The organism is Paenibacillus ferrarius (assembly GCF_002027705.1).
GTDB classification, from domain to species: Bacteria; Bacillota; Bacilli; order Paenibacillales; family NBRC-103111; genus Paenibacillus_E; species Paenibacillus_E ferrarius.
In genome coordinates this window covers 402,912-492,456 of sequence record NZ_MBTG01000012.1, presented here as the reverse complement: position 1 = coordinate 492,456, position 89,545 = coordinate 402,912, and the positions used below count along the sequence as shown (strand labels likewise).

Below are 89,545 nucleotides of genomic sequence, written 5' to 3'. Positions count from 1 at the left end.
TGGCCGCCGTCTAGTGACCTGAAGCGTGAACCTAAGAATCACCGGAAGTCCGGCGGAAAAAAGGGAGGACCTGTCGGCCATAAAGGGCATACCCTTTCTTGCATAGACGATCCCACTACAACCATTATTCATCCGGTTTTAGTCTGTGAGAACTGTGCGGTCTCACTTGAGGACGTCGCATGTCTAGGGTATGAGCGTCGACAGGTTTTTGACATCCCTGTTCCTGTCATGGAGGTGACGGAGCACCGAGCCGAGAAGAAAAAGTGCCCATGTTGCCACACCTTGCAGAAAGGCATCTTCCCTAAAGGCGTCCATGCACGTGCCCAATACGGTGAGCGGTTCACTGCTGTAGCCGCTTATTTGCATACGCACCAAATGCTCCCGCTTGCTCGCACAACCGATCTTCTTCATGTGTTGACGGGGTGTCGGCCAAGTCAGGCAACACTTCTTTCAAGTATCCGTAAAATGGCTGAAAGCTTACTTCCCTACGAAGAGGTCATTCGTCATAATCTCCTTGCCAGTCCCGTAATCCATGCCGATGAAACGGGCGTGCATGTAGACAAAGAGGGACACTGGGTTCATGTGAACAGTACGAAGAACTGGACCTTGCTTGGTGTCCATTCTAGCCGCGGAACCGCGGGGATGAAGTCGCTAAACGTACTGCCTTCCTATACGGGTACAGTGATCCACGACTTTTATGGGCCGTATTTTAAACAGGATAAAGACTTTACCTTCAAACATGCCTTATGCAATGCCCATTTATCTCGGGAGTGCAAAGGGATTGAGGAATATGACGGGCATCGATGGGCCAGCGCTATGCTCACACTGCTGCATACAAGCTGGTCCATCACCCGCAAGACCAGAAAATTAGGTAGGCCACTTACCGAAACAGCCATCGGCAACTACGAACGACGGTATGAGATGATTCTAGAGATGGGAAAGGTCGAGCTCGAAAAGGAGCCCCTGCTCCAATCAGGGCGCAGGGGAAAACCGCGTAAGAGTAAGGCCGCAAATCTTTGGGCACGATTCCGTGACCACAAGGAAAGTATCTTGGGGTATCTTCGAGATGCCAATATTCCCTTTGATAATAACCAAGCCGAACGTGATCTTCGCATGATTGCCGTTAAGCGGAAAATATCCGGCTGTTTTCGTTCGGAAACGACCCCGGGCTTCTTTGCGACCATCCGAAGCTTTATCTCCACGTTGATTAAACAAAATCATCCTATTCTTACATCACTGAAATTGGCTTACGCTGGTGATTTCAGCTTTTTTACTCGGAGTCCTGAGTAGTAACCATTTTCGCAGGTTTTCCTGAATAGGTGAGTCATTACCTTGCCGATAGGGTCGCTTGCTCTGGCTTTGAAAGCAGCAACTCTGTTAAGCATCACTTCTTGCTTTGCGGTTTGTGCAATCTAATATACTCGTCAACCTCAGCCCATATTATATAACCTATTCCTACAAAAAGGGAAAATTTGCTCAGTGTTACTGGATAGTCACCCACAGAATAAAGCATGTCTTGAAATAATTGTGGGCTCCATGAGCTAACATTTGAGCCAAATATCGCTGCACTTAGATATTGTATGGCTAATAAAAAAGCTGCAAGAAAGCAAAATACAACACCAGTTCCCCTTCTAGACAAATAAACAACTCCTCAAGACGTGTGATATCCAAATATTACATTATTCTACTCCGTCTGGGAAGTGTTTCTCATGATGTTTGTCGCCCTTGTGCCTCAGATCATCGATCGTCTGCACGAGTGTTGAGACAATTTGTTCTTTCATCTGTCTTACTGTTTCGTAGAACGCAACTTCTTGCTCTCCGATAGGTCTAATACCAGCTATAGCTTGTGCGGCGACCAGTTTGCGGTGATTATCTTCGAAATCTTCCAATGACTTGATCACGTGTTTAGCATAGAGGGTAATATCTTTGTTCTTAGCGGGAATCTCGAGCTCCAATTTTTCGATTCGATTGATCATGGCGGTCATCCTCTCTCATTCTACGCTTACGAGGTTAGCTGTCGGATTCGGGCAGCGAGATTGCCCTACCCCATTGCAAACAAAGCTTTTTGCAAGTGGGATTCACCCCGTACGATCACCATTTTTTGGAATGGCTGCGTCTTTGGTTCCCCCGTTCCTTATCAGAATTCAGCGATTATGGAACAATATTTAGTTGATGCATTGAATATTACGCTCACTTGCAGAAAATGTAAAATGAGATATGAAATGAAAATGGCGGCAATACGTTGAGAAAATCAAATCGGAAACGTATTCATACCCTTATTCCTTTCGCTATCTTGAATTTCATCTGGAATTCTCTGCTTTTCTTAACTGCAGGGTTACGACAGTAAATAGCTTTAAATTGGACCCGATAAAGAAAACGCTACAAGTTGCGGGGTATGATTAATTCGTACATATGAGCGCGACCTACCTATTTACCTACCTGCCTATCAATCTACCGATGCTTGGATTAAAAGGAGATCATAGCTGGCAGCAACGCCTCCCTGCACGCTGAACTTAGCCTCGTATTCTTTATACATGCTGGCAAACAGGCGTCGAGAGCTGAGGCCCTCCATAGCAACAGCTTCTGAAGTGCTTGCTCCCATCCCTTTGACCGCAAGAAGAAAATCTCTTGTTGAAGTGTACTTTTCTATTTGAATCAAACGTTCATTTTGGATAGTTGAAAATCCTGATTCCGCGAGCAATCCATTCCACTCGGCTGTCGTTCGAAACGTTAGTCCATGTCGCTGAGGCTCCATTCCTTCGGCTCGATAAACTTCATCAAATGCCTTATGCAGCTCGCAGAATGTGTCAGGCCCAAATGTCGTGAATATGAGCAAGCCTCCAGCACGAAGCAACCGCCGAAGTTGACCTAGTGTTTGCCTAGGATTGCTCAGCCATTGAAAGCAGGCGTTGGAGACGATGAGATCAAACGAGGCTGTTGGAGCGTTAGGCGCCCACACCTCAATATCAGCATTAAGAAAGCGTAAAAGATCCATTGTGTTGGTGCCGGTATTTGTAGCTTTAGGTGATAGAACACGTTGTTCAGCCAATGTGATCATTGCGGGTGCGATATCAATTGCAGTAATACTCGCACTGGGCCATTCTTTTATTAGAATTTCAGTCAGAGTTCCCGTACCACAGCCAATTTCAAGGATGCTCTGTCTGTCCATGATATCTTTCTTCTTCATCCCAATGAATGAGTGTGCAAGCTGGTCTGACATCGTACGCTGAACATGAGCGTGAGCGTCATAGGAATGTGCACTTCGGTTAAATTGACGTCGAATCTCATATATTCTACTGCTCATGCCACCATCTCCTCAGTTCATCAGCTATACGCTCTTCCCTTCCCAAGAACGGCACATGCCCACAGGCATGTATTGGAAGCAGCTTTGCTTTAGGTAATTGCGCCAAAAGCTCCGACACTGCTCCGTAAGGACAAATCCGATCCTCCGTTCCGTGGACAAGAAGAACCGGACAATAGATATTCAGCAGTTGAGACAAGATTTCTTCACTTCGCAAAATCTGAAGACCCGCGATTAGCGCTGGGGTTGCCCAGCTGCCTATGGGGGGAAGGCTTTCTCCCAGATGGGCCTCCCATTCAGCCTCTGTGAACATAAGTTGTCGGAACTTTGTTTCAACGGCCAGTCGATCTTGTACGACCCCTGTCATCATTTTCCTAACGTAAACATCTTGCCAACCACGGTTACCCTCTTCTTTGGAGCGAGTAAAGCGAGCCGTAGCTGCGAACAACACAAGACCATCACCGAACCCTTTGGCCGCTAGCCTCAGTGCCAGCAAGGCGCCGAGCGACCAACCTCCGATTAATAGCGGACCGTGTAAAGCGCTAGTCCTAAGATAATTTTCCACAGCTATTTCAGTCTGGAGCAGCATTTTCTCTGGCGTTTCGGCCTCACTGTAATCTACAGAAAGATGATGATACTCGGGTAGTAACAAGCGAATCCGATCGAAAACCGTATCCGGCATGCTCCATCCGCTCAGCCACAAGATCGTGCTGCTTGACCCTCTTGAAATCATCGATGAATTCATGGACTAAGCACCCCTAATTGAAGCCCGACATTACGAATTAACAAGACAGCATCGGCCAGCTCCTTATCGGTATGTGCAGTTGACAAGGAGAAGCGAATCCGCGCTGTGGAATCAGGTACAGTAGGTGGACGAATGGCAACCGCTGCAATCCCTTCCACTTCAAGTGCTTCACTAAACTGAAGGGCTCTATCGTTATCTCCTACGATCAGTGGCACTATAGGGGAGTTGCCGGTACCGATATGAAACCCGTCGTCGCGAAGCGAAGACCGGAATAACTGGCTTGCTGCATGAAGCCTTTGTCGGCGCCAATGCTCCTCTTGCACCAAACTTAACGCCTTGCTTATACCAGCTATGAGCGATGGAGGCAAGGCTGTTGAATAAATGAGCGGTCTAGCCTTGTTCACCAGCCATCGAATGAGCGTGCGGCTTCCACAAATATAAGCGCCGTAGAGACCGAACGATTTGCTGAATGTTCCCATATGAATATCGACATCATTTAGCAGCCCTAGTTCATGGCACAGTCCCTCCCCTCGCCTCCCATAGATTCCCCCGCTATGTGCCTCATCCACCATCAGCATCGCTCCGTACTCACGCTTGAGCGCAATAAGTTCTCGCAATGGCGCTTGGTCGCCATCCATGGAGAAAACAGCATCTGTAACGATCAGCTTACGGCGTTTATCACGGTATTTATTTAATAGTGAGCGCAAATGTTCCATATCATTATGACGGTAGCGGGCATGCTCCGCACGGCTCAATACGATGCCGTCTACAATGCTCGCATGGTTCAACTGATCGCTGAAAACAGCATCTCCTCGGCTTACAAGAGCATTAATTACCCCTGAATTAGCCATATATCCATTAGCAAAAACGAGAGCAGCTTCACAGTTTTGCCAATCGGCCAGTGCTTCTTCAAGACGACCATAAGGCAGCAGGTTGCCTGTCACATGGCGCGAGGCACCTGAGCCAGCTCCTTCCGTAAGCAGTGCCTCGCGCATCGCTTCAAGTATGGCAGGATGTTGAGAAAGTCCAAGGTAGTCATTGGAGGACATGTTGAGAAGTCTTCGTTCTCCGCGCGCCGTATAGCCAGGAAATCCAGGGACTCGTCTGTCGGCACGCAAGGAACGCTCCAACGAAACATCAGCCAATCGTTCTAGTTCTTTTTCCATCCAATTCATAGTTTGCACCGCCTTATAGGGCATTTAATTCAATCTCAAAGCCCAAATCCTCAATCATTTGATAATCAGCGGATATCTCTTGGCCTGCTGTCGTTAAATAATCACCAACAAAGAGTGAATTAGCAGCGAACAGTGACAACGGCTGCAGTGTACGGAGATTGACTTCACGACCGCCTGCGACGCGAATTTCTTTTGACGGACAAATGAAACGAAATAATGCTAGTACTTTCAACGCTTTCATCGACGGCGTGCGGCCAGCATGTACTAGAGGTGTTCCCGGTATCGCATTCAGGAAATTAATCGGAATCGAATCGCTATCCAGTTCGCGGAGTGCATAGGCCATTTCAATAATTTCTTGATTGGTCTCGCCCATGCCAATAATGACACCAGAGCACGGGGACATGCCATGTGTCTTTACTTTCTCGACAGTTTCAACACGTTGATCATAGCTATGGGTCGACGTGATAGCTGGGTAGTTGGCTTTACTGGTGTTCAAATTGTGGTTGTATCGATGTACGCCAGCTTCAGCAAGGCGTTTGGCTTGATCGTCATTGAGAATGCCCAGACATGCGCAAATTTTTAGCGGCATTGTTTGACGAATTTCTTTAACCGCGTCCACCACTTGACTAAGTTCCTTGTCTGTCGGTCCTTTCCCAGCCGCTACAATGCAATAGGTGCCGGCTTTGCGTGCCAACGCTTCTCGAGCACCTGCAAGCAATGTGTCTTTATCAAGCAGGGTGTATTTTTGAACCGGAGCCGTCGAAACGATCGATTGCGAGCAGTAACCGCAGTCCTCGGGACATAGGCCGCTTTTGGCGTTGATGATCATATTCAGCTTCACTTTTTTACCGTAAAAATGGTTTCTCACCTTAAACGCAGCCTGCATGAGCAGCAGTACCTCATCATTATCGGCTTCGAGCACGGCGAGCCCTTCCTCTAAAGATAAACATTCTCCGTGCAATGCTTTCTCCGCAAGCGATTGCCAATCCATTTGCGCTGCAATGATTTTCATATCCATCATCCTCCCATAGGTTGAACTGCTAATGCCTCTCTGATAGGCGCGAATTGTATTGCTTTTCGTACGGTATGTATCAACGTTTCAGAAGTCGCTTCAGTGTGCAAACAAGGAAACCGACCAAGAACCTTTAGCCCGCTGTATTGTTCAATTAGTTGAGCATTCGTGGCAACACTTGGATCTTCCTGCAGCTCCGTTAATTCACCATCGTTCAGTATGACGCCAACAATTGGGATACCGCGATGCCGAAGGAATGAAACCGTCAGAAGTGTGTGGTTAATCGTCCCGAGACTAGATCGAGCTACAATTAGCGCAGGTATTCGAAGCGCCGATATGAAATCCACCATGAGGGTGTCATCAGTCAGTGGTACAGCGACGCCGCCTGCGCCTTCGATGAGCATTGCCTCGTAACGTTCAGCTAGCGGTTCACCAGAGGCGATTAGCTCCCCCAGCGTAAGCGTCACTCCAGCTTGCTTGGCGGCAAGCAGCGGCGTGAGTGGAGCTTCAAATGTAAAAGGCGAGATGGCCTCGGGCCGTTCGTTGATTCCTGTGCTTTTGAGCAGCCGCTCTGCATCCGTAAGTCCGCTTCCAAGAGGTGCACCGCTCTGAATCGGCTTCCAGACGCCGGCATTCAGCCCTTCAGCGCGGAGCATAGCGGTAATGGCTGCCGTTATAACCGTCTTCCCAACACCGGTGTCCGTCCCTGTCACAAACAATCCGCGGATTGGTTCAGCTTTTACTTTGTTCATGCAATAGAGCCACCTTCGGTGACGCTAATTATCGATTCTGCCAGAATATCTATCATCGCTTCCAGCTCAGCTTCACTGCTGACAAGCGGAGGGATGAAGACGATCACATTGCCGAGCGGTCTCGTCAGCATACTAAGTTCTCTGGCTCGCAAACTCGTACGAACACCGATTTGTTCCGCCCAATCGTACGGCTCACGGGAAGCCTTATCTCGTACGAGCTCGATTCCGATCATCAGTCCCTTTTGTCGGATTTCACCGACATGTGGACGATCTTTAAGCGCTGCGAGCTTATGCTCGACGAAAGCTGCCTTTGTTCTTACTCCTTCTACCATGTTGCGCTCTTCAAACAGTTTCAAGCTGGCCAAAGCAACGGCACAGCCAAGCGGGTTCCCTGTGTAGGAATGACCATGGAAAAATGTTTTCTGCTCGTGGTAATCGGCATAGAACGCTTCGTATACTACATCAGACGCAAGCGTAGCTGCCACTGGCAAATAGCCGCCCGTCAGCCCCTTCCCTATCACCATCAGATCTGGTGAAACATCTTCTAGATCACAAGCGAACATAGCCCCCGTCCGGCCAAACCCAGTTGCCACTTCGTCAGCAATGAGCAGCACGTCATACTTGCGGCACATGGCAGCCATCTGACGCAAACAGCCATGCGGCATGACAATGATGCCACTTGCCCCTTGGACAATCGGCTCCACAATGAGAGCCGCAATCTCATCCGCCCGCGTTTCGAGCAAATGATGCAGTGCAGCTAGCGTCGCTTCCAGTGCCTTCGTCTCACCGCCTTCATGGCGATAGGCATATGGATATGGAATGACGTGCGAAGGAAACAACATCGGGCGGAATACGTCATGATACAAAGGAATTGCACCAACACTTACCGCGCCAATTGTATCTCCGTGGTACGCTTGATTCATCGTGATAAATTTCGTTTTACTTCCTATCCCCTGATTATGCCAATATTGAAAGGCCATTTTGATCGCAATCTCGACACCGGTTGCCCCTGAATCTGAGTAAAACACTTTGTTTAATCCTGCCGGAGTGATGGCCACCAGCTTCTCTGCAAGCTCGATTGCAGGTATATTGGCCATTCCAAGAAGAGTCGAATGAGCTACGCGACCTAACTGTTCTGTAATCGCCTGATTAAGCTCCGGCACGTTGTGTCCATGTACGTTGAGCCAGACAGAGGAAAAACCATCGTAATAAGCGCGTCCTTGCACGTCATACAGTTTAATGCCTTCACCGCGTTCAATAATAAGTGGATCAGAGTTATTGTAGTCTTTCATTTGAGTAAAAGGATGCCATAAGTGATTCTTATTCATGACAGCAAGCCTTTGGTAATCCGTTATCACAAAATATCACCATCCATTAATTTTTATTGTCAACCAAATAAATTATACTAAGTTGACAATTGAATGTGGTCATTTTAGCAGAATGGTAGCTATCCTGTAAAGGGAATTCAAAAAATGAATTTTGACACCATGACATACTAAAATCTAACAACTCTATTGGGATGGGCAAAATAAAAAATCAAATAACCCTTCTATTCGTGTCACAGAAGGGTTATTTGATTTTTTACTTTAAATATGGTAAGAAAAGAGCTGCTATCCGGATTATTAATTCTCATGGTTTTGGAGAAATACTTTTACAATTTATTCTGCCATCCACGAAACTTAATATAATAATAGGTTGGTATTACTGCGCACAATATTATTAGGACTGACATAAGGAATTTCATAGTTCAACCCTCCAGTTGGTGATCATTCTGAACTAAGTACAACACTAAGTATATACTAAAACGAAAAATTTTTTCCAATTTTTGCTACTCAATTAGTCTTCATCATTGAAATAAATTTCCCTTAAACGTTAGTACCTCAGTTGAACTTAGCGTTTAAGTCAGCCGTAACAATGGGACAACATAAGTCCCTCTACGAGCAGGTCCAGCATTGGCTCAAAGTGATCTATCAGGGAGGAATCGGTCAGAGCAGCATATGCAGCTTCTGAAAGACTGACTACGAAGACATTGAGTAACTAGTGGAGCCTGGATATCTATCAGTCCCTTACATTCACGAGCATTTGAGTGGCAATCTCCGGCAATATTATTACCGGCTTCTCATTGCACTCTAAATTAGGCTATCGGTGTACCATTGGCAACCTTTACGTCCGGTTGCAAGAGAACAACATCGTCTTCGCCAGGAACCCCACCCAGCACTAATACTTCAGATTTAAATCCAGCAATACGTTTAGGTGGAAAATTGACAATGCCTACAACCTGTCTTCCCAGTAATTGTTCTGGATTGTATCTTTCAGTTATTTGTGCTGAGGAAGATTTAATTCCCAAACTGCCAAAATCAATCTCTAACTTAATAGCGGGCTGCCTCGCTTCTAGAAACGGCTGAGCTTGGACAATGGTACCAATTCGAATATCTAATGCAGCAAAATCTTCATAGTTTGCCATACTTCCTCCAAAATCTTCTCATATTGTAGTTTAATTATTACGCGAGTTTCCCGATGGTATAATCGTACCCTCTATTTCCCATCCATCATTAGATCTATCTGGTGTATAAAATCCCCTGCAAGTTCTAGTTGTCTAGTTGCAAATTTCAAATCCCCGTGGCCTGCAAGGGCAAAATCCAAATTACCTAATGTAGACATTATTATTCGTGCGGTAATAGCAAAACCAAAGGCTTGCAGATCGGTGCTATTATCGATATGTTCCACTATATATCTAAAAGTCGGCTCTTGGGTTCCACCAAATAAGGCAAGATTACCAACGAATGAAGCTAGGTCCCAGTAGGCGGGCATCAATGATACATCTTCAAAGTCCGTCCAGAGCCAGCCTTCAGAGCTTGGTAATATGTTTCTTGCATGAGCATCTCCATGACATGGCATCAGTCTACTTGGTTCAGAGCGCATCTGTTCATCTACCCTTACAAACACATCTAAAAGTGCTTGAACACGCTGATCGGAGTGACTCTTCAATCTTACAGCCGATTGACATGTTCGCTCCCAAACACCAAGCCTAGGGAGTTCCTCTGAGTATTCTTTCATTGCAATCGAAAGTCTGTTTACCATTTCTACAGCTTCACTGGGTGAAGGAGGTTGTAATGGTACGGGGGTAACATATTCCCAAAATGTCATCCATGTGCCACCAACATTTGTCGGACCTGCATCAATAAGGTCGGTAGGTAATAACACAGGGATGCCCTTGGATTGGAGGTGACGTGCTACACGTAACTCTCGATCAAGTATATTGTATACGTACTCTGTATCTTCTTCATTTGAAATGACAGTGGCTGCTCGGGCTACAATCGGATGGGGAGCCAAGTGAATGATCAGATTCCCGCCACTACTAAGCACAATAGGTGAAATGTCAGCTAAACCAGTCTCTTCTGCAATTAAACTTACTTGTGAATTAATGTTGCGGTTCTCGGCCACTACAACAGCTCCTTAATTAAGCCATATTCAGTAATTTAATTAGATCCTGTGGATTTTCGAACTTATATTTAGCATTGATTTTCTCATGATTTTTACAGCCCCATAAAGCTAAACCAAAATCAATTCCTGCATCTCTAGCACACTCATAATCGTAAATAGTATCTCCAATATAGATAGACTTTGTAGGCTCAGCTCCTGAAATCTCTAAAAACTTCATCAGTGGCTCTGGATTAGGTTTGTGTTTCTCAGTATCATCTGCACAGACAATATATTTCAAATAATTCATAAGACCAAATGGAACAAAATCATTCGTTAATTCTTCGGCTGTCTTCGATGTGACTATACCTTGAATGGTATTTCTCTGATCCAATGTATTCAATAATTCAATAATTCCACTGAATACTTCAATTGAACTACTAAAGTCTTTCATAAAGTAATTCCATCGGTCATTAGCCCTTCTAATATCATGAATACCCAACTTTGGTAATGAAATTGCTCCTGGGATTCCAAGTACAAAAGTCAGACTATCTAATTCAATATCTCTGTTATAGTCTGCTTTTAACATCTTTTGAAGTGAACCTAAAACAGCTTTTTCTGTATCAATTAGCGTCCCGTCAACATCAAAAATAATAGTATTGTACATGATAACCTCTCCCAATCCACATTTTATCCTCATACAAATTAAATTTACCATAATGCACCTATGTATAGGTGGGTAAAAATATGTATATCTAAACAATCCTGTCACTTAGGTGAGAAAAGGCTTCCGCTGACCTCCCCCCTTGAATTCACCATACTAGGGGAATGCCATACAATAACGGAGTATCCAAATCCTGAGGAGTGAATGAGATGTTCAAACTAACCTTAGAAACAGCCAAACAATTGCTGGCAGCAGCGGAACAGAAAGCTCGGCAAATGGGACTATCCAGCGATATCGCGATCGTTGATGAAGGCGCGAACCTAATCGCTTTCCATCGTATGGACAATGCCCGAATTGGTGGTATCGACATTTCCCAGAACAAAGCTTGGACTAGTGTAGCTATGCAAATGCCAACAGCAAACCTTGCGCAATCAGCGCTTCCTGGTGCTCCATCGTTCGGTATCAATACTACCAATCATGGTAGAGTTGTCATCTTAGGCGGAGGCATCCCATTCGTCAGTAAAGACAGAATCATCGGTGGTATCGGTGTAAGTGGAGGCACGAGCGCTCAAGACATCGAAGTGGCGAATGCCGCCGTTTATGCCTTCAATAGCCTACTTCGAGTTGACGAGGGTTTAATTACTAGTGCTCGTATTGGTTCTATTCAATCGAACAGATAAACTGACATTTGCAAGTGTGTGTAAATCTTTCCGTTACTTGAACAGGCTGCCGAGCTATTGCTGTCGGCAGCCTGTTCATTTTCACCCTCTCCCAAAACGATATACATTCGGATAGTGATTTTTTGCAGATTGGACTAGAAGAAGGCATTGAAATTGGACCTATACTTGCTATCCATAAATCCCTATAATTTACCGAATAAGCTTAATCGTCTTACTATGAAAGGATGACTATTATGAAAGATAACTTAACCGACTCCTCCACAATTGTAATTGCACCTCTAAGAGAAATAGACCGACAAAGCTGGAATGTCTTGGCTAGTAGCTATAAAGCCTTTTACGAAACAGAACTACCTGACTCCAAGTACGACGAGGTTTGGATTCGGTTGTTGAATGCAGATGGAGTTCATGGTTTAGGCGCTTATCTGCAAGGAAAACTAGTTGGAATTACTCATTATTTGTTTCATTCTACTTTTTGGGACAATGACTTGTCCTGCTATCTTCAAGACCTTTATGTTGAAGAAACTGCCCGCGGACATGGGGTAGCGCGTGCTCTGATTGAAGCGGTAGCTCGATCTGCACGTGAACGTAACGCCTCTAAGCTCTATTGGCAAACCCGGCATAACAACATAACCGCCCGTGCGCTGTATGATAAAATTGCTAGCCACAATGGGTTTATTCGCTATGATTATAAGCTTGATTAAAGCAAATCTTTCTTGTCTAGCAAACAACAGGCTGCCGATATTGCTGTTGGCAGCCTGTTGTTTTTATCTAGTTTTACTTATGCACTACGCTGACGGAATACAGTTCAACAATTGTATATGGCGTAGTGCTCACCGAACCGGATGTCGCAGTTTGATCGTAATCGCCACATTTGAAATAGAATGTTTTCCCTGAGAAACTAGGTTTTTTGGAAAATACTTGCGAGCCATTAATAGAAATTGTCGCTACGCCACCCGAAAGCGACATCTGATAAGTAAACTTTGAGCCCAGAGCAGCTTTGGTACTTAAATCGGTGTAAGTACCAGCTCCTTTCGCTTCTTCATATAATACTTTGAAATTGCCGCCTTTTGAGTTGGGGGTTGCTGTATATTCCAATTCGGCCAACGGGATGGAATCGGTACTGTTGAAAATTTGTCCAATCGTCGTTGCACCACTCGAACCGCCACCCTGTAAAGTCACAGCAGCTTGATTAGTCATTGTGTTAGTTCCGTTCCAATTCCACGCAGCATTGCTTCCGCTGGTCGTTTGTTCCCTCATCTCAGATCGGGGATGAGATGAACCCGATGTGGTAGATCCAGTCTTAGGGTCCATGAACGCTTGGCCTCCATCGGAAGCTGTGTAGAAATATTTACTGGTATATCCCGAAACCAATGTCGATGAACTAATGGTCGATCCGTCTGGTTGCTGCAATGACCAAATATGGTAATCAATGTTTGGTGCAGCACTTGCCGAGGCAGCCAACGTTAATGCAGTTGCAAGTGAAAGTACCGCAATTCCTTTGCTAAGCGACATTAACCTAGTTTTTTTCAAGGAAATAAACAAACTTTTCATCATTATACGCATCCTCTCAATATTTGTATGTAACCGAGTACAGCAGATGATTTGTAATCGGTTACAACAAATTTATCAAATGAAAGGTGTTTCATGTTTCACTACATTGTCCTTTTATTTTGTTTAATTGCTGTCTTTTTCTGTTGCTCCAAGGATTTAGAGTTCAACCGTGATATGTGTGGTTGTACTTTGTTATAAGCCTGCGATTATGCATCTTTTGGAGCGTGGTTTAGCCAATAATCGAGTCATTCCTGCAATTATGCATGTTTTCGCTGCCTATTTCTGATTTTAGGATGAATAAGCTGGAAAAGCCTGCATAATCGCAGGCTTTTCCACTTTTCGCACGATTTTCTTGAAAAAGCCTGCACTTTTGCAGGTTTCAGACCACCATGCACCAGCCACAATGCTATGATTACGGTACTTTGACCACAAAAGGGACTGTAAATACTTTACCATTTTGCTGAAACTGTCCCCAAATTTTATATACGCCACTATGAGGGAACGTCGTCATGAACTTGGCATCTGGTCCAGATGCTTTCTCATCTGTCGGATGAACGTGCAGATAATTTTCTGCATCTTGGGTTAAGATCACGACGTGCCCAACTGCTCCAAGGTAAGGCTGCAGGTCTGTTACTGGCTTCTTAGTTTGAGCGTCTTTGATATTGAAATTCAAGTTTAACTCCATGCCCGCCATTAGATGATCAATCGAAAGCGTTACTTCCTTACCATCCACAACTTTCGTTAATGAGGCATCTGGTTCAATGGGTTTTTGCACAGGCAAGTCTCCTTGAACTGTTATCCATTGACTCTTATTCATAGCCCCCATACCCGTTGGAGTAATATCGGCGAACATCTTGAAATCGCCCGCAGTCGGGAATTGTGTTGTAACGGTAAATTCTCCTTTTCCTTTATAATCCGGATGAATGTGATTAAAGAAAGATAAATCTTTGCTGACAATGATAAAGTGCATCTGTTGCTCATGTACGGTATCAAATTTATCAATTGATTTACCGTCTTTATCCTGAATTTTTATCGTAATCGTAGTATCTTGCTTTGGCATAGTTTTATCACCAGAAAGCTTGAACTGAGCTTGGACATTCCCTGCTTGCGTGGAACCCGCCTCTTGTGTCATGCCGCTATGGTCCATCGAACCGCCTGATTTGCCGCATGCCGTTAACAGCGCAGCCGTAAGTACAATCGAAATGGCAACTTTCTTCATAATTTCCTCCTCATGTCTCTCCTGTTTATATCTATTAGTATAAAAGGTACTTATGTAGATCTTGTGTAGAGCTGCACTAATTCTTAGGAATAAGTATCTTTACAGTCGTTCCTACACCAACACCACTTTCTATTCGAATGGTCCCTCCATGTGCTTCCACCAATTTCTTGGCAATCGTTAATCCAATCCCACTGCCTCCTGATTTGCGGCCGCGGGATTTCTCTACACGGTAAAAACGTTCAAATACAAAACGTAGATCATCTTCATTTATACCAATCCCAGTATCCGATACCATAATGAGCGCCATTTGTTGTTCTTGCTTCACTTCAACAGATACTTTCCCTCCTAGGGGCGTAAACTTTAGCGCATTCGTTAAAAGGTTCACCATAATTTGACCTAAGCGCTGCTTATCCAAGGTCGCTTTAACGTTGGCTGCACCTCCCCATAAAAGAGCAACACCCTTGTGATCATAAGAAGCCCGGATCGCTTCAATATTGCTATGCACAATGGCTGAAACATTTTCTTCATGCAGCTTCAGCTTGAAATGCGGGGAGTCCATTTCCGTTAATTGCTCTAAATCACCAACAAGGAACCGTAGACGTTCAATCTCCTCATAACAAGACTCTAAGCGCTGTGGAGTCGGCAGCCAAACGCCATCAATCAACGCTTCCATATGGCTTTTAAGTGTTGCAAGAGGCGTTCTTAATTCATGTGCCACATCAGCAGTCATCGTTTTACGCAACTGCTCCTGCTGCATCAACTGCTCAGCAAGATGATTAAGGGAGCCGCCTAGATCGGCAATCTCGTCATTGCCTTTGACTGTCGTTCTTGCTTCAAGTTCGCCATTCGCCATTCGCTCTGCGACCTTTTTCATTTGTATCAGCGGAGCTGTGATCCTCTTTGCGACAAAAAAACTTAACAAAACAGAGAGCAAAATACCCAAAATGGCAGACCAAAGCACAGACTGTACTAATGCCTGCTCGAAATGAGCATCAAAGGTTGGAGAGTTCATATCCATAGTTTGAGATTGATACAAAGAGAAGTGATAGTGTGTCTCTAAGATAAACGCTATCGTGGAGATGAGTAAAATGCCTGAGGCAACACTAACAAATGCGATAACAATTCGTGCGTATAAGCCTTTCATGATGACTCGCCCCCAGTAAAGCGATAACCCACGGAAAAGACCGTAACGATGTATTGCGGTTTTCTGGGATCGGCTTCTATCTTTTGACGGAGGTTTTTGACATGCTGATCTATCGAACGATTATCGCCTTCAAAATCAAAACCGAGCACTTTTTCAACTAAGTCCTCCCGTGTAAAGGTTCGGTTTGGGTGATGTGCCAGAATCAGCAGCAATTTATATTCATTTGGAGTCAGACTTATCCGTTTCCCAATTTTATAAACTTCATGCTTTTGGGGCCAAATAACAAGATCGTCATTATGAAACGCGATGATCTCTGCAAGAAGCGTATCCTCTTGTGTGCGACGTAAAATGGCTTTTACTCTCGCAGTTAATTCGCGTGGGCTAAATGGCTTCACGACATAATCATCAGCACCAAGTGTCAATCCTTGTACACGGTCATCTTCAGAAACTTTCGCTGTTAGCATGATGACTGGTACAGGAGAAAACTGCCGTATGGCTTTGCATACATCTTCGCCGGACATGTCCGGAAGCATCAGATCCAAAATAAGAAGATCCACATTCCCGCCGCGGACGAGTTCAAGTGCTTGTTGGCCTGTACCGGACTGAATAGTCGGATATCCTTCCATTTGCAAATAGGATGCAACAACTTCACGAATCTTTTCTTCATCATCAACAATTAAAATTGTTTTCATTAAATTGAACTTCCCCCCGTTATGCTCATTCTGCATGAAACGCTTCGTTGACCTATTTTCAAAATATACCATACCCCCTTACCCTATATCAAGCGCTTCTGAATTATACAACAACTACGGTTTTCATTGTTCCAATAGAAAAAGATCCAACAGCAATAAGCTGTGGATCTCTTTCTGTTATCTTATCTATTGCGACGTCTTAGATGGCAAAAGTCATAGTAATAATAACCAACAAAATAAAAAGAACCAAAACTGCTGCTGAACTACTGCCTACTCCTGCTCCATATCCCATAGTCAGTCACCCCTTTCATCATAATTTCAACATTTCTATTCGCAAAGGAATAAGGACGCCATCGGGTTGAAGAATGGGCTAAATCTTCTAAAATATTACGCTCTCGCTGAAAAAGATCGTGGTGTGTTATGAATTACCATACAAATGCGCTGGTAATAATGACCAAAAGAATGAAGAGGACCAAAACAATTGCCGTACTCGTACCCACACCACCATAACTACCTGCTGCAGCATAACCCATCTCAAATCTCTCCCTTCTTTTATCAGATAGTTCATTGTATTGCAATGGCATTTGAATGGTATAGACAAATGTCAGTTAGGGAAAGCCTGTTTTATGAGCTGTATCTTTTCTCACTGTTGTTGGAGCAAACGCCTAGGCCACCGTAATATTAAGCATGAAGTCCATAACAACACACATTTATTTATCTCGTTGCTCCCATATAATTGTATTTAGGAGAGAAATCTCCAAATCTTAAGAAAGGCGGTAACAATCTCTCAACTTGAATACATTTAAAACGAATAGGAGCGTGTTTTAATGATGATGAACAAAAAATGGTTAAAAGCCCCCTTACTTTCAGTTGCAACCCTAGCCTTTTTCTTAACGGGTGCGGCAGCAGCGTGGGCAGACACTTATGAGAACCCCAATGTTAATGGTTATAGTACGACTAACACGTACATTAGCAGTTATAATTTGAATTATGGCACCACGGCTAACAATAGCATCGTTGATTTTTGGAATTTCTCCAATGATGCCAACACGACGCATACAGTTACATTTTGGGTGGACACCCCTGGAGCTATCGGAACGTTCTACATTCAGGATATAACCAAAAATTCGTCGGTTTTAAGCCCGTTCTTTACGCAGGGCAACATTGCTCCTGGTGGGCAGTCTTACTCCATCACACTGATACCGAACCATCAGTATTCACTGCAGATTCCACCAAATGGGCCTAGCAGTTATAATTATCATTTTAAAATTAACTAGAGCTTTAACGAAAGCAAGAGCAGCCTCCAAGTCGGGATCCGACCTGGGAAGCTGCTCTTTTCTTGCGAGAAAAGCAAATACTTGCTCTCCCAAATTTTTAATTATGAAATAATCTGAGAAAACACGGCTAATAACCCTTTCCGAAGGGAAAGATTAACAAATAAAAACTTTAGCCACTATATTAAATTCATCAATTTTCAGGATGCAAGGAGCGAACTAATGCAAATTCTCGATACTTTACTCAGGGTAGTTATTGCTTTCTCGGCATTATTAATTTGGTCAAGAATTATTGGGAAGAAACTACTTTCTCTCATGACATTTTTTGACTTTGTTACAGGAGTAACTTTCGGAGCTTTAGGCGGAAATATCATATTCAACCATACGGTATCCTTGTGGACCGGAGTAGTCGCACTTTCATCTTTTTCAATATTGGCGTTAGCAGCTGATTACATCTCGTTAAAAAGCCTAAAAGGAAGAGCTTTGCTGGAAGGCGAGCCGACGTTAATTATCGATCATGGTGAACTTAAGGTTAAAACCTTAAAGAAAGCACGCTTAGCGGCAACCGATTTGGCCATGCTTCTTCGGAAACAGGGCATTTTCTCCTTGCAAGACGTGGAAATGGCCTATTTTGAGACGGATGGATCCATTTCAATCAGTAAAAAGCCTTCAGAGAAATCTCCTACTTGCCAGGATTTGAATATCAAGTCTCCATCCAAAAACATACCTGTTTTATGCATTGTAGACGGGAAAATGATGGATAAACAACTTTCTGAAATTGGTAAAAATAAGGAGTGGTTGGAGAATGTGTTGAAGGTGAAAAATATATGTTTGGAGCATGTTTTCTTGGCTCAAATTAATAAGGATGGACAAATTCATTTCGTAATGAAGTGAGCTTTCCTCCTATTTGCTTCTCCAATGGAATTTCATTTACTGTTTCCAAATCCCTTGGATCGTAGAAACCTCAGCTGTACCGCCTAAGTAAGGAAGTTGGTACAACTCTTCTAACGTTCGTAGGACATTCAAATGTGTAATATGCTGGTCATAGTTAGCCGGCTTGATCATTGGCCCAACAAAGATCGTCGGGATATGGTTGTCTTTGGAAGAATCATCCTCATCCCAGGTCAGAATAAGCAAGCTATTATGACTTTGAGCCCAGTCTACATAAGAACCTATATGGTTTTTCAGCCAATCATCGGCCGCTAAAATGGTGCCGTCATGCATGTCGTTATCCAAATTGGGGATGACAAAAGACACCGTTGGCAGTTTGCTGTAATCCTTTGGAAATTGGTCAAATGGTACATTACTCTCTTTGGCAACATTCGAGAAGCTTACCCAAGGACTGTGCTTTCGGCCATATTGATGATTTGAACAAGCCATGGAACCCGTACTAGGCAAATCCTCTGAGTAACCTGCGAACGAATAACCGGCCTTGACCAACTCGCTTGCCAAATTAGCTGTCTTAAAAACATGACCGCAGGAGTCATCTTTAACGCCTTGATTAGAACCTGAGAATAAGACGAAATAATTCGGTTGACTGGGATGCGCTACCGCATACGAATGTGTGAAGAAGGCCCCTTGCCCCGCTAAGGTATTGATATAGGGCGCTGCTTTATTACCGATTAATTTCTCATAAGAATGATTTTCTTCTACAACAATGACAACATGGTCGGGTATAACATTTTCCGTAACGGCTGGTTTAGTAGCCTTCGGTTTAGCCGAAACCATTGGACTTGCTGTCGGTGAAATTGATGGTTTGGAAATCTCAGGCTTCGTTGACGGATTCGTAGGTACAGGTGAAGAATTTGGTGATTGGGTAGAAGTTGGACTTTGTGTAGGTACTGAAGGTTGTATTTGACCTTGATCCACCTTAGAACAAGCCGTAATGATAAACAGTAAAATCGACACTACCATACATGTTTTTATCAGCAGAAACGATAATTTCATATTTGATTACCTTATCCTTTGCATAAAACTGTTGTTTTGGTCAAATCCTTTATTCTCACAATGACTTTACATGAGGAAGATGAGAAAACAATGAGAATGTTACTTTTAACAAGCTGGTTAGAACATAATGGCTACTGGGTTCTCTTCTTTGCCCTATTGCTTGAGATGCTTGCGTTACCGCTTCCTGGGGAAGTTATGATGAGTTATGCAGGACTTCTTATTTTTCAAGGAAAGCTAAATTGGTTCCTTTGTATATTATCAGCAGGTGCTGGTGTATCAACCGGTGTGACCCTTTCGTACTGGATTGGTTTTCGACTAGGTACACCATTCTTTGAAAAATATGGTACTCATGTTCATTTAGGTCCCGATAAACTGGATAAAATCTCATATTGGTTTCAAAAGTATGGAAATAAAGTTCTCATTATAGCCTATTTTATTCCTGGTGTCCGACATTTTACCGGGTACTTCTCTGGCGTAACACGTATTCGTTTTCGTAAATATGCATGGTTTGCTTATACAGGAGCTTTTATTTGGGTGAGTGTTTTTATTTCACTGGGGAAAGTATTAGGTCCGAAATGGGAGCAATATCATCATACGATTAATCGGTATCTAGTTTACGCTGGGATCATCGCGGCTTTCATTTTCATCATGGTATATTTATATTTAAAAAATAAACGTCGAATGAAGGAAGTGCTTACTTACAGTCTGGAAAAAGGGATCAGTAGCTTTCACTCCATGGGTAAAGTGAAGTTTATTGTGCTTGCTGCATTTGTGACTTTGGCTGCACTCATAACCTTGATGATCGGACTGATCGAAGATTTCTTAGCAAATGAATTTGCTTTATTTGATGAAGTCACAAGTTATATCATCCATGAGGTGTTTGATCCAAATTGGACCGTTTTGATGAACTGTTTCGCCCTATTGGGTTCCTATTACGTATTTGTCCCTTTAATCATAGTTACCACGCTTTGGATAGTTTTAAAAGGTAAAGATCGTATGCTTGAATTGATGTCATTCACCATTGTTATTGTGGGAGGAGAAGCTATGGATGAGGGATTGCGCTCATGGTTTCATCGCAGTGGACCTACATCTAACATCTATCCATTCCCCTACACGTTTCCAAGTGAGCAGACATTAATTTCAATAACAGTCTGTGGTTTTGCAGCCTATTTACTGGTAAGGCATCATGCAAACTTGAAAGTTCACATCACTGCAACATTGTTAGTCATCATGCTGTGTTTGCTAGTTGGGATCAGCCGTATTTTCTTTGATGTTCAATACCCTAGTGATGTAATCGCAGGATATACATTTGGAGGCGCCTGGTTTAGCTTAAATGTGATCTTGTTAGAGATCCTTCGAATGCTCCGTAAGAATAAAGCTGGAGCATCGTAGATGCTTCACAGCTTTATTGGCTTCCCTTAATCGACTCTGCAATAGTCGCCTTGGATTCGTTTTTGAATCCGATCGCTGGCCAGCATTTAGGCCACATAAACATCAACTAAAGAGTCTTTTTGTTCACTTAGCCAAAGACAATATTTCATCTGAAACGAGATCTGGGCGATACTGATGAATATAATGCTCGGTATCCTTGACCACATATTGCTTTGCTTGCAAGGACCAGGACGTAAATTCCGCTTCGTATTTGTTCCATTCGTCATTCTTAACCCCTAAATAATCGGATGTCAACACGGTAAGCGGGAATGGGAAAGGCTTTTTGTCATCTACAACGATCTTGGCATTCACCTTGAATTGACGCAGCTCGTCCTGTATATTTGCATTTTCAAGCTTAAGCAAGGAAGCTGTCAGGTCAATTTTCTTCAGGTCATCCGGCACGAACTTCAAGCCGTTGCGAATTGAGCGTGAGCTTTCAATAACACTGTCTGAGTGAAAAAGCATCCGAATCACGCCTGTTTTTATGAGCAGCTTTTTGCCAAAGCCGTCGAGGACTGGAGCCGTATCGTTGTAGTAATATTCCGGACTTCCGCCATCCACCATCACGATGCCCTTTACCTCGCCCGGGTATTTCTGTGCAAAACGGATCGTTTCGAGGGAGCCTAGCGAATGTCCCACAAACAGGTAAGGCGGCTTTTGGCCGGATACTTGCAGCAGCTCGTGTATTTCATTCGTTATTGTATCAATGTTGCGTTTCTTATCCGTCGTATCGCTGTACCCATAGCCGAAGCGGTCGTAAACGGCAAATTTAACATGTGGTGCAAGCTTCTCGTACAACGGGGAAAAATCAACGTAGGGATTGGCTGTGCCCCATCCGGAAGCGAATACGACCGTCACATCCCCTTGACCACCGGTATATAAATGCATATTTTTTCCATCCACTTTGTATAGCTTGCCGCTTGGCGTATATGATTTGAGATCCTTTCGGACGCTCACCTGTTCATATATCGCACCTGACCCCAGAAGCACAAGAATAACTGCCAACCCGATAACAACCGTCTTCCCTAGTCTATTAAGCCATTTTTTCATCTCTCACACTCTCCTTGTATGCTATTTATTATATATGCTCAATCTTATTGATGAGAAAACAGCACCTTAATTCCAGCTTAATTATTTAATTCCCCTTGATTGGCTGTCTTCATACGTGAAGCATCAACGTTAACTAAAAAAGCCCGCAATGTATGCGGACTTGATCAATTCCATATCAAACGAATAATGGTTCCTTCACCAAGTTTGGTCTCAACAGCAATTCGGCCTCCCATGGCTTCGATCAGCCCTTTGGATATAGCCATGCCCAAACCAGATCCATTGGACGTGGATGCTGTATCTGTGCCGCGGTAATAACGTTCAAACAGACGGCTTAATGTCGCTTCATCCATGCCATCGCCATCGTCGGCAAATTGAATCGTGATGCTGCTGTTATCTTCACTCGCGAAGAGAGAGACGGTCAAAACCGTATCCGACGGGTTATGGAGCAGCGAATTGGCTGTTAAATTGTTAACGACGCGTTCCAGCCAAGGGGTGTACAAGCGAGTCCTGACATCCGTTTGCGCAGCATGAAATACAATTCGCTGCTTCCCATAAGCAGGATCAGCTGCAGCTTGCACGAGCGTTTGCTCAAGCCAAACGTTCAATTCAACCTCCATCGTCTCCAAAGGAAGAATCCCCGCCTTCAACCGGTATGTCATGGCAAGATCGTTGATCAGCATATCCATATGGGCCGATTTGTCCAGCATGGTCGCTGAAAACTTGCGTACCTCCTCCTGCGACCAGTCATATGCAGGCTCCGCCAGCAAATGGGCATAGCCTGTTATCGAGGACAGCGGTGTTTTCAAATCATGAGTAATGCCCACAATCCATTCTTCCCGCCAGTTCTCTGACAGCTCCCGCATAGCTTGATCTCTCTGCAAGGTAGCGGACAACTTTTCGATCGAAACCATCACCTCGGCGAAAATCCGGTATCTTCGCCGCCATTTGCCTGCTGGCGTTCGGCTAGGGTGGAGTCCTCTGCGATCAACAGGCTCTTTGTACACGGCATTTCCGATTGAATCCAGCCATACCAGCATGTGGAGCATTGGCGACCCAAAGCGATGCGCCTGCCATAGTGAGAGCAGTATAAACAAGACCAACAAGACGGCAAACATGACACCTGAACCAATGAGGAGAACTTCTGCTTCCTCTGGGATTAACGGTTTTTTGCCCGTATTCGTAGCCCACCGGTCATTCGGTTCCCCAACTAGCCACGTGCGTCCCGTCTGCTCATCATACGAAGTTTTCATTCGGTAGCCATAGCGTTCGCTATACAATGTTCGAAGCGCAAGGTCTTGAACGGTATATTGCGATGGCACTGCATTAGGTTTGTTATAGGAGACGAGTTCCAGACCTGTTGAATCTATCAATTGAATAAAAGCATGAGCCGTTGATATCTCTCCCGCCAAGGCACCCGGAAGCACCAACTGTTTGTCTGCAACCGGTAAAGCTCCTTCTTTCACCTGCTTTAAGATAGGATCTAATCGATTAGGAGCCCCATATACCAGCGTATACAGCCTTCCGTTTTTCTGTTGAATCCATACCCCCAGTTCGTATGGGAACGGTTGTACGCCTGTCCAATAAGCGACCAACTCGCCTGGCCCGTATTGCCTAGGTATATCATTGGGTGAATTATAGGCGCTTACTACATGCCCATTCTCATCAAGGCTTTGCAGCCAGCCTTGATTTTTCTTTACTTGTTCCAGCAAGCTCGGCGTAAATTGGATACCATCCTTTCCAATCCAGGAGGATTCTACGAGCTGCTCCAACCCTACGCTGGCAAAATTACGCGTGATGCTGATTTCAACAAATCGCTGCAGCATCCAAAAAAGCGTAATCCCAGCTATGAGCAGAACGACTGTCCCTGCGATAGCGAGCTGAAGAACGAACTTTAGTGTTAACCGGCGTTTGATATTCATGGCGCTGAACGTTCCTGCAGTTCATTTCTAACAAGCTTGTAGCCAAGGCCTCTGACGTTAACGATAAATATCGGTTTGGACGGATCTGCTTCGATGCGCTCTCTTATGCGGTGAATATGTACCATCACTGTATTATCGTCACTGAAAGCTTCTTCGCCCCAAACCTTCTCATACAATTCGTTTTTGCTGAATATCCGATTCGGATTTTTGCATAAGAAGAGGAGCAATTGAAACACAAGCGCCGGACAGGAAACAGCTTGTCCCTCTACGATCAGCTCCCCTGCTAACTCGTCTAGCTTAAAACGTCCGTAATCAAAGGCATTCGTGGATCTTTGAAGAGCAGTTTCGGAATGCTTCCCCACTGCCGCTGCATTTGTCGAACCGTAATATCGCCGCAGCTGCGCACGTATGCGGGCAACAACTTCAAGTGGATTAAACGGTTTGGTTATATAATCGTCTCCGCCAATTGCAAAGCCGGTCAGCTTGTCAAAGTCTGACGACCGAGCAGTTAGAAACAAAATTGGCGCATCCGTCGTTTGCCGAATAAACGGACACACCTCAATACCGCTGCGCCCTGGCAGCATTACGTCTAATACAATTAAATCGTATTTTTGGGATTCGCATGCCGCAAGCGCCTCTTCACCCGTTTTGGCTGAATCTATATTTGTGTAGCCTTCCTTGCGAAGTACTGTCTCTAAAAGCTCTAAAATGGATTGCTCATCATCAACCAGTAAAATCATTGCATCATTCATTGAGGAATTCTCCTTACGCTAAACTGATATTTTATCATCATAACATGATTTTTGAGGGCTATGAATGCTGCTAACCTTAACGGAAGCTTAATTCGTTTCCTACTGCCATCCATTTCCTAAGTTCACAAAGCCTCCATCATTTGTTCAAGGATTTAACTTGGATATGGCTCCTTCGAGTCATGCCATTGCGTAGTTCTGAGCGATACAATAGAAACACTGTGAGGTGAAAGTTATGACTCCATTGACGAATAAAGTATTGATTGTTGATGACGAAGAGCGGACACGCAAATTAATTCGTATGTATTTGGAAAGTGTACACGCCATAATTGACGAGGCAGACAACGGAGAACAAGCACTGATGAAAGCCCTTGATTGCGATTATGATCTCATTATTATGGATTGGCTTATACCAGGTCTTAGCGGACTAGAAGTTTGTCACACGTTGCGCAGTTTTAAACAAACACCCATCATTATGGTTACGGCAAAAAGCGATGAGACAGATCGTATTCTTGGCTTTGAAGCAGGTGTGGACGATTATATATGCAAGCCCTTTAGTCCCAAAGAGTTGATACTTCGAATCAAAGCGATTTTGAAGAGGACGACGCCCGATATATTTTGGGATAAACAGCCTCATTTTAATGATCAGCTTATTATTGCCAATTTAATCATTGAACAGCATACGCGTCGAGTGCTCGTGAATGGTCAAGAACTCTCTCTGACTTCGAAAGAATATGAACTGTTACGTTATTTTTCTATAAATGTCGGCAAAATCTGTACGCGTGATAGGCTGTTTAAAGAGATATGGAAATACGAAGAAAGCGGCGATCATAGAACAGTAGATACCCATATCATGCGATTACGAGAAAAGTTGCACCTCTATTCACCTGCCGCTGCGTCTATGATCCGAACCATCTGGGGCATCGGGTATCGGATGGAAGAAGCAACCTAATTGTCTGCCATAGAACCAAAACGCCATGATCCAACATCGTTGGACATGGCGTTTTTGATAGGCTTGATGGCTGCTCATTTCACTGTAATTGTGCCGTAGTACATATACATCCCGCAGTGAAACTTATAGGTTCCTGGCTTCAAATCTTGCAAGGTTGTGAAGTTATCCCCTTTTTCCAAATAGAGATCTAACCCTAATTCGCGAGCAGCTACGCTTTTGATGCAGGTAAAGCCACTTGGCTTTTTGAAATTCAACTTTGTTGGAACGCCCGCCTTAACTTCAATATTTGCTGGATAAAAACCGTCGTCCTTGACTTGAATTGTCGCAATTTGATAACCATCACTTTCTGTCATTACGGGTTCATTGGCTGCTGACTCTGTGTTCTGGAAATAAAATAAAGCAAAGATGAAGAAGCTTGTCAGAAGGATGCCTGCAATAAGCCCAAAAGCCCTGAACTTTGTCATATTCTTCATAAGGACCACCTTTCCTTCGAATTATAATGGCTCATTACTGCTTCTCCTTCGCCCTCCTAACCAGAACAACAATCCAATGGCGCCAATAACAACGAGAAAAGGTGCGACGAAGATAAGAAAATTTTCTAGCATAGATGAACCCCCTTCTTTCCTTCATGGAAAAATTATCGTGATCTCATTTGTTCCGCTTGCCCTGTACGTAATTGGCATCGAACAAGAATAGGCGCATAAGAAGATACAAGGATGGAATAAGCAGCAGCAGGCCCAATACGAAGACAGAGATTAACGCAATCGCCATAGGTTCGCTGGTGAAATTATCATAGATTGTTAAGTAGGGATACAAAATGTAAGGCAAATGTCCTGCCCCATAACCGAAGAAGGCAAATCCAAACTGCAGCAAGACGAAGATGAATGACAAGCCCAGCCGTTTGCGCGCCCATACCAGATAAATCGCCACAAGGAAACAGATAAAAGATAGAACGAACATCCAAGCATAGTCCCCCATGCGCTGAAAATGTCCCGCATTATGTCCTCGGATTGCGAAGAAAACAAGCAAACTGCTCAGAATGGTCGGACCGCTCCAGGCGATCGCATATTTCCGTACGACCTCGAACGCTCCTCGATCATTCGCCCGATTGGCGTAGTAACACAAGAACATCGCTGAGATATAGAGCACGCTCACAAGTGCGAGCAGAACTACGGTCCAAGAGTAAGTACTTGTGAACAGCCTGCTGAACAGGAAGGTTACCTGATTATTATCGTCCACAGCAATGTAGCCGCCTTCGGAAATCGTTAAAACGGTTGAAAGCGAAGCTGGTATAAGAAGTCCGCTTGCCCCGTACAAGAACAAGTAAAAGCGGCTGTCCTTCTTGCTTCCGTAGTTGCTAAAGGCATAGTAAGATCCCCTAATAGCTAGCAGGATGATCGCTACGCTGCCAGGGAGTAATAGCGCCGTTCCGTAATAGTATGCCGTATCAGGGAAAAACCCAACAAACCCAACGAAGAAAAAGACAAGAAACACATTGGTTACTTCCCACACTGGGGAAAGATAACGCTCGATCACATTGTTGATCAGGTGCCGTTTACCGGTAATCGTGCTGTAGTAACTAAAGAAGCCCGCGCCAAAGTCAATAGAAGCTACAATTAAATAGCCGAACAGGAACACCCATAACACAGTAATTCCAATTACTTCATAGCTCATTGCTTGTCGCCCCCTTCTATCCCTCTTGCCGCGATTTCATCTTCAGCCCGATTATTGCGGAACATGCGTGTTAGCACCCGAATGGCCGTCAATCCAAGAACAATATAGAGAAGTGCGAAGACGATAAGCATCGTATCCACGTGATCCGAAACCGTTGCTCCTTCAGTGGTTCTCATGATGCCGTGAAGTATCCAAGGTTGGCGACCAACCTCTGCGAAGATCCAGCCGTGCTCAATCGTCAGCATCGCGAGCGGAGCGGCAAGAATGATGCCGCGCAGCAGCCATTTATTCGAATAGACAAGTGATCTTTTGCGCCATAATAACAATAAGAATGCCAATGCGACCACTACCATCATGGCAACGAAACTCATTTTCAAATCGAATAAATAATGAATCCAAAGCGGAGGCGTTTCGTCAGCCGGAATATCATTAAGTCCTATGACTTCGCCATTAGGCTGCCCATGAGCGAGAATACTGAGTGCGTACGGGATTTTAATTCCATATTTGATCTCGTTATCCTCAGTCAAGACACCTCCGAAGACCAGTGGAGCTTGTTTCGACGTTTCGAAATGCCATTCCATCGCGGCCAGCTTCTCAGGTTGATAGTTCGCCAAGTATTTACCCGACAAGTCTCCTATTATCGCGCTTGAAAGAAGGAATACGCAAGCTGATATCATGGTGAGCTTGAGGGCTTTTTTGTAATACACATGGTTGCGGCCCTTGAGCAAGGACCACGCTGAAATAGCGGCTAGAATGAAGGCACAGGTCAGGTAAGCAGTAATGAGTACATGTGAAACCTTGGTCGGCATCGCCGGACTCAGCATGGCGCCGAAGGGAGAAATATCGGTAATTTTGCCATCTATCACGGTCACACCTGCTGGTGCATTCATGAATGCATTGACAACAGTAATAAAGAACGCAGATGCGGATGATCCAATGACAACTGGAATGAGCATCCAGAAGTGTGTCATTTTATTCTTGAAGCGATCCCACGTATAGAGGTAAATACCGAGGAAAATCGCTTCAAAGAAGAAGGCGAAAGTTTCCAAGAAGAGCGGAATAGCGATCGACTGACCGGCTACTTTCATGAAGCTGGGCCATAGCAGGCTGAGCTGCAGCCCAATTGCGGTTCCCGTTACAACACCGACGGCTACGGTAATGACAAAGCCGCGGGCCCACCTTCTTGCCATAAGCAGATAATGCTCATCATTGCGTCTAATGCCGATCCACTCCGCAAGTGCAATCATAAGTGGAACGCCTACCCCGATGGTAGCGAAAATAATGTGGAATGCCAGAGTTAGCCCTGTTAGCATTCGGCTGTACATGACTGGATCGTAGCTAGCTAATAACATGATGATTCCCCCTCCAAAAGCTTGGCTGAATAACAATTATTATTTAAAAAGATACTTGGATAAAGACAGCAGCATAATGCCCGCTACGGTGATGCATAGAATAATCAGCCGCTTTTCCTGCTTAACAATTCGTTTATTTTCATCATTTGGATTCATAGCCATCCATCCCTTCATAGCGTAATTTCTAGTGGCAATTAACGATATATTGGCATTATAAACGAAACGCAAGAAGATATGTGATTTTTTTCACAATGAATGTGGCGAGGATTTGAATATCCTGTAGCAGAACTATGAACTTCGTCTGTTAACAGCAAGACTCGCCCGAATTAACTTACTCCGCGTTGACTATTTCTTCGTGATCCAACAGCTTATACAGAAACAACATTGATACCGCCATCACGATATCCATGAAAATAATAGTAAGTGTCGGATAATCGGAGATCACCATAACGCCTAACATGGCGCCCATCATTCCTCCCATTAAGCCAGCCAACATGCCGTCAAGTGAGGCTAACATATGTAAGGATTTTCCCGATAAGTAACCAACGAACATACCAAAAGTAACCCCAATCACGGTTGGAACAAACAATGTCGTCATGAGAATGCCCGCTATGGTCCCCACAACTAAGCTTGATACCATAGCAATTGTCATAGCTGCCATCATGCCGGTCATTTTAGATAAATACGCGCCTTTCGATCTTAAATGAAACATGAGAACAACAGCTACCAACACCACAAATATAAGAGAAACGATACTTGTATTTATCGTTAACTCCGAAGGACCCATCAGCCCTTCAGCTGATGAATCTCCCCCGTGTTCATGTGCAGAAACGGTTAAGCTTGGTATAACAGAAATGAGTAAAGTCCATAAAAATAATACTTTGCAGCGGATACGTTTCATCAAGATATCGCCTCAATCCCTTAATTTTCAATAAATTATGTATACTTGATTAACCTAGAATCTTCTTTAAAGCTGGTACTCTTCGAAGAACTAACCCATCCAAAATCAGAACAATAAGGAGAGAAATTCCTACTAAAGGAAAAACAATTCCTAATCCAATAGTCATCAACGCTACCCATTTCACCATTTTGAAGTCTCTTGGCAGTGCTGGTGCCCCTACTCTCCCCTCTGGTTTTCTTAACCACCACATGACAACTCCGCTTGCAGCGACGAGAATAATACCCAGGCAAACCAATAAGCAAATAATCTGATTCGTGACTCCAAAGTACTCACCTTGGTGCAGCGCAATTCCTATAGTTATGGCTTTGGCCATGAAACTGAAATCCTGAAATCGCTGATCTGCCAATACGTTGCCGCTATATTGATCAATATGAAGCGTCGTTTGCTGCTTCGGATCTGCAGTCGTCGAATAGAGTGTGTAAACCCCTTTCTCGCCTGCTGGAAGAGCAATTTGATAACCGGGGGCGAGCCCTTTGCTTTTACCAATATTTATCACTTGCTCGATCGAAATAGAACCATTTGCGCCTGGAGTTGAATTCGGAATAGGAAGCTGCTCCGCGGCCCATGGAACATTCTTGACCACATCCTTGGTCGGTACTGTAGACTCCGGTTTCCGCTGATCAAAAGAGAACATGCCTTCAGGGTATGTAGCTGCTTTATTCATATAGGTACCCATAAAACCAGACCATGGCAGTCCTGTTACAATCAGTGCCGCTATGAAAAGAGATAGCCAGAATGCCGTCACGGCATGCAAATCTCGCCAGAACGTCCGTTTTCCTTTATTCATGCGTGGAAGAATAATGCCATAGATCGATTGCTTGCCTCTAGGCCACCATAAGTAGAGGCCTGTGATGAGTAGAATCATCGCCCAACATGCAGATAATTCAATTATGCGATCACCGGTCTTGCCAATCATCAGCTTCCCATGGAACTCACGAATGAGCTGCATGAGCTTCGTATCCGGATTAATATCCCCCAACACTTGGCCATCGTAGGGATTGATATAGACCAGTAAAGACTTCCCCTCACTCATCACTTCGAATTCAGAAGAACGATTAGGTGCAAACGATGGTTTTACTTTATTCAATTTCGCTTCCGGATAGGCTGCATTCATTTTCTGAATTTGCTCTTGTACCGTTAATTGCTGCTGTCCTTGCTGCACATAATAATAATCTTTGTACATGAGGGACTCAATTTGTGGTTTGAATACATAGATTCCACCCGTCACAGCCAAAATGACTAAGAATGGCGCAAAAATCATCCCCGCATAAAAATGCCACCGCCAGACAGCCGCATATAAGTTCCGAACTTTAGTCTGTTGTGGCTCCCCATTCCCCAATTCAACGCCAATGCTCATTGTTCATTCCCGCTCCCTTTCATCTACAAAACAGATTAACTGTCTAAAGTATACTTGGATGCCGATTAATTGAAATGACTCATAAGAGCTATAAATGCAACTAATATTTGAATAAAATACGACGCAACCCTGTTATTTCGCTGAAAAACAAAAATCCGCCATTGCGGCGGATTTTTTATAGGCAATTTTGATTCAATTCTAAGCATGCGCTAACGCAGGTACACAGAATTTCAAATTTTTATTTAAAGCAAAGTTAGCCTTCATAAAGAGCTTATCCTCATTTCTGTCCATCAGCTTATGCTGCGCTTTCTCTGTGAATTGATCTGGTGTGAAATGAAAATGAATGTATTCTGTTTGCTCATTTGCAATATGATTAAGCAATCGGTTTAAATTAACATCACCTTGGCTAACTACATCATAGAGACGAAGTGTATGACCTTCTTGTTGATAGACGATAATGGCCTCATCCTCTTGCGAGTAATAGATGGACTCTGGAAATACTTTGATTGCATAAAACATAAAAAGCCCTTGGTTAAGGCTAACACCACATTGTTCTGAAATAGGTCTACGGGACAAAACCCTTCTTTGAATGAATGCCAAGTCTTCCTCGTTGGAACAATTCAGCTTGCGTAAACGGATATCAGCATTGGGAATGGGATGATAGTTAAGTATAAATTGTGATTCACCCAAGGATTCAAATCCAAACTTTGGATAGAAATCAATTGCAGTGCTATTAGCGAATAAGAAGAAGATATCACAATCTTGCTCGTACATATCGAGAACATGCCTCATCAATATACCAGAAAGGCCTTTCCCTCTGTAATCGGGATGAGTCATAACCGTTCCAATTTGAATCGCTTTTTTATTTACACCTTCTATCATTAAGTCCATTTTGCTAACAGAAACATTGGCAATAACTTCATGATCTTTGAGGAATGAATGGCAGATATAACGATCATCCCAGAATCCTTTTTGATACCAATCTTCAAAATGAATACCAAAAACTAAAGTTGCTAGTTGATTAAAACTATCTCTGTAAACTTTATTTTCTTTATAATCATAAGCAAAGTCTATTCCAACCTCTAGATTTTCATTAGAAAACACCAATAAACCCCCATCTTTGCAGATTTTTATTTCCACTCACTTTTTAAAAGAGAGAAACACCGGTTATCGACATAAACCCCCTGAGAGGAAGAATATCCTCTAAGTACACCGTCTTGATTAAAACCAGCTTTTTTCAATAAATTTATAGATGGGGTAGCATCTACATTCGTAAATGCCTCTATTCGATACAGTCCCATTGTTTCAAAGCCAAAGGAAATTAAGCTTTTTAATATTTCAGTCATATAACCTTTTCGCCAATATTTTTTGCCCAGATCATAGGCTATTTCTCCACGTGAACCTCGATGAATCTCCCAACCATTGTATCCACAAGTCCCAATTAAAGTATTATCCTCTTTATTAATAATTCCCCAGCGGATAGCTTTATTTTCAATAAACAAGTTGTTCATAAAATGAATTAAATCCTCTGCTTGTTCAATACTTTTAAAGGGGTCTTCGCCCATATCTTTTGTAACATCTGCATCAGAAAAAATCTCAAATACCGCAGGTGCATCTTCAATTGTCATCTGACGCAGCAGAAATCGTTCAGTCTTTACTACTGGAAATGTTCCAAAATTCATTTCAAATCAAAACCTCTCTGTGATTGAGTTATGAGAACCACTATCAGTTTAATGCTTTGGAAAAAATGGACAATGGAAACATTGATTATATACAACTATACTTAGTCGGTTCTGATATCTTCCTCTACATGCAAGGACATGTAAACGTCTATGAGATCCTCACTATCAACTTTGAAACCAAACCGTTCATAAAGACGTTTAGCAGAGCTTCCTTGTAAGACATTTAATGTTACACGTTTCCCTTTTACATCCTTTTGTTTAAGCAATTTTTTTAATACATGACTGCCGACCCCTTTACCTTGGTAATTGGGATGAACATAAAAATGTTCCAATAAATAACCGTCTAACGTTGGTTTAAGAGCTACGCAGCCAACAAAAGAAGAATCCGACTCAATAATCCAAGTGTGAACGGGGTCAAATGAATTACGGAAGCGTTGACGAACCTTCTCTTCATCGAACCGTCCTAGCCTAGTTAAATCATTACGTAGTACAATGGCTCGTAAATTAGCAATTGTCTCAATATCTGAATTTTGGGACTGGCGAAGGGAAATTTGTTTCATATAAGGTACAGCTCCTTTGTTCGTTGTATCAACAATTTAGACCATCTCGCTTTTGTCATGTCATTGACGAAAATCTCATAAGTTTATGCTCTCACTTCACTTTTTGCTAACTGCATGTTAACGTAGCAAGGCTATTAGGATTGTAATTTTTGAGTACCACTTTTTTGATAAATCATTATCATCCAGCTTATCAGTTTACGAAACACATAAGAAAGATACCATGACCCGATAAAAACTATAAGAAAGCCAATCAATGTGTATAAATTATATCCCCAGATTGAACCAGGCGCTTTATTGAGATATTTGTATGTACTTAGTAAAAATGGATGAGTCAAATAGATACCAAATGAGCAACTACTAATTGAATTAAGCCAACGAATTGGCGCATATGAATTAATTAACAATAAGTGCCCTAGCCAGAGAAAGGATACCCCAATTCCAACTGAATATACAAGAACTGAAATATCATACCAGGGTGAATTTTCAAAATGTAAATTAGAATAGTGACTTGCTACTAACAATCCGACATAGATTAGGCCCGAAATAAAAGTAAGCAAAATATGTAGGTGACAATGATGAAACATGGGGTAAATCTGAAACCCAATTTTTTTATATATATAAAGACCCTTGTATTAGGATCCCAAACGGGATAAAGCAATGCTTAAACCAGGTCCATCGTTTTGCCATTGTCATAGAAACGGGAACCAGTGTAATAAGGAATGGCTATCCTCCATATTCTTTTTCTCAAATACTTAATAGCCGATTTTAAATTCCAGTCTTCGTAATATTGATAAAATAATACAACTCCACTAATTAGGATAAATAAAGGGACAGCAAATTGACACGCCCTGTTGATTGCATAAAATATAATTTGTGATAAGCTTCCATCAGTCGGTTCTACGGTTGCATCTGAAGTGGAATGAATAAGGACAACCGCAAGAATAGCCAACGCTCTAACGATATCCATTTCATAAATCTTAGATCTCACGGATTGTATCAATTATAATACCCCACCTCAATGATGTTTTGAAACATAAAATACAATTAGTTAAAAGAAAAAATGGGTGTAAAATATTTAACGATATTTCATGATATCTTGTCCGGTAGGTGAGAAAAGGTTGCCGAGTATACAGGCAACCTTTAAAAGTGTTTATAGAGCAAACTCCGATAGCATTTTCTGATGTCACGACCCACAATCATTCGTCCATGATACCATAAAATGGAAAATAAGACCATTAATTAAATCACTAGTCTTATCCCTAATTATTCCGTTAACACAAAAGGCTGCACGAGGCAGCCTCCCATGTTCCCGTTTGGATTGTAATGTACGTGCCATACGTTGCATTTCAAAAACATTATTACCAACTTCTGCTTCTTCTGTCTTAGCCTGCAAGTAACGGCGCTCAGGGATCTCTCGATAGCTAAGGGTTTGAGGGCTGCTTCACTGCTTCTCAGAAAATAGGTTGATCACAAACCAGAGATTCAGCAGAATGCTGCCGTATCTCTAGGCCATGAATTTCATAAAAGCGACGACTTCCTCATAGATATCATAGTTGCTTTTCTTAGTCACGATAATCATTTTTTTGCTTTTAAAATCGATCGTTCGGGCATCTACCAATTCATGGCCCTTCCACTTCTTTCCTTTGGCGGCAAGCAGCCAGGCAGGTGCATGAAACACGACGATAAATCGGCCTGAAGTACCTGAGGAGAGCAAAGCATCGACTTGCTTAAATACCGGCTCCGCATAATCCAGAAATAATATTTTTAGCTCATCCTGCCCTTGGAACAACCACTTCACATGATTCACCGCCGTACCCATATCCCGACTTTCTTTCCTCCTTTTAACGATCAGAGCGAACAGACAAGCAAGGAACCCAGTCAAGTTACATAGGGACAGCAGACTCAGACTGCTCACTATGCTCCCTCCTTTTCTTCTTGCTCCATGCAAATTGGACAAGCTCAATAAAAAACGACATTGCCATAACAAACAGAAGCGAGTTGAGAATAACGTTCAGGTCACGGACCCCTGAGTGCAAAAACATACCTAGCGTCAACAGTCCGATGAGGATCAAATTCCGCTGAACCGGGTATCGATTCAGAAAGGCAATTTCTCCGTAGCAGGCGCAGGCCTCAATGCCAGTCATCCTGATTTTCCGCCACGTGAACAAGGCAAACAAGCCGAGCAACAAGGCAGCGGCCAGTTCCTTCCAAACGTCAAACAGGCCGGAAGTGAATGCAAGGAAAAGAATGAACTCCAACGCTGCGACCACAATGGCCGTTAGCGTAATCAGGGAGCGCGGCAGGATGCCGTAGGCATAAATTTCCATGCGAAAGTTCGGAAAACGGAGCAATTTCATATAAAAAGGCATGAAAAATAAGATCGCCATCACCATATCCAGCACATAGGCCAGCCAATGGAGCACGTAAGATCACCCATTTCATCGTAACAGTATGTTAACATATGTCGGTTCGAGAGGCTTGGCATTCTTCCAAACGGATGGTTAATGGATAGCTCGCCGCCTCTTCCCCGTTCAACATGCACCGGACATGAATGATTCCCGGCTCGGTTACTACCAGTGTCACGGTCAAATCTTGGTCCACCCCAGGAATTTGATCAGCAGCCCTGTAGTTCCGCAGAACCGTGGCAGGCGTAAGCCCGATGATCTCGCCGTTGGCATCGGCGATCGACAACGCGGTGTCGACGGAATCTTCGCGCGGCAAGTAAAACAGTTTCACCAACACATGCAATTCGATGGCGAAAGGCAGTACAGGCACAGTCAGAGAGTTCAGTACTGTTCCTAAAACATGACCTTTCAATTGTGTATTATTAGCGATCTGATCGCAGATCATCAATTGAGCTTTCAAGGATGTTCACTCCTCCAAGAACGGAATAAAGAGAAGGGGCGGTCCCCTTCTCTAGGTCTTGCTTAGTTGCAGCAGCCAGCCTGATACTGACAAACGCTAGTACTTCCATCTCTACAGCCTAATGTTTTGGTAACTGACATAATTTTAGGATAACTGCTACCGTTATGAGTGCAATAACCAACCAAACAGACCAATGGAGATTGATCCAGAACTACTCCATCAACAGGACAATTACAAGCCATCGTTTTCACCTCCTTTCGTTAGTCAACATCCTCATATCCAGCGATCAAAATCGTCTGCGTTATAGATGACGCCTTTAGCCACAACGGTTTTTGCGCGATCCGCAAGCATCATAAAGGGCATGAACGTGATAGCGAAATACGCTTCCATATCGCTTTGATCCATGGAGTAGACTGGGAACTCCCATTTGAAATATTCGGACATACTCCGATGATCCTCCTCGTCCCCCGTAGAGAAGAGGCGGAACGAGAAGTCCGGGTAGTTCTCCGCCATCGTTTGAATATGAGGCAACAAATCGATACAATGCACGCAATGCATCGAAGTGAACAAAAGCACATTGACTGCGTCTGCTTCTACGTATGCACGCCCTGAGCAGGCTTGCATATAATCCGGCAGCGCAGGGAGCGCTGCGCCCAAGGGCAAACCGCTATCTGCAGAGCGGGCTGGCTTTGTCGGCACCGACATCGGAACCTCTCCTTTCATTAAGACTTAAACATACCACTGCTTTTGCTGATTCCACATCTCCGTGTAAAGACCTTGCTGCTGAAGCAGTTCATCATGGTTGCCGGTTTCTGCGATTCGCCCGCGCTCCATGACAATAATACGGTCGGCATTACGGGCGACACCGACGCGATGGGAAATGAGCAGGACAGTTTTATCTTGACAGTAATCGAGAATCTCATTCATTAATCGGACTTCACTGAGCGGGTCTAGCGCAGAGGTCGGTTCGTCGAAGACGACCAACTCATCGTCATCGCGGACAAACACGCGGGACAACGCCAATCTTTGCCACTGTCCGCCCGACAGATTCACGGCGTCATCCTCCATAAATCCCAGACGGCTGTCCAATCCGTTCTTAAAGGATTTCTCCAAGCCCATTTTGACAAGCAATTGATTCAGCTTTTCTGTATTGTCGATCTCGTCGATATTACCTACGGCCACGTTATCTCTTACCTGAGTCATATATCTGGTGAAATCCTGAAATACCGCTGAACTCTTTTTCCACATCTCATCTCGGTCGATTCGCTTTATAGGGATGCCATCATACAAAATAGTCCCCTCACCGCTTGGATACAGCCCCAACAGCAGTTTTGTCAACGTCGATTTGCCCGATCCGTTCTCTCCTAGGATCGCCACAACTTCTCCCTTTTTGATTTGCGCCGTAATACCTGCAAGCGCAAGCTGATCCTGATTCGGATAGCGGAAAGTCAAGTCGCAGATCTGGATGTCGTTTTTGAAAATAAAAGGCTGATCCCCGACCTGCTTCTCCCTGCTGACAGCGGCTTGCGTCGTGGCTTCGATAAGCTTCAGTTTCTCGATATGCAGACAATTTTCGGTCAATCGCGAAAAGGAAGAAAACATGAAGCTGATGCTGCTTTCCGTCATGCTGAGCGCCATAAGAATCGCCACATAATCCCCGATACCAAGGGAGCCCTTATAAATCAAGTAGGCGGTTATAGCGGTAACGACACCGGTATTTATGATTGAGAGCATCTCGCCCCGGAAAGTTCTCTGATGATTGATTTTGTTAAGCTGGACTTGAAGCTCCGTGGACTCCTTTTTCTTACCAAGCCACCGATTCCTGAAATACGGATATAGCTGAAACAACATCATCTCCTTCTGCGTCTCGGAACCTGTCAGCAAATCGTAATAATAGTGGTGACTCCGGGCATTTCTCATCAATTGTTCATCAATTCGCACCCGTTCCCTGACAGCCCGCAGATCGTAAAGCCCTCTCCATGTGCCAACCAGCAGGGCAAGCAATGCGATCACCCAGTACGAATGAAGCAGGTAGAAGAGACTTAAACCCGAGAGAACGATCTGCTTGACCAAACCGGTGGCAATGAAATACGTATCGTAATACTTGTTGTTGCTATACGTCCAGTAAGAGAAATCGCCTTTGAATTTGGGATGCTCCTTATCGATTAATTCCGTATTGGCCACGAGATCAATCAATTGGTTCTCACACTGTACGGAGAACTCCAAGCTCATCTTGCTGCTCTTAAGCTGAGTGTACGAGTCGAGCCTTGTACGGATAAGTTGAAACGAAATGAGAAGACCAATACCGCCCAGCAGCATGGTGAGGTTCTTCACCGTTAATTGATCGACGATGAATTTGCTGAGATACACGTTCAGGTTCGTTTGAAAAGCAGCTAAGGTATAGACCAAGAGCGAAAGTATAACGATGTTTTTATTGAACCTATATACTTTGGAGAAGGCTTCCCACGTCGTTTTCGCGGTTCGGACAAACGACTTCATGTCTGCGTTTGACCGTTGCGATAGACACGGATTAAGGGGGAAGCTGTGCGTTCCAGCCCTGTTAGATCGTGAAACGTATCCGCCCCTACAGCCTGTCCGATTTTGTTGAACACTAAGACATATGGCACCACATTGACCTTGATTTGGTTATGCAGCTTCATCGTATCGCACCGATGAATTCGGATTTCCACAGGCAATCCCGCTTGCTGCTCGTCCACGGATTGCGGAGTTCCTTCATACAGAAGACAGTAGTCAAAGGCTGGATGCGCCTTCATAAATGAAATGGCCGGTTCTATGTTGCAGGCTGAGCACGCCTCGCTCATTATAAAGATGATCGTTCCATGATTCGTATGCTGCATCCATTCAAAGGAAACTGGATCGGTTTTTGGAAACAAAATCAACTGCTCGGGAAAATAAGCACCCACTTTGTAATGCTCGACCGTTTGTTTTAAAAACCGTCTATGATCTTTTGCTTCTTGTATCAATTGCACTTTTTTCCCTCCTGGTTCAATTGAATATGAGGATGGATGTTTTCATTGCCTTAGGGCTATCCTTTGCCTTGATTCAATTGTACATATTATTCATATTTACTTTAAATAGGTTATAATTACTTTATTTGGTAATTTAATGACATATTTATTGACAAATTAAGCATAAAATAGAAAAATCGACCAAACCGGCTTGCAGGCTTGGTCGATCTTTGGTCGTCGATACGATTCAATCATGAGATACGTTAATGGTTACCGTGCTCCCCGATATACTTACCGTTGCATAATCTTCCGCTTCTTTCGTCGGAGTCTGTGCTGCGCCATCTAAATTGACATTTTTGAATTCCGTGTAAATATGTCCCGTTACGTTCTCCGAGCCTGCGATCGTAGCGAGCATCTTCCACTTGCTCACGCTCGTCACATTCGTATTGGCAAATTCCATAATAGATGTCAGGTAGGTATCGGCAGTTTGCGAGCAAGCCGAATCTGGACAAACTGCATACCCGCTTATTGAAAGCCGGGTGTTGCCGTTCACGTTGCGGTAAGCGGTCAGGTTCACATCCGTGCCGCCCTTGAAGCCGTTCTTGTACTGCACCTTTTCATAGCCTGACAAGAAGGAACCGTTGTTATGGATGCCATTGTAAAAGCCCAGAACAGGCGTCCATTTGACATATCCGTAGGCATTGCTGTATTGCAATCCCATATCCGCCTCTACGGGGAAATTATTGTTAGTTCCGTCATATTTCCTTCCAGTGCCGCTGAATCCGGAATAAATGTAAGTAGCACCCGACGGTGCGCCCGAAAGTTGGCTTTGCACAGCGGTTCTCACCGTTGCATTGATGTAAGATCCATTCTTGTTCACAACGGCCTTCCCGCCGATGCCGTTCGGGAGATCCGTCACTAATGCGGCCTCCACCCCAACTGGGGTATTTTGCAAGGATTCCGCTTTTACCTCATACACGTACAGCTTCTCTCTGTCGAATATCGGACTCTTTTCATAAAAATAACCGGTATTACCATCGATGAAAACATAATTCACTGCTGTCTCCGTTCCCGGTCCCACGCTTCTTGCTCCCAAGGCTAACCCAGTTTCCTCTGCCGCAGCTTGGCGGGCTTTGCTCAAAACGGCCTCCACTTTGCCTGCGCTTTTCATGTTAGTGTAATCCGTTACTTCCGCTCCGCCTGTCTCGAACAACGCAGGTTTAGTTGCTGCCGGCGATTGCTCTGCCAATACCGTCGACATGGACGTCATTACCGCTACCACTACCGTAAGTAAGATGATCTTCTTTTTCATAAACACACACTCCTTCATTAATTAGGCTGCTGATTCATCTCCATTATACAAGGGGGTACTTGTCCGAATTAGACGACAACCATACCTTTTTATGGTAGTTTAATGACATTATGGTTTGAAGCTGCCGGGCGTTACCCCCCAGTATTTATGGAATACTTTGGTGAAATAGCTGACATCCCGATATCCGACGGCTAGAGCAGCGTTATATACTTTGGTCCCCTCTAGCAAAACGGATCGAGCCCGCTCCATTTTCTTCTCCAATACATAGGCGGAAAATGACTTTCCAGTTTCCTGTTTGAATAAGCGACTTAAATAAGAGGCATTCATATAAAGCCGTTCCGCCACCATATGGAGGGTAAGGTCGGTGTCCAGCTCCTGTTCCACCAACTTCAAAATCAGCTTGACGGTCTGGTGACTGACCGTCTGCCTCTTTGTACGGGCGTAAGCCAATATGTTATGAATCGTTTTTTGCAGCCAGGCATAGATTTGTTCAGCGGTGGCGAGCAGGTGAATGTTTTGAAAGAAGATGAAGTCTTCGCCCGCCACTTCTTTTACCAGCCAGCCTTGCTTCCGGATCAAACGAATCAGACAACTGCTAAAACAAAGGACATATTCATGCATATCATCGAGGGTAGCCAGCCTGGTCAGACCCTCTTCCCACATGGACGTCAGAGCCGCAAGCGCTTTGTCCTCATCTCCGGTCTGTAAAGCCATTTCCAAAGCCTTCTCATAGGTCGGCTCTGGACAAGGAATACTAGTAGCCAGCGGTGAGGATTCTTGGTAGGGAATGGCAATGCTGCCTCCCAACAGCTTGCGATTTGACAAAGCCGTCCGAGCTTCACGATATAAGACATGAAGCTCTCTCGCTTCCCCGGCTCCACCGCTGATCCCGGCACTCGCTGTATGCTTCATGTAATCTTGAACATGTACAAGCAATTTTGCTGCCATTGTATGAATGCGCAGCACAGCCTCCTTCTCCTCTTCCCTCTCCCCAAGCGCAAATATAACCACAGATAAGCCCTCCACATCACTGCATATCCGGTATGCTGAGTCAGGAAGCCAATCGTTTAGAACGCCAGCTAACGTGTGCTGGAGCAGTGAAGCATCCTTTACACTAAAACTTCCCTCCTGCGCAGGCTGCCTGTCCATATCAAAGACTGCTACGATATAGCTTTCATCCAGCTTGAGATCCAGTTGCAGCTCCCTGCTTAAGCGTACGATTTCATCGCGCTGATACCGGCCAGTCAACCAATTGCTGTAGAACTGGTTTTGCAGGTACGGCAAATGCTGTTCCCACTTGTACTTAAGCAAGACACGCTCGTGTCGCTCTTCCAATTCGGAGCGCAGCTCTTCAGCCGCTCCAAGCATCGCCTGCAATATTTCCATATCGCCTGCTGGTTTGAGTAAATATTTGTATACGCCTAAATCCAGCGACATTTGCGCGTAGGCAAAGTTGTCATGACCACTCAAGATAACCATTTTGATGAGGGAGTCGCTCTCCTGTACATGGCGGGCCAGCGTCAATCCGTCCATTTGCGGCATCTGAATATCCGCAAGCAGCAGGTCTGGCTTTTTTCGCTCAATTTGTGCCAGCGCCTCCATCCCGTTAAATGCCGTCCCTATAACTTCTATCCCATGACTCTCCCATGGAATGTGGCGGGCCAGATTGTTGCACAGCCGAACCTCATCCTCGACAATCAGTAAATTCAAGATGACATTTCCTCCGTTCTACGTGTCAGTTGTGCCATTGATTCCAAATGAAATTCCGCCGTACAGCGGTCAAGCGGAAGACTCAACGCAACGGTTGGCCTACTCCTTCCCTGCTGCCTGCCCAAAGCCCAGCCTCGCTGCCATATAGCATTTGGACTCGTGAGAATAAGGCAAGCCTCTCTTTATCGCTGCACCCTACTAGTGATGATGAGTTCGCCGCCTTCAGTCAAAGACATCGTTTCCCCTCTTGGAAATAATGTCGGGTTCATTAATAAAACTTGCCCATACAATCATACCATTTTTTTACATAGCAATTAATGGTTTTTATGTGATTCTTTTTACAGAAAATAAAAGACTAGCCCTGCGTATGGAAACACAGAGTGGTTTTGTTATGATATTCACTCAAAAGAGGCAGGTATGGTGAAATAGCAACAAATTCATAAAGCCCCCGTGTTGCAGAGGGAATCGGGAATGTAAACTGCATACGAGCATGCCGGTCGTTGCAAAGAACGGAATCCATTTCCGTTGCCGATAATCATCTTTTTCGATATGTTTTGGTGTGATATCCACCGCAACTACCTCATGTTGTTGCTCCGCAAAATGAAGGGAATAAGCACCAGTTCCACAACCTACTTCTAAAATTTTTGCATTTGTTGGTGAGTAATCTCGTTGAGGATATGTTTCGTTGTAAGAAACTCGACTTTTCTTGAATTCTTTGAGAATCTTGAACACACTATGCTATATTTTTTAACATTGTACTGAATAAGGGGTTTTTTTACATTAAAAATTTCTTCAAGTGTTCTAGTAACCTGCCCGTTAGTTCAATCATAGGTATCCTTTCCAGGTATTTCTATATCCACCTCATTCACTCCCATCTGTCGGGAATGAGATCAAGTTCTTGTCAAAATCGGGAATGGGATCAAGTTCTTGTCATTGGCTCGTGACAAGAACTTGATCCCATAAAATAAAAAAACCGCGATTTACGCGGTAATTAATGAGATAATGTTCTTGTCACCCGACATCTGCTCCGAGCTTCACTTCGATGTCAGATTGAAAGGAACCAAAGTTCTGATTCAATCGTTTCCCAAAACGAATCCTGCGACACATTAATGTATTTCAGTTAACTGCTCTAGTTGTTCCAGCTCTCCAATCTCCGGAGGGATGCGGTTCAGGCTGATCTCTTCTTTCAGCTTGGCTCATTGGCTTATGCTCAACGTGCTGCTGACTCAAAAACAAAGACAGGACCATTCCATTTTTCATTTTGTAGAATCTTTTCTTGATAGAAATCATCTGCTTTATATTGGGTAATAATCTGTTTCCAGAACTCATACGCGGGCTTGTTACCTGCAGTTTGCCTTATCTCCCATGTGCCACTGAACTGTTCGAACAATGAGTAAGCAACATATCTGCCTACCCCTTTGCGCCTGTATTTCCTCATAATAAAGAAATCACTTACTATATTTGTTTTTTCAGCACCACTCAATTTCATATATTCCTTGGGTACATCTAAGCTAATCAAAACAAAGCCCGAAATTTCCCCATCAACTCTCACTATAAATGGCCGTCGATATTCGTCAGTCCATTGATGATCGAAATATTTGTACAGGTACATCCCATGATGATTAAGTACATGTCCGTCGAACTCACTGCTGTCGTAACGATATAGCTGAATGAGATTGTATAGAACCGACTTCTCTTCATAAGGTACCAGTGACATTTCAATATTCACATCAGACCCTCCCCGCTTGGGTTATTCTACCATAAATATGAAAGTAAGGTATTCTTATAACTAAACTATCCCGTTTACGTATGGAGGCTGCCGTTTGTACCATCAGCCTCGTTCAATCTATATTGAGCTATAGTTTCCGATAGCTTAATCATACTAGAGTTTTTCGACGGTACCCCTCGTCTAGAATTTTTTTCAAACCCTCAGCTCTTTTATTAATAAATGTGTTCCAAAATAGCTTTCCTTTTTCAGCCAGCTCTTCGTGTGAATATATTCCTGCTTCGAACTGGCCCCAACAACCATCCTGAGTTAGTCGATCCCATCCTAAGAAATCCGCATATAGACGGTTTTCTGAAGGAATGTCCGAACCCATTGATCCTGTCTTAACCAGTTCAGGACAAAGCCACATAGCTGTACACACAGATAATAACCCGCCGTGTATTTCGTTTAAGCCATGTAACCCTGCCTTATTAACTGCTTCTTCCCATGCAATTTGATTATTATGATTTGCGGTGACTAAGATAATCTGAGGGTACTTGTAGTTTATATGTTTGACGAAAGCCATTTCCCAATATGAGCCACCATGTCCAGTGCAGACCACAAACTTCTTAAAACCTTGCCGGATCAAGTTAGTAATAATTTCTTCCAACAAGGATGTTAATATATTCGGGCTTACAGTAACTGTTCCTTTGAAATTGGCATGTTCTTCTGAGGTATTAAACGGGATTGTAGGTAAGACATAAGCATTTAATTCTTTTCCATATGTATCAGCGAATAGTTCTGCGATTAGCGTATCTAAATGCATAGGTAAGTACGGTCCAAACTGCTCCGTTGCTCCTACCGATAGAACAACTGTGTCAATCCCACTGTTTGAAATTTCTGTCGTGGTGTTCTTAAAACTTAGCATACTAACACTCCCTAAATACGAACAATTTTTCATCATGCAACAAATTATACCATTCTCACCAATTTAAATAGCTATAATTTAACTTTCCAAATTTAATTGCAGTGGTGCAGACTTGTCGTTTGGCCTCTCCTGCTCCCCTCCTATGGAGCTTCCTTTCTGCTTCACCAATATACCAACCTGAATACTGTAACTTATTTCTATAAAGAACAAAAAATAAACTTATTATTGCAATCCACGCTAACCAGCCATAGTTAATGTTGTTTAAGTTAAAACCCAAAAATGAATACGAGCAGCCCAATAAAGTTCCAAAGAAGCCAACAAAGATTAATAATAATAAAATGATACGTAGAATTTCCAATAATAAATAAAACAATGTAACATCTCCCTCGGTCATTCGTATTGAATCAAAGCATTGATGCGATTAATAAACAAAACAAAGACCGCCTTATTCAGGCAGTCCTTGTTTGTTGTTGTTCCGATGTTATAAACCCATTCTCCACTCATCCTCTAAAATACCCATCTCAATTAAATTCCAATAGGAATCTTTATATCGACGCGCATCCCTAACCAGACCTTCTTTAATGAACCCTGATTTTTCATAACACAGAAGTGCTGACTCGTTAAATTCAAAGACCCCTAGGCTTATCCGATGTAATTTAAGGTCTTCGAATCCTATCTTTAAAATCTGCTGGATCATTTGTTTACCATATCCCTTACCACGTACGCTCTGATTTCCGACTAAAACCTTGCCAACTCGTCCTGAGCGGTTTTGTCGATCGATTCCCCCGATTGAAATGTGACCAATTGTTTGATTGGTTTCCAAATCAACTGCTTTGTATATAAGTTTGTTTGATGTATTCATATCGTTAGAGTCTTTGAGATACTCCAATAATTGATCTTCTGATAGGGGAAATTTAAATTGTGTTCCAGCCCATTGAAGTAAAAATGCTTCATCTCCACTCCAAGATATTAGTTCTTGAAAATCGGATGGTTCAAAATATTGAAGAGTGATCATAAGTTTTTAATCTCCTAACTCTTGTGGTGTGTGAGATAACGTATTTTATAGAAATTACGCAATTCCTCCATTCTAGAAGTATTCGTGAAATTGATGCAACTTTCCTGCAAGGCTTAAACAACAATTACTTCTACCTGTTTGCTAGAAATATCTTCTATGAAAGAACGCGGGGTTAAACTGTCTGTTATCAATATATCGATCTCTTCTGTGCTGGCAAATGAAGAAATAAAAGTTTTCCCCATTTTTTTATGATCAAGCAGTGCGACGATACGCGCGGCTGAATCCGCCATAGCCCTTTTCAGATCCACTTCGTAAATATTATAGTCGGTTAATCCATCCTCAATGGTAAATCCCTTGGATGAAGTAAAAAAAATGTCTATGTTAATATGATTGAATAGATCTATGCCATAACTACCTTCCAAAGCAGACGAACCCATGCTAAGTAAGCCACTTAGAAGAATAACGGTAAGGTTCGGATTTTCTTTCATGTTCATTGCCGCTTGAATGCCATTGGTGACAACGGTTAATTTGTGCTTTACTTTTGCTAGAATGCGAGCTAGTTCCAAAGCTGTCGAACTGGCATCAAGTAAAATACACTGCCTATTCAAAATGAGTTGAGAAGCCTTTTGGGAAATCTTCATTTTCTCAATGTGATTAGATGACTCCTTTTCTAAGGAGAGTCTTTGGTAATCTGTTTCAGCTTTAAGAATTGCGCCACCATGCGTACGTATGAGAAGATCTTCTTTTTCCATCAGACTTAAATCCGTTCGTAAAGTAGCTTCAGAAACGTTTAACTTGTTGCATAATTCCTTAACTGTAACCCGTTGCTGTAGATATAATAAATTCATAATCATATTTCTACGTTCGCTTGCAAAATGCTTTCCCAAATTAATCACCTACATCTTAGGTATTGATTGCAATCTGTCAAAAAAATGACGCCCTCATAGAGAAGACGTCAATCTCTGAACTTCAACTTATTTCAGTTCTGTAATGAACCTATTCACTTCACCTGTTGGTGTATTCACGGTTTCATACACTTTGATGGAAATCTTGTTTTGAATTTGATCTTGCGTAAGATTGCTGAAGCTTAGGTTCTGGCTGCCGCTTACCAGGCGATTGGTCCCGGTAAAAGGGAAAGAACTCGAACCCAGAGAACGTCCTAATGAATCAACTAACTCGAACTTCATCTTGGAAAAGTTATTATCGAGCACAACTTCCGTATTGCGTTCAATGTCCATATCCAGATTTAATTTGTACGTGTATGAAAAGCCAGTTGTCCCCGTCGTAGTCAATTGCGATAATGTCCAGCTTTTCAGGTTTAGCTTGAATGGATAGAATGAGATGCTATTATGATCATTATCGTTTTGAATGCTTACTTTGTAGCTGGCAATGGTAGATTTGTAAGCAGAATTTGACAGCACCTCTTGCACAATCAATTGATAATTCTCACTTTGCTCTGTGGATGGCAAGGTGAAGCCATAGCTGACGATGATCCCTGTGCCTGGAGCTATATCTTGCGTGCTAACAGTTTGCCGGCTTCCTGCATACGTTTTGCCCTCGTTGCCGGCTAGTTCCGCTCCGAAAGTTGGCACTGGAATTGGCTTATCACTTTTGTTGATTAATTTAAACTTAGCTAATCCCGTTTTATTTCCGTTTTCTTCATTTTTCGTTACGTGCAGTTCTTCTAGGGACACATTCAGACTCGGATTAATGAAATCATTCATTTGCTTGAAGGCCATCGGCGTACCAAAAATATAGGAACTTCCGACTGCTCCTGTAGCAACGCCATCATTCGCAGGAAGTCTGAATCCAATACGTCCTGTGTAATATTGAATCGGTCCATTCTGTCCTTGCTTCAAGAAGCTTTCAGCCGATAGCACGTAGAAGGCATTCAGCTTGGTATCCGTATCGGTCGTGATGGCAAAATGAATCGACTTTTGCCCTCCCGCTTCAATGATAATCGGTGTTTCTTCCACTCGTTTTCCAATGAAGGATTTGCCTTCGGCTTTCCCGCTAAGGACAAAATTCGGGATGGTTTCTGCGTAACTTCCCTCGTTCTTCGCTTGAACCTCCACAATATAGGTCGGAGTTTGTCCTGTAAACTGCTTGGACATGCTCACGGCTGAATACTTCAGGGCAGATGTTTCGCCTTGGATGGAAAAGCGCGCTCCCCAATCACCCAACAAGACCGGATCCTGTATGACAGCATCATTGCCGTGCCACACGATTGAATCGATAGCCGCATTCGCTAGAATGGTCTCCCGTTTAGGATACACATCTTGATCGACATCAACCCAAAGCAGCTTGCTCAAACTGATATTCGTTTTCATTTCAATATCCGTCATATAGCTTAGCGTGACATTGCCCTGCGGAAGAATTGAGTTCGCATTGCTAGCACTCGGCTGCAGGGTATAGACCGTCCCATCTGCCGTTTGGATGCGAAGCTCATAATCCGGAATTCGGATGGTAGATCTGGACGCATTAGACAATTTGATCACAGCCCCAACTCTCCAACCATTTGCTGTTTTTTCCTGTACGATGCTTTTGATATGAGCTTGGGCATTAGCAGTCAAAGAATAAGCAGTCGAAACCTCATCTGGGATTTCTGCCTTGGCTGCAGTCGTATTGCCCACAGAACTAATTTCCGCTCTGCTACCCGGCACATACTGGCGCTTCGCTTCGTAGGAGGATGTTACGAGCATATCGCGGGTGGCAGGGGAATTCCCGCCGAACGTACCGGAAATCTGATTCCCGAGCAGACCCATTTGGACAGCCAGAGCGACGTACCCCTTAGCCCAACCGGAGACCGTACTGTCATTAACTCCCTCATTCGATCTTGCCTCAGCCTCTTTATTTAACCCGCGCATCAGGAAGGCAGCTAGTTGTTCTTTGGTTACCTCGCCTCCCGGATTGTACGTGTTATTGCCATAGCCATCTGTAAGATTCGCAGCTTTCAGCGCCTCGATATATGGAAGGGCATATCCATTGGCAGGATCAGCAGCGCTCACATCGCTGAAACTGGAGACGCTTAGTGAAGTATCCACTTTCAAACCGAAGATCAAAGCGGCTACCTTCGCGAATTGGGCGCGGTTCATTTTATCGTGAAGTCCAAACACACTGTCGCTCACGCCATCAAAAATGCCCGCGGAAATCATGGCATCAAATTTAGCTTTCGTTCCTGCGTCCAGTTGATTCAAATCACTGAAATCTACAGAGGATTTAGGAGAAGCGGCTCCTACCGCTACCGTTGAGAATAGGGTAGCGGCCATAGACGCGCTGATGATAACGGATAAACTCTTCTTCATAGTCTTGTGCCTCCCAAAATAATTCGAACTTAAAAACCGCATGCGCAGCCGTTACTCTTTGACTTCGGCCGGCGCCTTTTTCCTCTGAATAAATAATAGAACGAAAGGAATACATACAAAAGCCGGTATTGCGGAAATAAAAAATGTATCTGCAATTGACCTGACATAGGCTTCTTTTTGCATGAAACCGGCCAGATAGGAAGTCGCTGTACCCGAGGCTGTGGTCATATCTACCGCCCAGCTATAAATGGCTCCGGCGAGCGAAGATATCGTGCTGCTTGCCGTAAGGGAATCAATAGGCACACTTTCTGAAATGTGCTGGTAATGGATGACCTGGCGACTGCTCATAATCGCTGTAAATATCGCAATACCAAGTGATCCTGCCACTTGGCGGCATACGTTTGAAAGCGGCGATGCATTGCCTACTTGCTGCGGAGTCACCGCGTTCATTCCCGCTGAGGTTAACGGCATCATACAAACGCCTATTCCGATGCCTCGAATCGATAATATGAGATTGAACCAACTGGTCGGCGTATCCGCCGTCAACTGATGCAATTCCAAGGTCGTTACCCCTAGGATGGTCAGACCTGCAATGCAAATTGGGACAATCCCGAATCGCTCTGCCAGCTTCCCGCTAATGGCCATCATCACCGCCATCGCAATCGATTGCGGCATCAACAGCATCCCGGTCTGCATGGCCGTAAGCCCTTGAATACTTTGCAGATAGACCGGGGCTAAGAACGTGCCGCCCATCATCCCCACCATGACCAAGCTGCCCGCGATAACGCTAACTGTAAATTTAAGATTTTTAAATAAGTGCAGATCCAAGACAGGCTGCTTCGCTCCAAGCTCCACCCAGATCAACAGAATTAAACTGAAGAAAGCAACAAACAGCAGGCTAACAATGAACAAAGATGTCCAACCTTGTGACTGCCCTTTGCTTAAAGCCAGCAGCAGACTCCCGAAGAAGACCATCGACAATAGCGCGCCAGGCGTGTCAAATTTTAATCCGGATGTGCGCTGCGACTCCTTCATCAGAATCTTTCCTAATACTACAGCCAAAATCCCGATCGGCACATTGATGAAAAAGAGAATCCGCCAGCTGAAATTCTGGATCAGATATCCCCCGAATGTCGGCCCAAGAGCGGGAGCCACCATCGCCGCAATCCCCCATAGGCCCATTGCCGTACCTGTTTTTTCTTTGGGAAAGGTCGTGAAAATAATGGACATCCCGACCGGCATGATGAAGCCGCCGGCGAACCCTTGAATAATCCTGAACATAATCATGGTGTTGGCGCTCCACGCCAAACCGCATAATACGGAAAATACGGTAAAACCGGCTACAGAATAAATAAATAAGTTCTTATTGCCGAATCTCGCCCCCAAATATCCGCTCATCGGAATGACCATGGCGGAAGCTAGCGTATATCCTGTAATGATCCACTGCATAGTCGTGAGATCCGAACCGAATACGGCGACGAACTTGTTCATGGCTACGTTCATTAAGCTGCTGTTCAACACAGCGACAAAGGTACCTATGATGATGGCAATAAGCGAAAACCACATTTGACTGTTGCCTTCTGATTTTGGTTGTGTAACCACCGATTCATCGGCCATAAGAATGCCTCCTATTCGGCTTTCACATTCGTGCCCTCAGTCAAATTGGCTGTAGGATTCACGATGATTTGTTGGTTGGCTTTGATTTTATCGTTAGGCTGCACATACAGCCAATCCTGGTTCTTCTCTTCTGTTTTCACTTCAACGAGGTGAGCCGTATTGGTATCAATGGTGAACAGATATTCCTTTTGGTCTTTTTTGACTACGGCACTTTTCGGCACTTCCACACGACTCTGCTGGGCAGCATCCAATTTCACTTCTGCCACCATGCCGGCAAAGAGCAAGCCCTCTTTATTGTCGACTTTTACTTTGACAGGAAATGAGTTGCTGTTCGTGTTCGCAACCGGGCTAACGAATGCGATTACCCCATGAAAGCTCTTATCCGGTATGTTTTGAATAGTGACGTCTACCGTCATGCCCTCTTTCACTTGTGAAATCTGGCTATCCGCTACACTCAGCTCCACTTGGACTTGATCCATATTGACAAGCGAGAGGATCTGCACGCCGGCTTGCGCCAGCTCACCTGGCGAAATGCTTTTCTTCACGATGATTCCGTCGATCGGAGCCGTAATTGTCGCATTGCTAAGCCCGCTGTTCGCAAGCTCAAGACTCGCGTTCAAACGGTCAACATCTGCTTGAAGTGCTTTGAGCGTATTGTCAGTAGGTCCGATTTTGGTGAGCTGCAGCTTAGCCTCAGCTCCTTGCAACTGGGCTTCAGCCGTTTTCTGCGCACCTTTCGCCTGCTCGTAGCCGGCTTTAGCCTTTTCATAATCGAGCGTACCTTTATCCAAATCTGCTTGAGATACATTAGAACTGCTATCGTAGGCATTGCGTATACGGTTATAAGTACTTGTTGAGAGGTCCAGCGCAGCCTTAGCTTGTTCCAATGCGGCAGTAGTTTGTTCGTAAGCGCCGCGGGCTGCATTTATCGAGCTTTGGAGTCCTTGAATCTCTTGTGTTCGAGCGCCTGCCTGTGTATCAGCGAGCTTCGCTTGAGCAGCTATGGAGGAGGATTCAGCTTGTTTTACCTGCTGGGTTAATTCATTGGTTTCAAGTTGAAACAACACATCGCCCTTTTTAACTTTGCTGCCCTCCTGTACATTGACTTCAGCAACTTTACCAGAAACCTTCGAGACAATATTGATGCTCTGGTCTGGAATAACTTTCCCGCTCAAGCCTGCAGCTGAAAACTGTCCGAGCTTTATCACCTTTACCGGAACGGCTGACGTACCCGATTCTGCTGCTTCTTTGGCCCCGCATCCGGGAAGAATAGCGACGGCAGCAAGCATAAGAACGGCAGGAACAATTAATTTGCTTAATTTATTCATATGAACTGGCTCCTCTATTTTTAATTGCTCTTCAAGTGAATTTTGATCGTCGTGCTGATTCCCGGCAATAGATTAAGACCTTGGTTGTCATCAATCGCTATTTTGATCGGAATGCGCTGAGTTACCTTGGTGAAATTGCCGCTCGTGTTCGTTGCAGGAAGCAGCGAGAAGGTCGATGCCGTTGCCTTGCTGATTTCGCTCACTTTCCCCGTCAGAACCTTGCCTGGAAAATTATCCAATTTGATGTCAACCTTCTGACCGTCGCGGATTTTATTAATGATCGTTTCTTCGATATTGGCCGACACATACAATTTATTAGTGTCTACGACCATCGCTACAGCCTGACCTAACGACGCCACCTCGCCGGCCCTGATCAATGTCTTGATAACCGTGCCTTCTATCGGTGATCTCAATGCCGCCTGATCAATACTGCTCGTTGCCAAACTATTGATATCCTGCTTCCCGATAATCTGATCAGCAAGAACATGCTCGCCTTCTTCGACCTGCAAGGAAGTCACCTTGCCAGTAATGCGCGGCATCACTTTATATATATTTCCTGCCAATCGGGAATCCTCGGTAGAGATATAATTCTGACCTTGGTACCAGAAATAACCCCCGATCGAGCCGCCGGCGATTACCATAGCAGCTAAAATGACATACAACATAATTTTTCGTTTCATGGCTTCTCCTCTACTTTCTTATGCATAAGTCTCGCAAACAAATCGATAGATCTCTTCATCATGCTTCATTTTGGAAATTCATGAGTATATTCAATAAACCTCCCCATGAGTCAATTTTGTAACGATTGTTTTTAACGGTTATTTTTAACGTTTGTTTTTAACAATCGTTCAACTCTTTATGAAGGCAATTATATGACCTTCTTTTTAGGCAGTCAATAAAATTTTTCCAACTATTCAATTGTTCCAATCGAAAAAGCCTGCGATCCTTTGCAAGGAGCCGCAAGCTCAAAAAAATTGACTAAAGTTATAATCTCCTTTAAAATTCGTCTAGACAGGTTTTACTAACAGCTGTTAAACGGAGGTGCAGGTGATTCCTATATGAGCAAACAGGAGTTTGATGTAAAACATAAAATTATCGTGTCTGCAAAAAAGCTATTCTCCGAACTGGGCTATGATGGAACGAGTGTTAGAAAAATTTGTGACGAAGCCGGGGTTTCCTTGCCGCTTGTTTCGTATCATTTCGGGGGGAAAGAGAACGTATTTCTTGCCATACTCGAACCACTAAGCAAACTTCCTTATTTTCCCGAGACGGGGGATCCAAAGCAAGATCTACAGAATTATCTAGAGGTCTATATTTCCTTTTATCGGCAGGAACGAGAACTTTCACAAATCATTAGACAAGAACTAGCCATGAATAGTGCAAGATCGGACAAGATCATTTCGTTTATTCAAGCCACAACAGATAAATTAAAAGGTATTTTGGAAAATGGCAGGGACAAAGGTGTCTTTAAATTTGAGTCCACATCGAACAACGTGCGCTTCATCCTTGGATGCTTGAACATGTCCTCCATCGCAAAAGTCGAAATGCTAGAAATCCTCATAGGACAAACAGATGGCACCAATTACCCTATAGAGAAAGAAGTTATTGAATTTATTTATAAAGCCATTCGAAGTTAACATATCATGCATGAAATAGAAAACGGAGCACGCAAACTAGCGTGACTCCGTTATTGTCGTTCCACAAATTGAGTTCCCCAGCTGACTTCAACGTCTCATTCGCTGCTGTACATTCATAACCTCCACCCCCGCCAGCATCACGATTCGGAGATCGTTGTTTGAAAGGAAGAACATACCAATGACACTTTGATCTAGAAGACTTACACTTTTATTAGAGTTGAAATTCATAATTTCATCTACATGACTTCATAGAATCATGCTGGAAGGGATGAAAAGATGAAATCCAAGAAACTTGTTTTTGTCGCAGCCATGCTCATCATGTTCTCTAATTTTAATTATGTTCATGCAACTGATGTTCCAGTCCAAGATTTAATCGCAAGCTATAATCAACGTTTACAAGTTATCCAATCCCTTAATGGTCAACAAACGGAGATTCAAAGTCAGCTCACATCGATTAACCGGCAAGTTTTTGAATATGATAAATTAGCTAGCGAACTGCAGCCTGAGATCGATAAAATGAAGATCCAAAAGGATTCATTACAAAAAAATATAGCCAATGTTCAAAAGGATATTGATACCCGCGATCAACTGTTGAAAAATCGACTTAGTTATATCTATACGAGCGGAAATATTTCAGCTTCTTATATGGATGTGCTCTTAGGATCTTCTAGTTTTAGCGATTTTATTAATCGGATAAACATGCTAATTATGGTATTAAGCCAAGATAAGCAAATTATTGATGCAAAGACGGATGATAAAACGAATTTAACGAAGATGAATGAAGAACTGGAGCAGCAGCAATCGTTGCTTGAAGCTCAGCAAAACACGCTAAATGCAGCCAAAGCCGAACAAGAAAAAAAGATTGCAGATCGTCTCACTTTATTGAAGCAATTGCAGCAACAAAGTCTGAATGAAGTTGACAGTGCTCAGAAAGATGCCGAAAATTTGTCGGTAGTCGATTCCGAGCTTGCACCCGAAGTCAAAGAACAACTTAAAGCGGCGCTGGATAAAATAATTCAGAGCGATGGTATTTGGGATTGGCCGGTTCCTGCTTCCCATACCATCACATCCGATTTTGGCTCCCGCGGTGAAGAGTTCCACGCCGGAATCGATATCGGAGCTCCCATTGGGACTTCCATCGTCGCGGTTGATAACGGAATTGTGCTCTACGCAGGAAAAGCCAACGGATTCGGCAACTGGGTTGTCATTAAACATACCAATGGTTTGATGAGTGTTTATGGGCATATGTATGGAGATGGGATCTATGTCTCTGTCGGTCAGGAAGTAAACCGCGGTCAAGTCATTGCCGTTGTCGGCAATGACGGTCAGTCAACGGGACCTCATCTGCATTTTGCCGTTGCAGCAGGCATTACGGGCAATCAAATGAACTATATCGATCCTCGCCCATATTTGGATAACCAACATTTGTAAGCTAACACTATAAACCGGAGCCTGCAAACACGCGAGGCTTCGGTTTTTTTGTTTCATAAAGTTGCAGCCCAAAAACAATATAGCGTATTATTAATCATAGCTTTCTGCAATTATCTTTATTTTTGCGAAATAGAACTTGTACATAAGGCGGTGCATCAATTGAAAAAATACATCCTCGGCGGTATCACCGGGTTTCTCGTGGCTACGACACTATCTGCACATGCGGAGGAAATTACTAGTTTGATAGGAAAAACGATTCAGGGCGCTTTCCCCTTCCAAATTGAAGGGAAAACACTCGGTACGCCAGCAATAGTTGTGGATGGAACTTCCTACTTGCCGGTACGTGCATTTGGAGAAGCTACCGGATATGAGGTTTCATTTAATGCGGACCTTGGCATTTCTCTTAAGAAAAAAGAGGAGCAGCCCCCTCTTCCCTCTCCATCTCCAACGCCTTCACCATCCGCAACGCCAGGGCCGTCAGCAGTCGGTGACCCTAGTCGCGGATATCAGGCTATCAAATCGGTTAGTTTTAGCCTGAAGGATGAGAAAACGAAGAAAAGCACAGGCGATTTTGGCCTGATCCAAGTGGACGGAGCGCAGTATGTCTCGCTCTCCACTGTAAGCAGCTTCTATACTATCAGCTGGAATGAACCCTTGGTTCAGCTGAGTCTTAATGGTCAGCTTGTCACCTTAATTACTACCAATAACCAATATTCCAAAGGAACCGGTGCTTTTACTTATGACGGCACGATTTACATCAATCTTTCCATGCTCAATTTAAAGGGAATTGTCAAAGAGGGTGCGCTTGCGCTATCGGAAGACATCTAACTGTGTCAGAGTCCATCTACAAAGATAGCGCTTATGTTCAGCGCAAGAAAACCTGCGAAAGTGCAGGAATTTTCAGATGAATTCGGTTATAAAGTGTAAATGCCTGCAAGTGTGCAGGTATTTTCATCTTTTCCAGCCTCTGATTCAAAAAAAGCCTCAAAAACCTGCACAAACGCAGGAATTTCATCATTGAGGCTGCTCCAAGAGCAAAAAAGATGCACAATTGCAGGTTTATATTAAGCAGTTGGAGCTAGCGGGACTGCATCACCCAAGCCCTATGCCAAACAAGAGCCCAATGATTACGAATTGGGCTCTTTGGCACGAATTTCATTGATCGTAAGATTGAATTTTTTTAACAGTTGCGCGAATGTTTCGCATTCGTCTTCTGTCCATTCTTTTAACACTTTCTTAAGTCTGATCGATCTTGCCTGTTTATATTCCTCTAACTCTTGTTTTCCTAAATCCGTTATTTGAAAGGTATAAGCTCTACGATCTTGTGGATCAGGTATTCTGTATACATAGTCCTTCTGCTCTAATGACGCAGCTTGCCTACTAACAGTCGAAATGTCCAATTGGAATATTTCTGCTAGCATTTTCACACCGGCACAACCATGCGTGGATATTTGGTGCAGCAAAAGATAAGCAGATCGATCAATATTACCGAATTTTTTATCAGCGGTTATGGAGGTAAGACGGCGAACAAAGATGGCCAATTCAAGTTCTATGCTTTCCAATGAATCTATTTTCATACATTTTCACCTCATTAGCTATATGAACTATGTTAACATACCCTACCCTAATTTTGAATCAGAATGGGTACAGAAATGTACGTTGACAACACGCCTTAAAGTTGTATAATACAATAATGTAGTTTCATGATACAACTTGTTTGTTTGGGGGAGTCCATATTGCAAACATAATTTTCTATCAAATTTTTAGTTGAGATTTTTTTGGAAATGAGGTGTGATGATGTATCTTGAGACGAGCATCGCCAAACTTTTGAGACAATTGACGCGAACTCACAAAGAGTCATTAGCTAAAAGGATTCATTGTATGGGTTTAACACCTCCCCAATTCATGACGTTGTACCAAGTTAAAAAGGAGCCCAAGACAATCGGGCAGATTGTCGATGCCGTTGATTTATCCTACAGTACCGTTTCGGGGATCATCGATCGGCTTGAACGCGATGGGTGGATTAATCGTGTGAAGGACGAAGCGGATCGCCGCGTAACCTGGATTTATATGTCGGAGAAAATGCAAGCAAGGTTTGAGGAAAATTCTTTTTTCCAAGAAGCTAATTATTCTAAATTTCTAAATGGATTCTCAGAAGAAGAACTTATCATCATTCATAGTTCTTTCGATTTGATTACTAGACAATTGGAAAAGAAGGTTGAGGAGAAATCATGAAGCGTAAAGTAATGTTGTATATCATATTGACAGCTTTGGTAGTTGTCGGTGGAGGAATCGGCGGTTATTTTTGGTATGAAGGACAGAACTATCTTTCTACAGATGATTCCAGACTTGCCGGAGATATCTACAAAGTCATGCCGCGAATTACCGGAAAAGTGACCTCGTTGCAAGTCAACGAAGGAGATCATGTTCTTGCCGATCAGATTATCGGACAGCAGGACAACAATAATTTGCCTACAAGCAGCCTCGATCAAGCGGCACTACGGTCGCCTATTGAAGGAACTGTCATCAAAACGTTGGTTAAAGTCGGGGAGGTCTCCTCACCTGGTCAAACGGTAGCGATGGTCGTCGATACGAGCAAATTGTACGTTTCGGCCAACATTGAGGAAACCCAGATTTATAAAATCAAAGAAGGCGAAAAAGTAGAAATCAATTTGGACAATTTCCCTGGCAAAGTGCTAGTAGGCAAAGTGAAAGAAATCAGCAAGGCCACGGCGTCGACTTTTTCGCTGCTGCCTTCTACCAACACTAGCGGGAATTTCACCAAAGTAACGCAACGTATCCCTATCAAAATTGCAATCGATGACAACCAAGGGCTTGATTTATCACCAGGAATCAGCTCCTCGATCAAAATTCATTTGAAGGGCAACTAAAAGAAGAGGAGTTAGTCAACGATGAGTAAACGAAATCAATTAATCGTTCCAGCGATTCTCATAATTGCAGCCATTGCTGTTCTTCCTGGATGTGGTGCTGAAGTCTCAGGGCAAGCGGATTCCACCGCAGTCCCGATCCATGTCATGAAGCTGGGACAGCCTGCATCAGCAGGTTTAAGCGGTAAAGTCATTCCAGATCAGGATATTAAAATTGTATCCAAAGTAGCTGGCAAAGTAGCCAGTGTAAATGTACAAGAAGGCAGTAAAGTTAAACAAGGCGATGTATTGGTTCAGCTGGAAACAGGCGATTTAAATCAACAAGTGAAACAAGCCGAATCTTCTCTCCTTGCGGCGCAAGCCAAACTTGTTGATACGAAAGCCGGTGCCCGTTCACAGGAAATTCAAGGACTTCAAAGCGCAGTGAGCGCAGCTCAAGGAGCTTACCAACAGGCAACCGCGGCCATGGAGCAAGCCAAAGCGGGATTAGAACTTGCTACCAGCACTTATAACCGTTTAAGAAATTCATACGACAGCAATTCTGGGGTGACTCAGGAGGATTTGGATAAAGGCACGCTCGATTATGAAAAGGCGAAAGCCAGCAGCGAGCAAGCACAAGGTGCGCAAAAAGCGGCTGAAGCACAGTTGCAAGGAGCAGAAGCCAAGCTGCAATTAGCCAAAATCGGGCCGACGGATAACACAATTTCAGCGCTTCAGGCGGATGTTGATCGTTTAAATGCAGGTTTAGAGCTTGCGAACAGCGGATTGAACAATGCTACGATTACTGCCCCGATAGACGGGCTTATTGTCAAAAAAAGCATCTCTATAGGTGAGCTTGCCCAGCCTGGTGTACAGGTCCTCTCTCTTGTCAATATGGACCAGGTTCAGGTGGAATTGAGTGTATCCGATAGCCAAATCACGCAAGTAAAGGCTGGTATAAAAGTAGACGTTGCAATACAGAACCTGCCGAACCAAACCTTTAAAGGTGAGATCTTCTTCGTTAGCCCCGTCGCTAACGCGAACAGCAATACATTCCCTGTTAAAGTGAAAGTAGACAATAAAGATGGTTTGCTGTTTGCAGGAATGGTGGCTGAAGTTAAACTGGATGCTGCTCAGGAGAGCCGTTTGGAAATTCCGAAGAGCGCCATTATTAAAAAGGATCAAAAAGAATATCTGTACACAGCAGACGACAATACAGCCCACCTCGTTGAAGTAAAAACGGAGGAGAAAAATCAGGATTGGTCGTACGTGCTGCCTAACGATAAACTCAAAGCTAATGAACAAATCGTCGTGAATCCTACAGACAAGATCGCTGAAGGCACGAAGGTAAAAGCCGAATAGGAGGCGCAGCTATGGCCGAAACATCGGCAGTTAAACAACAAGAATCAGAAGGCAATGGCAAAATGTGGCTGTCGCTTATCGCTATTGTCATGGGGACCTTCGTTGCCGTTCTCAACAGCAGCTTAATGAATGTAGCCATGAACAAGTTCGTTGCCGTTTTCGGCTCGGATATCAATACGATGCAGTGGGTCATTACGGGATATACCTTGGCATCTGCGATGGTTATTCCGATGAGCGGCTTTCTCGGTGCCAAATTCGGAAATAAAAACATCTTTATTTACTCTGTAGCCGGGTTCACATTGTTTTCCGTAGTTTGTGGCCTGGCGTGGAGCTCTAGTACGATGATCTTGTTCCGAATTATACAAGGTTTTGCCGGCGGATTTATTATGCCAATCGGGATGTCAATTATTTATACGACGTTTCCTAGGGAGAAAACCGGTACAGCAATTGGCTTGTGGGGGGTAGCAGCGATGTGCGCCCCTGCACTTGGGCCAACGTTCGGTGGTTATCTGATCCAAAATTACAGCTGGAGGCTGCTCTTTTTCATCAATATACCCATTGGAATTCTTGCCGTAGTACTTGGAAAGGTTCTGCTGAAAGAATCTCCCCGCAGAGAAGGATTGAAATTTGACTTAACCGGGGCTATTCTATCTATGATCTTCTTTGGGAGCTTGCTGCTCGCTCTAAGCAAGGGACAATCACAAGGATGGACATCTTTATTCATCATTAGCCTGCTTTTCACCGCTTTTTTCAGCTTGCTGCTGCTGATCTGGGTAGAACTCGGAGTCGAGCAGCCTGTTCTTGACTTAAAGCTTTTTAAAAATTTAAAATTTACCATTAGTGTTATTGCAGGTAGTTTGGTTATGATGGGTATGATGGGCGGTACGTTTCTGACCCCGTTATATTTGCAAAACATACAAGGTCTTACTGCGATGCAGACCGGAATATTGATGATGCCTCAATCCATCGCGATGGCGCTGATGATGCCGATTAGTGGAAAACTGGCAGATAAATTTGGGATTGTCCCCTTATGTATCACAGGTCTTACCATCCTAGGTGTCACGACGCTGGATCTGCATCATCTGACGACGGATACGCCTAACCATTGGCTCAATACAATATTAACGATCCGCGGGATTGGAATCGGACTCTGTATGATGCCGCTGACCACAGCAGGCATGCGTGCGGTATCACCGCAGCAGGTCGGCAACGCCTCTCCCCTATCCAACGTGGTTCGGCAGGTTGCTGGATCCCTAGGGATTGCCATCTTTACGGCGCTCATGAGCAATCGCCAGATTATTCACTTTCAGCATATCAGCGATAGTGTACCTGTCGATTCAATTACCGCGAATAGTACCGTATCCATGCTTTCCGGCGCCATTTATTCGTGGTCGATCGACATGGCAACAGCCTCAGGTACTGCGGCTACTTATCTAGCCGGTTTCATGCAAAAAGAATCATTGGTCAGATCCATTGCTGACACTTTTTATATTTCTGCGATTCCTGCTTTTATATGTATCCCTTTCGTTCTTTTCTTTATCCAGAGAAAAAAAGCGACAAAGGATATCAATGAGTAAATGATTTATATCCAGATTCCAAATCGAGTTTTGAGAGGAGTACGAAAATGAAGAAAAGTTTATCAGTTATCATGAGCACCACAATGGCCCTTACTTTGTTTTCATCTGCAGCTCTAGGTGCAGCCGCCCCTAAAACCTCCGCAGATTTCAGTGATTTAAATCAGCTTGATTCCGCAACGAAGGCTAAATTTGATGCGATGATTGCCGCGGGTATTTTTGATGGGGTCAGCGATGGCCTCTTTGGTCTTCATGATAAAATGAACCGTGCCCAATTTGCCAAAGTAGCTGCTTTGATCTTCGGATTGAAGGTAGATTCTTCTTTGAAAGTATCCAGTTTCAGCGATGTGAGCAGCACTGATCCGGCTAACGGCTATGCCCTGCCCTATATCGAAGCGCTGAAAGCCGCTAACCTTACAGATGGCTTTGGCCCAGGCACGTATAACCCAGCAGGTGAAGTAACGAAAGAACAGCTGGCCGCCTTCCTAATCCGCGGATTGAATAAGGATGCTGAGGCCAAAGGGAATGCTGGAGTTAATGACAGCACCGTCTCGAATTGGGCCAAGGGCTACGCTGCGCTGGCTATTCAATTGAACTTGCTCGGGAACTTGGCTGACGGTACATTCGGGGGGATCGCACCTGCCACACGCGACCTGCTGGTGACTTCCTCTTATGCAGCCAAGCAGCAATTCGTGCCTGGTCAACATGCAGAGATTCATGTAGATGAAATGAAAGCCTACACCCTCCCTGGTGGCTCACAGGCTCAAGTCAAAAGTATGCTGCAGGAAAAAACAACAGACGGTTGGAAAATTGGGACCGTCGTTAAGCTGACCAATTCGTCCAGTTCCACGATACGGATTCCCGACTATGAACTCCGTGTCAAAACGGCTGACGGCACGGACTATACGTTAGTGCCAAGCGCAAGCAATGCCCACTCGATTCTGCCGCAGAGCGATGTGACACTCAGCTATATGGCTGATATCAATGTTAAGTCGGACGTAAATTTAACCGACATCCTGTGGATCGATGTGAATGATAAGGTATATCCTAAGCAGGAAACACTGCTTGCGGATTCTCCCGTTGATTCGATTGTATGGCGCGGTAAAGATGCTGTTATTAAGGACTCCGCCCTATTAGGAAATTGGGGAGCTACCTTTGCGCTTCCTGGCGTGACTTCATCTTTGAAATATTCGGCTACAAGTATGTCCAAGCAGTTCACTGGGCAATCGCCAACGTATATCGTGCAGGTTAAAGTCCAAAATTCAGGAAGTTATGCTGAAACCATTCCCGATTTCACACTTAGCGGGAAATCGGAAGGGCAATCTTTTATTGGAAAAAGGATTGAAGAATCCCCAATAAGCCTCAATGCCGGCGAGCAGAAATATATTCATTTTGCGATCACAACCGATACGAATACGCAATTGAATGCCTTCTATGTTCTTACGCCTGAAAGCTTCTTGAAACAAGGCCAGACAACACCGATTCAGTACTATACCGGACGCATCGGGTTTGGACTTCCTGCTAATGGAGGAACAGATACAAGCACAGTTCCTGCTGGAGGCAACTATACCTTCGGTACACCAATGGTCTTCGAGCAAGGAAATGAGTTCATCAATCCCAATCTGGCTGTATCGCTTGAAGAATTGCATGTGACGAATAACGAAGAAACCGGAAATAAGACCGGTCTTGCTAAATTCAAACTGGTCAATAAAAGCGATAAGCCCATTCCGGTACCAGCGATTGCCGCTGATTTAACGGGTAAAGATGGTTACACCTATACGGGCAACCGACAAACAATGGGTACTTCCGATATTGCTCCTGGAACAGGAGTCGTAGTTAGCTATGGCTATACCATTCCATCCACTGACCAAAGTGATCAGTACAAATTGAATGTGCAAGGCGTCCTGTCAGGGGCTGGACAAGGACAACCGACTAATGGTTCTTCAACCTATAAATCTACGATTGCCAGCTACAATGTCAGCTCGCAAACCGACAATGATCATAACAATGTTTCCTTATATCCATTCAAGCTGAACATCAAAAGCTGGACATTATCCCAACTGGCTTCTCCGACATTATCCTATACGTATAAATTAAATCTGGATATGGACATTACACGTGATTCTGAAGTCATCGTGGATAATAACTTCTCCAAGTTGAAATTTGAATTGGTTGATGGTTCCGGAAGTTCACTTGGTTCAAGTTCCTTCCCTTTCACCGGAACAAATCGTTTGGTGAGCGGCAACCAATCGCTAAGCTTCAATAATCTTACCCAAAGCCAAATTCAAAACAACGTTTCGATTAAGGTCTACGAAACTGTGAATACACCGAATGGCGAAGTAGACAGATTTATTGCGGAATTAAAATAAACCCTTTTAAAATTTTATGGTGAAATGAAACGGAGCCCGCGAAATCGCGTGGCTCCGTTTTTTTATATCATGTTTACCAAATTAGACTAGATACGTTCCCTGTTAAGCGATTTACCTCCAACCAGTCTTGCGTAACTGTATGCTCGTCGTTCTGATCCTTGCGAACGATCTCGTAGCTATGAATCGTAACCGTTTTATTGTCTGAACGATCGACCTCCGTCTTAAAGATGGAACCAATATTATCTGCACTACGCATATTAGTTGTGACAGAAGTAGCCTTTTCAACACCAGTGACAATATAGATTGCTTCTGTTTCGGTAAGCTGAAATTCACCAGATTCCCCCACTGCAAGATCACCATTATCCCATTTGTGCATTTTCAATTTGACTAATCGATCGGCATAATCCTTATGTAGAATTTGATAAATTAAGAACGAATCAGCTCCCAAGTTATTGAGCTCTTTTTGAAGGTCCTGCTCTTTATAATCAGATATTTCGCCAATAACACTTAGGCTTTGATCGGCTGCTTTGTACATGAGTAAAAAATCAGCATTCATTTGGGTAACATTCTTATCATTTCTTGTTCGAACTAACAGAAGAAGCTTGTCATCTAACTCATAGGTCAGCACTTCGGATAATCCATGCCTGTATGGATCCGGCAGCTTTAAAGTATCATAAACCTTAGTTAAAAAACGGCTATCCGCTGAGTCAGTATGTTCTAGATAAAAAGTTCCTTTTGGTTCCGCGTTATTCCCACCGAAATGCTCACCTGGATAATCAATTGTAATGGAATTCTCCGTGAAAGAGATTTTGACTATGCTATACTTTTGATTTAAAATGATGAATTTGTTACCATCGTAAGAGAAATCCGTTTCAATTTCACCATTATTGTGACTATAGCCGTACGTCATTGACGCAATTAAGTGATACTTATTCATGCCCATCCTTGAAACTTTCGCTACACCAGTTTGAAATGGAGAGTACCCTGAGCAAAGAAAAGTGCCTATAATTACAGGATTAGAATTCACAGAAGCGCTAGATGTTGGAAACTGAGTCTCTTTCGCATCACTTTCGACAATTGGATTTAGGGTAGGTTGAAGTTTTTCATATTTACTACTTGAAGTTATTTGATTGCATCCAACTAAAAGCAGGAAAACGATCAGTATAAGCCTGATTTTATGCAAGCTAGATCCTCCGTTTACGTTTCATTGATGGCGCGCATTTACTTATTTAAATAACGCCAAATTTCTTTAATGCATAAGATATGCCACCTTCGCTTGCTTTTTTCGTAACGTAATCCGCTTTTTGTTTTAACCGCTCATCACCGTTTTCCATTGCAATTCCCAATCCTACGTACTCCAACATGTCGATATCATTGCCACCGTCACCGAAAGCAATCGCTTCCGACTTGCAAATGTTTAGATGGTCCAGCACTTTTTTTATCGCCGCTGATTTGGAAACTTCCGTTTCTTCTAGCACATTCATTACGTAGCCATGAAATCGCTGGAACCTGAGTGTAGGAAATCTGATTAGAAATTTCTCAGCTTCTCTCTCGTCCGCATACAAACATAGGCAATAGACATCTTCTGACAATGAACTCATTTTTTCAGGATATTGCGTAAGACTTAGCGTCTCTTTTAAAGCCTTCATAACCCGCTCATCATCGCCCCCTAATCCGTTCATTGCGAATAGTTCAGTAAAATATGACAGGCCATGTCCGTTCAACTCCGCAAAAGATGAGATATCACGCACTGTATTTCTGGAAAGCACGGATTTATGAATAATGTTATCATTGCATTTAATAAGCGCCCCATTAGCAGAAATAAATGTCTCAACGCCCATAGCCTTAAACTCTTCACACAAATTATAGGGTCTCCCCGTTGCGACTACGACTTTAATATTTTTTTCAATCAAACTTTCGATTGCTTCTTTTGTACTTAGAGGCAAGCTTCTATCCACTTCACTTAATAGTGTGCCGTCAACATCAAAAAATACAACCTTGTACATATTTGAAAAATGCCTCCCTTATTGCTTAAAATTGTTCCCATACATTTCATTTTACCATAATTAGGGAATGTAATTTGAAATAAAATGGAAGAACCTCCGGAAGCAGATATTAATTCTTCTCATTGCAATTTGTCCAGTCAAATCAGCCATCCAATGTCTGATTGCAAGCTTTCACTGGAAATAATCCAATGAAATATTCCATAAATTCCAAGGTGCCTGCTGTTTTCAGATTATCCATTGGAGTCTATCCAATGTAAACCGTCTTTCAAGCCCTTCAAACTAACTTCCATTGGAATTAATCCAGTGAAACCAGCTTTCTCTCTCAAAAAGATGGGGCTTCATTTGCACCCATCAGTCCTCTCCTGAGAACTTATACTTTCCGACGTAAAATAAAAAAACCGCGCTACGCACGGTTTACTAATTTGGAGAAATCGCTGTAAGATAAAGCTTTTCATAGCCCTCTTTTTTTTGTAAGTATTACGATTAATACGTGTCAATAAAACTTGGGAATCGGATCGGTCAGCTTTCTCCAATTGCTTTTCATTTCTTCCACCGTTAAAAGAGCTTCATCAAGCGTTCTTGTAATTGCTTCACGCTCCATCTCAATGCCTATAAAGACAAGCTTCGTCACCCTGTCCCCCCACTCATCATCCCAATCTGGCGATTTGGGAAAGTCGCTGCCGAAATGCACAAACCGTTCTTCCTCTGACATCGATGCGACCCATAATCCCGCTGGCGACAGCTGTCTGGAGACACCCGCTTGACTGAAAGAAATCGCCATGTTATTGCGAGTGGCAATCCACATTAAACCTTTGGAACGGACAATAGATTGGGGCCACTTCGCCATCCATTTCAACAAACGCTCAGGATGGAAAGGAATTTTGCGTGTATAAACAAAGGAAGTTATCCCGTACTCTTCGGTTTCGGGCGTATGTGTTTCCTTCTGCAATTCCCGCATCCAACCAGCGGAAGTACTGGCTTCTTCAAAGTTGAATAAGTGTGTATTCAATATCATCTTAGGATCCACTTTGCCATGAGAGGCTCTTATGATTCTGGCTCTTGGCTGCAATCCCTTGAGCGCCACTTCCAACTTAACAAGTTCGTCTTCCGTCACCATATCGCACTTATTGATGATGAGAACATCGCAAAATTCCACTTGTTCGGTCAGAAGATTAACGACACTGCGTGTATCCTCAATGCCTGCATCCTGTCCGCGGTCTCTCAAGCTTTCGCGCGTATTGAAGTCTTGCCAGAAATGATAGGCATCAACAACCGTCACCAGTGTATCCAAACGAGTTAGCTTAGTTAAATCAATTTGCTTCTCTTCGTCAACATAGGTGAACGTTTGAGCTACGGGTAATGGCTCTCCAACACCCGTAGATTCGATAAGTATGTAATCAAATCGTTTCTCCATAGCGAGGCGCTCAATTTCCTGCAGAAGATCATCCCTTAATGTGCAGCATATGCAGCCATTGGACATTTCGACTAACTTCTCTTCCGTACGGCTTAATCCGCCGCCCTCCCGAATCAAGTCCGCATCGATATTCACTTCGCTCAAATCATTCACGATGACAGCAACTTTCAGACCGTCGCGATTATGCAATATATGATTTAACAGTGTCGTCTTGCCTGCTCCCAGATAACCGCTCAATACAGTAACAGGAATTCTGTCTTGCAAACTTGGCATGCTCATTGTATCAACTGCCTTTCCCCGTTCACATTTAATCGTAATTATTACTAATAACTAAAAGAAATATATCTTCTTTTATAAGTTATGTCAATATTAAAATCGGAGGCTCACCAAAAAGAAAAAACATCGCCTATTTTCAAGGCGATGTTAACGATAGTCAGATTCGTGAGCCTCATCAATTCGAGTACTTGCCTTTCGTGAATTGGTAAAGCGAGTCATACATCTTTCGAATCTCCGGATCACTGCTGTTTGCTGCATGAAGCAAGACGGGGCCGCTGCCTTTGTAATAGGCTTTAAATGCATTCTTCATGTAGCCATACTTTACTCCGCCTTTGAGGTAATCCATGAATCTGTCACGGAAGACCTTATCCGTCAGCATCCTGTCATCAAATTCCATCTCCACTCCCATTCCATAGGTTTTGGCGATATTTGCGGCATCTTCGATGCGATCAGCATTCAGATTCTCAAAGTAATAGTTGGGTTGAAAAGCTGCTGCATCAAAGCCGACATCCTGCCACATAAAGCTTTTATATGCAAGGAAATGAGGAATCCAGAATGACTTTAAACCCTGATCGTGGACGAGTTTATTGACTAAGCGGAGCGTTTCCGGTCCCGTCTCACTCGTACTTACCTGCTCATCCAACCAATACATGCCGACAAGCTCAAGATTGGAGAAATTTTGTTCTTTCCAGCGTTTCTTAACCTCTTGGATCCACCAACGAACAGCTTTCTGTCTGTTCGCCAAAGCAGCATCCTTGCCTACCAAGCCCTCATTAAAGTTCTCCGATATTCCGTCCCCGTCCACATCGCCGAAATCTGATAAATACTCGCCAGGATTCGGTATCATCATAACTACCTTCGATTTATGCTTCGGCTGCCCCAGTTTCCCGCCGACTTCCTTAGTCGCTTCATTCAGCTGACGCAGATCTCCTTGATTAGAGAGCGTCTTATCAAGATACCATTTCCAGTCTGTCAGGTACGCGCCGCCACCGCCGAAATCACGCCCTTGCGGAGTCATTAATCCTAGTGTAAGGAAGCCGTCAAAAAACCAATCGACCGGGTTCCCATCCTTATTGATATAGCTAATTTCGGGAATCAGCTTCTCTTTCGTCCAGTTGCCGTCTCCATTGGCATAATAACCATTGTATAAAAGCGATAAATTGGCAATACCCGCAGTGTCTTTACCTGGCTGCAAATAGGTGAATGGGTCGGAAGGCACCTTCTTTGCACCTTTCGCTTTTCCATCGGTCCCCCAGATCTCGATTTCGTCCACAAATGACCACGCCCTTGGGTGCATGGAGAAGGTCACTTTGATGTATCGGGCATACGCCATCACCGCGTCATGGCCGGGTCTCTGAACCCCATCCTTGCTGCCATCCCAAGTGTAGTATTGATCTACTGGAGGTCCATCGCTCCACAGCTTCTCTGTTGCTTTATTGGCAAGCGTGCCCCAGTGTTCTTTATCGTCGGAAGCGTACATGGAAACCGTCAGCGGAAAAAGAACAGCAGATCCCGGCCAATCTTGCAGAAAATGGGCTTTAATGCTGGAAACAGATTTGGAGCTTCCCAGATCAAACACGACTTCACGCGTTTTTTTATGTAAATTCCCCACCCATGCTGGATCGAGTACGTTCAAGCTGCCAACTTTTCCATCGGTAAGCTTATTTCCGGTGTCCGGATAGCTGGGATCTGGTGTTTCGGACCACGTATAACTTAAACCCTTGGCCAGATTGCGAAGTTCCGGTTGCTTCTCAGCCGCATGCACACTGGGCATCATCATTAACATCAGCATCATACATACGGCTAGCGTTATCCATTTTTTCATCGGAATCATCATTTTCCCTCCTGAATGTGGTTTATAATCTTATGCATGCAGCGTGAAGAGGCCTCTTCACTCTTAATACTAGATGAGCTGTGCCACCATACAAAGAGATAACTTCTTACTTTGATATACACTTGTTTACTTTGCTCGGGAAACACTCCTCGTTTATATCTCTCGCCCCCAAGAACAGAAGTGTTGACGATCCAAAATCGTAAAAAGCACTCTGGTTATAGTAACCAAAGTGCTTGTACCAAATGAAGCTCAACCCTCTTTTGGCCTTATTTATTATTTTCAAAATAAACGCTCGAGTTCATCGATCAACGAACCCACATAGGCCACAGCGCTCTGGATCGGCTTGGGTTCAGACATATCGACACCGGAATGTTTCATTAAGTCAAGCGGATTCAATGTTCCTCCAGCCTTAAGTACTTCCAGCCACCGATCAACAGCTGGCTGTCCTTCCTCTTTAATCAGCTGTGCAACCGCTGTAGATGCAGTCAATCCTGCTGCGTAAGTGTAAGGATAAAGGCCCATATAATAATGTGGCTGACGCATCCAGGTTAGATGGGCTCTGGAATCAAGCTCCACAGTATCACCCCAGAACTCGGAAAGCACTTCACCTTTTAGGCTGGAAAGCTTCTTCGCGGTTAATGCTTCTCCCTGCTCGGCAGCAGTGTATACTCTTCTTTGCATGTCGGCTTCCAACAAATGCGTTACGAAATTATGATAGTATGTATTCAGCATCTGCAAAATGACCCAACGCTTCATCCGCGGTTCATTCGACTTCTTCATAATGTGTTCCGCGAGCAGCAGCTCATTCATCGTAGACGGTGCTTCGATGAAATAAAGGGACGGTCGGAAGTTGGTGTAACGCTGATTGCGAGCTGCGAGCATCAAATGACCTGCATGTCCAAGCTCATGTGCCAAGGTGAAGGCGCTGCGCATATTGCCGCCCCACGTAATTAAAATGTAGGAGTGTTTCCCATATGGCGACGCACAGAAAGCACCAGTCGACTTCCCTACATTGTCGGCATAGTCAATCCATCGTTCCGATAAGGCTTGCTCCATGAGCTCCGTGTACTCCGGGCCCATGACACGCAGCGCTTCAAGGATGGTTTGGCCAGCTTCCTCGGTTGTAACCGGAGGATTGAAGTCTGGATCGAATGGTGCCTTCAGGTCGCAAAACAACAGTTGATCCAGACCCAGCACCTTTTTCTTCAATTGCATTAAACGACGCATATGCGGGGCAAGCTCCGCGAGAATGACATCGAGGATGTTATTGTACATCTCCTTCGTCACTTGCTGAGGCTGCAAAAGCATATCGGTTGCGGAGTCATAGCCACGTAAACGGGCAGTTACGACTTGCCGCTTCACTTCCGTAGCGTAAACTGCGGCAAACGTATTCTGGTACTGCTCGAGTGTCTTACTGAATGAGTCGTAAGAAGCCCGGCGCAGACTGGTATTCGAAGAAAACTCATAGTCTGTTTCAAACAAAGCAAATGATACGGGATGGGTTACGCCCTCCGCATCTTGTACGGCGTCAAAAGAGAGGTCAGATAGCTTGCTGCGCTGATAAATATTGTATGGCGCTCCCAACACTTCACCGAGTGACGCCAATACAGCTTCTGTTTCTGCACTAAGCTTGTGACGCTTGGTTTCAAGCAAGTCGTTTAAGCTTTTGCGGAAAGGCTCTAAGCGCGTCTCCTCCTGAATATATCGTTCGATCATTCCTTCCGGCAGCTCAAGGATTTCTGAACGAATAAAGGAAATAGCCGCTCCGATTCCCGATGTGAAGTCACCGGAACGTGCGGAGTTTGCTTGGTTCTGCGGATTGCTGGAGTCTTCTGAGAAACGCAGCCTCGCATACGTTGCCGCTCGCGCACTGCGGGCAAGCAGCGATTCTTGTGCCTCTAAGCAGTCTGCCAACTGGCTTGCTCCTGTTTGTAAAGTCCCTTTGAATGGCTCCAAAAGAGAAGCTTCATTTTGAATGGCTTCCACTTCATCTTCCCATTCCTGCGTGCTAGCAAAAAGCTCGTCAAGATTCCAAGTAAGCTCGACGGGAACTTCGTTTCTAAGTCGTCGTTGTTTCATGATGACACTCCTTCCAAGCGAGTTTAGATTGTTATTATAGCATAAATGAAAACACCTGTTTTGCCGCACCGATCGAACCTGCCCAATTGCCAAGTTCTGCTGGTTGTACCACAATGCCGAGCTGAAGGCGCTTCACTTTGGCCATGAACAATCCCCACCACTTCTCCTTAGATTCGACAAGCCCGCCGCCGATCACAATCGCTTGCGGATTTAGGCCAAGATGAATGTTATAGATGACAGTCACCAAATCGTCCAGAAATTGATGGACCAGATCCACGATCTGCTGTTGGTCTTGTTCAAAATCTTGCAGTACCTCCAAACCAGTCGAATATGGAAATCGTGTGGCCTCGCGCGCGGCAGTTACCAAAGCTGTCCCGGATACGTACTGTTCGATACATCCGTATTGACCGCAATTGCAAAGCCGCCCTCGCGGGACCATAACAACATGTCCCCATTCACCGCCATTCCATAGCGACCCGCGGACAAGTTCACCACGCACCATATTGGCACCCCCAACCCCGGTGCCAAGCGTCAACATCGTCAAATCGCCGTATCCTCTCCCGGCACCAAGCCACGCTTCTCCGATCATTGCCGTATTGGCATCGTTATCGATGAACGCAGGCAGGCCAAACTCAGACTCGATGATTTGTTTTAACTGCGTACCCTGCCATCCTGGCAAATTCGTTGTCGCATAAACGATCTCCCCAGTCTCCATGTTGACTCGTCCCGCCGTGCCGATGCCAATTCCAATCACATCTGTGTGAGCTGCAAGAAGTTCCGCAATAACGGAACTTACTTTGCTCAGAATGTGCTCTCTTCCCTGCTGGGCATCCGTTGCAATCCTGCTTTGCGTCAATAGTTGACCTTGGTCGTTGATAACGAGCCCTTTGATCGAAGTGCCGCCGATATCGATACCGATTGCTTTCATCCGCCTTACAACCTTTCGTTATTCTGTTTTAAATCGCCAGGTATCGCATGAATGAATCTCTCGGTAATATACTGAGGGCGCGTTATTGCACTTCCAATAACAACGAATTGAGCGCCGGCTTCCAAGGCACGGTTGACTTCCGCAGGTTGGCTATACTTCCCTTCTGCTGCAATGGGAATGCGCACTGTACGGGACAGTCGAGCGACCAATTCGATGTCGGGTCCGCTTATTTGCGGGCTGTATGGCGTGTATCCTGATAAGGTAGTCGAAATATAATCCACCCCTAATTCTGCTGCATACAGACCTTCCTCATCATTCGAAATATCAGCCATAATCGGGATTTTGTGCTGTTTGAGCTGTTTTACCGTGTCTGCTAACGATCTCCCGTCAGGTCGCGGCCGTTTCGTTCCGTCAATGGCAACGATATTCGCCCCAGCCGCATATACCGCTAGAGCATCCTCTACAGTAGGCGTAATATAGACATCGCTGCCTTCCATTTTTCTTTTATTGAGACCGATAATCGGCACTTGAATATGCTGTTTCATGACGAATATATCCGCAACGCCATTCGCGCGAATCCCGATTGCTCCGCCAAGCTCAGCTCCCTTTGCCATCTCGGCCATATAATGAGGCCCATATAGCGGCTCACCTTCATATGCTTGACAAGAAACAACTAAGCCTCTTGCCGTAATTAGCTTTCTCATACCTCTGACTCCTAACTAGGCTTAGACATCACTTTCATAAGCGCAGCATCCTGTATTCCTGTGGCGTCGTTTCGTTCTGCTTCTTGAAGAAGCGGATGAACGCCAGAGCGGAATTGTAGCCAAGCGCAGCTGCGATTTCGTTCACTTTCATCGTGCTGCCCATGAGCAGTTCCTTCGCTTTCAAATTTCGATAATCAATGATGTAATCGGATAAACCGATACCGGTCATTTGCTTATACAGCCTGGAAAAATAAGATGGATTCAGTCCAACGTGATCCGCAATCGCGTTAAGAGAAATATCTGTAGAAATGTTTTCTTCGATATATTGGTGTGCTTTTTGCACAACTTCCGATGGCAGTTTCGCGCCTTGAACAGCATTCCAGTTGAACAGGCAGTCAGCCGTTTGCATAAAGTATTGCCTCAAGGAAGGCCAGGCGTCCTTCTCGCCGAACTGGAACAGCGGAGCCAAATCGTGAACTGCGTTCACATAGGTGCGCATCTCTGGACTTTTGTTGATGTAGGTGAGATAAATAGCGGCTAGGGAGTGATAGAGCTCCTTTTTCCATTCAAAAGGGGATTCTTCCTCGCTCCAAATCTTCGTCAATTCCAAGTACAGCTTGTAAAACTCTTCACGGTGGCTGTTCTCCAGGGCTTTGGCAAGAAGCTGTACGCGAGTCAGATGGAAAAAATCGTTCTGCTTCTCGCCTGCCTCATTTTTCTCAGCTCTCCTGATGTCGGAATCACTCAAAATAACCTCGCTCGACAACCCCATTCCGAATAATAATCCGTATTTCAACCGATGAAAGCTTTCAGAAACACCACTCCACGCCACAGGCTCGCAGCTAAGCATGAACGAGACAGGCAGCTTCAACAGCATTTTGCATGTTCGCTGAATGGTTTCCAGCATGCCGCTTACATAGGTAGATGATTTTTTCCATACCGAATCAGTCGCACCACTTGACGTTTGCGGTTCGTTGTCTCCACTTGGCTGGATGAACCATACGATTTGGGATTGGTCGTACACATAGGACAAACAGCGCACATAGGGCGATAAATATTCCTCGGTGACATTTTGTACGGCATAAATAAGCAGTGCTTTATCCGGCGCTGTTATCTGGTCCTTCCAGTCATCGATGCGTCCAATCAGCAAAATAATCGGCATGTCCGCTCGAAGCGGCATTTCGATATCTTTAAAATGGCTTTCCAATTGGCTTTTCGTTACCTGATTGCCCTGCAGAAGCCCAGTAACGTAATCTTTCTGCAGCGATGGCAGTGCCAGCCGCATCCGGTTGTTCGCTCTTTCGAACATGCGCTGCTGGTCGTATTCTTCTGCGAACTTCTCGATCGCCCGCTCGACGGAACGGATGATCTTCTCATCGCTTTCAATCTTCAGAATATACTCGAAGCTGCCGTATTGGACAGCGCTTTGCACGTAATGGAAATCATTATAGCCGGTTAGAAAAATGACCTTGCAGGCCGGCCACTGCGCTTTGATTTCCCTCAACAGCTCTATGCCTTCAAGTCCTGGCATTTTGATATCGGATATGACGATGTCGACCCGATTGTTTTGCAGCACCTCCAAAGCTTCTTCGCCGGAGTAGGCCTTCAAAATGTCTACGTCCAGATACGCGGTTTGTTCAAAAAGCTCCATCAGGCCGTCCACGATGATTGGAAGATCGTCGACAATAAGTAACCGGTACAAGCAAACCCCTCCTCAAGTGTTTCTGGAAGAAACGTTTCTTAGCTGCTGCCGAAATGAATCCGTACTTGCAGGCCGCCCAGCGCCGAGCGAGCCAACGAGATGCCATATTCGGCTCCGTACCGGAGTTGAATTCTGCGATGAACATTAACAAGTCCCGTCGTCTCTTCCATGTGGCGTTCTGATCGTCGTAATGAGTTGTTCAGCCGTTTGATCTCTTCATCCGATACAGCATTTCCGTTGTCCTCGACATAGAAAGAGAACCCATCTTCGTTCTCCTCACTGTGCACCCATAGAACGCCTTCTGTCCGCATATTGCCCAGCGCGTGCTTGTAAGCGTTCTCGATAATCGGCTGCAGCACAAGTCTTGGCACTTTTAGCTCCATCACATCACCGTCAAATTTAACTTGAATACGGTCCCCGTAGCAGACGGTCTGCATATCTACATAGGTGCGGGAATGCTTCACTTCCAGCGCAAGTGGGATTTCGTCCTCCCCATCTCTCGTAATAAAATGAAAATATTCGCCGATGTACAAGCAAAATTGGTACGCTTTGTCCTTCTGCTGCTCGGACTTGATCAAGCGGCACAGTACGAAGAAGCAGTTGTACAAAAAGTGCGGATTGATTTGCGATTGCAACCTCTTCAGCTCTGAGCGCTGGTTGCGAATTTGCTGCTCGTAATTTTCTTCGATCAACGTTCGCAGCGACTGAATCGTATCATTAAATGCCTGATACAAATACCCGAATTCGTCATGCCCACGGTCGATCGCGATCGGTTCCAGCCGATTCTGCTGGACGTGGCGGAACGAATGCACCAGCCGCATGAGAGGTCTATAAATAAGCCTGAACAGCAAATAGGAGAAAAATAAGCCGACAACTATGGCGAGCGCGCAAGCCCACCAAAACCAAACCCGGTAGGTTTGGATTGGACCTAGCACGTTCGCTTCGGGAATTAGACTTAACGAATACGAATTCCAAAGCGGAGAGTACTTATATACGGCTAAATAGCTTTTGCCTCCATAACGGACGGTTTCGAACCCTTCCTTCTTTCCTTGTGCCTGATTGTCCTTAATAAAAACCTTGGCCATCTCCAGCAGGGTTGGATCGTTGTCACTCTGGAGATGCCAGCCATGGTCCAAGTTCAATAAGATGCTTGTGCCATCAAGCGATCTGCCGATTTGAGCTAGTGATTCTTTTAATTTCTGTGCGGACAGCTCGGCACTGACAATAAAGAGTGGCTCCCGCCGCGTATTTATCGGGTACTGCATGGATATGAATAGCCGGTCATTCCAATAGATAATCGGCTCTGTGTAGGGCCTGTTCTGGGTCTGCATCGCGGCGAACTCCTGCAAGTCGATGGATGTATCGTATTTGACGCTGAGCAGCGTTCGGTCGATAGAAGGAACGTAGGCCTTCGCTTCCTGAATAAACGGACTGGAGTCCTTCATCAACACAAGCCGTTTCTGAATGTCCAATATTTTCTGTGCTCGCTCGTAGTAAGACAATTCGCTGCCGGTCGTTGATAGTTCGATTAAGTCGTCGTCCGTCACGTATTTGGGTAAATATTGGACGATCCGGTCCGCTTCCTTTTCGAGTGAGTCCAGGTAATACTCCGTCGTATTCAGTGTCGACTGCGAGATTTCCTTGCGGATACTTTCTGATCCCTTCTCGTTGATCAGCCAAGTGATGGCCATTAATGGAAGCAGCACCACCATGAATGCGGCCATGATTTTTTTGAATATGGAAAAGTCCCTGAGTCGGAAAAAGCGTTTCATCCTGCGCTCACCTGCTATGCATGGGGTAACAATCCTGATTGTTATTCTTTGACACTCCCCATCACAATTCCTTTAATGAAAAATCGCTGCAGGAAAGGATACACGATCAAAATAGGAAAAGCCGCGACGAAGATTTGGGCAGCTTTGCTTGTACGGTCCGACAACTTGCTGATCAACTCGGCATCCTGTGTTTGGAGGAACCGGAAATCGAGTTTGATAATGATGGTTTGCAAGAACGTTTGCAGCGGGTATTTGTCAGGATGGTTCATCAGAATCATGCCATCGAACCAACTGTTCCAGTGCCATACCATTGTGAACAGGCCTGTCGTTGCAAGCGCAGGAAGCGCCAGTGGCACATAAATTTTCCATAATATCGCAAAATGTCCTGCACCGTCAATCCGAGCCGATTCCTCCAGTTCTTTGGGCAGGTTCCTGTAAAAGTTAAGCAGCAAAATAACGTTGAATACCTGCAGCGCGCCAGGCAGAACGAGCGCCCAAATCGTATCGATCAGGCCTAGCGACTTCGCCGTCAAATACCATGGAATGATGCCTCCGCTAAACAATATGGTGAACACGAACACCCATGCGTAGAATGTCCTTAGCCGAAACTGCCTCTCATCCTTGGATAAGGGATACGCCGTCAGGATCGTCAAAAACATGCTGATAGCGGTTCCGAGTATAAGACGTTCGAATGAAACTCCGAAAGCACGCAAATATTCAGGCTTGCCGAATACGTTATTGTAAGCTGCCGTCGTAAACTCGACAGGCCACAGCGTGACCTTGCCTGCGGAAGCGGCCGTCCCGGTGCTGAACGATAAGGCTAATATATGAATAATGGGCATCAGGCAGGCTAATGAGATCGCCACTAAAAATAGGACATTAGCACTTAAGAACATCCCCCGGCTAAATGTCATTTTGTAACGCATGATGTGTCCCCTCTCTTCCCCATATCTGTGGTCAAAAAATGCGGTAATTCGCGAAACGGTAGGCGAAGACATAGGAAATGGAGATAAAGATAAACGAAACGATCGATTTCAACAGTCCGACCGCTGTGGCGAACCCGAACTGGGACTGCTCGATCCCCATCCGATACACGAACGTATCAATGATGTCAGCACTTTCGTAAACTTGTGGACTGTACAAGTTAAATATTTGATCGAAGCCGGCATTGAGGACGTTGCCAATGTTCAGCGTAAACATCAGCACTATAATAGGCATCATGCCCGGGATCGTAATGTTCAGCGTCATCTTCCAGCGACCTGCGCCGTCAATTTCCGCAGCTTCATAAAGCGATGGATTAATGCTGGTTAAGGCGGCTAAGTAGACGATGGTTCCGTAACCAAACTCCTTCCATACGTCTGAAACGACCATCACATAAGGAAACCAGCGATTATTGCCCAGAAAGTAGATCGGGTCGATGCCTAGCAAGCCTAACAATTGATTGAGTACCCCCGTAGATGGGGAAAGCACATCGATTAATATGCCGCTTAGCAGCACCCAGGACATGAAATGCGGCAAGTAAACAAGCGTTTGGAACGTTCGTTTGATCCACTGTTTGCTCATCTCGTTCAGCAGAATGGCAATCGTTATCGGTACGAATAAGCCTGCTGTAATTTTCATAACGGCAATATAGATGGTATTGAAAAAAATGCGGCCAATGTCGGGATAAACGAACATATATTGAAAGTTTCTCAGCCCGACGAACGGAGAACCAAACAGACCTCTGGTTGGAATATATTTTTGAAATGCCATGACAATGCCCGCCATAGGGATGTAGCTGAAAACGATGACAAACATCAGTCCAGGAATCAACATCAAATGAAGCGGCCATTCACGCTTCCATATGCGAGAAATCAAATTCATTATGCACCACCACTCCCCACAGCGAAGAACTATTTGCTCTTCGCATACCAGTCATTCACTTCTTTCGTCATTTGATCTCCACCAAGTCGCTTCCAATCAGCGACAAATTTATCGAACTCGTCAACAGGAACTTGGTTCATAATAATTTTGAAAAATACTTCGTCGCGCTTTTTCTCAAGGATCGCATTCTTCTCAACCATCGTTGGCGTCGGTGCCCCGTAGAACTTGGTTTGTTCGAATTGATTGTTCTTTTTCATATCGGGAATCAAGGAATAGGCTCCCTTCGGACCGGAAATCAAGTATTCCCACCACATGCTGGTATCGCCGTTTACGAATTTCATAGCCCGCTCGTATCTCGTTTTCTGATCTTTGGTTTTCGCCAGACTCGCGTCTTTGGTTGCAATCGCCTTCGGCAGCACCTCGCCGTTATCGTTCGATAGACTTCCAACTCTAAGTGGATTAAGCAGCCAGTAGTTGTTCTTCTTTTCCACGCGGTCTTTGCCAAACTCATACACTTTGTTATCTTCCGTCTGGTTGTTATCGACCACAATCCATTGATTCAGCAGTCTGATGACGGCTTCCGGATTTTTTGCCTTCTTGGACACAACGTAATATCTGTCGACGCCGATGCCAATCTGTGCCTTCGCGGGTTGGTTGTCGACAGAGGGAAGCGGATAAACGCCCCATTCCTGCACTTGTTTACCGTCTTTAATCGCACCGGTCGCAAGATGTGCAGGTACCCATTCGGCACCGTATACAAGGCCAATGTTGTTGCCGAAAATAAGTTCCGACTCTTTTTGCGTATCTTTCACAGCGAATTCGGGATCAATCAGTCCTTTTTTGAACATATCTTGCAGCGCCTTAAGCGCTTCTTTCATTTGCGGCTGCACGTAGCCCATAACGAGCTTGCCAGTACCGTCATCCATCCAATGACTTGAATCAGAATTCGAATCCAAATAGGCATGATAGCCATTCATGAAACCGATGAGACCAGTTACTCCGTCTTCTTTCAAATCTTTGTTGAGTGCAAGACCATACGCTCTTCCGGTTCCTCCAGGATCTTTGGTCTTAAATGCTTCCGCAATCGTCATGAGATCCTGCATCGTCTTAGGCTCGGGCAAATTCAGCTTTTTGAGCCAGTCAGTACGCACATATAGAAACTGCGAGTAGTACGGATTGGACGTTCTCGGAATCGCCATCAATTTACCGCCGATCGAGGCTGATTTCATTTGAGTACCGCCATCCATTTTCATGAACTTTTTGGTCTCGGGCGTCGCATACTTATCGTATACGCTGGTGAGATCCATAATCATGTCTGCTTCAATCAACTGCTGAAGCTGGGTGGCGTCCACCATCATCAAATCAGGAATTTCATTCGATGCAATTGCGATCTTCAGCTTTTCTTTGTATTGGTTGGTATCAGCGGCGACCCATTGATTCGTAATTTTAACGCCTGCGTCTTTCTCATAGGCTGCGTAAACGGAATTGTTATCGAAGTTCTCACCCACGTCGAATTTCAAATATGGATCGCCTTCTCTAACTGTGGAAACTTCAAGCAGCTTCATTGTATCGGACGATTGTGTTTCCGCTGCGGCTGTAGACGCGGACGGATTCGGGCTAGACTCCGGATTATTACTGCATGCTGTTACAGCGACTAGACTGGTGATCAAAGTGGCTGTGAGAACATTTCTCCCTCTTCGTATCATTTTCATCTGACCTCCCATATGCTCCTCAAATTGTTGCATGTCTTTCAGCTTCGTTGATAGCTTAAGTATAAGAGGCTGAGCGCAGCCATTCCATATACCAGTGTTTACTTTCATATACACCTCTCGACCGCGAATATGCACGCATAAAAAAAGACACCGAATGAGAACCGATAGCATTAGCAGGCAAAGCAATAAAAAAAGCACCCGGTTAAGGTGCATTAACACTTACTTTTTTTCCAAGACTGCAAAGTAATTTCCTTCATTGTCAGCGAAGTTGAATACTCTTCCTGTTGGCATAGTTACAAGTTCTCCGACTGTGATATTTTTGTCCTTCAGATCTTGATATAAGCTATCGAGCTCGTCCGAGAAAAACAGTAACGAAGGTGTATTGAGATTCAATTGTGGCTGCATTTTGGCAATGAGTTCCTTGTTGTGTAGTACGATGTTCGTTCCTGCTTCCTTAGCAGGAGCAATCTCAATCCATCTCATATGCTCGTTGTTTTCTTCAGAAACTAAGCTGAACCCTAATTTTTCTGTCCAAAATTTCAATGCCTCATCTTGATTATTCACATACAACATAATTTGACCGATTTTATTAATCATCCGCTTGTCTCCATTTCAATTAATCTTTGGATAACTTCATTTATTGTTGAACATTTCATTATTGTGTTAGCTTTCAAAAATTATACAGCAATTAACAATTTTGTTCAACGGAACAATCAGCAAGCGGCGGCCTTTCCCTGAGAGAATTCAGGTAAAAGGCCGCCGCTTGAATGGCATGACTTCGTTCGTTATTGTTTTCCCATTTTGCGCGAGATGTTCTCAGCAGCATCCATCACAGCCTGAATCGACTTAAGCTTCAGCTGCTCGTCGAAACGATACTTGGGCCCAGCGATGGAGACGCTTGCGATTAATGAACCGCGGGAGTCAAAGACAGGCGCCCCAATTGCGAATACGTCCTGATCGGCTTCACCGTGGCTTAAGGCATAGCCTTGCTCACGTATCTTTTTCAAATCTTGCAGCAATGCCTCGCAATCGGCTTCCTTCGATAATTTCTCGGTGACAGTCTCGATCACCTTCTCCGTCTCGTAGGCGAGAATAGCCTTGCTGGAAGCGCCCAGATGCAGGGGCAGAATCCTTCCATTTTCTGTGGAATATTGAATCAACGCACGGCTTTTCACATTTTGAATACAAATGGCATTGATTCCCGAGCGAATAAATAACAGGGATGTTTCATTGGTTGCGGTTGTCAACGTCTCCATAATGGGAAGTGCGAACGGAACAAGCTCGCGATGAACTTGTTGGCTTAAGCTTCTTGCAAGGTCCAGAATCCTCATGCCAAGAACAATTTGACCTTTTCCCCTGCGTTCCACGATACCATTCTGCTCCAACGTCTGCAGGAACCGGTAAATAGAACTTTCCGGAATCGAAACCTTCTGGGCAATATCGCTGACGGATAAAGCTCCATCTGCTTCCGCCATTGCAAATAATATATCAAGCGCACGGCTTAACGTTTGTGTTCCATTCATGGGTCTCACCTCGACGTTCGTACTCATATTCACCTCCTATCTATTCGTTTTAACGCTGCAAAATCCTCCTACGACTCGGAAAACGGCTTGCTTATGGCGGATCTAGCACACTTCACTAAAGAGCCATTCTTCACTTTTGCCAAAGCAGCTTGGATATCTACGGATAAACTGCGATCCTTATCAAGGAATGGAACAACCGTACGAAGCTCTTCATAAGCCGCATGCGTGCCTATCCCAAGCTGAATCCCGCTTCTCAAATCAATGGCTTGCGCAGCATGAATGGCTTCGATCGCTAAAATATATTGCAATCGTTCTATGATTTGCTCTAATTTATTAACCACATACGGAGCATTGCTCGCATGATCTTCCATGTCCCCCGCCAAGGAATAATAGTCTGCTGATGACGGTGTGCTTAAATGACGGATTTCAGCATCAAGCGATGTATAGGTTTTCTGAATCGTACTGAATGCAAGGGTCTGGTCATTTGGAGCTAAAAACCGGCTTAATCCAGTAAATTGCGGTGTTCCCAGCTTGATCGTACGATAGCATGAGCTTTTGGATACGTGGCTTAACGCAATACCCAACATTTCAAGCCCGAGCACCCAAGTAAGCGGCTCGAAATTGGCGCAAGAAACGATGCGCCTCTCTTCCTCCAACACACAGGGATTATCGTCCGATGCATTCACATGTGTCTGAAGTGCCGCTTGCACATAACGCAAAGAATCTAACGCTGCACCGTGAATTGGGGAAGCACTGCGAAAGCTTAGCGGATCTTGAAGACTGGCAGACGCATGATCCCAGAGTCCACTGCCTGTCAGCAAGGTGCGTACGCGTTCAGCGCTTAGTGCCTGGCCGACATATGGCCTATACCGCTGGACGCTTGCATCCAAGGGAGAAACATGGCCTTGCAGCCCTTCAAGCGAAAGTGCATAAACCAAATCAGCAAGCTCAAGCAGCTCTTTGCATGCATGGAGCACGAGTGCTCCGGTTCCAGCCGCAACGGCGTTCGATGAAACGATGGCCAGACCATCCTTAGGCCCCAGTTGGACAGGCAGCAAACCGTTTCTCGCCATCGCTTCTGCGGCGCTAAGGTTGCTTCCCTCATAACTCACATTGCCTTCACCGATAAAGGCAAGTCCGATATGGGCTAACAGTGTAATATCGCCTGCCCCGACCGATCCGCGAAGCGGCAACAACGGATGAATGCCGCAATTAAGGAAGTCCGCATACTGCCGGGCTATCGTCGGATCGACCCCGGTCCGTCCCACTAGCAGGGAGTTCAGCCGAACCAAGAGGACGGCTCGCACCTGCGCATCGGAAGCATAGGGCGGGATGCCGGCTGAATGCGAATACAGCAGATTACGATTGTAGGCTTCGAACGCCTCCGCTTCAATATGGCGGTCTTTATTGAGACCAACTCCGCGGTTGAAGCCATATACAGGCTGGTCCGATGCCGAGATCTCAAGGATAAACTGACGCGATCTATGGAGCAGTTCCCATGCTTCCTCGGCAATAGTGACCTTAGCGCGTTCTTCAGCAACCGCGTATACGTCTTCAATGCTTAGATCATTCCCGGTTAACAATATGGCTTGATTCGTTTTCTGGCTCATCGGGCTTAGATGCCGTCCAAGGCATAATCGGCAAGCGCGATGCCAAGCGCTTTCTCGACTTCCGGATAAACGGTTGGGTCTTTCACACTGGAACTCAAGGGGATGAGGCTTTTGTGAATTGAAAATACAGCCAGTTCCGCTCCAACTTCCACATGTCCCACACTAACTGGCAATCCAGTCTCTGCCGATAACGTGGTTATGACATCCGGATAAGTCGTCAATCTTATCCCGTCCTGATCATCGACTGCCATGTACTCGTTCATCACATGCAAGGTTAACGATCCCTCCGGCAGCTCGACTGTGATGGTGCCGATATCGAATGCGCCTGAATAATGCACATCGCGTTTGGTAACGATGCCCTTGCCGAGTACGGTGCCTTTTGTATGCTGAACGATGGTCGCAATCACGTGCTCACCACCTTGCGGTTGAGCGGCGATAATTGCTTTGCCCAGTTCGATTGCAATAGAAATGCCGCCGATAGCCGCATGCTCTTTGATATACGAGGCAGGCAGCGGATGACGCGCAGAAGCGATGAAACCCCCTGCTTGGTCGGCTGCCGTGCGAAGAATATTGGATGTCTTGGCTGGCGATCCTTTCACGACAAGCTCCAGATAGGAGCCGTTATCGCGTTTGCCTCCTACAACGACTTGAATCGTCTCATAATCCTGCCGTGCAGCCAGACCCATCGAGCCCATCTTGCCTGTTGGATGTGCCCGGATGTCTCCAGTAGCGTCTACAACAACCAAGTCGAGCAAGGCAGCAGGCAGCCAGCCGTTGATCGTACTTGACATCCCGTTTTGCGGTGTCATAATGCCGACGACCTTGCCTTCGAAGTTTTCCTGCAGCAGCTTGACCGCTTTAATATAATCTGTCCCCAGCATCTGCCAATCTGTGCCAGCCGGCGCGCCAATTGCGGTAGCCGTAATGATGATGGCATCGTCCGGCAGTTCGTCTACCGACACAAGTTTGGGTTGGCCTATCGAAACAGCCGCGTTCCCAATTTGCAAACCATGGTCCACCCATCCGCCCCCGCCACTGGCAAATACAGAACCACCACGAACCGCTGACCATACATCTTCTTCCGTTAAAATACGCATCTCTTTCTTCCTCCAATCATCTGATTAGCTTCGTTTTCTATATCGTTTCAATCCAGCGGATATCCTTGCGAAGCACCTCATCCGCAGATTCCTCATACCCGGCATCGGCATACCGCAAGACGCCAAGCCCTGTATCATTGTTTAGCGTTGTTTCGAGTCGAATATCGCTTTCTACTCGGCCGTCTGCAACCAACGTAACGCCTGCGCTCGTCATATAGCCGGCATAGCCTCCGCCACCTGAATGAATCGTGACCAAATCGGCCATCGAAGAACAGTTCAGCATCGCATTGAGCAGCGGCCAATCTGCGATAGCGTCACTTCCATCCTTCATCCGCTCGGTCATAATGTTCGGATGCGTCATCGAAGCTGCATCCAGATGATCGCGCGAAAAGGCAACGGGTCCTTGCAGCTTGCCCTCTCTAACCATTTGATTCACGGCCAAAGCGAGCTTCGTGCGATCACCGTGCCCGAACCAGCCAATACGTGCGGGCAGTCCTTCTACAGGAACATGCTCGCGAGCCAGCTGAATCCAATTCGTAATAATGTCATTATCCTTAAATGCTTCTAGGATATAGTCATCAATGACTTGAATATCACTGACTTCTCCGCTAAGCGCCACCCATCGAAAAGGACCAATGGCTCTCGCAAATAATGGCCGCAGGAACGCTTCTGTGAAGATATCAATGTCGAAAGCATTCTCGACACCGTATTGATGTGCCTTGGAGCGAATATTGTTGCCATTGTCGAAAACGATGGCACCGCGCTTCTTCAGCTCAAGCATCGCCTTCACTTCCCTTGCGATAGAAGCCCCGGCATCATGCTGAAGCTTTTCCGTCGCATGCACTCTTGCTGCCTCCAAATCACCAATTTGATAGCCCGAAGGAACATAGCCATACACGAGATCATGCGCGGAAGTTTGGTCCGTCACAATATCGGGAATAATTCCACGCTCGACAAGCTCTGGATAAATGTCCGCTGCATTGCCTAGCAGACCTACAGAAACGGCCTTTCCTTGCTGTACGGCTTCATGTATCCAAAGGAGCGCTTCATCCAAGCTGTCCGTCTTGCGCTGCAAATAGTTAGCTTTGATACGTCGGTCAATTCGCTCTTGCGAGACTTCTACGCACAAGATTGCTGCTCCCGCAAGTGTCCCTGCAAGAGGCTGAGCGCCTCCCATTCCGCCCAAACCGGCAGTTAGAATAAACTTGCCCGCCAAACTGCCATCAAAATGAAGCCTCGCAATGCTCTGGAAAATTTCGTAAGTCCCTTGAATAACACCCTGGGAACCAATATATTGCCAAGCTGCCGCCGTTAAGCCTCCCCAGATCAGCAAACCTTTTTCTTGCAGCCGATAAAAGTTTTCACTTGTCGCCCATCGACCAACCAAATTGCAGTTTGCCATCACGACAAGCGGGGAGAACCGATGGGTTTTGAAAATGCCGATAGGTTTGCCTGATTGAATAACGAGCGTTTCATCCTCTTCCAATTCTTTCAACGTATGAACGATAGCGTGATAAGATGGCCAATTTCTTGCCGCCTTGGCTAACGCCGCATACACGATAAGTTCTTTTTGATTCTCTCCATTCTCAAGCACGTTCTCCAGCATGCGGAGAAGCGCTTCTTGGCGCCATCCTTTGCACCGCAAGTTTAAGCCTCTAGCTGCCGTAATTCGTTCCATATTCATCATCCCTTCCTAATCAAGCCTCTGATCAAATAAAAGTACAGCTCGAATCAAGGCTTCAACCCCCAACGCCACATCCTCTTGGCTGGTCCATTCCTCCGGACAATGGCTTCGTCCTTCCTTGCTAGGTACGAAGATCATGCCGATAGGGGCAATGCGTGATATCTGATTCCCGTCATGTCCTGCGCCGCTTGGCAAGTCAAGGGTAGATCCCGTCTGCTGGCAGGCGCTGCGAATACCTGACTGCACCTCGTTGTTAACCCGAATGGGCTCGGATTTCGATAAGCTGTCGAACTGTATTGCAAGCCCTCTTTGATGCGCAATCCGCTTCGCCTTTTCCTGATATACCGCAATAATGTCAACTAAAATTGAGCTATTGATTGACCTTATTTCCAAATCAAATTCAACACGACCTGGGATAACGTTGGAAGCGTTGGGTTCAACATTCAATTTCCCTACAGTACCCACAACAGATTCTTCATAGGCTAGATTCATCAATGCTTCAAGCTCCAACACAAGCTGCGCTGCACCGGTCAACGCATCGGAGCGCATCGTCATCGGCGTCGTTCCCGCATGGTTCGGCGATCCTTCAACAACAATCCGATATCGATGGATGCCGACAATCCCCGTTACGACACCCAAACGATGCAAGCTCTGTTCAAGTATTGGACCTTGCTCAATATGCAGCTCCAAATATAAAGCCACATCTCCCGGCTTCCGTGCTTGCTCCGAAATCAAGTCTGGATTGCCTCCAGCAAGTACGATCGCTTCTTTCAGCACAAGTCCATTCGGATCTTGGCGAAGCAGCATTTCCTCTGTTAAATTATTAACCATTCCTCTGCTGCCGATGGTCGATATACCGAATTCGCTTGGCTCTTCTGCCGTGAAATCGACGATTTCCAAGGGATGCCGCAGGGTGATTCCTGATTCACGCAACACTCGAACCAGTTCTAAGCCAGCAATGACTCCTATAATTCCGTCAAACCGGCCTCCGCCAGTCACGGTATCCGTATGTGAACCAACCATAATAGGTTTCAATTCAGATTCACTTCCGGGGATACTTCCAATGAGATTGGAAGCTGCATCGTAGTGTACGCTCATGTGCAATTCCGCCATTTGTTCTTGCAGCCATTCACGTCCAAGAGCGTACCAGCTCGTGAACGGCCTCCGCGTCCAGCCGGGTTTGCTGGGATTCGTCAGAGATGCGAGCTTATGGATATCGCTGGCTATCCGTTCTTGATTAGGGCTGAGATTGGGTTCCGTCATTGATATGCCCCCTTTTTCACGGCTGCTCCTGCGACGAATCGTCCAAAACCTGGTTTGACCTTCACTTCGAAGCCGTCATAAACCGTCGTTCCACGGACGATGGTTTGAATCACCTTCCCCTGCACCTCACGGCCATGGAACGGCGAAAGCTTGGAATGCGATTTAAACGCCTGTTCATCGATTATCCAGCTTTGGTCCTGATCAATAACCGTAAAATCAGCATCGTTGCCAACGGTAATTTTCCCTTTGCCCTGAATCTGAAATACCTCTGCCGGGTGCTGAGAAAGCCATTTGCCTAGGACAACAGGGGATATGCCACCTTTGACGACAGCCCATTCAAACATAAGCGGCACGAGAATCTCAACACCTGGCATACCGGAAGCAGCTTCAAAAATATTCGTATTCCCCACTTCTTTCTTATCGCTGCCCCAAGGGGCATGATCCGATGTAATGAGGTCTATGTGATCTTGCAGCTGATGATCCCACAAGCCGACAACATCTTCAGGCAGCCTAAGCGGCGGGTTATTTTTGGCTTTGGGTCCGAATCGCTCCAGATCGTAAGCATCCATGAGCAGATAGGGGTAGCACGTTTCCGTAGTCACATCTACTTGCATTTGCTTATAAATCATTGCTAAATCAATCGTCCGCGGATGACTGACATGAACGATGTGCAGCTTGACCCCCGTCCAGTAGGCGAATTCCAATAGTTTCAGAACGGCACTTGTCTCCGTGACGGGGGGACGTGTTTCCATATGTGCTAGTGGATCCAAGCGACCTTGCTGGATATAAGACTCCGTCAACTGCTTTATCATTTCATTGTTTTCAGCATGGAAGGCTGCGCGCAGACCTGTTTGACTAATCAACGTCATAGCTTTCATAATTTCCGAATCTGCGATTTCAGGAAAGCGATGAGGATCGGTTTCAAATGTAGACATTTTGAACGCTACTGCGCCAGCGTCAGCCAGCAGGCCAATCTGCTGTGTTCCTCCGCTTTTGGCAATAGTTGCCCACAAGCCAATGTCAATCAGCGCTTCTTTTTCCAATCTCTCTACCTTCTGCTGAAAGCGAGCCAAGTTAGTAATCGGTGCAGCCAGATCATAGGGCATATCCAAAATAGTGGTCAGTCCTCCGACAGCTGCGGACTCCGATGTTGCCGCAAAGCCTTCATGTGGATTGCTGAAGCAATGGACGTGCGCGTCAATCATGCCAGGGAACACGAAGCAGTCGCCAAAGTCCTGCATGTTAAGCGACTTAAGCTTTCCAGGCTGGGCAATCTCTGCGATTTTACCTGCTTGGACGCCAATTTCCCCGTACATCACTTCATTCTCCAAAACCAAGTTCCCTCTAATAATTAAATCAAACATCATGCTATAACCTCTTCCATGTGGAGTAGATAGTTCGAGCTGTCAATAAAGCTGAAAAGACAGACGATTGTGCCCTGCACATGTCTGTCCTTTATTCAGTTGATATCTAGTCCGGACTGCCCGTGAACCCGCTTGAACAAGTCATGATTAGAAATGAAAACGCCTGCCACAATCAAGACTCCACCTGCCAATTGCGTGAAGTAGACAGCATCTCCAAGAAATAAATAACTGGCAATAATCGCGATAAATGGCGGTAAATTGTTAAATAAAGCCGCCGTTCCGGGACCAACCTCGGCAATGCCGCGAATCCACCAAAGTCCAGCGAGTACATTAAGCAACCCTGAGATTAGGAGCAGCATCCACGTGAAGAAACTTCCGTGTATTTCCATTACCCCAATCAACCGTTCACCTGCTGCCATTGGCACCATGAGAATACTGCCAATCAGTGTGGAGTATAGAGAAATAGAAAACGGGGACATCCGCTTGGATAAGCTGGGCGTAAACAAGATGCTAATTGAAAGTCCCAGCATGGCAATGATTAAATACAAATCCCCAATAGATAAGCCCAAAGATTGCCCGCTGAAAATGACAATAACCAAGACACCGCTAAAGCCAATTAATGCGCCAGCCATCTTGCTCCAATGGAGCTTTGATTTCAAAAATATCACTTCAAGAATCAGCGTAGCTAAAGGAGCCACGGCATAAATCAGTGAGGCATTCGCTGCCGTGGACAGCTGTAACCCAATGAAATATAAGGGCTGCTGAATCAATGTAAAAAAGATAGCGGACCCAATTAACAGGCCCCACTCTTTTCTACTCGGGTGCTGGATCGCTTGTGCATTCATGAAGGCTGCCAACCATGCCCCCGTCATGCAGATCCGTAAAAACGACAGGAGTATCGGGGAGAACGCCTTTAGCAAATAGGCGCTTAATACATAAGTGATACCCCAAATCAAGGCTACGGCGAACAAACCGATGAAAGCCGACTTCTTTCTTGTCATTATCCGCGCTTCCTTCTGGTCCTGCTCATCATTGCGGAGCGATCGACTTATAGGGCAGCCGATCTTTCTCTTGCAATAGCCATTGCTCCCCGTCTATATACAGGGCGTCTACTTCTTCATTATAGAAACTTAATAGACCGGCAATTTCGTGAACTTCAGGTAGCGGCTGGGCATAACTCCAAACAACGTCTTTGTACGTTTTCCCTCCAAGCGCTGCTGACCAATAAGAGGCAATCCCTTTGTACGGACAACGTGTTAGGCTATCGGAAGGCGACAGCAAGTCCAATCGGATGTCTTCTTTTGGCAAATAATACCGGGGTGTAAGTCCAGTCTCATAGAGAACAACAGGACGCCGGCTGTCTGCGACCAGTTCTCCGCCGATGTAGACTTGAATATGGCGAGAGCTTGGAATCGCATCAACTCTTGAGTAAGGATCGCGGGCATGCACGAATATTT

Annotated in this window: 85 protein-coding genes and 1 riboswitch (1 of these 86 running past the window's edge); of the genes, 15 read left to right on the top strand and 70 right to left on the bottom strand. The window is 44.8% G+C overall.

The genetic code is table 11. From position 1 onward, the window contains the following. A partial coding sequence (gene tnpC / locus BC351_RS15580; protein WP_079413542.1) for an IS66 family transposase occupies positions 1–1,290 on the top strand: 1,290 nt, incomplete at its 5' end. A 389-nt stretch (positions 1,291–1,679) separates the two neighbouring features. Here the strand turns inward: tnpC and BC351_RS15570 are convergent. The 10 genes from BC351_RS15570 to BC351_RS15525 all read right to left on the bottom strand — a co-directional run bounded on the left by BC351_RS15570 (position 1,680) and on the right by BC351_RS15525 (position 11,072). Then, positions 1,680–1,976: a hypothetical protein gene (locus BC351_RS15570; protein WP_079413538.1), complete on the bottom strand. Its 297-nt coding sequence runs from the start codon at positions 1,974–1,976 to the stop codon at positions 1,680–1,682. 7 nt (positions 1,977–1,983) lie between these two features. After that, positions 1,984–2,160: riboswitch (cyclic di-AMP (ydaO/yuaA leader) on the bottom strand. Positions 2,161–2,446: 286 nt separating this feature from the next. After that, positions 2,447–3,304, bottom strand: a complete 858-nt coding sequence (gene bioC, locus BC351_RS15565) for a malonyl-ACP O-methyltransferase BioC (RefSeq protein ID WP_079413536.1) — start codon at positions 3,302–3,304, stop codon at positions 2,447–2,449. Further along, on the bottom strand, positions 3,294–4,046 hold the full coding sequence (locus tag BC351_RS15560; RefSeq protein WP_079413534.1) for an alpha/beta fold hydrolase: 753 nt from the start codon (positions 4,044–4,046) through the stop codon (positions 3,294–3,296). Before BC351_RS15560 ends, bioC begins: the two co-directional genes overlap by 11 nt. After that, the gene (gene bioF / locus BC351_RS15555; protein ID WP_079413532.1) at positions 4,043–5,221 is read right to left on the bottom strand and encodes an 8-amino-7-oxononanoate synthase; all 1,179 of its coding nucleotides are present in this window, start codon (positions 5,219–5,221) and stop codon (positions 4,043–4,045) included. The genes BC351_RS15560 and bioF overlap by 4 nt, the downstream gene beginning before the upstream one ends. Before the next feature lie 13 nt (positions 5,222–5,234). Next, a complete protein-coding gene (bioB, locus tag BC351_RS15550) occupies positions 5,235–6,233 on the bottom strand; it encodes a biotin synthase BioB (protein WP_079413618.1) in 999 nt (332 codons plus the stop codon). Between the two features lie 5 nt (positions 6,234–6,238). Beyond that, positions 6,239–6,985: a dethiobiotin synthase gene (bioD, locus tag BC351_RS15545; RefSeq protein ID WP_079413530.1), complete on the bottom strand. Its 747-nt coding sequence runs from the start codon at positions 6,983–6,985 to the stop codon at positions 6,239–6,241. Continuing rightward, a complete protein-coding gene (gene bioA / locus BC351_RS15540) occupies positions 6,982–8,313 on the bottom strand; it encodes an adenosylmethionine--8-amino-7-oxononanoate transaminase (protein ID WP_244209019.1) in 1,332 nt (443 codons plus the stop codon). The genes bioD and bioA overlap by 4 nt, the downstream gene beginning before the upstream one ends. An 806-nt stretch (positions 8,314–9,119) precedes the next feature. Then, positions 9,120–9,449 carry a chaperone CsaA gene (gene csaA, locus BC351_RS15535; protein WP_079413526.1) on the bottom strand — a complete coding sequence of 110 codons (330 nt, stop codon included), beginning with the start codon at positions 9,447–9,449 and terminating at the stop codon, positions 9,120–9,122. A gap of 71 nt (positions 9,450–9,520) precedes the next feature. After that, entirely contained in the window at positions 9,521–10,429 is a 909-nt protein-coding gene (locus BC351_RS15530; protein WP_079413524.1) for a phosphotransferase, read from the bottom strand. Between the two features lie 16 nt (positions 10,430–10,445). Beyond that, positions 10,446–11,072 (bottom strand): HAD family hydrolase, encoded by a 627-nt coding sequence (locus BC351_RS15525; protein ID WP_079413522.1) that lies wholly within the window; start codon positions 11,070–11,072, stop codon positions 10,446–10,448. Positions 11,073–11,278: 206 nt separating this feature from the next. On the opposite strand from BC351_RS15525, the gene BC351_RS15520 reads away from it, so the two are divergent. Together BC351_RS15520 and BC351_RS15515 are read left to right on the top strand one after the other, a co-directional pair. Next, the gene (locus BC351_RS15520; protein ID WP_079413520.1) at positions 11,279–11,749 is read left to right on the top strand and encodes a GlcG/HbpS family heme-binding protein; all 471 of its coding nucleotides are present in this window, start codon (positions 11,279–11,281) and stop codon (positions 11,747–11,749) included. A gap of 233 nt (positions 11,750–11,982) precedes the next feature. Then, a complete protein-coding gene (locus tag BC351_RS15515; RefSeq protein ID WP_079413518.1) occupies positions 11,983–12,450 on the top strand; it encodes a GNAT family N-acetyltransferase in 468 nt (155 codons plus the stop codon). Positions 12,451–12,523: 73 nt separating this feature from the next. Here BC351_RS15515 and BC351_RS15510 read toward each other — a convergent pair whose 3' ends face one another. The 5 genes from BC351_RS15510 to BC351_RS43420 all read right to left on the bottom strand — a co-directional run bounded on the left by BC351_RS15510 (position 12,524) and on the right by BC351_RS43420 (position 16,647). Continuing rightward, a complete protein-coding gene (locus tag BC351_RS15510; protein ID WP_158082101.1) occupies positions 12,524–13,303 on the bottom strand; it encodes a polysaccharide lyase family 7 protein in 780 nt (259 codons plus the stop codon). Positions 13,304–13,712: 409 nt separating this feature from the next. Further along, entirely contained in the window at positions 13,713–14,519 is an 807-nt protein-coding gene (locus tag BC351_RS15505; protein WP_079413514.1) for a hypothetical protein, read from the bottom strand. A gap of 76 nt (positions 14,520–14,595) precedes the next feature. Beyond that, complete coding sequence (locus tag BC351_RS15500; protein WP_079413512.1) at positions 14,596–15,663, bottom strand: sensor histidine kinase; 1,068 nt, start codon at positions 15,661–15,663, stop codon at positions 14,596–14,598. Further along, positions 15,660–16,355, bottom strand: a complete 696-nt coding sequence (locus tag BC351_RS15495; RefSeq protein WP_079413616.1) for a response regulator transcription factor — start codon at positions 16,353–16,355, stop codon at positions 15,660–15,662. The genes BC351_RS15500 and BC351_RS15495 overlap by 4 nt, the downstream gene beginning before the upstream one ends. 199 nt (positions 16,356–16,554) lie before the next feature. After that, positions 16,555–16,647 carry a YjcZ family sporulation protein gene (locus tag BC351_RS43420; RefSeq protein ID WP_244209010.1) on the bottom strand — a complete coding sequence of 31 codons (93 nt, stop codon included), beginning with the start codon at positions 16,645–16,647 and terminating at the stop codon, positions 16,555–16,557. 535 nt (positions 16,648–17,182) lie between these two features. Between BC351_RS43420 and BC351_RS15485 the strand changes: the two genes are divergently transcribed. Together BC351_RS15485 and BC351_RS15480 are read left to right on the top strand one after the other, a co-directional pair. Then, positions 17,183–17,632: a hypothetical protein gene (locus BC351_RS15485; protein WP_079413508.1), complete on the top strand. Its 450-nt coding sequence runs from the start codon at positions 17,183–17,185 to the stop codon at positions 17,630–17,632. A 219-nt stretch (positions 17,633–17,851) separates the two neighbouring features. Continuing rightward, entirely contained in the window at positions 17,852–18,523 is a 672-nt protein-coding gene (locus BC351_RS15480) for a DUF421 domain-containing protein (RefSeq protein ID WP_079413506.1), read from the top strand. Positions 18,524–18,559: 36 nt separating this feature from the next. On the opposite strand, the gene BC351_RS15475 is transcribed toward BC351_RS15480, so the two are convergent. Beyond that, positions 18,560–19,576 (bottom strand): alkaline phosphatase family protein, encoded by a 1,017-nt coding sequence (locus BC351_RS15475; RefSeq protein ID WP_244209009.1) that lies wholly within the window; start codon positions 19,574–19,576, stop codon positions 18,560–18,562. 90 nt (positions 19,577–19,666) lie between these two features. Here BC351_RS15475 and BC351_RS15470 point away from each other — a divergent pair, with 90 nt between their 5' ends. After that, positions 19,667–20,968, top strand: coding sequence for a bifunctional DedA family/phosphatase PAP2 family protein (locus tag BC351_RS15470; protein ID WP_244209008.1), 1,302 nt, complete (start codon positions 19,667–19,669; stop codon positions 20,966–20,968). A gap of 123 nt (positions 20,969–21,091) precedes the next feature. Here the strand turns inward: BC351_RS15470 and BC351_RS15465 are convergent, their stop codons facing one another. The 3 genes from BC351_RS15465 to BC351_RS15455 form a co-directional block, all read right to left on the bottom strand. After that, entirely contained in the window at positions 21,092–22,057 is a 966-nt protein-coding gene (locus tag BC351_RS15465; RefSeq protein WP_079413504.1) for an alpha/beta fold hydrolase, read from the bottom strand. Between the two features lie 164 nt (positions 22,058–22,221). Beyond that, positions 22,222–23,976, bottom strand: a complete 1,755-nt coding sequence (locus BC351_RS15460) for a sensor histidine kinase (protein ID WP_079413502.1) — start codon at positions 23,974–23,976, stop codon at positions 22,222–22,224. Next, positions 23,973–24,728 (bottom strand): response regulator transcription factor, encoded by a 756-nt coding sequence (locus tag BC351_RS15455; protein ID WP_079413500.1) that lies wholly within the window; start codon positions 24,726–24,728, stop codon positions 23,973–23,975. The genes BC351_RS15460 and BC351_RS15455 overlap by 4 nt, the downstream gene beginning before the upstream one ends. A gap of 232 nt (positions 24,729–24,960) precedes the next feature. On the opposite strand from BC351_RS15455, the gene BC351_RS15450 reads away from it, so the two are divergent. Then, the gene (locus BC351_RS15450) at positions 24,961–25,677 is read left to right on the top strand and encodes a response regulator transcription factor (RefSeq protein ID WP_079413498.1); all 717 of its coding nucleotides are present in this window, start codon (positions 24,961–24,963) and stop codon (positions 25,675–25,677) included. A gap of 74 nt (positions 25,678–25,751) precedes the next feature. Here the strand turns inward: BC351_RS15450 and BC351_RS15445 are convergent, their stop codons facing one another. From BC351_RS15445 to BC351_RS15315, 29 genes are all read right to left on the bottom strand, one after another. Beyond that, positions 25,752–26,150 (bottom strand): cupredoxin domain-containing protein, encoded by a 399-nt coding sequence (locus tag BC351_RS15445; RefSeq protein WP_079413496.1) that lies wholly within the window; start codon positions 26,148–26,150, stop codon positions 25,752–25,754. 21 nt (positions 26,151–26,171) lie between these two features. After that, a complete protein-coding gene (gene cydS / locus BC351_RS44345) occupies positions 26,172–26,282 on the bottom strand; it encodes a cytochrome bd oxidase small subunit CydS family protein (RefSeq protein WP_411830351.1) in 111 nt (36 codons plus the stop codon). Positions 26,283–26,325: 43 nt separating this feature from the next. Then, positions 26,326–27,351 (bottom strand): cytochrome d ubiquinol oxidase subunit II, encoded by a 1,026-nt coding sequence (locus tag BC351_RS15440; RefSeq protein WP_079413494.1) that lies wholly within the window; start codon positions 27,349–27,351, stop codon positions 26,326–26,328. Beyond that, positions 27,348–28,703: a cytochrome ubiquinol oxidase subunit I gene (locus BC351_RS15435; RefSeq protein WP_079413492.1), complete on the bottom strand. Its 1,356-nt coding sequence runs from the start codon at positions 28,701–28,703 to the stop codon at positions 27,348–27,350. Before BC351_RS15435 ends, BC351_RS15440 begins: the two co-directional genes overlap by 4 nt. Before the next feature lie 331 nt (positions 28,704–29,034). Then, positions 29,035–29,604 carry a hypothetical protein gene (locus BC351_RS15430; RefSeq protein WP_079413490.1) on the bottom strand — a complete coding sequence of 190 codons (570 nt, stop codon included), beginning with the start codon at positions 29,602–29,604 and terminating at the stop codon, positions 29,035–29,037. 49 nt (positions 29,605–29,653) lie between these two features. Next, complete coding sequence (locus BC351_RS15425; protein WP_079413488.1) at positions 29,654–31,021, bottom strand: PepSY-associated TM helix domain-containing protein; 1,368 nt, start codon at positions 31,019–31,021, stop codon at positions 29,654–29,656. A 198-nt stretch (positions 31,022–31,219) separates the two neighbouring features. Beyond that, entirely contained in the window at positions 31,220–32,125 is a 906-nt protein-coding gene (locus BC351_RS15420) for a GNAT family N-acetyltransferase (protein ID WP_158082100.1), read from the bottom strand. Between the two features lie 26 nt (positions 32,126–32,151). Continuing rightward, a complete protein-coding gene (locus BC351_RS15415) occupies positions 32,152–32,703 on the bottom strand; it encodes a GNAT family N-acetyltransferase (protein WP_079413484.1) in 552 nt (183 codons plus the stop codon). 101 nt (positions 32,704–32,804) lie between these two features. Further along, positions 32,805–33,263, bottom strand: a complete 459-nt coding sequence (locus tag BC351_RS15410) for a GNAT family N-acetyltransferase (protein ID WP_079413482.1) — start codon at positions 33,261–33,263, stop codon at positions 32,805–32,807. A 134-nt stretch (positions 33,264–33,397) separates the two neighbouring features. After that, positions 33,398–33,856, bottom strand: coding sequence for an acyltransferase family protein (locus BC351_RS44340; protein WP_425270927.1), 459 nt, complete (start codon positions 33,854–33,856; stop codon positions 33,398–33,400). Positions 33,857–33,924: 68 nt separating this feature from the next. Then, positions 33,925–34,263 carry an acyltransferase family protein gene (locus tag BC351_RS15405; protein WP_079413480.1) on the bottom strand — a complete coding sequence of 113 codons (339 nt, stop codon included), beginning with the start codon at positions 34,261–34,263 and terminating at the stop codon, positions 33,925–33,927. Positions 34,264–34,767: 504 nt separating this feature from the next. Then, on the bottom strand, positions 34,768–35,178 hold the full coding sequence (locus BC351_RS15400) for a hypothetical protein (RefSeq protein ID WP_144028404.1): 411 nt from the start codon (positions 35,176–35,178) through the stop codon (positions 34,768–34,770). Continuing rightward, positions 35,147–35,686 carry a MauE/DoxX family redox-associated membrane protein gene (locus tag BC351_RS15395; RefSeq protein WP_244209007.1) on the bottom strand — a complete coding sequence of 180 codons (540 nt, stop codon included), beginning with the start codon at positions 35,684–35,686 and terminating at the stop codon, positions 35,147–35,149. Before BC351_RS15395 ends, BC351_RS15400 begins: the two co-directional genes overlap by 32 nt. Before the next feature lie 31 nt (positions 35,687–35,717). Further along, positions 35,718–36,128, bottom strand: coding sequence for a DUF6941 family protein (locus BC351_RS15390; RefSeq protein ID WP_244209006.1), 411 nt, complete (start codon positions 36,126–36,128; stop codon positions 35,718–35,720). Positions 36,129–36,401: 273 nt separating this feature from the next. Then, positions 36,402–36,833, bottom strand: coding sequence for a TlpA family protein disulfide reductase (locus tag BC351_RS15385; protein ID WP_079413476.1), 432 nt, complete (start codon positions 36,831–36,833; stop codon positions 36,402–36,404). A 24-nt stretch (positions 36,834–36,857) separates the two neighbouring features. Then, a complete protein-coding gene (locus BC351_RS15380) occupies positions 36,858–38,627 on the bottom strand; it encodes an ATP-binding cassette domain-containing protein (protein WP_079413474.1) in 1,770 nt (589 codons plus the stop codon). Continuing rightward, positions 38,624–39,118, bottom strand: a complete 495-nt coding sequence (locus tag BC351_RS15375) for a hypothetical protein (protein WP_079413472.1) — start codon at positions 39,116–39,118, stop codon at positions 38,624–38,626. Before BC351_RS15375 ends, BC351_RS15380 begins: the two co-directional genes overlap by 4 nt. A 226-nt stretch (positions 39,119–39,344) precedes the next feature. Beyond that, positions 39,345–40,409, bottom strand: coding sequence for a YrpD family protein (locus BC351_RS15370; RefSeq protein WP_158082098.1), 1,065 nt, complete (start codon positions 40,407–40,409; stop codon positions 39,345–39,347). Positions 40,410–40,517: 108 nt separating this feature from the next. Beyond that, positions 40,518–42,119, bottom strand: a complete 1,602-nt coding sequence (locus tag BC351_RS15365) for a response regulator (RefSeq protein WP_079413468.1) — start codon at positions 42,117–42,119, stop codon at positions 40,518–40,520. A gap of 402 nt (positions 42,120–42,521) precedes the next feature. Beyond that, positions 42,522–42,851 (bottom strand): methyltransferase domain-containing protein, encoded by a 330-nt coding sequence (locus BC351_RS44335; RefSeq protein WP_079413466.1) that lies wholly within the window; start codon positions 42,849–42,851, stop codon positions 42,522–42,524. A 478-nt stretch (positions 42,852–43,329) separates the two neighbouring features. Further along, positions 43,330–43,848: a GNAT family N-acetyltransferase gene (locus BC351_RS15355; RefSeq protein WP_079413464.1), complete on the bottom strand. Its 519-nt coding sequence runs from the start codon at positions 43,846–43,848 to the stop codon at positions 43,330–43,332. 148 nt (positions 43,849–43,996) lie between these two features. Next, positions 43,997–44,752 (bottom strand): creatininase family protein, encoded by a 756-nt coding sequence (locus tag BC351_RS15350; protein WP_079413462.1) that lies wholly within the window; start codon positions 44,750–44,752, stop codon positions 43,997–43,999. 55 nt (positions 44,753–44,807) lie between these two features. After that, positions 44,808–45,125 carry a hypothetical protein gene (locus tag BC351_RS15345; RefSeq protein WP_079413460.1) on the bottom strand — a complete coding sequence of 106 codons (318 nt, stop codon included), beginning with the start codon at positions 45,123–45,125 and terminating at the stop codon, positions 44,808–44,810. A gap of 108 nt (positions 45,126–45,233) precedes the next feature. Continuing rightward, a complete protein-coding gene (locus BC351_RS15340; RefSeq protein ID WP_079413458.1) occupies positions 45,234–45,767 on the bottom strand; it encodes a GNAT family N-acetyltransferase in 534 nt (177 codons plus the stop codon). Between the two features lie 113 nt (positions 45,768–45,880). Next, complete coding sequence (locus BC351_RS15335) at positions 45,881–46,654, bottom strand: DeoR/GlpR family DNA-binding transcription regulator (RefSeq protein ID WP_244209005.1); 774 nt, start codon at positions 46,652–46,654, stop codon at positions 45,881–45,883. 87 nt (positions 46,655–46,741) lie between these two features. Continuing rightward, positions 46,742–49,072, bottom strand: a complete 2,331-nt coding sequence (locus BC351_RS15330) for an S-layer homology domain-containing protein (protein ID WP_144028403.1) — start codon at positions 49,070–49,072, stop codon at positions 46,742–46,744. Positions 49,073–49,123: 51 nt separating this feature from the next. Then, on the bottom strand, positions 49,124–50,689 hold the full coding sequence (locus tag BC351_RS15325) for a DHA2 family efflux MFS transporter permease subunit (protein WP_079413454.1): 1,566 nt from the start codon (positions 50,687–50,689) through the stop codon (positions 49,124–49,126). Between the two features lie 11 nt (positions 50,690–50,700). Beyond that, positions 50,701–52,017 (bottom strand): efflux RND transporter periplasmic adaptor subunit, encoded by a 1,317-nt coding sequence (locus BC351_RS15320; protein WP_079413452.1) that lies wholly within the window; start codon positions 52,015–52,017, stop codon positions 50,701–50,703. 20 nt (positions 52,018–52,037) lie between these two features. After that, on the bottom strand, positions 52,038–52,697 hold the full coding sequence (locus tag BC351_RS15315) for an HlyD family secretion protein (protein ID WP_079413450.1): 660 nt from the start codon (positions 52,695–52,697) through the stop codon (positions 52,038–52,040). A gap of 378 nt (positions 52,698–53,075) precedes the next feature. Between BC351_RS15315 and BC351_RS15310 the strand changes: the two genes are divergently transcribed. The 3 genes from BC351_RS15310 to BC351_RS15300 all read left to right on the top strand — a co-directional run bounded on the left by BC351_RS15310 (position 53,076) and on the right by BC351_RS15300 (position 55,913). Beyond that, complete coding sequence (locus tag BC351_RS15310; protein WP_079413448.1) at positions 53,076–53,654, top strand: TetR/AcrR family transcriptional regulator; 579 nt, start codon at positions 53,076–53,078, stop codon at positions 53,652–53,654. Positions 53,655–53,930: 276 nt separating this feature from the next. Beyond that, positions 53,931–55,085: a murein hydrolase activator EnvC family protein gene (locus BC351_RS15305; RefSeq protein ID WP_079413446.1), complete on the top strand. Its 1,155-nt coding sequence runs from the start codon at positions 53,931–53,933 to the stop codon at positions 55,083–55,085. A 159-nt stretch (positions 55,086–55,244) separates the two neighbouring features. Continuing rightward, positions 55,245–55,913 carry a hypothetical protein gene (locus BC351_RS15300; protein ID WP_079413445.1) on the top strand — a complete coding sequence of 223 codons (669 nt, stop codon included), beginning with the start codon at positions 55,245–55,247 and terminating at the stop codon, positions 55,911–55,913. 299 nt (positions 55,914–56,212) lie between these two features. On the opposite strand, the gene BC351_RS15295 is transcribed toward BC351_RS15300, so the two are convergent. After that, complete coding sequence (locus BC351_RS15295) at positions 56,213–56,662, bottom strand: MarR family winged helix-turn-helix transcriptional regulator (protein ID WP_079413443.1); 450 nt, start codon at positions 56,660–56,662, stop codon at positions 56,213–56,215. Between the two features lie 304 nt (positions 56,663–56,966). Here BC351_RS15295 and BC351_RS15290 point away from each other — a divergent pair, with 304 nt between their 5' ends. Genes BC351_RS15290 through BC351_RS15270 form a run of 5 tightly spaced genes read left to right on the top strand, consistent with a single transcriptional unit; the run spans position 56,967 to position 63,257 of the window. Continuing rightward, entirely contained in the window at positions 56,967–57,320 is a 354-nt protein-coding gene (locus BC351_RS15290) for a MarR family winged helix-turn-helix transcriptional regulator (RefSeq protein WP_244209004.1), read from the top strand. Next, positions 57,317–57,976: an HlyD family secretion protein gene (locus BC351_RS15285; protein WP_079413439.1), complete on the top strand. Its 660-nt coding sequence runs from the start codon at positions 57,317–57,319 to the stop codon at positions 57,974–57,976. The genes BC351_RS15290 and BC351_RS15285 overlap by 4 nt, the downstream gene beginning before the upstream one ends. Positions 57,977–57,997: 21 nt before the next feature. Then, positions 57,998–59,314, top strand: coding sequence for an efflux RND transporter periplasmic adaptor subunit (locus BC351_RS15280; protein ID WP_079413437.1), 1,317 nt, complete (start codon positions 57,998–58,000; stop codon positions 59,312–59,314). 11 nt (positions 59,315–59,325) lie between these two features. Beyond that, positions 59,326–60,891, top strand: coding sequence for a DHA2 family efflux MFS transporter permease subunit (locus BC351_RS15275; protein ID WP_079413435.1), 1,566 nt, complete (start codon positions 59,326–59,328; stop codon positions 60,889–60,891). Between the two features lie 47 nt (positions 60,892–60,938). Beyond that, positions 60,939–63,257, top strand: a complete 2,319-nt coding sequence (locus BC351_RS15270) for an S-layer homology domain-containing protein (protein WP_079413433.1) — start codon at positions 60,939–60,941, stop codon at positions 63,255–63,257. A gap of 73 nt (positions 63,258–63,330) precedes the next feature. Here the strand turns inward: BC351_RS15270 and BC351_RS15265 are convergent, their stop codons facing one another. From BC351_RS15265 to BC351_RS15165, 21 genes are all read right to left on the bottom strand, one after another. Beyond that, positions 63,331–64,440, bottom strand: coding sequence for a hypothetical protein (locus tag BC351_RS15265; protein WP_079413431.1), 1,110 nt, complete (start codon positions 64,438–64,440; stop codon positions 63,331–63,333). A 46-nt stretch (positions 64,441–64,486) separates the two neighbouring features. Next, positions 64,487–65,263 (bottom strand): Cof-type HAD-IIB family hydrolase, encoded by a 777-nt coding sequence (locus BC351_RS15260; protein WP_079413429.1) that lies wholly within the window; start codon positions 65,261–65,263, stop codon positions 64,487–64,489. A gap of 493 nt (positions 65,264–65,756) precedes the next feature. Further along, positions 65,757–66,956 carry a GTP-binding protein gene (locus BC351_RS15255; RefSeq protein WP_158082097.1) on the bottom strand — a complete coding sequence of 400 codons (1,200 nt, stop codon included), beginning with the start codon at positions 66,954–66,956 and terminating at the stop codon, positions 65,757–65,759. A gap of 172 nt (positions 66,957–67,128) precedes the next feature. Then, a complete protein-coding gene (locus BC351_RS15250; protein WP_079413427.1) occupies positions 67,129–68,787 on the bottom strand; it encodes a DUF4855 domain-containing protein in 1,659 nt (552 codons plus the stop codon). 279 nt (positions 68,788–69,066) lie between these two features. Continuing rightward, a complete protein-coding gene (gene pepF / locus BC351_RS15245; protein WP_079413425.1) occupies positions 69,067–70,866 on the bottom strand; it encodes an oligoendopeptidase F in 1,800 nt (599 codons plus the stop codon). A 34-nt stretch (positions 70,867–70,900) separates the two neighbouring features. After that, positions 70,901–71,794: an ROK family protein gene (locus tag BC351_RS15240; protein ID WP_079413423.1), complete on the bottom strand. Its 894-nt coding sequence runs from the start codon at positions 71,792–71,794 to the stop codon at positions 70,901–70,903. A gap of 5 nt (positions 71,795–71,799) precedes the next feature. Then, the gene (locus BC351_RS15235; RefSeq protein ID WP_079413421.1) at positions 71,800–72,498 is read right to left on the bottom strand and encodes an N-acetylmannosamine-6-phosphate 2-epimerase; all 699 of its coding nucleotides are present in this window, start codon (positions 72,496–72,498) and stop codon (positions 71,800–71,802) included. 34 nt (positions 72,499–72,532) lie between these two features. Continuing rightward, entirely contained in the window at positions 72,533–74,200 is a 1,668-nt protein-coding gene (locus tag BC351_RS15230) for a response regulator transcription factor (protein ID WP_079413419.1), read from the bottom strand. A 38-nt stretch (positions 74,201–74,238) separates the two neighbouring features. Then, on the bottom strand, positions 74,239–75,972 hold the full coding sequence (locus BC351_RS15225) for a sensor histidine kinase (RefSeq protein WP_079413417.1): 1,734 nt from the start codon (positions 75,970–75,972) through the stop codon (positions 74,239–74,241). Between the two features lie 41 nt (positions 75,973–76,013). Next, on the bottom strand, positions 76,014–76,898 hold the full coding sequence (locus BC351_RS15220) for a carbohydrate ABC transporter permease (protein ID WP_079413415.1): 885 nt from the start codon (positions 76,896–76,898) through the stop codon (positions 76,014–76,016). 31 nt (positions 76,899–76,929) lie between these two features. Further along, positions 76,930–77,835 carry an ABC transporter permease gene (locus tag BC351_RS15215; RefSeq protein ID WP_079413413.1) on the bottom strand — a complete coding sequence of 302 codons (906 nt, stop codon included), beginning with the start codon at positions 77,833–77,835 and terminating at the stop codon, positions 76,930–76,932. A 29-nt stretch (positions 77,836–77,864) separates the two neighbouring features. After that, the gene (locus tag BC351_RS15210; RefSeq protein ID WP_079413602.1) at positions 77,865–79,547 is read right to left on the bottom strand and encodes an extracellular solute-binding protein; all 1,683 of its coding nucleotides are present in this window, start codon (positions 79,545–79,547) and stop codon (positions 77,865–77,867) included. 219 nt (positions 79,548–79,766) lie between these two features. Then, on the bottom strand, positions 79,767–80,144 hold the full coding sequence (locus tag BC351_RS15205; RefSeq protein WP_079413411.1) for a VOC family protein: 378 nt from the start codon (positions 80,142–80,144) through the stop codon (positions 79,767–79,769). Positions 80,145–80,332: 188 nt separating this feature from the next. After that, positions 80,333–81,097 carry an IclR family transcriptional regulator gene (locus BC351_RS15200; RefSeq protein WP_244209003.1) on the bottom strand — a complete coding sequence of 255 codons (765 nt, stop codon included), beginning with the start codon at positions 81,095–81,097 and terminating at the stop codon, positions 80,333–80,335. A 41-nt stretch (positions 81,098–81,138) separates the two neighbouring features. Continuing rightward, positions 81,139–82,680, bottom strand: coding sequence for an HAL/PAL/TAL family ammonia-lyase (locus BC351_RS15195; protein WP_079413409.1), 1,542 nt, complete (start codon positions 82,678–82,680; stop codon positions 81,139–81,141). A gap of 5 nt (positions 82,681–82,685) precedes the next feature. After that, entirely contained in the window at positions 82,686–83,777 is a 1,092-nt protein-coding gene (locus BC351_RS15190) for a DUF917 domain-containing protein (RefSeq protein ID WP_079413407.1), read from the bottom strand. A 37-nt stretch (positions 83,778–83,814) separates the two neighbouring features. After that, the gene (locus BC351_RS15185; protein ID WP_079413598.1) at positions 83,815–85,455 is read right to left on the bottom strand and encodes a urocanate hydratase; all 1,641 of its coding nucleotides are present in this window, start codon (positions 85,453–85,455) and stop codon (positions 83,815–83,817) included. Positions 85,456–85,470: 15 nt separating this feature from the next. Then, entirely contained in the window at positions 85,471–86,724 is a 1,254-nt protein-coding gene (locus BC351_RS15180) for a M20 family metallo-hydrolase (RefSeq protein ID WP_079413405.1), read from the bottom strand. Continuing rightward, positions 86,721–88,091 carry a dihydroorotase gene (locus BC351_RS15175; protein ID WP_079413403.1) on the bottom strand — a complete coding sequence of 457 codons (1,371 nt, stop codon included), beginning with the start codon at positions 88,089–88,091 and terminating at the stop codon, positions 86,721–86,723. The genes BC351_RS15180 and BC351_RS15175 overlap by 4 nt, the downstream gene beginning before the upstream one ends. 92 nt (positions 88,092–88,183) lie before the next feature. Beyond that, positions 88,184–89,089 (bottom strand): DMT family transporter, encoded by a 906-nt coding sequence (locus tag BC351_RS15170; RefSeq protein WP_079413401.1) that lies wholly within the window; start codon positions 89,087–89,089, stop codon positions 88,184–88,186. Positions 89,090–89,117: 28 nt separating this feature from the next. Continuing rightward, positions 89,118–89,545, bottom strand: the 3' portion of a protein-coding gene (locus tag BC351_RS15165) for a DUF427 domain-containing protein (protein ID WP_079413399.1). The gene runs 394 nt beyond the window's last position; 428 of the gene's 822 nt are visible here — the last part of the coding sequence; its start codon lies off the right edge, out of view — the gene reads right to left on this strand; it ends in the stop codon at positions 89,118–89,120.

Coding starts and splice junctions, on each gene's coding strand:
- BC351_RS15570 (WP_079413538.1), bottom strand. CDS start 1,976: ATGATCAATCGAATCGAAAAATTGGAGCTCGAGATTCCCGCTAAGAAC.
- bioC (WP_079413536.1), bottom strand. CDS start 3,304: ATGAGCAGTAGAATATATGAGATTCGACGTCAATTTAACCGAAGTGCA.
- BC351_RS15560 (WP_079413534.1), bottom strand. CDS start 4,046: ATGAATTCATCGATGATTTCAAGAGGGTCAAGCAGCACGATCTTGTGG.
- bioF (WP_079413532.1), bottom strand. CDS start 5,221: ATGAATTGGATGGAAAAAGAACTAGAACGATTGGCTGATGTTTCGTTG.
- bioB (WP_079413618.1), bottom strand. CDS start 6,233: ATGAAAATCATTGCAGCGCAAATGGATTGGCAATCGCTTGCGGAGAAA.
- bioD (WP_079413530.1), bottom strand. CDS start 6,985: ATGAACAAAGTAAAAGCTGAACCAATCCGCGGATTGTTTGTGACAGGG.
- bioA (WP_244209019.1), bottom strand. CDS start 8,313: ATGAATAAGAATCACTTATGGCATCCTTTTACTCAAATGAAAGACTAC.
- csaA (WP_079413526.1), bottom strand. CDS start 9,449: ATGGCAAACTATGAAGATTTTGCTGCATTAGATATTCGAATTGGTACC.
- BC351_RS15525 (WP_079413522.1), bottom strand. CDS start 11,072: ATGTACAATACTATTATTTTTGATGTTGACGGGACGCTAATTGATACA.
- BC351_RS15520 (WP_079413520.1), top strand. CDS start 11,279: ATGTTCAAACTAACCTTAGAAACAGCCAAACAATTGCTGGCAGCAGCG.
- BC351_RS15515 (WP_079413518.1), top strand. CDS start 11,983: ATGAAAGATAACTTAACCGACTCCTCCACAATTGTAATTGCACCTCTA.
- BC351_RS15510 (WP_158082101.1), bottom strand. CDS start 13,303: ATGATGAAAAGTTTGTTTATTTCCTTGAAAAAAACTAGGTTAATGTCG.
- BC351_RS15505 (WP_079413514.1), bottom strand. CDS start 14,519: ATGAAGAAAGTTGCCATTTCGATTGTACTTACGGCTGCGCTGTTAACG.
- BC351_RS15500 (WP_079413512.1), bottom strand. CDS start 15,663: ATGAAAGGCTTATACGCACGAATTGTTATCGCATTTGTTAGTGTTGCC.
- BC351_RS15495 (WP_079413616.1), bottom strand. CDS start 16,355: ATGAAAACAATTTTAATTGTTGATGATGAAGAAAAGATTCGTGAAGTT.
- BC351_RS43420 (WP_244209010.1), bottom strand. CDS start 16,647: ATGGGATATGGAGCAGGAGTAGGCAGTAGTTCAGCAGCAGTTTTGGTT.
- BC351_RS15485 (WP_079413508.1), top strand. CDS start 17,183: ATGATGATGAACAAAAAATGGTTAAAAGCCCCCTTACTTTCAGTTGCA.
- BC351_RS15480 (WP_079413506.1), top strand. CDS start 17,852: ATGCAAATTCTCGATACTTTACTCAGGGTAGTTATTGCTTTCTCGGCA.
- BC351_RS15475 (WP_244209009.1), bottom strand. CDS start 19,576: ATGAAATTATCGTTTCTGCTGATAAAAACATGTATGGTAGTGTCGATT.
- BC351_RS15470 (WP_244209008.1), top strand. CDS start 19,667: ATGAGAATGTTACTTTTAACAAGCTGGTTAGAACATAATGGCTACTGG.
- BC351_RS15465 (WP_079413504.1), bottom strand. CDS start 22,057: ATGAAAAAATGGCTTAATAGACTAGGGAAGACGGTTGTTATCGGGTTG.
- BC351_RS15460 (WP_079413502.1), bottom strand. CDS start 23,976: ATGAATATCAAACGCCGGTTAACACTAAAGTTCGTTCTTCAGCTCGCT.
- BC351_RS15455 (WP_079413500.1), bottom strand. CDS start 24,728: ATGAATGATGCAATGATTTTACTGGTTGATGATGAGCAATCCATTTTA.
- BC351_RS15450 (WP_079413498.1), top strand. CDS start 24,961: ATGACTCCATTGACGAATAAAGTATTGATTGTTGATGACGAAGAGCGG.
- BC351_RS15445 (WP_079413496.1), bottom strand. CDS start 26,150: ATGAAGAATATGACAAAGTTCAGGGCTTTTGGGCTTATTGCAGGCATC.
- cydS (WP_411830351.1), bottom strand. CDS start 26,282: ATGCTAGAAAATTTTCTTATCTTCGTCGCACCTTTTCTCGTTGTTATT.
- BC351_RS15440 (WP_079413494.1), bottom strand. CDS start 27,351: ATGAGCTATGAAGTAATTGGAATTACTGTGTTATGGGTGTTCCTGTTC.
- BC351_RS15435 (WP_079413492.1), bottom strand. CDS start 28,703: ATGTTATTAGCTAGCTACGATCCAGTCATGTACAGCCGAATGCTAACA.
- BC351_RS15430 (WP_079413490.1), bottom strand. CDS start 29,604: ATGAAACGTATCCGCTGCAAAGTATTATTTTTATGGACTTTACTCATT.
- BC351_RS15425 (WP_079413488.1), bottom strand. CDS start 31,021: ATGAGCATTGGCGTTGAATTGGGGAATGGGGAGCCACAACAGACTAAA.
- BC351_RS15415 (WP_079413484.1), bottom strand. CDS start 32,703: ATGAATTTTGGAACATTTCCAGTAGTAAAGACTGAACGATTTCTGCTG.
- BC351_RS15410 (WP_079413482.1), bottom strand. CDS start 33,263: ATGAAACAAATTTCCCTTCGCCAGTCCCAAAATTCAGATATTGAGACA.
- BC351_RS15385 (WP_079413476.1), bottom strand. CDS start 36,833: ATGTCGGTGCCGACAAAGCCAGCCCGCTCTGCAGATAGCGGTTTGCCC.
- BC351_RS15380 (WP_079413474.1), bottom strand. CDS start 38,627: ATGAAGTCGTTTGTCCGAACCGCGAAAACGACGTGGGAAGCCTTCTCC.
- BC351_RS15370 (WP_158082098.1), bottom strand. CDS start 40,409: ATGAAAAAGAAGATCATCTTACTTACGGTAGTGGTAGCGGTAATGACG.
- BC351_RS15350 (WP_079413462.1), bottom strand. CDS start 44,752: ATGCTAAGTTTTAAGAACACCACGACAGAAATTTCAAACAGTGGGATT.
- BC351_RS15340 (WP_079413458.1), bottom strand. CDS start 45,767: ATGATCACTCTTCAATATTTTGAACCATCCGATTTTCAAGAACTAATA.
- BC351_RS15330 (WP_144028403.1), bottom strand. CDS start 49,072: ATGAAGAAGAGTTTATCCGTTATCATCAGCGCGTCTATGGCCGCTACC.
- BC351_RS15325 (WP_079413454.1), bottom strand. CDS start 50,689: ATGGCCGATGAATCGGTGGTTACACAACCAAAATCAGAAGGCAACAGT.
- BC351_RS15320 (WP_079413452.1), bottom strand. CDS start 52,017: ATGAATAAATTAAGCAAATTAATTGTTCCTGCCGTTCTTATGCTTGCT.
- BC351_RS15315 (WP_079413450.1), bottom strand. CDS start 52,697: ATGAAACGAAAAATTATGTTGTATGTCATTTTAGCTGCTATGGTAATC.
- BC351_RS15310 (WP_079413448.1), top strand. CDS start 53,076: ATGAGCAAACAGGAGTTTGATGTAAAACATAAAATTATCGTGTCTGCA.
- BC351_RS15305 (WP_079413446.1), top strand. CDS start 53,931: ATGAAATCCAAGAAACTTGTTTTTGTCGCAGCCATGCTCATCATGTTC.
- BC351_RS15295 (WP_079413443.1), bottom strand. CDS start 56,662: ATGAAAATAGATTCATTGGAAAGCATAGAACTTGAATTGGCCATCTTT.
- BC351_RS15290 (WP_244209004.1), top strand. CDS start 56,967: ATGGGTTTAACACCTCCCCAATTCATGACGTTGTACCAAGTTAAAAAG.
- BC351_RS15285 (WP_079413439.1), top strand. CDS start 57,317: ATGAAGCGTAAAGTAATGTTGTATATCATATTGACAGCTTTGGTAGTT.
- BC351_RS15280 (WP_079413437.1), top strand. CDS start 57,998: ATGAGTAAACGAAATCAATTAATCGTTCCAGCGATTCTCATAATTGCA.
- BC351_RS15275 (WP_079413435.1), top strand. CDS start 59,326: ATGGCCGAAACATCGGCAGTTAAACAACAAGAATCAGAAGGCAATGGC.
- BC351_RS15270 (WP_079413433.1), top strand. CDS start 60,939: ATGAAGAAAAGTTTATCAGTTATCATGAGCACCACAATGGCCCTTACT.
- BC351_RS15260 (WP_079413429.1), bottom strand. CDS start 65,263: ATGTACAAGGTTGTATTTTTTGATGTTGACGGCACACTATTAAGTGAA.
- BC351_RS15255 (WP_158082097.1), bottom strand. CDS start 66,956: ATGAGCATGCCAAGTTTGCAAGACAGAATTCCTGTTACTGTATTGAGC.
- BC351_RS15250 (WP_079413427.1), bottom strand. CDS start 68,787: ATGATTCCGATGAAAAAATGGATAACGCTAGCCGTATGTATGATGCTG.
- pepF (WP_079413425.1), bottom strand. CDS start 70,866: ATGAAACAACGACGACTTAGAAACGAAGTTCCCGTCGAGCTTACTTGG.
- BC351_RS15240 (WP_079413423.1), bottom strand. CDS start 71,794: ATGAAAGCAATCGGTATCGATATCGGCGGCACTTCGATCAAAGGGCTC.
- BC351_RS15235 (WP_079413421.1), bottom strand. CDS start 72,498: ATGAGAAAGCTAATTACGGCAAGAGGCTTAGTTGTTTCTTGTCAAGCA.
- BC351_RS15225 (WP_079413417.1), bottom strand. CDS start 75,972: ATGAAACGCTTTTTCCGACTCAGGGACTTTTCCATATTCAAAAAAATC.
- BC351_RS15220 (WP_079413415.1), bottom strand. CDS start 76,898: ATGCGTTACAAAATGACATTTAGCCGGGGGATGTTCTTAAGTGCTAAT.
- BC351_RS15215 (WP_079413413.1), bottom strand. CDS start 77,835: ATGAATTTGATTTCTCGCATATGGAAGCGTGAATGGCCGCTTCATTTG.
- BC351_RS15210 (WP_079413602.1), bottom strand. CDS start 79,547: ATGAAAATGATACGAAGAGGGAGAAATGTTCTCACAGCCACTTTGATC.
- BC351_RS15205 (WP_079413411.1), bottom strand. CDS start 80,144: ATGATTAATAAAATCGGTCAAATTATGTTGTATGTGAATAATCAAGAT.
- BC351_RS15200 (WP_244209003.1), bottom strand. CDS start 81,097: ATGAGTACGAACGTCGAGGTGAGACCCATGAATGGAACACAAACGTTA.
- BC351_RS15195 (WP_079413409.1), bottom strand. CDS start 82,680: ATGAGCCAGAAAACGAATCAAGCCATATTGTTAACCGGGAATGATCTA.
- BC351_RS15190 (WP_079413407.1), bottom strand. CDS start 83,777: ATGCGTATTTTAACGGAAGAAGATGTATGGTCAGCGGTTCGTGGTGGT.
- BC351_RS15185 (WP_079413598.1), bottom strand. CDS start 85,455: ATGGAACGAATTACGGCAGCTAGAGGCTTAAACTTGCGGTGCAAAGGA.
- BC351_RS15180 (WP_079413405.1), bottom strand. CDS start 86,724: ATGACGGAACCCAATCTCAGCCCTAATCAAGAACGGATAGCCAGCGAT.
- BC351_RS15175 (WP_079413403.1), bottom strand. CDS start 88,091: ATGATGTTTGATTTAATTATTAGAGGGAACTTGGTTTTGGAGAATGAA.
- BC351_RS15170 (WP_079413401.1), bottom strand. CDS start 89,089: ATGACAAGAAAGAAGTCGGCTTTCATCGGTTTGTTCGCCGTAGCCTTG.